Origin of the sequence: Escherichia sp. E10V5, assembly GCF_004212315.1 — a bacterium.
GTDB lineage: Bacteria > Pseudomonadota > Gammaproteobacteria > Enterobacterales > Enterobacteriaceae > Escherichia.
Window position 1 is genome coordinate 1 of the sequence record NZ_RHJM01000047.1, and the last position, 91298, is coordinate 91298.

The following is a 91298-nucleotide window of genomic DNA, read 5'->3' on the forward strand; positions in this document are numbered from 1 at the left end:
TTTACTATGCCACTACACTCCGGTAAAGATAGTACGTTCAAGAAATGTATATTACCATGTCCTAATTACATCTCGATGCAGTGATAACAGCACTCAAACAATATCTACCTATACAATATAAATACTCCATGACCAAGAAACGTATGAAGATATGGAACTTCACAAGTTTGCTCTTCATGGAGTATGGCTATCAGAGGGGCCAGTAACCGCAACCTTTAAGTATATCAATCTATATTCAGGAGCAATGCATTATCTATGATGATCTGCTCCCATTCTTCGAATGCCCGGTCGCGGACGCCCTGGGGAACGCTGTTAGTTTTGAAATCGACGACCGTCCGCCATTTTCCGTCCGGACGGTACATGCGCAGAGCTTTACTTCCCCCTTCCCTGCGCACCTCAACGTTATGCTTGTCAGCAAACTCTTGTAATGCTCGTAGCGTCCCATGCTTTACTGTGTAGTATCGCTTTTTCAAGTTTTCTCTCCAGCCTGTGCTAAGGCTTCAACTTCCAAATCGTAAGACTCAAACTCATAGTCCTGGTCATCAACCTCTTCAGACACTGGCAGTAAATGCCAGGCTGAGTATATCTGGCCATTATCGAAACGCTCCTGGCTGTAGAGCGTCGCGGCTATGAGTGTCAGCGCCGGGCGGTCATAACGGTAAATTTTGCGAACGTCACGGTCAACGAGACGACCGAAATTACCATAACCGCGCTCCAGTAATAATTTTTTAATTTCCGGCCAGTATGGGCCATAGCTGCGGTACAGGCGGGGATTTTTCAGTAATCGCCCGCGTAGCCCAGACAGGAAAAAATCAACGTATTCGTCTTCTGTCTTTCCTAACAACGCCGTACGCAGTACCGCCTCAAGATATGTTTTATTCGGTTTTATTGTATCAGATAGTGTGGCCATATTATGCGACGCCCGGCGAACCGGGCGCTCCTGTTATGCGTATTGTTGGATGACGGCCATAACGTCCGCCACGTTGTGTTTTGTCTCAATAATCCACCAGTTGCCCGGGAAATCGCTGTTCTTCGCCTTCGCTGGCAGCCAGCGAGCGCCGAATTTCGCCTTGATTGCGTCTTTAGCGCGGAAAAGAACGCCTTTCATGCCGGAGGCTTCCTGAAGCCCAAATACCTCGCCAGCGGCGAATTTTGGTGCGTACATCATCTTCAGGTCGGCGGTGGATACGCGATAATTCAGACCAAGAGACTGAGCTATGCTGGTGGCATCACCTTGTATTGATGATAACTCTTCTTGTTTCTCGTTTCTGGCGGCAATTTCTTCCTCCGTGATGTTGCCAAGGGCCAGGTTTATCCGATCAGCGTCTGCCTGTTTCTCTTCATCGGTGCGACCGGCAAGTGCCGTGTTAATTCTCTGCAATATCTCCGCATGATTCTTGCGCATGCTGAGCAATTCCGGCGTAACCTCGTTAAGGTCCACCAGCCCAAGGATGGCAAGGTCAGAAAACATTGATACCAGGTTGTAGGTCATGCGATAGCTGAGTTGGCCATAGGCTGATGGCAACTGCACCGAATCCATTTTATAGGCATCCATAAATTTAGAGCCTTCGTTTACGACATCCGCAATTGCAGGTGTGATTTTCCCTGTGGTGATGGCCTCCCTGATTGCTGTTACCCACGATTGAGTCAGCGCGGCGACTGCATGATTCAGATTGGTTTTCCGTTCTGCTGCAATGCGCGCGCTTGCTGCGTCCATTGCCTGCTTGATCTCGTCTTTATTGCTGTAAATGCCAATGGTGCCAAACTGTGCTGTGGTGATCTCAAAATCTGACGCCCGGAACTCATTGGTACCGAAAATGGCATTGGTGACCTCAAGTTCAGAATCCCCGTTACGGGTAGCCCCCTGGCTTGTTTTCTCCGGCATTCTGGCGATCGCATCCGCTATTTTCTCCTGAATTGCTTCAGGGGATAGCGTATCTCCGTATGACGCGATTACATCGCCATAATTGGAGCCAAACAGTTCAGTCAGGAATACTTCTGCCAAACGGACCTGGCGGTTATTCCCTTCCGACATCATACCAAGCACCCATTTAGCAATTGACGACTTCAGGGCGCCGTCACGGCGATCCGGATAAACCGCATGCTTCAGCGGGTCCGTATAGGTACCAACAAAATCAATGCTGTAGCCTGACTCTGTAGTCTGAACGCCGTATGAGTCAGTGATTTTGATCATGCCGCGCTGCTGGAAACGGTAGAAATCGTCACAGGAAATGATGTCGTTAATCCCGGCGATGGAGACGCCACCACTGATTTTCTGCATAACAGCATCTTCATCGGGAGTTACATCAACCTGTTTATCCAGCGTCTTCACATCCCAGTTACCCGATTTTGTGCCTTTGAAGGTAAAGATGATCTCCACGTCTGCGCGCTGGCTGTCGAAGTCCAGAGACTTAATGCGGACGATATCACCGGCACAATCGTAGTATTGGCCTACACGCCATGAGCGATCGCCGATAACAAGGAACTCACTCGCATGGTTAACCAGGTCAGGATCAACATCCAGAATGCCTTTATTTATTGCATCCTCCACCAGCGGGCGCAGGCGTTTGATATCCGTCGCGGCCTTCTGAGTACGGTTCAATAATTTCTCATAGCGGGAGATGGCTTGAGAGATATTAGCCTTGCGCTGAATGGCGCTTTTCAACGACGCGCGATACTGTGCTAACAACGTACGGTCTGTGTGATGGACGCTCCCCCAGCGGGCCTTCCAGTCTGCGTTATCAGCTGCTTTGGCCATTGCCGCCTGTTTGAATTTAGCTACCTCGGCGGTGGTCTTTTCAAGTTCCGCTTTGTTTCGCTCTAATTCAGCGGTAAGTACCCCCCACATCCTCGCCAGCTGCGTGCTGCGCCTTGATGTAGTTCTGAAGGTCGATAGTAGCCTGTTCTTTCTGGCGAGCGCGTTGCGCTGCTTTCGCCTTATCCATTTGAACCTGCATCATAGCCAAACGTTCGCCGTCATCCTTAGCGGTATACATCTGCATTTCGATCATGTCGTTGGCGTCGGCGTTCTCCATTTCTGACTTATCTGAACGGAGAATATCGGATATCCAACCAGCTTTACGTTTCAGTGTCTTCAGGCGGTATTCATCGAAAGAACCCTTGCCGCAGTAGTAGTGAACGCGAACGCTTGCACGGTTGGAGCCAACACGGGCGCCGCGACCGTTACGCTGTGCAATACTGGCTGGAGTCCACGGCAACGTCAGGTGGTGGATATCCGTCGTTCCTCGATGCAGGTTGATACCCACCTCTGCCTTTTTGTTGCAGATGATGATCGGGGTCCGGCCCTCCTGGAAGTCGGCAGCAATCTTTTCCAGCCCGCCCAGCGACATTTCATTTTGCTGCGCGATATAGGCGTCATACAGAGCCATTTGCTCGTTGTATTTCGCTATCTGTGCATCTGTTGGTTCATCCGGTAGCTCTTTCGGAGGTTTAACCGCTTTCAGTTTCTTACCGGTTTTACCTGCCTCTGCAACCGTCTGAGCATTCAGGATCCCCACCTTTGAAGGTTCAAGGTTAAGAGCATTGCAGATAATGCGCTTGAGCTTCTGGTGCTGCGTTTTTTCATCGGTGAAGATGATTTGCTTACCTTCCGGGAAAAACTCCTTCAGCGTGGCAATCAGCTTCGCGTATTTGGGCGTAACGGGGTGAGTTACGGTCTGTTCGTCAATGCCAAACCTGGCCAGGCGCTTATTCACTTCCTGCTCGAACGCTTCCGGAACCTGCAACTGAATAAACTCGCCCTTATCTATCAGGGAGTATTGCGATTGTTGCGTGATTGAATCATCACTGTCGTCGTCTTCGCTGGTGGCTTGTTTAGGCAAACTGTCCGCCAGCTGCTGCACCGCATCGGCGTACTCCGGCAGGAAACGATAGGTGATCCGGCGATAGTACAGGTCCATGTCAGTACATACGCGGTCCATATCCCTGATTATTGAGAAGATCGGACGGGCTTTCTCGTGCTCAATCACGCCGTCTTCATTGACCGAGGTCGTTACGCCATTGTTGGCTTTGGCCGCCGCTTCCACCTGCTGACGCAATTCTTCATACGCCGCCAGTTGTTCTTCAGTAAGTGGTGCATCCTGCTGGTGCTCGTCCAGCTCCGGGATCTCCACGGTATCCTTAACGTCTTCCGCCGTTTTAAGCGTTGTCCACCGATGGAATATACCGCGCAGCGCATCAAGGTTTTCAAAGCCCACCAGCGCCATTTTTTCTTCAACTTCACCGCTTATTTTCTGTACCGCTTCCAGCCTGGTCTTGCCGAAGAATTTAACGAAGTCATCAGGACCGTAGATCCCCATCTTCTGCCAGTATTCCTTCGGCAGAACATGAAAAAGCATGTTGTATGCATCGATCGGGGTGTTAACGACTGGCGTTGCAGTCAGGAGAACCGGTCCGCGCCCGCCATTCTTTTTCATCAGGTACGCGTTTTTGATTGCCATATCTCTCGCCGATTGCGCTACCGCGCTGGTGGGCAGATAGGCCAACTGTGACGCTTCGCGACCATTTTTATAGCTATTGCGGTAGTTGTGGCCTTCGTCGGCGATCACGCTGTCGAAGCCCATATCCTCAAAGTACGGATACTTCTCTGCTTTTTCGGTGCCGGTATCTGAATACTCCGACAATATCCGGCGGCGCGCCGCCTCTTTGCGATGGGAATCGGAATCCATTGCGCTGGCTACGCGCCCGGCAGCAACGAAGTCATAAAGCATATCCTGTGCATGCTCATCTACGGTGTCATCGCGTAGCGGAATGCGGGCGTATTGTTCTTTGGTAAACACGACTGCACGGTAATTTGAGTGCAGGATCGCGTTCATCCGCGCCGTGATAGTGGCTTCATCTGCCAGCTTAAGGGCATCGCGCATAAGTGGAGTGCCATCAGCATCAAGTACAGGTTTACCGTTCTCATCGAGCACCGGCGCCTGGCGAATCTGATCGCCGTCCATCAGTACATCCAGACCGACGAACAGGTAGTTACTGAAGGCTTCTTCACTCAGGAACTCTTTTGCTTCGTAATACCAGTTTTCCAGCACTGATTTAGGCACTACATAAGCAGTACGGGTGGAGCGACCGTTCTCATAGTTGAACGCCTCAAGCGCCAGCGCGGTCGTGGTTTTACCTATTCCAGTACCGAATCCCATAATGCCGCGCCCATCTTCGGACAGTCGGCGCACCTCGCTATTCTGGTAATCAAATGGCTGTCGCTTACCGCTTAATCCCTTCAACCCAAGCGGATCGCCAGAATGTTCATACGGGATATTGCTATTGAAAACAGTGTTGTATTTGGCAACCAGCTCATCGTAGCGATCATGCGTCTTGAGCCACTTATTGAACTGCTCCTCAAGCAGAGCCATCTGCTCGCGGTACCCGTTCGCCGTCGTGCTATCTTTGCCACCGATACGCGCACCATTGAGATACTTTTCCAGCTGTGCCGGGAACCCGGTCGCGTTTTCTCCTGATTTACGGTCCCACTCGTAGCGGATCTCGCCTGTTTCTTTATCCTTGCGCTGGACGACACCGTATCGGTGCCCGACGAACAGACCATCACCACCGTGATAGGTGTCAGAAACCATTTCGTCGCCTTCCAGCTGCACTGACTGCACATAGCGCAGATCCGGATAGCCGTTTTCCTGCAAAAATTCCAGAATGACGGAACGGTCGAACCAACGGCTATTGAGCTTAAACCGGATATTCTCTGCTGGCGTCTTGATGCGCTTCTCTTCGATCGCTGCCAGCTGATTAAGGACGTTGTTCTTTACTGGACCGTCGGGGAGTGTGGCAAGGAATTCCTGTTTTGGAGCCACTATCTCGTTAATGTCGCCGCTGGTGGCGCGGGCGAACGGAACAATCCCGCCATACGGTGAAACCGCAATACCAGGGGTGCTGGCCAATAAATTAAGCAACTCTTCATCACTGGCTGGCAGTTCGCCGGTAAACGCAAGGCGGAAATCATCGAGCTGGATTGGATCGCGGGTAAGATCGCTATAGAGATAACGCAGGGTGTCCTGATAGCTGGTGGAGTCATAACTGGCGCTGGAATCATGCGTGACCAGCTTTCCTGTCAGCTCGTCAGAAATAGTGCCATCCAGCTTAATTGCACCACGGAAAGCAAACCAGGCGCGCGCACCGCTTCCCGATAATTTAGCTATCGGACCGCGACCGGGGTTACCAAAACGGTCAATCTCTGCCTGCAAACGGGATACCAGAGAAAGGCGCTGCTGTTCGATTTGTTCAGCACTATGCCCGGCGGCCTTCATATCCTGATATTCAATTAACATCCGGCCAATCATCGCCCCGCGATACAAGCGTTCACGGTATTTTTCAGGCTGGCTGTTAATCCAGTCCACCAGCTGTACCATATCGTCGCTGATTGATGTGGTGTACTTATCGCGGACATTTGCCATCTGGGTAAATGTCATGCCGAGACGGCCTTCAGTGGTAGTCAGGTTACGCTGAAGAGCCTCCCAGCTATCCGCGCCATAACTGGCAACATCAATCTTCAGCTCCTTCCCGGCATCAGCTTCAATCCAGCGACCACCAGCATATTTTTGCCATACGCCATTAATCAGGCGCATTTCCCCTTCATCAACAACGTCTGCGGTCGGTGACGGTTCAGCCATATCAAGCAAAGACCAGTCGATACGGCTTTCGAAACGATGAATCAGCTTCGCTTTAAGAGCCTGGTTATCAATCTGCCCGTCGGCACGAACCTCAATACGCCCCTGGAATCCCTTCTCCTGGGTGCCATGAATAAACCGGCGGCCGTCCTTTTCAAACCACTTGCCAGAAATAAACGTTGGCCAAAGCACATTTGCCGATTCAAGAGTACCTTCATCCACCAGGGGGATTTTCTCAGCCATCTCCGCCGGATGTTTGCGCATCAGCACCACGTCAACGACTGTACTGGTCCCGTTTGCGTCAAAAGTACCGGTAGGCAAGCGGTGAGCGCCAAGAAATTCAGCTTTACGGGATAGGCGCAGGCGTAACCGCTTCATGTTTGAACCTGAAACAATGGACGGCGGCACAATCACACACATGAATCCGCCTGGCTTTATCTTGTCCAGCATGCGGAGCATGAAGTAAGAACCCATGTCCGTTTCTTCTGCGTAAGGCTTATCGATGTTGCGTGTGTTATCACGCCCGCCGAACGGAACGTTACCCACAACATGGTCGAATGAATCGTTAGGCGTGCTTACAGCCAGCTGTTCGAACGGGGAAATCTGTACGCTGTCTTCCGGATGCAACAGCTGGTTTATACGACCGGAAACACTGCTGATCTCAGTCGCAGTCATCACTGTACCAACCGGTTTTGTCTCATTAAAAACACCGGTTCCCGCGGAAGGTTCCAGGGTGTTACCTACGTCCGCGCCATAGAGCTTCATGATCTCCCAGACGCCTTCAGCGATAGGTTTTGGTGTGTAATATTCGGAGACGGACCCGCCAATGCCGCCTTCACCGGTGTACCCAGCCAGGATCTGGCGCTGTTCATCTGTCAGTGTCGTGCCGTCCACCAGCGAATTAAGCAAATCTATCGCCTTCTGATTCGCCTCCCGGCGCAGTCGGTCATAGCTTTTGCCTTCCACCTTTTCCACGCCGTATCTAATCGGCGCTCGATGAGATGTTATTGCCCTAATGTATTTCAATATTTCGCTGACACTTGAACAGCGAAAAACCCCCATAGATAGCTTGTTCATTGGTAATCCTTAACAAGTGACTAGTGTTAAATTCCGTTCAAACACGATGCGAATTATTCTAATTAAGGTGCAATCTTGGCAGACAATAAAATCACGCTATCCTCGGTCAGGAAGGCGCTGGCGGGGGTTTTTAAAGACAACGGAGAACGGGACAACATCCTCCTGTCCGCGCTGGCTGTGCACGGCGGAAGTGGGTATTTGTTTTCTCGCGCAGGGGCACCGGTACAACTGTCCGGCTTCTTAGGCGGCAAACCGGGCGATAGTGGCATGGCTGGCGATGGGCTGGTGGACGGTAGTCGCTTTATCTTTGATGAAGTTCAACTGTCGGAAGACCGCTTGCAACGCTATCCGCTACTCGAAGAGATGGCGGTTTACAGCACGATCGCCACCGCGCTGAACATCCATATTACGCACGCGCTCTCTTTCGATAAGAAGACCGGACAAACCTTCACTATCGTGCCGGTACACAACGGAAACGATAGTGACTATGACGCCGCGCAGACGTTGTGTGACGAGCTGATGAACGACATCGGGCGAACCATCAACAAAGAGGTCGCCGGGTGGGCATTTATCATGTCTGTATTTGGGGTGGCTTATGTCAGGCCATACGCCAAAGAAGGCATAGGGATCACGTCTTTTGAGTGCTCCTATTACACCCTTCCGGGCTTCATCAAAGAGTTCGAGGTCAGCGGCAACCTGGCGGGATTTAGCGGCGATTATCTGAAGGATGCGTCAGGAAAAATGGTTTTCGCCGATCCGTGGACCATTATCCCTATGAAAATCCCCTACTGGCGGCCTAAGTCAAACCTTATGCCTGTGCACACTGGCCATAAGGCTTACAGCCTGCTGGATAATCCGGAAGAGCGCACACCGATTGAAACTCAGAATTACGGGACCAGCTTGCTCGAATATGCCTACGAGCCGTACATGAATCTGCGTTCGGCGATCCGCTCGCTGAAGGCAACGCGTTTTAATGCGTCGAAAATTGACCGAATCATCGGTCTGGCGATGAATAGTCTGGATCCGGTAAAAGCAGCCGATTATTCACGCACCATTACTCAGACGCTTAAACGAGCAGCTGACCTGATGGAAAAGCGCGCACGCGGCGCGAATAACATGCCTACGGTGACCAATACCCTGCTTCCCATTATGGGCGACGGCAAGGGGCAAATGACGATTGATACTCAGACCATCCAGGCTGACATCAACGGCATTGAAGACATTCTCACCTATATGCGCCAGCTGGCGGCAGCTCTTGGCCTCGATTACACCCTCCTGGGGTGGGCAGATCAAATGTCCGGCGGGCTTGGTGAAGGTGGCTTCCTGCGCACGGCAATTCAGGCAGCCATGCGCGCCTCATGGATCCAGCAGGGCGTAGAAGAGTTCATTCAGCGGGCTATCGATATTCATCTTGCTTTCAAGTACGGCAAGGTCTACCCGGAAGGTGATCGCCCGTACAAAATCGAATTCCACTCCGTTAATACCGCTCTGCAACAAGAGCACAACGATAACCGCGACTCGCAGGCGAACTACGCCACCATCGTTACGCAAATCCTCGATGCCGTCAGCAATAACAGCGTCCTCGCCAATTCTGATGCTTTCAAACGTTACCTGTTCAGCGATGTGCTGGAGATTGACGAAAAAATCTCTGAAGCACTGGTGAACGAACTGAAAGCTAAAAGTGAGGACGACGATCACCTGATGGATTCCATCATCAAAACACCGCCACAGGAACTGGCGCAAATCCTTGAATCGGTCTTTAAAGAGGGAAACGATAATGACTGATGTTTTGAAAACGGTCACTGACCGCTTTTGTCTCTATAGCAATGCTCGAAAAGGTCGCCAGAACGGGCGACAGTATGTATTAAGCGCGGTTAAGACCATGCTTGAAAGTAAGGAAACTCAGGAAGGTTTACGCCTTGGTGAGCTTTTCGGCTACTACGGCCACGGTCGCCGACAGCTGACAGGCAAACTGGAGGTACCAGAAACCAGCGTGATCATGGTGGAAGGTCGCCCGGTCGTTATCGACAATGTTCCAGCTTGCCGCACAGTGGCTATATCCGTTGACGACAACGGCATCGTTACCCATACACAGGAAATTCTTAACACAGAGCCGGGTAAAATTGTCGCCGCGATGATCGAAAGCCGTGCTGGTGGCTGGAGCTGGGCCACTGGCGGGCGCGAGTCCGGGAAAATCGCTGTAACCACCAGCTTCCATGGTGTGGATTATGTGACAACGCCGAACTATATCAGTCTGGATCATCCGGCCAGCGCCGGAATGTTTGAAAGCGCGGATTCTAAATCTCTACTGGCAGAGTCCCTGGCGGCGCATGGATACTCTGACGAGTCAGTGCAGGCCGTTATATCCCATTACAGTAAAATGGCTGAACTGGAAATGATGGTGGAGGCGACAGAGCGTACGGCAGAGCTGGAAACCGCACTACTAGAAAGCCAAGGTCGCCACCTTGAAGCAATGGCCAAGATCGCAGATGCTGAAGCGCGAATCGCTTTGCTGGAGAAAACAGCGGGTATCCGCGACGATGTGCTGGCAGCGATGCAAGACGAACTGGATAACCTCCCGATCTTCGTCTCCGCCGCCCAAAAAGACGCATTCCGTCTCAAAGAACCTGGTGATGCAAAAATCGTAGCCACACTTTTCGAATCTCTGATCAAAGTTGGCGCTCGCAACTTGCCTGTCACCAAGAAAATTAAGGAAGTTCCGCAAGCGGCTAACGTCCAGGCACCGCGTGAGACAAGCATCATCTCGTTTAATAATTCAATCAATCCGTTTAAATAACCACCAAAAATAACCCCGGCGAGTGCCGGGGTTCTCGTTAACTATTATCGCCTTCGCCTGCGTGCCATATATTTGCGCACCGCGCGGCGTGGGCAATCTGAAGCGGTTTCTTTCTGCTGCATCAATCTCGCGGCCATGCTCAAAAATGTCAGGCACAGCCGAAGCCCCGCATACAATAGCGGTTCCAGTGGCCACGTCTCATTGAGCACATATACCGCCATAAAAATCGAGTCGAAAACTATCGCCGCCAGCGATAACTTCATTGTCGAAAGTCGGCGGAACTGCCGGAGTTTATTCATTGACCAGCCCCGTCAGGCAAAGCTGGCGTTCTTTTTCACGGCGAATCTTTAAACCTCGCAGGGGAACGCCGTTACTGTTCACGAAATCAGGGAGATGGTTACACATATTCACCCATTCCCCTTTCTGCGCCCACTTGTGGATGGACGTTTCGACTCGCATGCCTCGCGCTTTGCTGTAGTAGGTCCGCAAACTGTTACATCCCATATTGAATGCCGCGCTTGTCATTGCGCTGAAGGCATTATCTGGCATGTCTTTGCCCCGGAAGTGCTGGTTAATACAGCGTTCAGCGATCAGGATATTCTTTTCCCAATCAGCGGCGATTTGCTGGTCGGTTTTTCTAACACCCGGCGTTACCCCGTGTGTATTACCGATCCCGTCAGTCCATACCCCCGCCGGGCACATGTATGGATCACGTCGGCAACCTTCAGCGTTACCAATCAGCTCCAGCCCCGCCTGGTTGGTTCGCACATTGCCATTACCCATCACGATGGTAATCATCACCGCGATCGCGCAAATTGCACCGCCTCCTGCGGCTGTTTTCCCCTTCATAAAGACCTCATAAGCGAATTGTTTTACGCCCAAGGACAAACACCCATTCACAGCCAATACCGACTGACTCGATCCCTTTAGAAGGCACAGGATAATGCAAATCACTTGTTAGCTACGTTTCAAAGATATACATTATTGCTCTAATTAATTTGTTTTATTGGGTAAGAAAAGTGGCACAACGCGGTGTAAACAAAGTCATCCTGATTGGTACCCTGGGGCAAGACCCGGAGATCAGGCATATACCAAATGGCGGAGCAGTCGGAAGACTCAGCATCGCAACGAATGAATCATGGCGCGACAAGCAAACGGGCCAACAGAAAGAGCAAACAGAATGGCATAGAGTCGTTTTGTTCGGGAAACTTGCTGAAATTGCGAGTGAGTATTTACGAAAAGGTTCTCAGGTCTACATCGAAGGGAAACTTAAAACCCGTAAGTGGACAGATGACGCCGGTGTAGAACGTTACACGACGGAAATTATCGTCAGCCAGGGCGGAACCATGCAAATGATCGGCGCCCGCCGCGACGATTCACAATCCTCAAATAGCTGGGGGCAATCAAACCAACCTCAAAACCACCAGCAATACAGCGGTGGCGGTAAACCTCCGAGCAACGCCAATAACGAACCTCCAATGGACTTTGAAGACGATATTCCGTTTTAGGAGTTGACTTGTGAGCCATGTGTAAAAAACGACTGAAAGAAAACACCACGGAAGAGGTGGAAAGTGATTAATTTTTACTAGAATAAAAAGGGGCCCCAGAGAGCGCCCTGATAATACGAAATTAAAGGGAAATAAATTACAAGAAGTGTAATTCTTTGCCCTCTGAATATGCAATCATGGTTAGACAAGCAAGATAGGGCGAATTAAAATTAATCAATAGTCACTTTGTTAAGATGCGCAACATCGCTTTAACATTTTATGCTTGTCATGATATTTGCCTGGAAGCCTCATGAATACATATTCTGATAAAATACACAACCTTATAGATATAGCCAAATTAGCTGTGGCCATGAGGGAACATAGCTATTTTTTCGCACTTCGTCGAGGAATAGATGTTAATTTTTGTGCTGATTTAAACGGGAGTGGTACACAAGGGATATTCATAAGAAAAAAAAGTTTTAACGCGTATGAGCCAAGTTTTATTGAAGTAATTTTTGAACCCACTCATAAAAACGATGATTCATTTCTATACGAAGAGGACCTTACTACCGATCAACGAAAAGACTACGAACCTAGTATTAACAGAGGAAAACATCGATTCGTTGCCCAACGTGCTAAACTAAATCTCGACTGGGACAGTAATGAAATCCAACAATGGCGTTTGGATATTGAGCGACTTTCTAAACCACACAACACTCTTAATGACTGGTTAGAAAATGATTCAGAGATAATGATAATACATCTCTGCGGCGGTTATAGGTTCCGTGAACCAGTGATACTTTCTCAAAGAGACATTAAACAATATGTAGCTTCAGGATTGACTCTGGAAGACTTAAAAAATCGGCTAAAGTGCTCAATATGTGGTGAGCGAAACGCCAAAATTAAAGTTTTTTGATCTACTTTAGTTGGAAATGGCTTGCTTCCATAACCTAAAGCAAGCCACTACACATTTACCTTAAGCACACGATAACATGCCAGAACAGGTTATTTTTGCACTATCAGGGAGTTAATATACTATCTGGTCTACATGATCACCAAAATCATCGTCGTCGTCCTCATCGCCACCATCTACAGATGGCCAATCAACAAACCAGCCAGCGTAAAGATGCAGCGTTCGGAGAACATCACTTGCGGGAGAATCAAGGGTGTTAACGAATCCCATATAGCTATTGGGATTTGCCCCAGCTATGGCTTCAGCGATCATGTCCTCGGTAATGTCACCGGAGATAATGCTTAAACGCCCGGAAACTTCTTCATTATCATCAAACTCGACAATGGCATTCCCGCCTAATGGCGCTGCGATTTTAATCTGCATTATTTAGCTCCTTTGCCACACCTAATAACAGTTCCAGCAATCCGTCACCATTCATCAGTGATGCGGCAGCGGCCTCTTTGTCATGATACAACTGAAGAGCCATAGAGAATACTTCCGTTGCTGACGTTTTGGAAATTGTCGGAGATTTTTGTCGAAATTTACCAGAATTACTCACTGAGACAGGCGGGTATACCTTCGCCATATAAATATCACTCAATCGAGATCTGAAGCACCATTCAGGCTTGCCACGCCCACCGATATTAACGAAAGATGGCTTATCCCCTTCAACATTGGCCTTCAGGAATGACCTGGCTTTCTCTAACAAACCCGGGTTACTGTACTCGAGATGATGACCCAGCTCGTGCCACAGTGCACTTGCATTTTCATCGTTCAAATTGACAGCAACAACACCATTTAGATTTGCATATGCCCTTCCCTGGTGGTGAACCACCTTTGATAAGGTCAATATTTTCCCGCCGGTCAGGCGGTAAATATCAGCAAGTTCCTTGCGCAGGTCTATCCCTCCATTCTGTCCAGCGCGGGCTTCTTCCACTTTTTCCGTGATAAAAGAGTCGGCCCACTCAAGAGCTTTTTCTTCAGATACGGATGAGTTGGTGATCGCACTGTTCATGACAGATAACACTTTCTCGTGGATCGAATCCATACTTCGCTGATTCATTTGCCAGCGTGTCTGCGGGTTATATGAGAATCGCTTAAGTAGTTGGTCAAGATGCTCAAGTTCTTCTTCGCTGACATACTTTTTAGCCTCACCAATAATGCCGGGGAGAATATTGCCGTTAGGATTAAACGCTCGCGAAAGGAAGAGTTTCAGCGCCCCCATGCCCTCCGATGCTTCAATATCACCAATAACCCGGTTAACAATGGCCGCACTCTTCGGATTAGCATCCGCCAACGCCCTGGCTACGATTTGCAGGGACGATACGACCTCACGCTGCATATCCGTCCTGATCCCATCAATAAACTCTGGCGTTATGCCGTGCTCTTTAAGAATATCCCGGCCTTCCGCCGTTACCCCATCGATATCCCCGAGATGTTTATTAACCCGACTTTGCAATGCCTTAAATGCCTTCAGAATTCCACGGGCATCATCCGCTTTACTAACGGCCTTCCTGAATGCTGGCAAGAGGTCTGAGTTAACCTCATTTTGTTGATCGGCCCACTGAATGGAGGCTTCTTTCATCTCGTCCAGAGTCAGATCACCCAACGCGGTATGGTCTGTGAATATGAGCGACAACCTCTGAACCATTTCTGACAATGGTGATGCCGAATGCGCCGCGCTAAGGAAGGCTTTCACCCTGGTTGGGCGAATGGAAAACCAGTCAATAGCTGGTGGCATATCTCCGTTTTGTATCGCCTGCGCTATCTCATCAAAGCCGTCGCGCCCAAGGGAGGATGCGTGATTTAACAATCCGCGAAGTAACGAATTACTGATACCGAATAATCGGCACCATTTTTTCACGTCGGCAACAGGCATTCGGACAAAATGCGCAAGCACTTGTACAAGCTGCTCATCCTGGGGATCGGTGCGGGATAGCAGCCTGATCAGATGAATAATGTCTTTGATACCGGATGCCCGATGTAATAGCAAGCTGGTATATGGAGCAACACCGTTGTAACTACCGTCGGAAGCTGACTCGAAAAGACCGCCGGATATCCCTTGCATGCCTTCGTTTTCCAGTTCCTGAGACACCTGGCGAAGGATATCCTGTAACGACACATCACCACCGCCAAACATATCCCCCAGCGCCTGGCCCTGGTGCTGTAACTCATCATTGATACGTTGCGCCATCAACTTAAAGGCGGTGGCCATACGCTTCGCGCTACGGTTATTCGCGACGATGAACAACGCGAGTGCTTTCACTTCCGGGGCCGTTTCGCTGAACATATCCCCCTGAGCAATAACATCGGTAATATGCTGGCCTGACTCCTTCGATTGCCTTACCAGGTCTACCGCATCTTTCAATGCCGCCAGCGCCTTTTTATCGAGGCTATCCGCTGTTTCAATGCCATCAACGATAGTTGTCACAGCCTGCTTGTGCGCTTCTCCTGATAAAGCCTGCATCTGGACAAAATCATTGGCTGCCGCATTAAGCGCCGTCAGAACATTACGCATATCCGGATCAGGTTCTTCTGCAACCATCCTTACCAGGCGCGCATCCTTATATGCCTTGGCAAAGATCGCGTTTTGTATCCGGTCAACAAGTTGCCGTGTTGGTCGCCCATCTTCCGTTACAAGGCCAGCAGCCTGTGTGGCACCAACTTGCGTCATGAATCCGCGAATAAACGCGTCATTACTGCGGCTAAGCAGATCCCCGCTTTCTGACGGGTTAAACAGCGCCATCATCGCCGGAGTTATGCTGTCGGCATCAACAAAAGCCTTTTCACTGGCTGCCATTTCCTGGAGATCAGAAATATTTGAGTCCTTGGCAAACTGAACTCGGTCAACCTTCGTCAACCGGCGGCGCACCAGTACCGGAGCCGTCATTAATTCAACCTTTTCAGGGCGTATGCCGAATTCGGTCGCATGTTCAATCAGGTACTCCCGATACCGATCCGCATTACCGTCCTGATAGGCTTTAATGATCCCCATGGTCCGCCCATTACCTGACTCAACGGCATTGTCCTCACCAATTATCGGTGCGCCATGGCTGGATAAACCGGAATCGGTAAGCTGGGCAGGACGCAAATCCTTGGATATCTGGTTAACCTGAAGAAGGCTGGATGCGCGGGTCCGGTCGCGCGGCTGAAGTTCCTGGGGATAGTCTGGATTAATTTTCCCATCCAGAGTATTGGATACCAAAAGAGCTGAGGCATCGACGATATCAAACGCCGTTTTTACCTCGTCTCCCTTCGCTGTCACCACATACGAAACCCGCCCGTAATCGGGCAGGTTCTTTAGCAGCTCGATCAGCGTTTCTATGCTGGTGGCCATAACCACCTGATCGCTTAAGCTCATCCCTGTTACGCCTTATGCTGCCTCTTTAATGTTGGCGGCTATCCATGCCGCCGTGTGCTGTTTAACCTGGTCCAGGTCGATGTATATGCCAACATATTGACTCAAGTCCTGTAACGTACCGATAAATGCATCAGTGCTCTGATCGACGAATTTATCAGCCAGGAAATCAGCAACCAGTTTTGGCACACCATCATGTTCCGAAGGTTGTTTCTCCTCGCCACTACCGCCGCCAGACGCGCCGTACCCCATCTGTTGCATGATCTGGTCAATTTCATCGCTGATATCCAGCAACTCCATGCCACTCGCGGTAGCCGCTTTGGACATCAGAGCATCCAACTTATCGCTGAGGTCCATTAACTCAATAGCTGATAGTGTCATGCCGCTACCCCCGCTTTCTGGATTGCTACCAGCAGATCAGCCAGGTGGCGAGCTGCACCGTTAACCAGCTCTTCGTTTTCCTCAAAACGCCCGGCAGCCTGAAGGGCTGTAATCGCTTCCCGGACATTACCCCGGGCGTTACGGATCTCCGCCATGTCAGTGCTTTGCATATCCATCACGTTATTGAGATATTCAATGGCTTTATTAGCCTCTGCATCTGCTTCGCTAACCGTTTCATCAGGCTGTGCCGGGGCCGGTTCTGGCTGAGTAATCTCACCGACTTCGGCCTGCAATGCATTGATCATGCTCTGCACCATTTTCTCGGTGCCAGCGCCCCCCGGAAACGCAATATTGGGGAAAGTTTTTTGAAACTGAGTTTTCAGCATGACGCGGAACTCGTCTGGTGAGCTGGTGGCCAGCTCCAGAGCTTTTTGTGCATATTTGCCAAACGGACCATTAGTAAGTGTCTTCGCCAGGAAGTCGAAAGAATCCTCGCGAGGCAATAACTTCAGGTCGTACTCACTCATTTGCTGATCAGAAAGCGGGGTATCGTAAGTAACAATGCCGTAGCGCGCATATTCATAATACGGGTCACCTTCATCAGGGCGCGGCAGAATTGCTTTGTTACCTTCAGGTATCGCGCCAGGGGCCGCCGGACGCATTTGCAGGGCATATCGATATGCACCTACAGAGACTTCTGGTTCAGGCGAAGAGCTGCCGGTATCCTCCACTGGTTCAGGTTCGACGTTTTCCGGTTTAGGTTCTTCTGGTTGGACTAGATATTCCGATACATTACCCGCTTTATAGGCTTTAAACAGCTTGCCGATCGCATCTGCCATGTCCACACCTTGTATGGATTTAGCCTTGATCATGTACACGCTGCCATCCGGATCGGTTAACTGGATATACCCTTCGCCGTCCCCAATGAATTGCTTCATTGATGCACCATTACTGAGCGTCGCTTCCCCGTCCATATGCATACGATTTTTGATACTGGCAAGGCGATCCGTCAGCGCGCGAGAGTGCCCACCAGTCATCCCCACTGGAGCAATGGTATCGCGCCCACCAGTGCGATTGAGCTGATCAATCTCCGCCTGCAAACGCTCATTTTCTTGATAAAGAGAATCCGCTTCCGAAGCAACCGCGTTAATTTTCTGCTCCAGATCTGCCTTCTGGCCTTCTACCGCTGTCACCTGATCCGCGAGGTCGCTCATGGCATCCTCTTTCTGGTCACTGTCAGCCTGTAGTTGGGTTATTTCATCAACCAGGGCTTTTTTCTTCTTCTGCGCACGCTGGAATTTTGCCGAGTTTTTCTCTGCAAGGTTGGCAAGTTTCATGGTGACCTGCGCCAGCGTCATATCACGGCCACTCATCGGAGCAACGGTGTGAGTAACGTCTTTTTTATTCAGTAAGAACTGGAAAGCAACCAGCGTATCGCTATTGGTGATCCGGTTTTCCGCTGTCGGGCTATGAAACAAAATGCTGATAGTCTGACCATCACTGAGCGGAATAATGGCTGGCAGGACCGGCAGACCATTAACGTTACGTGCCCGGCCAATTTCAGCGCCGCCGATCGCGCGCGCGCCGCTCTGGGCCACATCCCCCGTTTTATCACTCCCCGCAGAGATTCCGGTACCATTCAGCTTCTGGTTCAATGCCCGGACAAATGCCTGCATAGTCCGGTGTAACTGCAAACGAGTAGAGCTAATCGCCTCCAGTAAATCCGTAGCACACCAGTGGATCGGCGTGTCATAGAAGAACGTAGCCTCGATTTCCTCCAGGGTGTTGGATTCCGTCATCAGATAGCGGTCCTCACCGGCCATTAATGCGCGATATTCATCATCAGTCACCGGCGGGGGAAGCACGTCAAGCCCAGGCTTAATCGTCACCCCTTTATTGATATTGAACTGTTCCATGTTAATTTCCTGCTTTCAGTTGCTTAAGACGGCGTTTTAGTTCGCCATTTCGGGCCTTTTCGTTATTGAGTCGGCCCGTCTCCTTATCCAGCTTCGCCCGCAAATCGGTGATCTGCTGTTGATTGAAAGACACCGAGTTCTGCGCGGACTTATAAGCGGCAGCCACCTGAGCATTCCTCTGTTTTGCCTCTTGAAGGCGCTGAAAATTGGATTTAACTGCCGGTTTCTTGTTTACCGGATTGGCAACACGTTTCGCTTTGGCGATCAGTGATTTCTGGAATTTTGCGGAGTTTTTGCGGGCCGCTTGCCCCATGACGGTACCAAGCGTCTTGATATCCGGCGACTGAGCGTTAGGAATAGCTTTTCCATTCAGTTTCACAGACGATATATCGCCAGTATCGTTTACCTGTATGGCAAGAATTTGTCCGTCGTTAAGAACCAGCTTTGCGGTTTTAACTTTAACGCCATCTTTCGTTGTTGCGCGGTTGCTGGAGTCAACCTCAATCACCGTCACACCGGTTTTATTGATCGCCGTGATAAGGGATTTCAGCCCCTTTTCATTAACCTGGTCAAAATCGACCGTTGTATACTTATTTTTCGTCATCTGACACATCCTGTGCGAGATTTATTACGTAACTTCTGCGGATTTGCTGAGTAACAGGGAAAATCCGATACAACGGGTTAATGAACGAGTCGCCATGCGTAACCATGACGTTGAAATGCCACAGCCGTTCTCCTTTACCCATATATTCAGTGGGTATGTATAACCATTCGCTGTTTTCGCCCTGTTCAGCCGATGTCAGACAACGTTGCTCGCCTTCAATCACTGTCGTCGGCTTCTGAACATCGCGGATCCAATACCTGACCGTTGCGCCGCGTAAAAAAGGAAATTTGGACCGGTATTTGAACGGCACCCGGATGAAGCCCGGTTTAATTTCCACTTCACCAAGCTCTAAATTCGTGATGTCCTTGCGTTTTAGCAAATAGCGATCGGCTAAGGCTAACGCAAGAGCGCATACACCCCAGCCAATCATTTCCCGCCTCCCTTTTTCACCAAACTTGTAAGAACATTCAGAATGCTATCGATATTCACTCGTTTCATCCCTGAAATCACCTCATGACCGTTATTGCTGGCTATCGTTACCATTAAGTACGTAATTGATAACTCCCAGCCCTCGTGTTGCCCCAATAGGTACGCCACCGCGCCAGCTGTCACTGCAACAAAGATCTCCGTAACCAATCCCAACAAATTGCCAGACTGGCGACCGTCTCGGACATCCATCAGGAACGTGCCTATCCCACCAATTACTGAAAGCAGGAGCGCAATAGCAACTGGAGCTAATTCCTGTGTGTCAAGCACAAGTTCCCTCCTACGTTGTCAGGAGGTAATGGTATGCAAAGTAACTTCTCAACCGGTCATGTTGCATAAGAGGCTTACCTATTCAACTGACTTTTGGAACCTTCAATAATGAGCCTGCTATTGGCGCTGAAAATAAGAACCATGCAGCTCTGAAGGCTTTCATTCATATCCTTATATTCCGCGAGATACATGCCAATAAAGCCAGCAAGTACGGCGGAAATACATTCGGCCAGCAATTTCTTGCATGAAGGCTCGTAACGGTTTTCACATAGCCCAGTCAAATACGAATACACCCCACCAAGAAGGGATAACATCACGATATGTACATAAAATGTCATTTTTTACCTATACAACAGTAAGTTGAACAACATTTGAGAACGGTATGCACTTTGTGATTTCCACACACACTGGTTTTTGTTAATTAAAATCCGCAGCTTGCTATAAATAACGATAGTGAGCAGAAAATATGCTAATAGGCTAAGTACGCGTATCAACAAATGAACAAAACACTGCTTTGCAACGAAATGCCCTTAAAAGCGCAGGATGTGAGCTAATTTTTGAGGATAAGGCGAGCGGCAAAAAGGCTGAACGCCCTGGGTTAAAAAAGGTTCTGCGTATGCTTTCCAGAAGTGACACCCTGGTCGTATGGAAGTTAGAGCGTCTTGGGCGCAGCATACGTCACTTGGTTGTGCTGGTGGAAGATTGAAAAGTTAGCAGTTATCACAGCTACCCGATCACTATCCGGAGCAATGAAGAAGATAGCGAGAATGGAAGAAAACACCTAACAATTTGATACATGATATTTTTACACGAAGAGCGAAACTCCTTTTGCAGGAAATGGTCGCAATTACCTTTATGATGAAGGGTTGTCAACAGTTATTCTATTTTTTATAATCCACAAAAAAACAATTCAGGGTATTTTATATAAAAGTCAAGGCAACATATGGATATTGATTTTCTTAAAGAGTGTCTCCTAGTTGAAGTTATTGGTGGGGGTAATAAACAATTCTCATGGCCTCGCGCCATTCGCCATGCCTGGCGGCAACCTAAACGCAGGTTTCTTTTTTGGTGGCGTATAGCATCTTATCTATATGATATGGACAACAAATATCTAAAAAAACTCGGAAAGAAAATTAACAGAAATTTATCCTTTAAATACAATACTGATATTGAACTTGGAGCATCAATAGCTCCTGGATTATACATTGGACATTATAGTGGCATTGTTATTACAAGATATGCAACGATTGGTAGAAATTTTAATATAAGGCAAAACACAACTATTGGTTTAAAAAATTCTAACACTAACAGAGTTACCATTGGAGATAATGTTAATATTGGAGCAAACTCCTGCATAATCTCAGACCACATCACTATAGGTGATAATGTAAAAATAGGGGCTTTTACCTTTGTAAATAAAGATATACCTTCAAATTCAACTTATTACACCAGGAAAATCAATATATGCAAGGAAAGGGAGGCGTAGCCCCCCCCTTCTTTACTATTTCATAAATTCTGGCCACTCGATATTAGGAGCATCGTCAGGGTTAACTCGGTTAAGTAACACCCGGTATCTTTTCCATTTTATCAAACTTACTTTCTCTTCTTCTGTAGCCATATCCAAATCGACAGCATCTTGCAGAGTGGCAATAATTTCACCTGCATATGCAATCTTCTCCTTCTTCTGAGACTCAGCCGCTCTTACAAATGCATCACGCTCTGCCTTCTCATCATTAACCCACACATTTCCATTCCATTTTTGATAATCCCCATCCGGGAAAATAGCTGTCACGTCTGGAGGTAATGCGCCAAGTTCAGAAATATAAATGGCTGCACCCGTTTTCGTTTCGTAGACGGTCTTTCCGCGATGGTCCTCCACCAGATGCCATTTCATTTCATCAGCATTAAATACAGCAGCAAAACCTGCTGGAATATCTGGAGGCGCAATATCTGTGCTGTTTGCAGGAATACCCGTATGTGGAGGAATATATGCGTCACTTTCACCAATAAATTCATTTGTACCATCGAGATAATTAAATACGCGAATAGTTTGTGCTTCTGCACTCATTTTAAAACTCATTATGCAAGCCTCACTATATAATTAAATGCAATGTTTTTGACGGTGTTTTCGGTATTACCCGTTGGATTTACCGTGATAGTGTGTCCGTGTGTTCCCAATGCCAAAGTGTGTGCATGGGCGCCAATACCAACAGTATGATTGTGAGCACCAATTCCTACTGTATGGGCATGGTTGCCTGCAGAGCTTGTTTGAACTGTATTCCGAAGGCCATCTGCATCCCAATCACCTCTGGTGCCAGATGCTTGAGCTCCTGTTATGTAACCATGTGTATGGGCACCTGTTGTATTGGTTGTTTTTGTTCCGTAATCAAATGTACTGACTGTTTTCGTGCCGTAATCAAATGAGCTGGTCGTTTTAGTACCGAGGTCAGTATTTGATGCACTGGCACTGTGAGTATGCGATTTAATCCCGTCCTGTTCCTGTGACAATACGGCACGCCCACTGGCGGGTTTGCCCTTGATTGTCCAGCCGCGCATATCAGGAATAACACCAGAAGGATAGGCTATAGCCAGTTTCGGATATGCTGCCTTATCAAACGTCTGCCCCTGCATGATTGCATAGCCTGCAGGTGGTGTATCTGATGGCCACGGCAGCGGAACACCTGGCGGAAACGCTTCAATATTTGCCGAGCCGTCAAATTTTACGCCGTTAATTGTCCTTGCCGTTTTCAGCTTTGTTGCTGTAGCAGCATTGCCAGACAGTTCACCAGAAAGGCCAGCACTGAAGGTTTGCTTCGCCGCCCATGTCTGGGCTTCGTCAATTATCGGCACTCGTCTTGCCGTGATCGTGCGGCTTCCCGGATTTCCTGAGATGCGCACCATGAAGAAACGGTAGTTTGCTTTACTTACAGTGCTGCGCCATACATGCATTGAGCGCCCCGTACCGGAGTCATCACTTGGGCCAACCGCGATGTTTATTAGGTTTCCATCAATGACGCCCCAGTCCATGCCGTCGGGAATGTTAGTCATATTATCAAGCCGAACGGTTATCAGACTGCCCGGAACGAAATCGTAGGTCTGCCAGTCCAGGCTGGTGAGTTTTGCCACTGCGCCACCGATACCCAGATTCAGGGGCAACGAAAAGGAGTTATATACTTCTCGCCATTCGGTCCATTTGCTCCCGGCGTAGACGCGCTCAAAAGTGCGCCCCTGTGTGGTTTCTGCTTTCCCTGTGGTTGTGTAACGCTGCCAGACAGACACACCATCAAAACGTCTGATTACTTCCAGTATCCCAAGCAGTGTTGCTCCAGCGGTATCCTGCATTGGACCGTTTGTTGCCTTCCCTGTAACGCTGTAAATGCCAGGTGAAGTCAGATCATTCAAATCACCTTCGTAATAACGACATTCTGACTGGTGGCCTACTCTTGACCACGGTTCCCACTGTGGGTTCTTTGCATCCCATGCAGCAGAAAGACAGCGAACATACACATTTCCGCGGCGGGTCGTGTAACGTTGTGTTCGTGAGTAACCACCACCTTCAAGGACTTCAAGAAGTCCCTGCCCATAACTGCCTTCTTCTGGATAGTTGCGTTCAAATGACGCTATAGAGCCACTACTGTTTCGCCATGAGCCAAGATGCTCTGCGCCTCCGAGCGTATTCAGGTCAATGGTTGTACTCAGAGAGCGTGTTGCTGACTGAATCTGTCGCCAGTAGCTCCAAGGGCCGTCAGAGCCATTCCAGGAACCAGAAAGGTTGCGCATATAAACATTGCCAGTTCTGGTGGTATAACGCTGCATTCCGGAAAAATTACCGCCATTGAATACCTCAAGAACACCGACGGCACCGTCTTCCGGGAAATGTTTCTCCAGTGTTGCGTTGGATGATGTGGATTTATACCAGCCCCCCACATAATCCTTAACTGGACCGAAAGTATTCAGGTCTGCATCAACTGGCATTTCGCCGTTGTTTTTCATAAACGTCAGGCTGGTGACGTCAAGGTTTGCAGGCGTCAGAGAAATATCTTTAGAACCGTCAAATGAAACGCCGTTTATCTTTCTGGCTGTTTTTAATTTCGTCGCGGTATCGGCGTTCCCCGTCAACGCACCGCTGATCCCACCGTTGAAAGTCTGGCGTGCGCTCCAGGTGTTAGCCGTACTCAACAGGGGGATCTTTTCGCCGCTTGTGCCGAGTTCTCTTAAACCAAGGTATTGGATAACAGCAAGGACACTTGTTTTAGCCAGAATATCGCGACCGACTGACGTTAAATCAGTCTGGGCAACAGTATCTTTACCGGTAAAGTACGGCAATTTATTTGCGCCGGTCGCAAGGCCAGCGAGCGCGGTTAAAGTTGCATCCAGAGGCTGTTTGCCTGCCAGCGCATTGGTCATTGTTGTCGCAAAGTTCGGGTCATTGCCAAGTGCTGCTGCAAGCTCATTCAGGGTATCAAGAGCTTCTGGTGATGAGCCGACCAATGCAGATATAGCAGCCCGTACGTAAGCAGTCGTAGCGATCTGCGTATTATTTGTTCCCTGTGCAGCGGTAGGCGCAGTAGGGATTCCCGTTAATGCAGGACTTGCCAAAGGCGCTTTAAGAGCCAGTGCGTTATTGATAGTGGCACTGAAATTCGGGTCGTTATTGATAGCTGCCGCAATTTCTTTCAGCGTATCCAATGCTCCAGGAGCACCATTGATAAGTGCAGTTATAGCGGCCTTAACAAAGGCTGTATTTGCGATCTGCGTGCTGTTTGTACCTTGAGCTGCCGTCGGCGCGGTTGGCGTTCCTGTCAGACTCGGGCTTTCTATCGGCGCTTTGGTATCAGCCAGATCTTTTACAGACTTGACGGCTTTAGGGGTAGCCGCCATTGTTTCGCTGTCGCTGTCAGTTGCGCTACTGAGCTGAACTAACCCCTTTTGCGTTGTGCTTGCATCCTGCGCCGTATACTTGCTTTTCGCCAGATCGTAGGCTTTTTTAACTGCCAGAGAACTTGCAGCGACATCGCTTCTGCTGCTGGTTACAGAGTCTGAAATTTCAATGCCAATCGTGCGGTTGATACGCTCTGATGTATCAATCATCTCCTGGGTAATGGCAGATACCCCGGCAGGGATATTCACCGTACAAACAAGCAGCTCACCATCTCCTAACTGATATGAATCGGTATAAGTTCTGGCGACAAATTCAGCCGCATGAATATGTGAGGCGGTATTAACCTGATAGGTGTCTTCTCCAAGAAGGTATCTTCCCTTCAGCACAATTGCATATTTTTTGCCTGCACTAAGTGCAAGGGAGATATCCCTACGGTGTTGAATAGTTACCTGATAGAATTCGCCAATATCCACTGACGCCGCGCCAGCAGTTTTATCACCATCCAGTGAGGTGATTAACAGGTTCATCCCACCGCCAGGCTTCGGCAGGAAACCGGCATAAAATCCTGGGTCAACAATTCCCCTGAATTTTCGGTTTAGCGCGGCTGACAGATATGGTTCGTGGTATTGCACATCAGCCACCAGAGCCAGTGACTCGGGGGATGGGTAAGTAACTGATGTGACAACTGTAACGTCATTCATCAAGCATATCCTTATGCTATAGTCGAGTTGATGGCCATAACTGCGGTATATGTTTTGCCCACATACAGCGAGTCTTCCTGAACACAAATAATTGCGATGGGCTTATTCTCGTTATCCAGAACAACCAGAGTGTTGAATGGGTAGTTTTTCCCTTCCTGCAACTGGCTTTGATCAAGGTCCATTCGGACAGTAATTATCCCGCCAGAGTAGGTAGGGACGAGGTTGATGGTGCAAAATTGACTGGTCAGTTCTGCCAGCTCGAAAGTCTTTGGCAGTTCTCCAATCTCATAAGTGCCATCTTCATTTTTGGTAACCAGTGAGCTGGTACCGAAAACGGCCTTGCTGATTAAAAATCGAGAGCCTTTGTTAATGGACGATTCAGCGCGCCGCTGATAGTAATAGTCCAACAACTGACTCTTATAGAGGTTTGTTGAGACGTCAGACATGATTTTCCCTAATCAATGTTGTGAAGCCTCATTGTAAGAGAAGTCACTTGTCACCCCGCCCGGCGGACGGGGTGATTGTCAGGCATAGCTATCCAGCAACAAATCATCTGCACGAGTGCGATCAAACGTAGGCGTTGCTTTCACAATAGTGCCGCCAGGCGTTGCGGTGATCGGGGCGCTAATCGACGTAACTCCAGTAAGTGAAGTTGTATCCGAAGTTTCAAACCAGCAGTACGCTTTTTCAGTATCAGAAATCTCGTTCAAAGTGATCATGTCGGCCTGTTCATTCACAACAACCGACAAATAGAGCGTAAGCCCATCAAACACTATATGCAGTGGTAGTAGAGGCTTTACGAACTGATTAAACTTTCTGAGAATTTCTTCTGTGATTGCGGACTGATCTATCGTGCCGGTAATTCCCATTGTCCGGGCCAGGTCGTTTATGGGAATGCTGATCATCCCTCTGGAAGTCAGAAACATCTCGCCGAATGTGCCGCCGGTAGTTTCCAGTGTGCTTTCTGGAATCAGGACCGTGCCATAGGGATGACGTTCAAGGTCTACCGGGGCATATATCGGATCCCATAAAACAGAAATACCGTTAAATTCGCGGTAAATTGTCTGGTTTATAGGGCGTTCAGTTCCCTTAAAGTGGATCTCGTCAAGCCGCTGTTGTAACAGCATTGGTACGGAAGACGAATTCGACGTTCTGATAGTAAAGAACTGGCCAAGTTCATTTGTCCTGGTCTCCAGATCTTCCTTGCTCATGGAGAAAATAGACTTCCGGTTGGTAATTCGCTCCAACCATGGGTCAACAAAAGTGTCCATCATTGACTGAACCAAATCAGCCAATGATTTATAGAGCAATGACTTTTGCTTAGCTGATGTAAGCCGGTTATTAAACCAGGAACGTTGCATCACTCCTCCTCATACGAAATATTAAAGGTGGAGTTTTCTGTATCCAGATAAACGAAATCGTAAAAGCCGTTGGACTCATTCCACTCGACAAATTCCAGATAAAAATCGCGGAAATAGCCAAGCGTTTCGATATACGCCCAAACGTCTTTTTTCTTAATCAGGATGTACTTACCAACGCGGTTTGGGTCAAAGAAAGCTGAGTCGCGCCCGAATTTTGTTTCCAGCGCCGACGTCAGTTCATCGGTCACGTTTTCAATGGTCAGGCTTGCCGATATCCGCCCGGTGATTGTTATCTTAAATGGTAGTTTTCTGACCTCTTTATAAGAGAATTTCTTGTTCAGCTCATTCGGTACCTTCTTAAAGGCAGCCAGGATCATTTCTTCAAGCTCTGACTGACTTTTATTTGGATGCCATCCTGAAATAAATATCTTATTGATATTCTGAACATTATAAGCACCATCTAATTTCTCTTGCTGGCCCTCACCCCAAGCTTTTACCCAGGACAGGCCTGGGATGTTACGCACCAGAAAATACGTATAGTCCCCGCCCCATACGACCTGATCATCATAGGCAAGGTAATATTGTGCACGGTTACGTGTGATCTCCGTTGTTTCGGCATCGGTACCGGCGGTTATAGGTGTCGTTGTCTTAACTGAAATCGAGTTAGCTAAATTAGCCGCAGAATCGACAGGCGTCAGATTTTGGCCAGCAACCAGAGTTATATCGCCGTTGGTACACCAGACCTTAAGCGTAATTGTCGAACCTTCCGGCGGTATTTGCCCAATTAGTCCATCGCCGAATCGAACGCCCAACTGTTCGGATGGTTTATAAAACTCAACATAGACCTGGCTTTTACTACCAGCTAACCGGAACATAGTGCTGGAAGACCACTGCGTAGTCTTACCATCGGTCGTCACGAATACTTCCAGCTTATAGCAGACAGCAGTGAGAGCCTTTGATAATACGACTTCCAGAAATTCTTTGGCCGCCGTAACGGTATATGTCACCTCCTGAATTTCCAACTGCGCCACTTCTACCGTACCGGCGCCGTCAACCAATCTGCATACATCCATAGTCATGTAAGGGTACTGGTCGTCAGATATTAAAGGCGTGTTTTTGGGGATTACCGCTGGGGCATCTTCACTTGTGGCTGTGATCTCAACCATCCCCGATGACGGTGTTGGTTTGGTACCAACGTAACTGTTCGTTTCTGCCGCTGCCAGGATAGAGGAACGCCGCGTCGCGGTCGATATAAAGCCTTCAGCCAGCGCCGCATCGGCATACTGAAAGCACCTGTATACAATCTGGGTAATAAACAATGTCAGCATCGAGACAAATTGAGAGCCGACAAACTTCGACCAGAATGAATCTTTCTCGACAAGCTCTTCAAACTCTGCGCGAATACTGTCTTTAGTCGGTGTTGTTTTACTCATAGCACCACGTCCTGTGTGATAGTTATATCCCTGATACGAATGGATATTTTCAACTTATCAAAAGCATCCCCCTCGGCTACTGACAAGCCAGAAATCGGTATGTCGGGTAAATCTACCGTCAGTTTTTGCAATAGCATTGCCTCAACCGCAATTTGAACATGCGACAAGTTGGTCGGTTCGTGTTTAAACTGCGGTAAAACATTGCCCCATGACGGATCGCCGTATACCTCACCCTGATAAGTGTTTAGCCACTCATATAAACGAGCGCCCCAGGCCTCCTCCTGGGACTCATACGTTTTTACGCCGGATAACTCCAGCGTCAGCAAAGGATCAATTTCGTTATTGTTGGCCATCAATCAACTCTCGCGTAGTCATTCATCAACGGATCATCAATTGACAGTGGTACCGTGCGCATAACGCCCGGCTGAGGCGTGCTGACCTTTACGACAGTTCCCTGGCCTTTCGCCGAGTCTTTGGTGTGCTCTTCAATCCTGGCAAGCAATGAGGTCATCTGCGCAAACAGCCGCTTCGTTTCACCATCAAGTGAAACGGTATTATCAGCCAACTGCATTGTCGGCTTGGCACCGGAACCGCCTAGGTCACTAATAACCTGCCCGTCTATCTGCATACGACCAGTTGGTTGCTGCAAATCGTTGGCGACAGTCGTCACTTGCGACGTGGTGGCTGGTTCAGGCGCATTACTTTTCCGCATCCCCGGCGCGTTGCGGACTTTATCGAACAGCCCATCTATCCCCATTTGTGCGCCGAGCTGGTCAAAGTAACTTGAGTTGTTAGCAACCGGACGCGCCTCTTCAACTGGCATAGGTGTATCAACATACACATTGCCAGCTGCCGTTGCGGTTCCCTTTCCTCGTGCACGTTCTTCGAGGGTTCCCTGGACGACTTCTCGACGCATCCCCCGGCCATTCATAAATTTGTTGACCAGATCGTTAACGCCAACAGCATTGCCGATTTTGTCTACCAGACCGTCTTTCTCAAACGGGCTATCACCAGGGGTAAACGCCAGGCCAGTAGACTGATCGATAACGGCGTTATCAGGCAGTGGTCCCATCACTCCAGATTGCGCCCCACCCTGTGCTCCTGCTCCAGGTGTATAGATTTCACCACCTAAATAGCGAGCACGATGAGTATTGACCTTGATCGCATACTCGCGGTTTTCCTTCGATAAGTCACCGGTGCCTTTTTTCCACTTATTAATAGTGCCAAACCCTGCGTTATATGCAGTGATGGCCTCGTTTAAGTCTCCATTGGCTTGCTTCAGATACTTGCTCATGAGAAGAGCCGCAGCTTCTGCCGATTTCACAGGATCAAACGATTCACCTTTAGCTAAGCCAGTCTCTTCACGAGCAATGCCCGTGAACTGAAACATCCCTAGAGCACCAGTTTGGGATTTTGCGTACGGATTACCACCAGATTCAGTTGCAGCAATCGCGTAAAGAGTGCCTTCAGGAAGACCATATTTATTCTCTAGTTCAGCAAAATACGGAGCTAACTTATCGAGATTTGCCTTACCTTCAGCGCCAAGGCTTCCGACTTTTACATCTAAGTTGCCATTATTGTAGGTATCAGCAGCTTTCTGAATGTCATTCCTAGTGCCGGTGGTATTACGCGACGATGATGACGAGCTATTTTGTCCAATAGCTGTATCAATTTTCCGCACCGCGCTATTGCCCGTTTCTACGGCATTTGCATTGATAATCTGATTGGCAGTTTCTTTAACTGTTTTATTGCTATCTTTCGCCGTGTCCAGTGCCGCATTTATCACGCGGGTAGCAATATTAGTCTGTTTGGCATCGGATTCAGTTTTAGAATCAGATGTCTCCTGGTGGCTATTAACCGGAGCTTTTAACTCTGGAGTGATTTCTTTTGCATTAGCCTCGCCGATCGGATTGGGTATTTTTGATACAATCATTGCCGCAGGGGTATTTTTAACGGCATCAACCGCTGCATCTAATGCTTTACCGGGTAAATTTTTAACCCCATCCCAAATATTACCAGCCGCCTCTTTAATGTGTTTCCCTGGGTTCTTAATGAAGTCAATTGCACTATCAATTGCATCACTGAAAACCTGTTTCAGGTTATCGACAGTAAAGAAGTCTTTTATGGCATCCAGCTTTTCAAGCAACTTATTAGATGTATCGCTAAACCATGCTGAAACAGCATCACCAATCTTTGCTGTGTAATCATCGAACTTGGTAGAAATGGTGTCGCCAATGTTAGAAATATATGTTTCTAAGTTGGTAATCCCACTATCAATGGCCTGGGCAATACTTTCCGTCGAAAATGATTGCAACATATTGCCGATATCCTCAAATCCAAGTGATTTGAGAACATCACCAATAGCACTGCTAATACCAGATACCAGTCCCCCCATATCGAGAACATTGGCTAACGTATAAGCGGCTTTTTGCTGGAATGACGGATCTTGTCCTGATTTAAGCCCAAACGCTCGACGTTGCGCTTCTGTATCATTCCAACCGGTTACCGCATCATAAATACCTCCAGCCACTGTGCCGACTAGGGGAATTGCGCGTAACGCCCCTTTACCAACTGCCTTTAACCCCAGTTTACCAGCTGCCCGGGCAGCCAAATCTCCGCCTTCATGGGCGAGAGTCTTCTTGCCCCCACCGCGTAGCATTCCTACGAGTTTCTTTGCCCCCAGAGCGCCAAAAGCGAGTGCTCCCGCTTTTTTCAGCATGCCACGCCCCATTAATAACGACGCGACGCCTCCGGCCCCCTTCCCTAACAGGCTAAATAATTTGGACAGCAAGCCGCCCTTCTTTTTCCCGGTGTTTTTGCCTATCTGTTCAAGGGCGCGGAGAATCTTGTCATTGCCCTCTTTAATTTCGCTGGTCTGATCCTGAAGTTCCTGAACCGTCCGTTTTTGGGTGTTAACCTGAACGACATCGGCACTACTTTGCGATTTACGCCTAAAAAAACCTTTTCTACGGCTGTTATCGTCATTGCCACGAATCACATCAGCAATAGACTTTCTGGCACCATTAAGCGATCCGCCAACTTCTTTTGATATCCCGCCAAGCTCTTTTCCCGCTGCCCACAATGGGTCAGCAACGGCATAACCTAAAGCATCGACGGCACGAGTCTCTGAAGGGTTACCTATACCTTCAGCTACTTTTGACAGTTTTTTTAATAAACCTGATTCAGCATTTAGACGCTCATCATCCTCTTTGCGCCTGGCCTTTTCAGCGCGTTCAGCACGGGCATCTTCCGATGCGGCCTTACTCCCTGACTTTCCAATAAAACGACCACGCGCATCGCGTTGGTTTTGGCTTTTTTGCGTACCGCCTTTTTGACCAAACATTTCGCGGGCGTGTTCGGCTGCTTCGGTCCGTTGCGCCTTTACATCTTCTGTTATAGCCTTCCTGCGTCGTTTTTTATCCTTTCGCGTAGTTGATTTGGCCTGCGGTTCCTGTAGAGCAACATCCTCCTGAACTACACGAGGAACGTCCCCTAAATTAAGCCGTTTCATTGCCTCAACAATAGGGTCCACTGATGGCGCTTTGGCCACAAAGTCTGGCTGGGAATGTTCGATTGTGCGATTTAATGCCGACACACTGCGAGAGACAGGATCAACAGTTGCAACTCGCCCCCCTTTCAAATCTTCAACAGCTTCCCGAATACCTGCAAGCTCTTCCAGCTCTTTTGCGCTGGCGGTTTCAACCGTCCTTATCACATCGTCAATGTTGGCGTTTTTTCTTTCCATGATCTTATCGCCTACCGCTTCGGTTTAAGTTTTTCTTCCAGTTTCTCCAACAGGAAAAACGCATAGGATTCAGTGAGCCTTTCAGCGTCCTGAATCGGTATACCCCCATACAAAACCAGGTTGGACACTAAGGTCTGATAGCTTTTCAATCCCCACCTGTGGAATGAAGTCGGTAGCCCGAAAGGGCACCCACAGACGGGTATACGCACCCTCTGTGGACTCCTTTGTATCCTGGTTTGGGCATTTGTGCGGCGGGAGACGAAGTCGCATTTCGCCTTTATCGATGTAGCACGGTAAACCATGTTCGAGCTTTTCATGAGCCAGCCGGATGTGTGCCGCCAGCTTCATAAATTCAGTATCAATGGCCATCCGTTTGATCGTTTCATAACGACGCTCAGCCTGCTCTTCACGAGTACCGCTAACATCGTTATAAAGTTCACACTGATAAGCGAATTCCCAAAAACGCAAATCAACGATCGCTTCTTTGAATTCCGCGTCGTCTTCAGGTGGCAATGCTGCACGGCGCATCCCCAGCATTTCCATTGCCCAACCATCAAGCGGCACGATACGCCATTGATAAGGCACGCCCTCTACAGACACCTCAATATCGTCAATGAACGGTTCCACTTCCAGGACCTGGATATCTTCAGCCAGAGCATTCATATCGCAATCGTAATAATGCTCTTTACCGCAATGTTTACAGGTGTAGGTAAATGTCTCGATCGGTGTTTCGCGGGAGCCAGTAAATATCCACCATAACGCGGTAATCCGGTCCTGTGCCGTCCATTTCAGTGGATCATGTTTCGCAGGTTCAGCCAGCAAGGCTTTTAAATACGCCGTTGTTTGCTGTTCTTGTTCCTCCGGTGTTATCGAGTTGAAACGCATCGCATCAGCAATATTTGGCTGACGGAACTGGATTAATTCAGTTGGCCGCGATGGTAGAGGGAAAAGGGGTAAAAGCATCCTTGCTCCTTAATTTAAAGCGAAAAACTAAAGCCCAGAAGGGAAGCCAAAGAACTTGAGGATTGGTTAAACGTGCTGTGCAATGCGAAGGTCATTGGGAATGACTTAAATTCCGTAACCTGATCCCGTGCATAGGTGACATCGCCGGTAGTGATCGGGAATACCGTCATCTCATTTTCCAGTTTTGTTAAACCGGAAGACAGCAACCGATAAATACGCACATTGAGCAAATATTTAGACGGTATGTTCCCGGTACCGTCCGGATTGATCACCCGACTTTTTGCCGTTTTAAACCAGTCCAAAACGAGGCCATCAACGGTATCCCTGACCATCATTGTTATCTGCCCAGGCGAACGCTCCGTTGGCTGAAGAATATTCCCTCCGCCGATTTTAATCGTTTCATATTCGATGCTGTAATCGTGGTAGGTAATGTCTTTAGCAAAGAAGTCTGCCCCCTCCAGTCCATCAACTTCGACAGAGAACTGCCATCCTTGCGCGAACAGCATTTTGTTCATGATGATTGACGTCAGCTTACCGACTTCCCGCTCACCAACGCCGGAGCCAAATAATGTCGTCGTAAATGCCGAAGATACATAAGACTTTACTGATGCAACATTAAGTCCCATATCAGCCCCCTCACTTCAACATGGATGAGAAAAGAACAATTCCCGGGATAATTGCCCTTGTTGCGCTCATTTTCTCTTCCAGATCCAGCTTTCGCTGATACAGCGTGTTCTCGTCGGATAAATTGCTGGCATCGAGTTTCCCCGCGATAGATATTCTTCGCAGGCGATCAGTGTTAGGTATAGCGATTAGCACTTCCAGATAGTCAGAAAGTAACCCAATGATTTCAGGTGGCACTTCCCCATTATCCAGATCCATATCACGTAAATTAGCCAGATATGACACATTCAGCGGGTATACCGCTCGATGAGTATCTTCAAGCTCGATATTCCCATCGTAAACATCGGAGTAGACAAGATCGCCGGTGTGATCTGTAACCGATACGAGCGCAAGAAAATCAGCTGGGCAAGCAAGTGATTTAAAGGTCTGATCAGTGAAGCGTATCCGCTTGATGTGCCCAGCCCTATCCTGGTAGGTTCCCAATGCTTTTCTTAGCAGGGATTCCAGTAAGGCAGGTTCATCCGCAATCAAAGGTGTGAAGCGGGATTTGACGTCTTCGAGTAATTGTCGTGGTGTCATTGAAACCTCGTAGAATCTGGTTTGTTAACCGATTCTACGAGTTGTCATTTGTCCATTGAGTGGGAATATTGCCGTCTGGGAGTAATATGGTATCATTAAGTTAGAGTAGGTAGTGTAGATGGAATGAGGAGTATCATATGGTTATCACACAATCAGGTTGCTTTGAGTCAGGTTGTTTTGAGTAAAACAATAAAACGCCCTTTAATGGGCGTATTTTTTAGGATTTAAAATGCATTCTTTACAGAAATACATAAAACATAAATATACTCACTTAACTTTTTTTCTCTCATTACTTTTTTTCATGATATTTGAATCGCGAGAAGATCTTATCAAGAAAATATTATCTTTTTCTCTCAATGAAGTTTTACCATTCTTAATGTTTGCGTTCTTCTCCGTATTTATCAGCATAACGATAAAGGAAAAGATAGCAAAGAAATACCCAGAAACAAACGATGGGATTACCATTATAGCTTTAATCTTTGGTGTAACACTATATAGTGTGTTTATCTTATATTATTTATATGGTGATGTATACCAATCCACAATTGCTTTACTTATAAGTTCTGTGCTACTTGGTTCTGGGTGGTGGGTTCAGGCTACTGTGAGTAAAGTAGCCGCAAGAAAATCACACACCTTAAATACACTAATGAATCAAAGAAACAGTGAATTATTTCACAAGAAAGTTTCATCGGTAGCGAATACGTTCGGGCTTAGAAAAACCATAAATGAAATTATTGCCAAACAAAGACTTGTCCCAAATGATAAAGATTTAAAAAATAAAAAGGTCCATGATGAATACATATCAGCAGGTAATGATATGTTCTTCGTTCTTAATTATTATGAATTTATCTGTTCAGGAATAATAAATGGGGACTTTGATGAAGATTCAATGAGAGAATGTCTTGGACAAATTGTTCCAGGTCTCGAAGTTAGAGCATTTCATTTTATAAGAATTGCAAGAGAAATTTCAGGGAGTAGCTGCTTCTGTAATTTTGTCGCTGTTTCAGACAAATGGTCTACTAATGGAGGCTCTCTTATTCTCAGACACGAGAAAGGAGAACCTGTGATTAATAACCTGACCCATTGCTTTGAAGAAACAGACTGTTTTAACATAACTTCTTAATATTTTGTAACCCATAATCGCTTTATGGGTTACGTTAAATTTGCAATAAAAAAATCAATCGCCGGGCTTTAAGCATCCATCGTTTTTGGCTTGTTGATATAACTTACTTAGCCCAGAAAGAGGGAATGTGGCAATTTTTTCATTATCAACATAAGCATCAATCACATTAGCATTTGAATCTGCTGCATCCTGCCAAAAGGCATACCACCAAGAATCTCCAACCATTGACCCAAGAGGGATTTGACGTCTTCGAGTAATTGTCGTTGTGTCATTGACACCTCGTAGAATCTGGTGTGTTAACCGATTCTACGAGTTATCATTTGTTACCGGTCAGTCTACACATTTCAGATGCTGCGTTAAAAAACTCAAGAGCTTCAAGTAGCATATCGTCATCAACACCCAGCCCGAAGATGCTGAGATAAAATTCAAGCTTTAAGAGGCTTTGTGTATGTTCGTGTAATCCATCCAGTAATAAACTCGTCCCCTGATTTAACCTGCACGAAAAGCCATTGGCGATCTTTTTTATCTAAAATAGCAACAATTGTATTTTTACCAATGCACTCTATCACTTCACTATTTAAAGAAGGACTGACATGTAATCTTACATTATCACCTGTTATAGCTCTAAAATTATTAAGATCCTCCCACTGAATATCTTTATTTTCTTGTGTTAGCTTTTGCTTAGATATTGGCTTATCCTCATTTAGGGATAGAATATATGATTCCATCCCGTAAATTTGCGATAATGTTTTTTCTTTCGCATAATCAGTTATAGCGCCAAGAAATACTTGACACAAAATCCACAGAAGAAAAGTCTGAACAGGAGAAGGAAGCGCCTTAAATGAATCAATAAACGTCGAACTAGATTTATTTAATCCTTTGTCTTGAGCATCACTTTCAGTGTGTGATGTTTCAATGGCACCTTCGATATAAGCCTGTGCAATTGTTGAAAGACCTTGCTCCATTATTTGATGAAATGAAGCCTTTTGTGCTTGAGTATATTGATTTAATAATTCTTTTATTTCATTGTTTAAATCTATCTTGTGAGTTACATTTTTCCGCAATTCATTAAGCATTGCTTGCATGTTATTCAAGCCAGCTTGCTTATTAAGCATCTCGAACTGGTTTCGTAACGGCATAGCTATTTCGGCCTGTTTCCTTAGCATTTGAATGTGTTTATTTGCATCATGAGTGGAAAAAGCCTGAGCCTGTTTCTGTAAAATATCAATATGTTTACGAAACTCGTTGCCTATTCCTGCCAGTTTCGGCATATTCTCAAACTGTTTTCGAATAGAATCACTAACTATGGATTGCAAATTAAATCTTGCTATTTGTTCTTGAGCTAGCTGTCCTATTCTTAACTGTTTTTGCAAGTTTGCCATATGTTCTTTATACGATGGAATGATTGCGTTTTTTTGCAGTTCCGCCAACTGTCTAACCAAATTATTAGAAGCATAATCTGATTTTAATAAATCACTTACCGATTTATATTCGGGCATTTTGATTTTATTTAAATCATCACGCCAAGTAATATTTGAATCTTTATTATAAAGATCGCTTACTGAGCCAAGAGCAAGTTTTTTAATGTCCTTCACTTTATTCACCGTCATCTTGCTTTAAACACCCATCATTTTTAGCTTCCTTGTAAATACTTGAAATGCCATCAAGAGAGAATGATGTAATTCGACGCGATCCGATATATACATCCATGTTTTTTTCTTTTGTGGCTGACGCTGACTTCCAAAAAGAATACCATTCCCTACGATTAGGAGAAGTGTTTTGCGTGCCAATATTAAAACTATCCGAACCAACAATTAAAGTAATTACATCTGCTTTACGAGAAATTGTGTCGCGTGTAGAAAAATCGGCATTCTCTTTTCCTCCGCTTACATACAAATTTCTTCCAGCGATATGGTCTTCAGAACCATCCCTTGCACCAGCATCACAAGAAAAATTAATTGTATAGCCATCCTCATGACATGCTCCGGCAAAGCGCCTCATTTGACGCTCCTGTTGACCATCTTGTCTTAACTGGAATTTAAATGCTTGTAGTCGTTTCATCCCACTATTTTAAACAAAAACAGTTAGGTGGAGAACCGCGCCTTATATCCCCACCCTGAAGGACGGGGTTTTACGGCGCACCGGATAACTCATTTAGGGTACATATTTTCGCCTTTAAAAAAAAGAGGTTATTAGATCCATTTGTGTATTTATTAAACAGATAATGCTCTAATAAATTTGTATTTTTAAGTCGCGAATGCTATCTTTTCGCATCATATTGACCTTTTAATCGTTCAGGCTTATAGTTCCGCCGTCGTAGCAAATTCTGCGACCAGGTTTGACAGCCTGAAAACTTACGCGGACAACCGCACATTTCCGATATTGCGGTATTTTTGTGTCCGTAAAACCACGTTACGCCCGAATTATGGTGGGGCGTGATGGGGAGGCTTCGGCCTGCTGGTTTCGTAAGTGCCAGTCTGTCAACCCTGTCACGTCCTGCCACCTGTTTGACAGCGGGTCGCAGGTTGTTTATCAACTTACGAGGCCGTAACTATGGTTAATGCCAATCCTTGCGCACGCCAAGAATTCATCTGGCGTTTCTATTCCTGTAAAAAACACCACTATCACTTCGTTATCGCAGCAACAGAAGACGAAGCACGCTCTCAATTGCCTGATGGCCCCTGCATTTTTACTGCCCGTTTTTCGACTAACTCGCGCAATTCACTTAGTTACTGGAACCTCCCCTTCTCTGCCGACGTTCAGGGGGTTTTATGAAAAAACCTCTCGTCACCCGGAATGAAATAGCCGAAGCGGTCGCCCTGCATACTGCCTGTATGCCGACACGGGAGATCCCCGGCGCAATTGCCAACTACTTCATGATAACCAGGCGTTTTTATACCCGAACAGATAAGGCTGTGATCAACAGGCTACTGATAGCCGAGATCAGGGATTATTTGATTGAACAAGGACGTCTACGTTACGCAACAGTGGCAGCAGAAATGAGAAAGGAGGCACATAGAATGACCGGTAATAATTTGAATGTTGAAAAACCAGCACCTGTTACGTCAGCTACGCCAGCACCAGCCGTGAATATTATCCCCAACACCGGAGACACAATCGACAGCCTGACACTGTTAAAGATGGTCAATGAAGCGCGTAAGTTATGTGGGGAACCAGAGGTTCGGAACAACAAATTCATCGAAAAAATACTCGATGAGCTTGATGGTGAGCACTACACAAAAAGTGTAGTGGAAAAAATGAACAAAACATCAATGCTTGTCATAACCATGACCTACAAACAAGCCCTGCGAGTCGCCGCGCGCGAATCAAAAGCTGTCCGCCGTTCGCTGATCGACAAACTGGAAGAATTGCAGCAGGCAAACTCCCCTACCCCATCGATCCCCCAAACATTACCAGAAGCCCTACGCCTGGCTGCCGAGTTGGCAGAACAGAAAATGCAGCTGGAACAACAGCTGGTGGCCGCAGCCCCTAAAGTCGATTTTGCCGACCGGGTATCAGTGGCTAATGGAATCCTGATCGGGAACTTTGCAAAGGTCGTTGGACTGAAGCAAAACGCCCTTTTCTCATGGTTGCGCCAGAACGGCATTCTCATGGCTTTTGGTGCGCGCAAAAACGTACCGCGCCAACAGTACATCAACGCCGGGTATTTCACGGTGAAAGAAGTGGTGCTGGATGATGAAAATGGCTACCAGATACGGCTGACGCCCCAATTAACGGGTAAAGGCCAGCAGTGGTTAACTCGTAAGCTACTTGCTACTGGTTTGTTAAAACCAGTAGCAATAGGTTAACAAAAGAAAAAACCTGCCAGCGAACTGGCAGGTTTCTGAGCAGTTCGACCAACCCGATCTGGATCGAGTTAGAAAAATTTGCTCTAATAAATTTCGTTTTCTAAGTGCAAAGAATCACCATTTCGAGCTGGTGATTGAAGGTTGATGCAAATTTGGAGAAAAAATGCAACAAACATTCAATGCGGATATGAATATATCAAACCTTCATCAAAATGTCGATCCTTCAACCACTCTACCTGTTATTTGTGGTGTTGAAATTACGACCGACCGCGCTGGCCGTTACAACCTTAATGCTCTACACAGAGCGAGCGGACTCGGTGCCCATAAAGCGCCAGCTCAATGGCTAAGAACGCTGTCAGCCAAACAGCTCATTGAAGAGCTTGAAAAAGAAACTATGCAGAATTGCATAGTTTCGTTCGAAGGCCGTGGCGGCGGCACTTTTGCCCATGAATTGCTCGCTGTGGAGTACGCAGGCTGGATTTCTCCCGCGTTTCGGCTGAAGGTAAACCAGACATTTATCGACTATCGAGCCGGAAGATTACAACCAGCTATTCCGCAGAGTCTCCCTGAAGCACTCCGTTTGGCAGCCGACCTGGCAGAGCAAAAGCAACGCCTGGAGCAAAAAATGCTTATGGATGCCCCTAAAGTCGAATTCGCCGAACGCGTTGCTACCGCCAGCGGGGTTCTAATAGGCAACTATGCCAAAGTGCTCGGCCTGGGCCAAAACTATCTCTTCACCTGGTTGCGTGATAACGGAATTCTGATCGCAACCGGTGAACGCAGGAACGTCCCCAAACAAGAATACATCTCTCGTGGGTACTTCACCCTCAAAGAAACCGTGATCGATACAAGCAACGGAAGCAGGATTTCTTTCACGACTCGTATAACCGGCAAAGGTCAGCAGTGGCTGATGAAGCGATTGCTTGATGCTGGTGTGCTGGTACCTGTCGCGGCAACGCACTAACAGACGTAGTAAGAACCACCAGCATTGTAATGCTAGCTAAAGTCACTTTCCTGAGCTGTATAACGATGAGCGATTTTACTTTTTCTGGCTATGAATTGGCCTGCTTTGTAACACACTCCGGTCTATCCCGTAGCGCCGGGCATATCCTGTCGCAATGTGCAAATCTCGCGGCAACAACCAGTGAATACTTCATTCATAAGCCTCACCGCCTGATCGCGGCAGAAACAGGTTATAGCCAATCAACCGTCGTTCGTGCATTCCGTGAAGCTGTAAACAAAGGAATCCTGTCTGTAGAGATTGTTATCGGCGATCACCGTGAACGCCGTGCTAACCTGTACCGGTTTACACCATCCTTTTTGGCCTTCGCACAACAAGCTAAAAACGCGCTGACTGAAAGCAAATTAAAGATCTCTTCAGCCGCAACCAAGGTTAAAGCTGTTCTCGCTAAGACATTGGCTTTATTTGATTTTTTATCCACACCCCCATGTCAAAATGATACCCCCTCCCCCTGTCAGGATGACGTGGCAATAAAGAATAAGAAGTCACAAGTTAAAAAAACAAAAAGATCAGTTTCCGGCGGTGCCGGAACGACCAGACTCAAAAAATTGACTTCATGGATCGCTGAGGCAAAAGCAAAGGCTGACAATCTGCGGTTATCCAAAAAACGCGCTCAAAAACATGAGTTCAAGCAGAAAGTAGAGGCGGCTGCGCGGAAATATGCTTACCTGAAGAACAAGCGTTCGCCTGATATTGGCGGGATATCAAACTTCGATAACCTACCGCATTGCATGACGGTAAACGAAGCTCTTAATGCGGTTTTAGCCAAAAATAAAGATAACGAACAATGGGGTATACCGGCGGGATTCAGAGGGTGATAGATTGCTCTAATCTGGAGTCACCTGGCGTTTTCAGTTGAGATCGGAGATGCAATCTGATTTTTTACAGTTAGCGATCGCTTTTACAGGATATGTTTGCATTGGCTTCTGTGTATACATGATCAGCCGAAAAATGCTTGTCGATATCGACCGCAAAGAACGAGCAGAGGAAATCTTAGTATGGATTTTCTTTGGCGCGGTCTGGCCATTAGGGATCATGTTTGCTGCAACGTTTCTTCTGATGTGGATATTCACCATTCCAGGTGATTTATATAGAAAAAAAGCCAGACATTGATACAATCGCTGCGGGTGCTTGAGGCTATCTGCTTCAGGCACTACCCGACAAGCAGATAGAAGAAAGCCCCAGATAACATTACGCGTCCTGCAAGACGCTTAACATTAATCTGAGGCCATATCTATGCTTAGCATACGTAGATTAGCCCTCTCCCCTTTTTAGGAGCAAGGAATTTTTTACTGCTATGCCGCCTTTCCAATTATGGATTCAGCGACCAGAACAACCCCATGCTTACTTCTATCTGGGTGTTCACTCCATATCTCGGATTCAGGAATACTTACCCCGTCATAGCAAACACGTTCGCCGTCAAACGGGTAATACTGAGCGGCATCGGTGTCGAGGATAAACACTTTTAGCTCGGAAGAGCGACGGGCGATGTGTTGCCAAAGAGCTTTTCCACCTTCGTATTGCTCATTATCACTGAGCAAAACAACACCAGCTTTTGAGGCTACGGTTTCGTAAACAAAAGTAGCTAAACCGACATCCCGGACGGTTCCATCAACCACGATACCTTCAATCTGGGCAACATCGCTATCCTCCCAGAACTTCCTTACAAGTACGCCTTCAAGCTGCGGGCGACGTTGAAGTTCAAGAGTAGCGACAACCTTATGGCGCATATCACCATCGATAACAGAAGGCGCAGCCTCTATTACAGCTGCAAATGGGGTTTTGGAATCCCATATAACCTGGTAAAGCACACCCTGGATGGTAACTCCGTCCAGGATCGAAAATCGACGAGCGACAGTACCCGGGGAGTACGACATTGGAATCACAGCCATTTTAGAGTCCCCCTTTAACAGTACAGGCACAAACATCTACCTCAATAATTGTAGTTTATTAGAACATTAATAATCTAACATAAAACTCAAGACAATGTTATCGATGCATTCTTATATAAAATAGTTATAAAAAAAGCTCCCGAAGGAGCTTTAAAATACAAGGGATGACTCTTAATCCCACTCAATCCAGTTGTAGACGATACGAAGTGACGGGCGCACAGCGGCAGTCACATCTTCGGTACTAAAGTCGATTGCATCACAGTAGATCTTGCAGTCCAACATTTCAATTGTTGTAGCAGCTTTTGTCACGGCGTTAACCCCGGAAGATTTGGATTCAGGGGTCGCAGCCATCGTGATATCAACATAGTCCTTCGCCGCAATGCGATCTTTAATGAACTGAAGAATATCGCCTTCGATAGTCTCCACGCACTGGACCTGGATTTCCCCGGAGTTACGGATTGGACCGTGCTGGTTGAACTTCACACCATTCGGACCATAGTCCTCCACATCCTCGCGGGTCATTTCAGGGATCTGCGACGAGCGGACCAGTACGCTGATATCTTCATGGCCTGCAAAAGTGAGCTGGAATTCAGAAGATACGAGTCGTTCGCCTTTGGCCGCGTTGGCAGTATAGCGGCCCTTAATAAATTTACGGTTTCCCTTAGTGTTATTGTGTCCCATATAAAATCCTTTTACTGGAACGCCCGAATAATATCGGAGCTGTTATATATCGAAGAACCGGTCAACTGGAGGTTGACGGTGTTTTTCAGGAAATGCCCATTACTATCCCTGGGGGCATCGAGATCGAAACTAAGGTCCTGGATAGCGACATCAATGATGTTGATCCGGCGACCAATGTTTAGCGTCACACGCTCCGGGATTCGACCACCAATACTGGCGTCTTTAAGTTCCGGGCTAATCATTGCTGACAACGCGGCGATAGCACCTGAAACTTCCGTATATGGGTTAAACAAAGCAATGAAAGTTACTGGCAGCGTGAAAGTCGGCGGTGTCCCCCCTTCCCAAACCATTAAGCTGTTCCAACGGGCAACTGACGTTGTTTCAGTACCAACCTGCGCAAAACCACTGAAGGCACCAGCAACAGAACCCATAGACATACCGGTAAACGGCGCTTCCCAATTCTGGGCCAGATTCATTGCCGCCCCCTGGCTGATATATCCGGTAACCTGGTACTGAGAGTTCGTTAAAGTAACTTTCAGAAATGGCGATACACCGTCAGCCTGGCTGTAAACCCCAAAAGGTATAGGTACCATTCAAGTTAAAGGCCGGAGTTCTCCGGCCTCCTCCTTTAGCCGAGGCGCTTACGGCGCAGTTTCATTGACTTTTTGCGGGCCAGTTTTGCCGCGCCGGTCTGGGCTTTACGACGCGCTTTTTTCAGCGCCGATTTTTGAGCCGCAGTCAGACGTTTTTTACGCAGACGTTTACGGATGAGCTTGATCTCACCGTTACGAACAACCTTCTTAAATGCTTCAGTCAGCATTTCATCAGAAGTGCCAGCAACAACAAACGCCGCTTCCAGTTCGTCGCGGTCGTCGCTATCCAAACCAGCGATAGCGGAACCAACATCAGCAGCTGCGTCGTCGTCTTCATCGTCGGCCAGTGCTTCGATCAGGTCATCATCTACACCGCATGCTGCGAGGAAGTCAGCAACATTTGCCCATGCTTCGTTATAGGCATCGTCCTGTTCTTCTGTAACTTCGGTGTCGTCGTCAGAGATACCAGCAATAGCCTGAACGAAACCATCAAGGGAGTCGAAAGTCAGATCACCGCTATCAGCCCAGGCGAAAACGGCATCGGCCGCATTACTCAACGCATTCTGCATAGCACTTCGATTTGCAGCTTCCAGAATCATCTTGTGCGCCTGTTCGACGGTCCATTCTTTACCATCTTTTCCTTCCAGGATTTGCTCAGGTGCCGGGTCAGATTGAACGTTCTCGTTAATCTGTGCCGCCGGTTCCGGATTATTATTAATCACCGGTTCGGTTGGCGGTTGGGCACTTGCACGGGCAGATTCCATCAACTGAACCGGATCAGCGTTCAAAGCGAAACGGGACAATTCATTCCCCAAAAATGCCCCGGATTGAAAAAAGTTTTTGCTCATTGTATTCCCTTACTTAATAAGCAGCGGTACGCCCTGGATACGACGGGCTACACCTGTCGGGCAGCAGGCCCAGACCACTTCCCATTTATCGAATTCCGCCTGCGTAACTTTCAGCACATACGGTTCTGTACCGTCAGCATCCGGATCACGAGGAGCCACCAGAGCGCCGGAGGCAACAAAGCGATCTAAAAGTTTGGTCATCCCTTTAGTCAGGCCAGCCGCAGTAATGCCGTCCGGGCTATGCTTCATCTGTCTGGCTAACTGGACAAAGAAACGGCTGATTGCGTTCATCAGGGATGGGACGTGCTGGAAGTGCAGATAGTTATCCTGCGTGCAGCAAGTTAGAGCGTCGTCGATGATCATCTGGCCAGAGGTGCCCACAGATACTTTATTCAGACGGCCCTTAACCATTGCTTCTTCGTCCGGGGTATCTTCCGGATACAGCGGTTGAATTGATGCACGAGCAATGACGGCACGTTCTTCACCAGCCGGTGAGTAATGCCAACCGCCGACATCGGAATTTTTCTTAACGCCACGGGCTTTTGCCGCATACGCCGTGCCAGACAAACCGAAGACCACACGGGATTGGGTCCATTTGTCTTTGCAGGAGAACGGGTAGTGATAGAAAGCACAGCTTACATAATCGGTACCAAGTAAACCGGTATCTTCAACAGCAGAGAGCGCTTCCGTATACGTCAATGTCGGTTTGACATCAAAGAAGCCATCAATCAGGCGATCAGAACAGATATTACCTAACGCGGTGATCGCCGCATTGTCATAGCAACCCAGGCCGAGAACAGCGGTGTACATGTACGGCGCATTGTTCAGCACCTTAACCGCACGCAGGTAGGCTTCGGTGGAGATTTTCGACTGATCGCCGTTGGTACCGCCAGTGAACGCCAGTGATTTTTTATTTGTTACTTTCGCGGTCGAAATCAGCTCTTCATTAACAACCGCGCGCAGATATTTAGAACGGGCTTCCAGAGCCGTAGGCAGATAACACAATCGGCCCATATCATCTTTCGCTTCTTCCGCCAAAGATACAATATGTGTCTCCAGGGTCGTAACCACACCGAGCGAAGTCGTCTGGGTCAGTTTCAGGAGGAAGCGTTCATTACCTGCGCTGTCCGCAGCTGCCGTTTCGATGGTTAACTCACGCGTAGGTGAAACGCATGGGTCGCCGTCATCAACGTAGATCGCAAAGGCTTCGCCGCTATCAAGTTCAATTTCAGAACCGTATGGCAACGCGCTGTAAGCCGGTTCGCCTGATTCATCGAACATGATAATCGGGAACTTCGCATCATCCGGAACAGCACGAACAACGTAACCAGACGTTTGCTGAATAGCTTCGTACACATGACGAATTGATTCGAACTGTGAGCCGGAAGACGGTTTCAGCGGTTCGCCGAGAACATCTTCGTAATTGGACTCAGTAACAGCGAGAACAGTAAACGGCTTGCCACGCGCAAATACGCCAATACCAGCCCATAAGCTGCTATTTAATGCCACACCGGTAGATAACGTCGCATCGGCATTGATCGGGCTAACCGCGACGCCGGATGCATTACCTAATGACTGTTGAATTGAATATTGAGACATAACTTTTCCTGTTATGCGCCCCCGCGGGGGCGCTATGTTAAACGGAGAGCTTCCCCTGATTACTCAGAGTCACCAGCATCAATCGTGTTACCGGTCAGGAAGTTAATTCCGCCATTTTTGGCCATAGTCAGAGTTACACGGGTGAAGTAGTCAGCACCGTTGCGTGGATGCATATCGTTGATAGCAGAACCCCACAGAGTGGTTCGGTTGACCAGTGCCGGGGTGGTCGGATGCTGGAATGGGATAGCTGGGACCGCATCACCAGTCACGAAGCCTGCCTTGCCCGGATTTTCATCACGGACGTAGCACAGCACATCCATCGGGCTGAACTGGATACCTTCGGCGGTCAGGTTCGTGCAAATACCCTCAGGTACTTCGTACACCTTCACGTTACCGAACAGGGTGCCGATGAAGTGAACGTACGGAGTCTGGGTATAGTCTTCAGCTGGCTGGAAGAAATCCTTCGGAAGCTGTTTGAAGAAAGATGCTGCATCAGCACCAGCAAACATCCCCATCGCACCAGAAGATTTAACGCGCTCAATAATGTCGCGATATACAGTCTGGAATTTGCCGCGAATGATGGTTGCCCATACATCAAAGGATTGGTTAACCGGCAGAGCGATGTCAAAGGAGTCGGTCGCAAGAGTACGCCAGATCATGATGCGAAGACGCAGCATATCCTGTTCATGAGACAGGTATTCCTTCAGGGTGCGGAACTGTAGGGAACCCAGGTCCAGACCAAACTCACGCTGTGCTTCATACGCCGCCTGTACCGTGTGCTCAGCCGCGATAACGAACTGGCTTGGGAACAAGGTGTATTTCTTCATTTCGTGGTTGATCAGCGGGATAAGCTCAGGAGCGGCTTCAATATTGATTTCCGTCTCAATTGCGATCTCAGTGCCTTTATCCGGCGCTTTGGAGAACGACAGGGCAATCTGACCAATGTTGTAGTTCAGAGAGCAGGTAACAGTGATTTGCTCCCCAGCAGCATTAGTAAACGAGTGAAGTAGGCTGCCGGAGCCGTTATCAACAACAGACTTAATACGGTTAACGTAGATGTTAGTGCGACCTTTGCGAATTGGGACATTCTGGCCTTCGAAGTCTTCCATCTTGAAGGTTGCGGTTTTGCTGGTGCCATCGGAGCTTGCCACCAGCACATAGCGGCGGCGTAACTGGCTGTACACACCAACGGACTGCATGTCCAGAACATCACCAGCAGCATAAGAACCAAAAGAAGAACCCGCCACGTTAAAGACTTCGTAGATGTCGGACTGGTCACGCGTAACCGGAATGAAGGTACACGCATCAGCGGTAGCTGCCCCCAACTGAACAGGCAGGATCATCGCCAGGAATAAAGGCAGACGCATAACACCGTCAGAAACACTCATCATCTCTGCCGCGACTGATTCCAGCATCGCTTTATTGGTGGAGTCCATGCTATTGCGGGTGGACTCAATCAGGCAGTTTTCCAGCGTCTGGTGGCAGGAGGCCAGAATTTCCGGACGCGGCATAGATTTATGTGTTGCGGCATAGTCAGCCAGTGCACTTGCCCATGCGGTAGCAATTTGAGCGGTGGCATTATCAGAAATACCCGCAAAAATCGGGTCTTTGCGTGCAGCTTCAAGGATAGATGCGGCACGCGCGGCATCATCTTTGATGAATTGGTTATCAGTACCGAACTGTGCTGTACTTGCCCAGCCAAGAACGGCTTTAGAGCGTTTTGCGATATCTGCAATACGATTCTGGTATTCGCGTAAGTTACTCAAGTTACTCTTCCTTAAACACAAGGCACTTGTGTGAATCCCTTTTCGGAAGAGATTTTATTGAAAGTCACTTGTTGACTTTCTCGCGAAAAGTAATTTTTTAAATTTTTTATGCGGGGAAGCGGACGGTGAAAGCAGGCGTTAAATCGTGGGAATTTCAGTCTGAAATTTTTCTAAAAAATATATTTAAATCATGATGTTAGAAATGAAATTGGCGCGGGACATTTTAGGAAGGGGAGGGGCTAACACCACCTCCCACCAGCAGGTTTATTTTCCTGCGGACATTTTCTCAATGATTTTTTTTATTGCTTCGTCAATTTCAGTTTGCACTTCAGATGGGAGTCTGGAGAACTCGTAGGCGACTACTCGTTTTTTCGGATCGGTCTTCTTTCGTGCGTACTGGCGTCGGTCAGAGAAATCTCGCAGCTTCTCTACCACTACAGATTTAACCGGCGCAGGTTTCAGGCTTTTGCTTTCCGCTTTGAAGATAGCCAGTATCTTCGCTTTATCCTCTTTCGCGCCCTCAGTCTCTGCAATTCGCTCGCGCACCGTATCAACCAGTTCTCCAATCGGTACGTTTTTAGCGTTAGCATCTTCGGAGATCTGGAGCAGCAACTGGTAATCAGGCAGGGCGAGATCGCTGGCAACAGGGAAGACAGCAATCATCTCATCCGGCACTGCCGCAGCCTGGAAAGCTCGCGTCACTTTAGCCTTTGAGATGTTCTCAGCTCGGGCGATCTCTTCTTTGGTCATATTCTTGCCGTACATAACCTCGAAGCGTTTACCCAGCTCGCGCAGGGTGTGTTCGCGGGCTGTCTGGATATCAATGGCCAGCTGGCGGGCATCCGCCAGGCTGATCTCATCTTTTGTCACCAGAATCTCAAATTTCGTTTCATTGAAGATACACGCAGCGCGGCGGCGTGATCCGTCCAATACCTCAATGCGCTCCCCAACCATACGACCGATAGCCGGGAAGAACTGTTGCAATTTAATGGTGCGGGAAATATCGCTTACCGACTCAGGAGTAAGCAGAGACTGATCGCGGCCGTTAACTGCCGGGTCAACGAACGTGCGCGACTCAATCTCACCACTCAGCACAACGGTAAGCAAAAATTTAGCCTGGCGGCCAGATTTTAGGGTAAAGGTTTTGGTGCCTTCACTGCCTTCAAGCATGCGAGCAAACTCGGAGCTATTCTTGCCCAGCACTCGTCCACGGGAAACTATTTTCTTCATGCCGACTCACCCCTGACAAACTCAATCCGATCAAACACAGCCTTAGTGAAACGCTCGGCCTCGGTTCGTGCCTTCTTCAGTGCCTCAGCACTGCCTGGATATGATTGCGGGTTGGCACTGATTACGGTGTCGAAAGACTCGCCGCATCGCTCGAAGCCATCCAGGCGAGGCAGAGAAGAGTCCAGAATGTTGCTGGCGTAAACCTCGCGCGCAAGGCTGTGTGATGTCTCGTGGTCGCGCTTGCCGGTCATCTTCGACATAAAACCAATGCTGGCGCTTAAACGCGGCTCTACGCCTTCCTCCTCCAGTTGCTCCAGCATTTCTGGCAGACGGGTGAGATATTTCAGAGTTGAGTGGAAGTCAACCTGGGCTGGTGGGGTAGGGGTAAGCAACAGATCGCTTGCCGCCAGACCGTTAAGCAGGAACGGATCCAGGTGCGGACCGGTATCGATAAAGATAAAGTCATAATCGTCAGCAACACGATCAATGATATTGCGTCGAAGGATTTCGTACTGATTTTGTCCAGGAAGATGCTCTTCAACCAGCTCTTTCCATTGGCTGGCAACAAAACCATCGTCGATAGAGGCTGGAATCACGTCTACGCCAGGAACGATGGTCGGACGAATCACCTCTTTGCGTAGCGTCTCCGCGTCCAGGTCGTTCAGCATCGCCTGCGCGGCTGTTTCCAGAATGGAGCCAATACTGTGAGTATGGTCGAGGAACATTGTGCTGGATGCCTGCGGGTCAAGGTCAATAACCAGAATGCGCAGGTCGTGACGCAGTAAATCCTGATGCACACGCAGCGCGTGCGCCAACGTGACTGTGGAAACCGTTTTGGATACGCCACCTTTCAGGTTTACGACAAAAATAACGTAAGGCGATTTGTGAATGTCGCGATATTTGGGAATCTTGCGGTGGGCATAGATATCAATGACGTTCTGGATGGTGAGCGCGTACTGTTCAACGTTACCGACCTGTTTCTTGTTGAACTGGTACCCATCATCTTCCATCTCTTTGATGGCCTGCTCCACAATGCGGCGGCTCAGCTTCGGCAACTTTGCCACAGCGTTACGAGTAAACGTCTGATAATACTCGGTCTGATTGAACTCTTTGCGCTGATCTTCGATATCCTGGCTCATGGCCTTCAGCAATGCGCTTGCACGAAGAGCTATGGTGCCGACACCGCCGTAATCGCGTTTCATCATCATCTCCTTATCGTTTCGTATAAGTGAATTGTACGTGTGATTCTGTTACGTGCAACTTTTTTTGATATGTGCGTTATTTATTGCACGTTATGAAATAGCGAAGGGGCTATTCGATGTGTGCTGGAGGGATGATGAAGGCCCAGAATATGCGATAGAGGGAAGTCGCATTAAATTATGTGTTGTGGAGGGACCGCAGGTATCAAATATGTGCGCTGAAGGGAAAGACAGAAGATTAGATGTGCGCTGGAGGGAAAACCGGATGGTTAGATGTGTGCTGGAGGGAAAGTCTGGGCAAACTGCGGGGCGCAGCCCTCCAGCGCACACCAAAAACAGGAAAATGGACAGGCATTCCCGGCAGCGCACATTTTTCAAATGCAGCTGCCCTCCAGCACACACTTATTCGGGAAGTTTCAGCTTTGGATTGCGAGAATGGACGATTACAAAACTTTCCCGGCCTTTCTTCTCAATTGAACAGTCGAGATAACCGATTGTTTTAAGCTGTTCTATCGCTTTCTTAATGATACGGTTTTGTTCGCCAACAGCTGACTGCAAAGCCAGGCGCTCGCGGATTCGCGCGAACGATAGCGGCAACGGGTTCTGCGGAAGGCTTTCGATGAAAGTGTAAATGGCTTGCGCAGCTTCTTTCTTCGGAAGGGCGCGCAAGGCGTGGTGCTGCAACAGGACACGATAATCAAGCTGGAACAGCTCCCACAGCTTCGAGTCGGCTTCCAGCTCGATCAGATCGAGGTCAGCATCGAAACGTCCGACCTTCAACAGACCAGTCTGGTAGCCACCTTTAGCATCTTTACCGCGCTTAAAAGCGATACCCTTGTTACGCAAGCGGCCAAGTGATTCATGAATGGTTAAACGCAGTTTCGCATCCAGACGTTTTGAGGGGAAACCACAGGCTTTAGCGAACTCCTGAAACGATAACTGGATGGTGTTTGAAGACAAGCCGTATTTGCTGAACGCGTAGATGACACCGATCCACGTTTTGAAATCAGTATCCATATCGAGTCGAGGACCGGTGATTTTAATATCATCGTAACCCTCGGCTTTAGCTATCTCCAGCTGGGAAAATGCTTTGGTGGCATCAATCTCTTTACTTTCTCCTTTGCTCTTTGATGGCTTCGGCACGAATACCCCCAAACGCATCAACGCTACAGGCTGCACAGTGTTGTTTGAATTAACTGTTAGTTCTTTTGCCTTACTTTCAATGTCTGCGTAAAGAATATCGGATATAAAAGATTGATTCATATTGCTTTTTCCGAATTATGTGGATAGTTTTTATCAGTGATGATAACTACCCAGGCTTTCCCGTCAGCACACATCCTATATCCCGCCAGCACACATTAGCAACCCGTCAGCACACATTTTTTTCCCTCCAGCGCACATCATTTTCCCTCCAGCACACATCGCGAAAGGCTTCTAAGCCAGACGGGACGCGGCCTACAACGATCAGGGATCTATATGGATCTAATTGGGATCTGTATGGACCTGATTATTGGATCTATCCAGTGGATAATGTGGATAAGTGAAAAACCGGCCAACGTAGCCGGTTGGAAGGGAGTCGTATTATTCTACGCTTTCGATGAGAAGACCATGTTCATAGCATTTAAGCTCATCGCCCTCGTACAGGAATTGGTATCCAATACCACCATATTCAGGCACGTTAGGGAACAATTCATCACTCGCCGAAGAACAAATCACACCAATGCAGCGATCAACATTTTCTCGTTCTTCAGTGCTGAAGAAATCCTCTTCAGTAAGCACTTGAGTACATTCCTCATCAGCATAAGTCGGGAATACATGCTCAATACAATCTGGGTGCTTTAAGCCCAGCTGATCAGCAAGTTCGAAGGCATGACGGAATTGTTCAGAACCTGGCTTGCCTACAGTGATTTGCTCAATTTTGTAGATTGAAGTCGCTTTGTTGATAGTTTGCTTAACTGTTACTTTATCAGACATAAAAATCCCTTTTAGTTACCGCTGATAGCGCGGTTGTAGTCATTGACGTTGCGATTCTTCCTGTTAATCCCCATCAGCATCGTTTCTGTATCGAGGATATAGGCTGGCAGATCATCAAAATATTCACTGCTAAACTCTGGCATCCTACACATAAACGCACTTTTGGGGGCAGGGTGGTTAACCTTTGTCGGCGTCGGCGTTAAATTCGCTGATCGACTCCCGGAGCAACCGCTGAGTGTCAGCAGGAATGCGCTGGCGAACACTACCTGACGCAACCAGTTGTTTCTGAACTTCAGCTTTTCGTTCCATTTGTCTGTCTGCATACTTCGCTTGTTCTGATTCATTTTTCACTTCCTGGCTGTGAAAATGTTGATCCGCTTTATTCATCGTCTCAATGGTCTGGTTAAGATCAATGATTGACTTATCGCGCTCCTTAACAGCCTGATCAAGGCTGCCAATTTTCTCCAAGGCTTGCTTTAACTGATAACGTTCCCATGCAAACCCAGCACCAACAAGTGCGCAAATCAGGACAAGAACACCAGCAACAGCAAGTTTCTCCTTCAAAGACAAAGCTGTTTTTAACGTTGAAAAAAACGACATTTCTTCCTCCTGAAGAAAAATTATCTGTGAAGTCCTTTGTTAAAGTGTCGCCTTGTTTAATTCATCAAGAACAGAATCAGGAACCAAAGCTGCGACTGCGCTGGCGGTGCTAGCCTTATTTGCTGATGCTTCCGCCAGCGCGGTTCCGATAGCATGGTTATAAGCAGTTATGGCTACGCTGGCGCTTTCCTTCGCTCGTTCATACTGCTGTTGCAATGCTGCTACCGGTACTGTTGTCTGGTCGAAAAAAGCACCAAATTGTTCAGTTGCTTCCTTCAGTGCTTCAACTTGTTGTTCTGTCAGTGCTGGAGGGGGAGTGACTGCGCCGCCACCTGAATCAGAGCCTGACGAGCTTCCTGAGCCTGTGTTAAGGGTCTGGTTAATGTCCCCCATAGCAGCGACTAAACTCGACGTATTAAGCGCATTTACAGCGTCCTCAAGCGATTTCGTTGTAGTCGCGTCGCCAATGGCAATAGAGATCGGCAGTTCTGAAACTTCTCGCTCATTAGCACGACAGTAAACATCCCAACCAATATCGAGTTGAAGGAGCATTGACAGATCAGCATAACCAGCCAACAGGTCAGCGTGCTGAGTTGCCAGCCCTCCAATATTCGTTAAACCGGTTGCGGTTGTTCTGATCGTTGAAACATAGCTGGTAATAGTGTCGGGATAGACAATTGTATCCAGAATTAATCCGGTCAATTCTTCTGCAAGCAGTTTTGCCGTGTTAGCACTGTTTCGTGCCGATGTTATGGCACCAGGTGTTTTCATCCCACCGGCGGCGACCAATTTTTTATATGCGGATAACTGGTAGTCTTTTTCCAGCATGATATCTCCTAACTTACCTGAACCAGGCCGTCTCCGGCTGCAACGGTAGAGCCGCATGAAACAGGATCACCAACGCATACGATCCCTTTCCCGTTGACGGTAAACCATGCCCTGGTTGATATAGCTTGCCCGCCGTGCGTGCTGTTCCCATCGGTATGCTGTGCATATTGCTTACCATCAACTAACACTTCGACTCCGTTGACTTTAAGTAGTGGTTCGCTCTCTACGGGAGGCCTGGATGGGAATCCTCCGTGCCCCGAACAAATGCTGTCTTTTGTTGCAATACTCGCCACATCACCACCAATTGTTTGCTCTAAGTTTTGTTATTTTAACTTAGGTTTATTGTGGCTTGAGTGTCATTGTTTTTGAGATTAATTGCTCTAATAAATATTGTTTTTTATGTCGTGTTTTCGGTACCATTCAGGCATCGCCCTTCAATGGGCATTAGTTAGGAGTCGTCAGATGCAGATGGAGCTAATAAGCCGCAAGGAGTTCGATAGTCGGGTAACTAGCGGTGAACTCGACAACTTGCAGGCTATCAAGGTGAAAGAAGGCTTTTGCCTCATTGGGAATCAGAGCGGAACAAATCGCGTTTTTATGCTTCGCCGTACGGATCTGAAGCCATTTGTCTGGAAGAACGAAATTGGTCCCAGCTCATACGCTCAAACGAGGGGGTGCCATAACCTGACCTTCTTCTACAAAGACGAGCTTTCTGTGGTTGATATTCAAGGGTTACAACATGTTTAAGCACTGGAAAAACATTTCTATTTATAAAGTTTCTCGTGAGGCGGATCTGACCGACTTAGAAGATAAAAATAAAATGATCCTATTCACGCCATGCGGTAGCCAGGATATGGCCAAGTTCGGTTTTGTATCGCCATTTGGTGATAATTCCGAAGTGATCGCTATGCATGGAAATGGCTTTATCCTTGTTGAAGCAAAGCGCGAAACAAAAATTCTTCCCTCGCCGGTTATCCAGCGAGCTATTCAAGAGAAAATTGAAAAACTTGAGCAAGAACAATCGCGTAAACTGAAGAAAACAGAGAAGGACTCCCTGAAAGACGAAGTTCTACATTCTCTTCTGCCACGGGCTTTTTCAAAGTTTTCTGTTATCCAGGCGATCTACGACGGTTCAACTAAACGCATCTATATCAATGCCAGCGCGCGGCAGGCAGAGGATATGCTCGCGCTTATGCGTAAGTCTCTGGGTTCTCTTCCTGTTGTGCCACTAAGTGTTGAAAATCCCATTGAGTTAACGCTGACCGACTGGGTACGTGATGCTAGTGCTCCACAGGGATTTCAAATGGGGGATGCGGCAGAACTTAAGGCAGTGCTTGAGGATGGCGGTATCGCCCGAGTGAAAAAGCAGGATTTGGGAAGCGATGAAATTTCCACACACCTGGAAGCTGGCAAGCTCGTCACAAAGTTGGCACTCGACTGGCAGAACCGCATTAAATTTACACTGGACCATAACTTCAGCCTTACCAGCGTCAAATTTGCGGATGAATTACTTGAGCAGAACTCTGATATTGATAGTGAAGATGTTGCGCAGCGACTGGACGCAGATTTCTTCCTGTTAACCAGTGAAATTTCGTGCCTGGTTGATGCTCTGGTAAATGCCCTGGGCGGAGAGGCTAAGCAGTGAGAGAGCTGTGCTATGGATCTGTTTGCAGTGGAATTGAAGCCGCGAGCATTGCCTGGGAACCGTTGGGTATGCGTCCGGCGTGGTTTGCTGAGATCGAGCCTTTTCCATCTGCCGTTCTTGCGCACCGCTGGCCCCATGTCGCCAACCTTGGCGACATGACAAAACTCGCCCAAAAAGTCCAGGCAGGAGAAATTGAAGCCCCTGATATGCTCGTCGGGGGTACGCCTTGTCAGGCATTCAGTATCGCGGGCTTACGTGGTGGGCTTGATGATGAGCGCGGCGCGCTAACTTTGAAGTATGTGGAGCTTGCAAATGCAATTGACGACAAACGGGCTGAGTCCTTCCTCAAACCAGCAGTTATCGTCTGGGAAAATGTCCCAGGAGTCCTGTCATCAGCAGATAACGCGTTCGGATGTTTCCTTGCCGGATTGGCTGGAGAAGATGCGCCATTCGAACCTGGTGATCGACCTGAATCACGAAAAAGTAACACGTTCTGGCGGTGGGATGTCAAAACCGGTTGCCATGCTCCAAAGTGGCCGCAGTGTGGTTGTATTTATGGACCGCAGCGAAAAGTGGCCTGGAGAATCCTTGATGCCCAATACTTCGGAGTGGCACAACGACGCCGACGCGTGTTTGTTGTCGCAAGTGCTCGAACAGACCTCGATCCCGCAACGGTACTTTTTGAGTTCGAAGGCGTGCGCCGGAATATTGCGCCGAGCCGAAAAAAGAAGGAAATCGCTTCCGCCATTATTGCAAATGGCGCTGCAATCAGTGGCGAAAGCCTAAATCCATGCCTACACGCTGACATGCCCCCCGGCATGAAATCGACGAAAGCCGTAAACGCTTTCAGGATGGCGGCATTTGGGGAATATATTGACGATGAAACCGCATCGACAGTAAAGGCAAGAGACTTTAAAGATGCCACTGACCTTGCCGTTTTTAGCAGCACAGGAGCAGGTTTTTGGTCAGAAGGGCATGGTACATTGCGGGCACGTGAGCAAGAAAGCCATGAGCATCTTGTTACATTGGCTTTTCCTGAGCGTATGAGCGGTACACAACATGCTGCAACTAAGAATACTTCACCATCTCTAATGGCTAAAAATCCAACAGCCCTTTGCTATGAAGTAAGAAACGCAGAAGTAGCTGTCCGCCGTCTTACTCCTGTCGAATGTGAAAGGCTGCAAGGTTTTCCTGATGGGCATACGTTGATCTCGACGGAAAAGCGTAAAAAAGTTAATTCAGATGAACTGGCATATCTTCGCAATCACTATCCAGATTTAAGCGAAGAAGAGGCCGCGATGCTTGCAGCTGACGGACCGCGTTACAAAGCGATCGGAAATAGTATGGCAATACCAGTAATGCGCTGGATTGGCGATCGGATTACTAAGGCTGCATGTCGGCAAAAAGAAGGGAGTGAAACAAAAGAGCGAAAGGTTAAACCAGCGGCAGAATTCGAACGGCCCATATTCAAATGGGCTGGTGGAAAATTTGGTGTTCTGGAACAGATCTTTCGCTATTTGCCAGAAGGGAAGCGCCTGATTGAACCTTTCGTTGGTGGCGGAGCTGTCTTCATGAATGCCGGATACCAGGAAAATCTGCTAAATGATGTGAATGCTGACCTGATTAACTTTTACAAGACTCTGCAACGCGAGGCGCATTCACTTATCACTCTGGCACATCGTTTCTTCCTGGACTACAACACCCAGGAGGGATTCCTGGCAGTACGGAATGCGTTTAACAAACAAGTCTATGATGATTTACATCGCGCAGCGGCGTTTTTGTTCCTGAACCGACATTGTTTTAATGGATTGACGCGCTACAACCAGGCCGGTGAGTTCAATGTCGGGTATGGGAAGTATAAGTCTACGCATTTTCCATTACAGGAGATGGAAGCCTTCCTCGGTGCGGAAGGGCGGTCTGAGTTTGTATGCGGTGATTTTGCAGCGGTGATTGAAGCTGCCGGAGAAGGAGATGTCATCTTTTGCGATCCGCCGTATGAACCGCTCCCCAATACAGAGGGGTTCACGAACTATTCCGGTCATGACTTTAAGTTTGAAGAGCAAAAACGCCTGGTGTCTCTGTTGACGGATGCTCATCGCCGAGGTGCAAAGGTTCTCATTACTAACAGTGGCGCGCCAAACATCAGAGAACTTTATCAGGACAGTGGCTTCAGAGTGGAACCTCTTTTTGCCAGACGTTCTGTGTCTTGTAAGGGAGACACTCGTGGTGTTGCTCATGACGTTATAGCCATATTGCTCTAATAAATTTATTAGTGTAATATCGCCTCAATGAATCGTGATTTATAGAGCGATTTAGCTGTTAGCCGCGACAGGCGCGGCGGTAAGCATGGCTGGGCCTAGTCTTCCCAGACAAACCACCGAGTTGCCAGGTTGACCATGCGCCTAAGTGGCAACACCGAAGTGCGTAACGAGCTTCCATCCAGTTTGCCCATCTTCGGGTGGGCGTTTTTTCAGGGTTTTCGTCATGGTTAGCGACTTTGCGGCGGTTTAGAAACTGACCATTAAAGTAAATGCAAACGATGATCTGATGATGGTAGCGGCCTAAGAAGCCTGACGCCACGGGGTATGAGTCGTCCCCCGTCAAAAAATCGACCGCAGAGTGTCCCCGTCTGTGTATTAGGGAACGGGGAGGCATAACAGGCAAGGGCGCTGGTTCGATTAACCAGATGAGCGAGAAGGGGCCATCTCTTTGGTCAGCGTCCTTACCTGTTACGTCCTTTTTCATTCGGCGTAACAGCAATTGCTTTTAGTAATTTGAGGATAATTTCTTACTACGGGTATATCCCGTCATGCTGAAAGCGCTAATCACGCTGGAAGCCAGGGTTATGCATCCCCTGTTACCGAATTGCAGCTAGGGCGCGGTGCGCCGAAAAGCATACGGAGGTGGAAGCCCTCGCCGGAGACGTACCCGGCAAGTGATGGTGTAGCTCAGCGGTTAGAGCGTCTGCCTTGTAAGCAGTGGGATACTGATGAAAATTTGTAGCAAATGCAAAGCACTAAAACCTGCTTCCGATTTCCATAAAAACAAAGGAAAGAGCGATGGCCTGCAAAATATTTGCAAGGTGTGCGCCAAGGAAAGAGATGCTCTGAGTTATGCAAGCAATGAATCAAGGCGCCGGCTTATAAAGTTAACAAGAACGAGAAAAACAAGCTCAAACCGTCAGTTTTTATCTCGTTATAAACGCTTCATCGGGTGCCAAAATTGTGGAGAAAAAGAACCTATAGTTCTGGACCTCCACCATGATAACCCTGGCGGCAAAGAAGGCGATCCTTCTAACCTATGTAGTCGATCTCGAAAGCGACTTAAGGAAGAAGTAAGGAAGTGCATTGTCCTCTGTGCGAATTGCCACAGAAAAGTCCACGCAGGTTTATTGGATATAAAGAAATAGCTACGGCGGTTCAATTCCATCAACCATCACCATATACCAATGTGATGATTCTGCCGGTACGACTCTGACATCTATTCCTCGAAACGGAGTGCACAACAGATAAGAGCATTTGTAGAGTTCGACTCTCTACCGTGGGCTTTTTCCCGCGATGTGCGCCATAGATGCTCTTTCCGTTGTGGCGAATGCGGCTGAGCGCACGCGGGGAGATGAAAAAGAAACATCTGTTGATTGCTGGTGACGTGCTGTTTGCCCTGGTTGCGCTCAGCTTGTGCGACCGTGACGGCCCGGCACCGGTAATCGTCGCTCAGCCATCCGCGCCGGGAGGGGGCCACTATTACGATAACAGCGGGGTCTTCAGCGACTTGCTGATGGGACACCTGATGAGCGGTGGTGGCTATGGACACAGCAGCAATATCAACATCACGCATCATACGACCGTCATTAAAAACTACCATCCGGCGCCGCGCTACAACGCCACCAGCGACCAAACGCTATTATGGCTCCAGCTCGTTCGCGCGCCGCTCAACCGTTACGTCGCCTCCGATGCGTTATATCCGTCCGAGCTAGAGCCGCCACTGATGGTTATGCCCCTCCATCGTGGGGCTGTTTATTTGCCGTAACACTCTTCTGGTTAGGGCTAATTGAGCCAACATCATTTTGCGTAGTGTTAACCTTTTCCCCTGGCACGGTTATATCTACCATTTTATAAAGTCCTTTTCTCAGACCTGTTACGGCATCACCGTTAAAGAGTCCCCATATTGCAAACAAAAGGCCTATTGAGAAGGCTGTGGCAAAAAGTTTTGGTACACCAGAAAAAAGAAATTTTAATATGGCAATCCCATAGACTTGGGCACATTCCCAAAACCCCACGGGTTTCTTTATTTGCTTGCTGTATTTTTCTGCACCTTTAACCAGCTGCTTTATAGCATTTTTGTTTGCCTCATCTTTCTCTTTCTGGAGGGCTTTGATTTGGTTTTGATAAATATTCTCTTGCTGCTCAAAAATTGTTTCTAACCTTGTCTGCAACTCGTTGTTGACGCCAGAAACGTATCCATCTAAAATTTCCTGTGCGCTTCTTTTAAATACTTGAAGCTGCCTCGGTGACTTGAGGCATTGATCGTGGTAGGCCGCAAGCTCAGCCTCAATCTCGTATTCTTTTTTACCGGCCGCGCGAGCGTTACGAGCTATTTCGTCCTTAAAACCTTTATAAACCGCATACGAAAGAAGCTGCTCAATATTATTTGGATCTTTTACCAGCTCAGTAAAAATCCATTTCTTTGTTTGCTGAGTCATGTTTCACCACAATAAAAAAGCCACTTCAAAGGAGCTTGTAAATATCACGTTGGTTACGCTTTTTTATTTTTACGAACCTGATTAAACGATTCTTGAATATATTCCCGCCCGCTGCTCTGTGATAGGACGGACATTGCTAATTGACGAGACAGGCTGGAAGCCTTTGCATCCCGTGCTGATGCAGCTGCTACTTTACGGACAGTTTGGCTATCGCCTTTACGACTAACTTCATTTTTTTTGCCTGCAATCACGCCTGCAACGGCAGCCTTTACAAAGGCCGTTTTGTTAGTAACAATTTTTTCCGCAGCGACCGTCGCCACGGCATTCTTCGAAATTTTACGAATTTCTTCCGGGCTGAGGGCTGGCATACGACGAACTGTGGTCATTTTTCGCTCCTCTTTACTTCTCCTCAGTCTAACATTTGCGAAAATATTTGTATATTTTTTAGCGCGCTTTATATGGGATTGTGGGAGGCGCTTTCAGGGCCAAAAATCATTATCGAATCAACCTTTATCCACAGTAACCTGTGCCGCCTTAATGGACAGCGTTCCGGCAGCCTCAATCCCCATATCGCCACCAGCCTTAATGTTTATATCATCGGCAGCCGAGATAAACGCGCCGCCCTGCGAGATAGCGAACAGCTCACCAGCCTCATTGAAACCGATCGTCGTGCCGCTGCCCAGGTGTGTGACAGACCAGCCGCCGCCAGCGTTGCGGATCTCCATAAGACCGTTACGCGAGTAAACGTAGTCTTTTTTGGCGCTGGTGGAGGGCATGGGTGGGGCACCGTCAACATCTGGAGGCGTGTAGCCGCTACCCTGCCCGGAGGCCTCCGGAGGGACGTTAGGCGCACCACCGGATGCATCCTGTGCATAGCCGATTATCAATGGCCATCGCGAATCCCCATTGTAGGGGAACTCTACCCATACTTTATCGCCGGGCAGAAATGGTGAAAACGTGTTTGCATTGGACAATATGGCTTCTGCCCACGGCAATGAGGCATCTGGTAGCCCATCCATCATGCCGACAACGCGTATTTGCGTACGCATCAGACCTTTAGGGTCATCGACGCTTACCACTACAGCCCGATACTTTCCTGTCAAACTACCCATTAACCACTCCTAACTGCGCACGGCTGACAAAACGGAAGCGGTCTTCGAAATGAGTCACGGACATCACTATCATTTTGTCGGGGATAGATTCATCGAGTTCTCCGTCACCTGCCGTGTTATGCACGACAATTTTCAGCGTGGTACCCGGAGTGAGCGCGGCATTTCCTTCCACCAGCATATCGAGGCGGGGGAGAATGAATTTGTTGTAGTTCGCCAGCGCGGTAGGATCGGGATTGCTCGTAAATTTAATGGGGTCTTCCTGGTTACCTGAGTAAACCACACCTTTGGTCATGTCATAACTGGCCATTCTGTAATTGTGGCGGCGCTGGTATTCATAATCGGCATTCAGGATGTTGAACTGACTAATTGTAAATCCGGATGTATTGGGATTGGCGGACTCATAAGTAAGCGATGGAGCGGCGTTTGCCATTTTTTCCATACTTTTAAAATTAATCGTCCCCCTGGATGCCCAGCACATAGAACCGGTATCCTGGGCTATCTCCTGCAATACCTTGGTCGGTTTTTCTCCAACATTTAGGTGGTATGTGGATGTCTTTCTGAATGAATCAGCATTTACCTTCAGACCAGGGGCAAGAGTGGAAACTACGGCTGATGGGGGCTTATCAACAAAATACTGTGCGCTGGTGGACGGAACTTTCAATAATCGCACCGGGTTACTAAACGCGTAAATCAGTACGGTATCGTCCTTGCGCGGCGCTTTAAGAACGAAGAACTCTTCCGAGAACAGGATGCCGCCATGACCTTCCGGATCACCAAGTGAAACTGTCAGTATTGTTCCAAATTTCACCCCCAGCTTATTGACCACGTAAGCCGTTGAATCCCTGACCATGAGCATAAGCTGGGGACCAGATAGCTCCCCAGGTTCGACATAGGTACATCCTACAATCATTTCGCGAGGAATTTCGTTCTGCCCAATTGAAACAGATTGCAGGAATAGCTGAGTGCGCTTTGAATCAGTTTCCGGGGCTGTGGTGGTCTTTGTGGCCATCTCATTCCTCCAGAATTTTCGCTTTTACCGTTATGGTGCCGGTGGTTTGCTGCATATAAGCCAGGATAGGAAGCTCCGCCACAACGGTGAGGTTCAATCCAACCGCGAACAGCCTGTTATCGGCGGTGCCGGTGGTCAGATCCTGAAATGCGATTGATTTTTGCCCTTCGATGTAACAGGTAACCGGTATCTCATAACCGCCGATATTGGCAATGTGAGTGAAAGATGCCTGCCCGAGGCTGGCATACATTCGTAGCCAGAATGCTAATGCAGTTGTAACCATCCCAAGAGATTCCTTCTCGACACTGGCGATCCATAGCGAATATTCCAGTGAGAAAGGGATAGTCGATACCAGGGCTTCAATCTCATCATTTTCATTGGTGACGTGTCCTTCATCGTAATTATCCCGACACAGTTCACCTTCATAAATTGAAAACGCGGGAGAACGAGACAGATTCACAAGCGGCATTGCCAGCTTATTTACCGGGCCAGAAGAGACTGTATCTTTACGCCCGGCGCGATCGGCTTCAAATGACGACAACCACTCCTTCACATCACTAAAAGTGCCGAGCGTTATGCGATCTCTTGGGGTGCGTTTCAGGAACTCCCTGAATGACTGGTTAGTGCGATCATTAAAGCTGACAACTTGTGAGTCGAACGCTTCGTTTAAAGCCTGTGCGAGCGCCGAATCAATGCCATCAATAGTGGCAAATTCCAGCTTGCCAGTTGGGGTTAGACCTTTTTTCTTAAAGATGGCCAGTAGCCATTCCTGATTATTCAGAATCACCGATGAAATTCCCTTCAAAGGCGCGTGAAGGCACGCAATAAAACAAACTGCCTACCCTGGCAGTGCCGTAATTGAATATTTTATGGATGTACCAGAAGCGGCGAATGGTTGTGCCGTCTGACAGCTGTTCCAGCCATTCGAGCATAGAACCCACTGGCACATTAACGGCGGCTAACCGAAGGATTAAAGCACTGTCGCTAATCCCTGTATTATCACTGCCGTCGTATAGCGCGTAGAAGGCGTCCATCTCATCCGGGCAGTCGAGGGCCGTTATCAGTTCTGGATCCTGATAGTCATATATGCGTTGGTTAGGTTCTATTATTTCCGATGCTGTTTCAGGTGCATTTTTGTCTCTGTAAGGTATTGCGCGATACAGAACCGCATCGAATGAGTCAGGGTCTAGCTTGATTGCTTTGAGCCAGTCCATCCGCACAAGATTATTAAATATTGCATGGCCTTCATAACGGTGGCGCACACCAGAGTCACTAAGCAGGCCGTGATCCAGATTGGGACGGTGATTGTCCTCCACATGATCAACAATATTACCAACGTTAACACCATCGGTTTCGATTTCAGCATCAATATCTTCCTCTTCAATCAGTTCAGAACCTTCGCCTGGAATATCCGGATCCGATTCGGTGTCCGGGAGGTTATCACCAGTCACTTGTTGTGATGGTTCTGTGTCCTCAAACATGTCATCAAAGAAACCAGCCATCGATTATCCTTTCCGTTTACGGGCTTCGTTAATTTGCGTCTCAAGAATGCTTCGCGCCTGCGCGGTGGCGGCGGCCTTGTCCATTCCCTGACTCATGAAAAACTTTATGAGGTTGTTCGCCTGCGTTTGCAGGGCTTTTTTGAGAGCGTCGGCTTCAGCGCGAGCCAGGGCCTCCCTCACCCGCGATGCTTTTAGTTCTGCATTCTTTCTGTTTGCCGTGGTGCGAGCTTTTTTTAACAACCTGCGAACGTTGTCGGTGGCGCTATCTTTGGCGCGTAGTTTTTTGCCTAATGCGTCCTGAGATTTCAGATACAGCTCATACTCACGCGCAGCTTTAGCCTGATCCGTCGTTGTTGTCCGGTTGCGCGCGAGCGATTTAGCCAGTTCGCCTTTGAAATAGGTTGTTGTCTTCCGCTTGTCATCGCCGAAGGCCACCTGTTCAGCTGCTTTTTCCAGGGCAATAATGATGGCCTTGTGCCATGTGGGAGACTGAAAACGCGTCATAGCGTGCAAAACATGTTTGCAGGCCACTCCAGTCAGATCAGGGTTGCGGATTTTGGGGAATGCATACTCTTTTGGCGGCGCGACAGCATAGTTACCAGCCGTGGACATATAGCGGAACCAGTATTGATGGCGTCCACAATCACAGTCGAAAGATACCCGGCCCTTGCAGAGTTCGGCAGCTATTCGGGCTTTTTTCGCTCCGTCTTCAGCAATATCCTCAACGGCTTTATCCCATTCCTCAAATCGAATTCTGACGCGGTGATGCTGGTGGACCGACTCATCCGAGGCATTAACAGATATCAATGCAAGGTTGTGTTTTAGCCCGAGAAATGTCGCGGCTTTTATCCCTGTGCCATCAGAAACTTTGTTGTTAGCGCGTTTTATATCAATGCTGGTGGACTGCGCCACCAGCTGAGCATAGGTAATGCCGGGTACCGTGCTCTTGAATTTGGTTTTATGAGCCTGCCTTGAGGTGTTGAAACTGCGTATATCTTCGGGCGTAAAGTAGGTGCCATCTTTCTTTTTTCCAAGATTGAGGAATGCGTCAAGTTCGCGGTTACGCATCCCCATAATCCTTGGGGTGAGTGTACGCCGCGCGTTTCGCCGATTCTGACGCTGCTGTTTACGGATAAGATCGAAGACCTTGTTAAAGTCTTTTGCACTTAATCCATCAGTCTGATAGCGACCAAGGTTGTCGCGAGCATATTCAGTTGGCATTCAATTCCCTTACGCAATGGATAATGTCCCTATTACCTGGCCGTCATATTGGAAATGGCGAATCATTTCGCGGACCCAGGTGGCAGGTGGGAGTTTTAATTTTTTGCCAACAGTCATGCCCTGAGATTCATCCTCAAGCCCGGCGGCGAGCGTCACTACCCAGCGTAGCTCTGCTATGCCCCACATACGGTAAGCCAGCAAATCCGGGCGGTATTGCTCATCGGGAAGAACGTAATAAATCGTCAGATTCTTGTCGTTCGATTCACACATAAGCATCACCTCTTTGCGCAGCTCTGCCCTGAGTATTGGATCGGCTATGTTGCGGTCGTCATACCGTGACAGAGGATATTGCTGGGTGCTTTGGGTTGTTGTGATTGATGTAGCCATAGTCAGCCTGCCAGAAATAGATGATGGTGATTCTACTGCTAGTCATTTGTTGAATGTTTAACTCAATAAAAGAAAATTATTAGTGCAATTTTGATTGTGAAATGTATCATTCTGCCCTTAAGTAGGTTCTTCACGAGGAAACAAAATTGGCAGAACGTGTTGATGATGCAGAGCGGAGCATGAATCAGTTAGAAGCTCTCAAAGACATGGCCATCGATAACATCAGAAAGCAGGCACAGGTCGTGAGCCAGGTATTTACAGGGAAGTGTCGGTACTGCAATGAACCGATTGAATCCGGCATCTATTGTGACGCTGATTGTGCGCAATGGCACAGGGAAGAGCAGGCAGCAAAACAGCGTAAATATGGCATGCGACCGGCAGAGTTTGACTGATTATGTTGCGCTTTACTGAGGAAGAGTTTCAGGCTTTTAGTGAACGTAGAAATAAGGGGTGGTCCAGGCCAAAAACCAAAAAGGATCCATTCTTATCGCTTGCACCGGCAAAAGAAGTTTCGCCACATGCGAAGGCGCTTGCAGCACTGGCAAAGAACCCAGACCTGCGCGACGGAAATTGCGAGCACTTCGAACAGGTTTTCATTTTTGATTACTTCGAACGCAAGCACCCTGAAATCTATGAGTTGTTGCATGCAACGCCTAACGGAGGGAAACGTTCAAAAGCAACCGCCGGGAAAATGAAGGCTGAAGGGCAGAAAAAAGGTTATCCGGACATGAGTCTCGATAAAGCATGCGGTATTTATCACGGTATGCGAATTGAGCTTAAAGAACCAAATGGTAAAGCCCCGACGAAAGAGCAGATCGCCTGGATGTGCAGGCTTAGAGAGGAAGATTACTACGTCGTTCTTGCGTATGGTGCAGAACAAGCGATTACCGCCATCCTGGAATACATAAGCCTTAAAAAGGGTGAGGCTATTGAGCATGTATTGAACGGCGATAAGTGGTTGTACGATGCGTAAAATAATAAATTAATTAGTGCATTTATGCTCTTTGAGATAGCGAACATTAACATCGGGAGAATAATCGTGTCATCCAAGGTTAATTATGAATCGCTGGCATCGGTCATGCCGCGTAATGAACAGGAAGCAGATGCTGTAGTGGACCCGGTAATCGCTGAAATGAATGCTCGCCTGGAGGCTGAATTTGCAGCTGAGAATGAACATACCACCCAGGGCGACTAGGACTGTTTTTTGTATCGGCAGCGGCCCATCACTCACTCGCGAGGACTGTGCTGCTATAGAAAAAACTGGCTGTTCAATCATCGCTGTTAACAATTCCTGGCAGATGTTCGATGACATTTATGCCTTATACGCAGGTGATTTGTCATGGTGGAAGCAATACGGATCCACCATACCGGGAGGGAGATTCCGCAAAGTGACAGCCAACCTGGCGGCGGCGAAATCATTTTCGTTGGAGTACAGGCGATATTGTGGACCGGCGGAAGGGGTAAATAGCGGCGCGCAGGCTATCAGTCTGGCGGCTGAATCGGGGGCTGAAGTAGTTGTATTAGTCGGCTATGACTGTTCCCTGCAAAACGGCCTTCATTGGCATGGCGCGCACCCTCAAGCACTACGGAATCCAACGCAGGTGTCAATTTCAAAATGGCAACAGCAGTTCCTGGACACCCGCAAAAAACACGCAGATTTACATATTTTGAATGCAAGTAGGAGCAGTGCAATTCAATGTTTCCCAAGAATAAATTTAGAGGCAGTGATCGCGTTATTATCGTCGGCAGTGGCCCAAGCGCCGCAAACTTTGTTGCGCCGCGCGGAGTGCCGATTATAGCGGTCAATGGGGCCATCGACTGGCTTAACCGCGCTTCTTATTTTTTCACCCTTGATCCATCACCAGACAATATGCGGCGTGTTGGTCGTGGGCGCCGTCGCCGTGGTGTTTGTTATTGCATGGCGCTTCCTGATGTTAAAGAACGTGAAGTCAGAGACGGCGTTCTGTGCTTCCGTCGTGTGGCTGAGCGCGGCACGGAGCCAAAAAATACGAATTCTCCCGAGTGGTGGGCGTGGCGCTGGTCCGCACATTTCGGTCTTTGCGAAGATGTGAATGAAATTGCCAGCGGCAATAGTGCATATGGTGCTCTAAACCTGGCTTTCCATATCGGATTCAAACATGTCGCCCTGGTGGGCGTGGACGCTACACAAGAACCACGCGTTCATTCCGGCGGCACGCCAAAAAATCTAAGTCACCTGCCTTTGTTATTCCAGTCAGCGCGTGAGCAGATTGACGTTGTTTCATGCGGGAAAATGGGAGGTATTCCGCAGATGACTCTTAAAGAATGGCTGAAGAATACATGATGGCACCCACAATTTATCACCGTATCGACGGTACCAAATACAGGAATGTCTGGGTTGTTGGTGATCTGCATGGTTGCTACACCAGACTGATGTCCGAACTCCATCGTGTGGATTTTGACCCTGCGCAGGATTTACTGATATCGGTCGGCGACCTTATCGATCGCGGCACCGAAAATGTGAAATGCCTGGAGCTATTGCAGATGCCATGGTTCAGAGCGGTCATGGGCAACCATGAGCGGCTGATGATTGATGCGTTAAGCCCTGATGGCAATGTGAATAATTGGCTAATGAATGGCGGACAATGGTTCTTCATGCAGGACACCGATCAGGAAATATTAGCCAGGGCGCTGGTGGAGCTGGTAAGACGACTGCCCTATATCATTGAGTTGAACACCGGGCAAGAAACTATCGTTATAGCCCATGCCGACTATCCGGATAATGAATATCAATTCGGTAAGGAGGTGCCGCTTTTCAACGTTGTCTGGGCGCGCGAGCGTATCAGTGATTCGATGGATGATATTGGTGGCGAAATTTCGGGCGCAGATCGTTTTATCTTTGGTCACACTCCGGTGAAAAGCCCGAAGACATTCTGGAATCAGCATTATATCGACACTGGTGCCGTATTTTGCGGAAACCTTACATTGATGAAAGTGAAAGGTTATGGTGCAGCATGAAGATTGCTTTAGTTCTTCGCTCTGGAGGCGACTATAACGCTTCCGATGTGCAGTGGCTGGTTAATCAACTGCCAAAAGGCTATGAAATTATTTGCCTGACAGACCTGAAGCGTTTACATGTACCTGGCGTCAAAGTTGTCCCATTGATCAACCAGTGGCAAAAGTGCCGTGGCTGGTGGGCGAAAATCGAGTTGTTCCGACCTGATATAACCGATGATCTGTTCTATCTGGATTTGGACACGGTTATTGCCGGTGATATACGCCCAATCCTTGAGAATCCACCAACCAGCTTCACCATGCTTAGGGATTTTTACCATCCACAATATCGTGGCAGCGGTGCCATGTGGATACCAAATAGTGTAAAAGCGCATATCTGGAGTGCATTCTGGCAAGATCCGGAAGGTTGGATTGCTCGTTGTGTTACAACTGAGTGCTGGGGGGATCAGGGGTTCTTGCGAAAGGTTATGGGCGATGACACACCAGCATTTCAGGATCTGTATCCGGGATGGTTTGTAAGTTACAAGGCCGATGTTGTGGAACCTGGTTCGAAATATGCAAGCGCGCGTTACTCCAGGGGGAATGGGGCATTACCAAAGGACTGCCGAATAATCTTTTTCCACGGCAAACCGCGACCTCGCGAAGTGTCAGAGGATTGGCTTCCACTCATTAGCGCGTTTTTTGAGCAAGAATCAGAATAATATTGCTCTAATAATTCCATATTTTTAAAACGTGATGTACACTCATCACGTTTTTTATTAGAGCAATCTACAAGGTGCACTATGTGGCCATTCCGACGGAAATATCACTACTGGCTGATCGCCTTTGTTACGCCGACCGGCGGTATCAGGCATGTCATCACCAGGTATCGCAACAAGAGACTCACCTTAGCCAGAATTTTACAGGCTGCCATAGGTGAGGGACTGGATACAAATTGCGTAGTCCTTCCACCTTCATATTTAGGAAAAATGACCGAAGCACAAGCTAATACGGAACTTTGAAATGAGCACTTCAGCACAAAACCAATCAATCGAAAATGTATCTATCCCTGACGTCCTGAATGCCGGTATCCCGGCCATTATCCAGAACATCCGGGCCGCGCAACGCCGCGTTAGTTGTGATGACCTCACAGCGCGTTTTTTTGATAATGCGGTTCAGTCAGCGGAGATGCTTCACGCACAGCTTATTGATGTTTATAACGCAGAAGCTGATAGCCATAACTCCCTGGTAGATGCAGCTGAAAATATGCAGTTGGATCTCGGTCTGAAGGGTAAAGAAATTGAAGAGCTTCAGCTGGAAATTGAACATTTGAAACGCCAGCAACAGGACGCGATCGAAGATGCGACGCATGACGCCAACCAGCGTGCTGATAATGCCGAACGTATAAGCATTGAGCTGGAAACAAAACTCAATGAAATGACCGCGATGGTTGTGCTGCGGAACTCACAGATTTCAACTCTAAAATCTCAATATAAAGAGATCATGAAACTTGATCCTTTTAACCTTGAGAAACGCTATAACAAAGCCAAAAGCGAGCGACAGGAACTGCGTAAGCAGATTGTCGACCTTAACCAACAGCTCAAAAAGGCTATTAAAGATGCAAGCGAGGCGCGCGTGGCATTTGCTAATAAAAAAGCAGAGGTTACCGAGCTGGTTAATGAAAATGCTAAATTTGCGACGCTCAAGAAGGAAATGTATGGCATTACTGAGCGCCGTTTCCCTGCAAGCAAACTCCATCCGACGTTAGGGCAAATATCCTTCTTCCCGCGCCTCCTGGCTTATGGGATCTCATCGCCTAAAGAGTTCAATAACGAGCGCCCTTATATCGTTTCTAAGCTGGACTTTGCTTATCAGTTCTGCTGTGACATGGGCTATGCCATTGATATCCGAATCAACGAATGGTTGATGCCAAACTTCCAGCCGCTGGCCATTTTCCGCGAGTTCCAGCCGGAAGGTTGGGTAGAGTTCTTCCATGAATTGATCTGTAAAGAGATGGAAAGCCGCCGCCCGGAACTGGTCCGCCGTGTCGAGTGGGCGCAAGAGGTTATGTTGGCAGATGCAGAGCTACCGTTCGAACCGGAATTCATTGATGAACTGGCAACTAAAGGGCTGCATACGTTGTTTGATGTGGTTACCCGCCGTCATGAACAGTTGGTTGTCGAATTGGGTTTAGAGGAAACAGCGGCAAGAAGACTTCTCGATGTTTGCTATGCACGTAGCGATGCATGGGAAAAAGAGAACGGCGGTACTATTTACGTTCGCTGATAGTTACAGTGTCACTTTTAATGCTGGTGGAGTGCGCCCACCAGCATTTTTTTCGTCCAATGGGGAGGGCATTTGAGTATTTTCAACAAACACGCACACCAGGAACGTCCGTACATCGTCATAGTCGATATTGATGGAACAATATCAGAAGCAACTGAAGACAGGCTGCATTTGCTTCCGCTGCTGGGGAAAGGAGCATTAATATTGATATGGGGCACGTTTACACAGTCTGGTTTGTAACCGGGTGCTGTGAGAACGCCAGGGATAAAACACGAGCCTGGTTGCGGAAAAAATAACAAACGTAGCCGAACTGTGCGACGGAGATGACAAAAGGAGGGTTACAAAATAAATCGGCTCAATAGACATTATCTGCAGTGGCGAAAGCTGTTTTGATACGGATATTGATGACGCTGATATTTCTGAATGGGGATCTCGGTGTCAGGTGCGAATCTATTATCTCCATTAAATGCCTGCTAGTCAGCAGGCATTTAATCTTCCTATTAGCTTTCCGTTCATGCCTGGCATTTGCCAGTATGCCGGACATCATTTTTCGTATTCAGTTTGCGGACTGAGTTCAGCATCTACCCACAGTGTCTTCGCTCCCCGTTGTGGCGGGCTTCTTCTAATTTTTCCGCTGTTTACCAGTTGTAAAAGATAATGCCTAGCCTGATAGCTGCTTATATTAAATTCTTTAGATATAGTAGGTGTGTTTGTAAAGTTTTTTAATTTAATGTACAGATATATTGAATCCATCATGAATTCATTACCTTTCATATAGCTTTTATCGATAAGTATTATTAGTTATTCTTTTTATGGCCTTTAGTATATTTAGTCTTTTTTGTTTGCTTTTGATCTGGGTTAATAAAAGGTGCATTTTATAAACTTTTTGTTTTTTTGATTTTTAATTTATTTTATATTGCCCACAAAGTGTGCTACCAGCATAAAATTCTGAATTTTATTTTCAATGTAGCATAATATTCATGATATTTGATTTTTTTAGAGTTAAAGAACGTGTAATTATTTGTTTTCAGATTAAAAAACCTCTATTACTATCACGCACCGTAAAGGCTATGTTTTCGGCGAATGCTTATTACTTAAGATATTTATTTAAATGCAACAGCGACGGGAGTAATCTGATGCAGCAAAGAGATACTTACCTTCATGGGGAACAAAGGCAGTTATTTCTTAGCAAGAAAAATCAGTGTCTAGCGATAGGAAAGGTTCCTGAAGATATATTCTGGTTGCTAGTGGAGATGTCAGCCATACGCAGTCAAGGCATCATAAAGGCATTGTATGACTATCTTGTTCTTGGTGATTCGAGAAAAGTTATCTGCGAGCGATACAATGTAAATAATGGATATATAAGTACCAGTTTATCTCGTCTGGAACGTATGAATGAAATGATAAAAGAAATTATACCGCACCATGTAAAATGGTATGTGGGCACCAATAATTACTGTGAATGCTGCGCGCGTGCTATATGAATCAGAGAAGGACTGTCTATTCATAGATAAAATAATATCTATATAGGCATTTCTGCATGTTATAAAAATTGCACCTATAGCAATTGTGTTGCATATGAGGTTTAAACTGAACTTCATATGCAACACGTTTGTTATATGTGTTGGTAAACTATCTTTTTCGTTTATAAGGAGGCGTTAATAAAAAAGTCGCAACTAGGTATTAATTTTTTTTCACTATGTATCGGTTATGTGGCCTTGATGATAGTGAAAAGTCATGGATAAAGCTGCCAGTAAATAATTATACAGATAACAAATTCTCAAAATATTATCTCATTGAGGCTTCAACTGTAGCTGGTGCGGTAATTTACTGAAGGTATTTATGAATAAAATATATAAAGTGATATGGAACCACAGTACTCAGCAGTGGGATGTGGTTTCAGAACTTACAGGTAACAAAAAAAAATGTAAATCTGCTCGCTTAAACCTGGCGTTAGCCGCTGCTCTTTTTACCGGAGCTATGGCGGTTAATTGCAGCAGCGCATTCGCGGATATTTCTCTTGATACGGCATGGCGTCCGGCACAGAACAACAACCTTGTTGGGGCCGAGACTGTTAACGGCACGACGGAAAATATCATAGGGCCGACATCGGTCGTTTCTGGTTCTTCTGGTCTCGTTAGCATGACTGTTGATGAAGCAAAAGCAGAGGGATACATTACGGCTGGGGATGATCTTACCGGATTATTATATATTGACACAGGCGGAAGAACCAAAGCCCTTCAGTACTGGGATGCTGCGACCGGCGCGTACAGAACGGTACAGGTATATGACAATGACGCTTTTTCTCAGCGGGCTGCAGGCTCATCTGCGAATGAACTCATTTCCGGTTTTGCGCCTGATGCTGATTTTTTCTATAAAACCCGTTTTGTTACTGTAACCAATGGTGGTACGGCCAATATTGATGTTGGCGCAGATTTTATTGGTCGCTATTTCAAAGATACTCAGCTCGCTGTTGCTGATGGAGCTGGATCAACTGTTAACTGGAATTCTGAAAATGAGTTCTACTTGCAGGCCGCAGCAACTTCTACAAACGGGCTCACATATACCACTACAATTGACTCAAAAGCATATGCTGGCACATTTACTGACTGGCAGGGACAACAGCATCAGGTTAATTCACAGGCAGACTTACAGCAATATAATGATTATCTGACTCAGGCGATTGTTGACGGTAAGCTGAGTGCCTCTCAGTATGAGACTGAATTTAACAGGGCTATTATAACCACCACGCATACGTATGATGTTGATCGTACTGCAGGGGGTAAAATTGATCCTGCTATATATCAGGCTGGTATCGGAACACTTGCTGTACTTGAAGCTAGAAATGGTGGAACTGCACGACTCAGTTCAACCGGCAAATTAACAGGCATATTGCCGAGTGTTGGTCGTGGAGCTGGTATCATTGCTCGCTCGGGCGGTACAGGTATCAACGAGGGTATTATAGATGCTACAGGTATTGCGATGCGTGCATACGGTAACAGCACCATTGTTAATGATGGCACTATCTATTCAGGGATCAACAATTCTAAACACGGACGACATGGTGAGGGAATGGTGGCAATTGATGCCGATTCCCTCGCAATAAATAATGGTGTTATTAATATCCGGCCATATAAAGTTGCAACAGTTAATCAGGATGGCATCAACACGGCAATGCTCGTGGCTGGTGGCGGTGAAGGAATTAATAATGGCACCATCAATATTACGGCGGATGCTTCAGTTATTGACAGTAAGGGACTAACCCGGGGGATCAGTGTGGGTGACGGAGGTTCCTTTACCAATGCATCCACTGGCAAAATCACCGTCGGTGTGGCTGAAGATGGCAGCGCAGCGCATTCAGCTGTCGGCTCTGTTGCGGTTGAGGTTGCGCAAGGGGCAACCCGTGTTATTAATGAAGGGACAATTCTCCTGGGGGAAGGGGCTCAGGGGAACTACGGTATTTCAGCATCGAACGTCGGAGCAGTAAATACAGTCATCAATAAAGGGACTATCACAGTTGAAGGGCATGACAGCGATACACCTGCACTGAATGTCGGCATGTTTGCAAATAACAGCACCGGGCTGAAAAACACCGGGGTTATTAATGTGAATGGCCTGAACAGTGCCGGATTACAGGTCATAAACGGAGGCCAGATAGCGTCTGACGGTACTGTAAATGTTGGTGGCGTGGATATCAGTAGTGGTTTCCGTAACTATGGTGCATGGGTGGAAGGCACCGGAAGCCGTGTTGATATATCCGGCGAAATTAGCCTTACTGGTGACGGTGCAGTGGGGGTTTTTGCCAAAGATGGCGGAGACCTGACCCTGTCAGGGAATGGTGCGGTGGTATTCGGTGGCAGTAACCAGGTGGGGTTTTATGTCTACGGTGATGGTTCCACCATTCATAATACCGGGAACAGTGTTATGGATGTTTCCACCGAAAATTCAACGTTATTCCGTATTGCCAGCGGGGCGGTATACCGGGGGGGCACAGGGGCATCCTCTGATCTGACGGCATCCGGTAAGAACTCGTATGCGCTTGTTGCCACTGGCAGGTCTGACACAGGCACTGCCTCAACCGTAACATCCGGAGGGATGACCATCAACCTGACGGGAGAGGGGGCAACTGCTGTCCTGGTAGAGGGCGGGGCACAGGGCTCAATTGACAGTAATGCCACTATTAATATGGATAATGCCAGCTCGATTGCCGGTATTGCGGATGGCAACGGATATGATATTTCCGGCAATCTTATTAATCCAAAAGACAACACCACATTATTAACAGCAGGTGCTCAGCTAAGCTCTTCTCAGGATAAAGTAACCGGGTATATCGCCCGCAATGGGGCAACCCTGAATAATACAGGTAATATCACCTTTACCGGAAAGAACACGACCGGTATTCGGGTTGAGGAAGGCGCTGTTGGCACCAACAGTGGAAATATCATCGTTCAGGATGGCGGTGTGGGATTACTTGCCCGTGGCTCACAGGAAGCCACGACCATTAATAACACCGGCAATCTGGTCCTCAGCGGGGGGGATAATGCCAACCGTACTACCGGGATTAAAGCTTCCGGTGCAGCAACAACGGTTAATATGACCGCCGGCGAACTCGTTCTGGAGGGACAGGGGGCGATTGGCGTTGAGGTCAGTGAACAGGGAACGGTGAATCTTGAGGGGACAGCCATTCCGAAGTTTGCTGCTAACAATTCCGGCATTACCGATCAGATTGCTTTCCGTATTATCGGAGATGGTGCAGTCATCAATACGAAGGTTGCACAGGGAACGCTGCTGGAAGCCAGTGGGCAGCGGTCAGTGCTCTTCCGCATTGAAGACGGGGCAAAACAGACTGGCTCTCTGCTGATGCAAACCTCCGGGACAGGCAGCCGGGGGATCTGGGCCACCGGTAAAGGCAGTGATGTACAGGCGGAGGCCGGCAGTGATTTCCGGATCCTGGGGGACCTGGCTCAGGGATTGTATGTCACTGGCGGTGCAACAGCGACCCTGAAACAGGGGATATCCGTTGATCTTGTGGGTGACGGGGCCGTTGTCGCGGAAGTGGACGGTAATGAGTACGCTCTGGATGGCAGTATCACACAAACGAATACTGGCTCGGTTATTACCAATGAGGCAGATATCTCTTCGCCGCTGAATAATGCCAAGGGCTTTATTACGCGTAATCAGGGACTGTTGATTAACAGCGGCAACATTGATTTCACTGCCGGTACCGATAATATCGGCGTCTGGGTTGATAACGGTCGCTTTGAAAATACGGGAAACCGTATTGCGGTCAATGGTGTTGCTTTATTTGTTGAAGGGGCACAGTCTCAGATTACCAGCACGGGAGGGGATATCGTCGCTGTGGACGGTGAGGCTGCCATTAAGCTGGGGGCGGGCGCGTCACTGAACCTGGCAGGGAGTGGGCTGGGAACGATTGAGGGCCAGAAAAATGCACATGGCATCCTGCTGGATACAGGGACTGTGGGGCTGGTTATTGATGGTGCGAAAATTAATGTGAATGCTGCAGGTGCGGTTGGTCACGGGATTGAGAACCGTGCAGAAATCGAAGGCATTCAGCTAACCAGTACGACTGAAATTAATGTGGCTGATGGCATTGGTGTGCGTACTTCAGCTTCGCTGGCTAAGGCCAACAGCGGCACTATTAATGTAGACGGCAGTGGAATTGCACTGGCGTTCCAGAAAGCTGACGGAAGTGAAACCGATAATAACCTGGATATGTCTGACTCCGGCGGATTAGTCATTAATCTGAAAGGAACAGGGGGGACAGGCATTCTCGCCAACACCGGAGACGGTGTCAGCGTGAAAAGTGGTGCCAGCGTTAATGTCATGCAGGCTGATGGCGGCTCCGCTCTGGTGGTCAACAATGCGGCTCGTGAAGTGATCCAGAGCGGTAATCTCATTTCCGCTTCGCTGAGTCATGCTGTAGTGGATGCATCAAAAGCACTGTCCTTTACCAATAAAGGACAGATTAAAGCCGCGTCCGCCGCCGGGAATGCAATGTCGTTTGATGAGGCCGTGAATACCACCGTACTGAATGATAGTGGTGCTGAAATTCAGGGGATTGTGGCCCTGAATGGGGGAGATAATTCATTTACCAATAAAGGCAGTATTACCGGAACCGTCAGTGCAAAAGATGGCAACAACACATTGTTATTTGATGACGGCAGCACACTGACAGGCGAGGTGACCGCCGGGAACGGCAATAACAATGTAACGCTTAACGGCAGGACGCATGTTGACCTGGTGATTGCAGGTACAGGACAGAATACCTTCACCATTAAAGGTGAAGGGGCAACCTGGAATCTGCTGGATGGCGGACTGGGGAATTCTGATGCCCTGATATTTGACAGCGCCATTCATACGCTGGACTCTGCTGCAAAGCTACAAAACTTTGAACATGTCGGGCTGAAAAATGGTTCCGTTGTCACCCTGAAGGAGGCACTGGTGCTAACTGACGGCGGTGCCGGCGCGGGCTCTGTCGATATTGAATCGGGCAGTGAACTGAGTATTACCCCTGCCGTTGCAGGCGACTTTACCTTTGATCCACTGTTAACGGGCAAAGGCACGCTGTCCGCTCAGCTTGATGCCGACACCTCTGCTTTTGAATTCAGCCATAACGTCGGGGATCAGTTTGCCGGCACCCTGAAGCTGGGCACCAGCAGTTTTGCGCTGGAAGGGCTGAATACGAAGGGGTTGACCCATGCCATGTTGATGTCTGAAACCGGGAATATCACAACGGTTGGCTCCGGTGTTCAGCGGATTGGCGGCCTTGGGTTCAGTGGCGGAACACTGAATTTTGGTTCTGTCAGCCCGGGAGATATTGTTGCCGGCAACCGTATTGAAACCTCTGCCTCAGGTACGCTGGATCTCCGCGGTCAGGGCACTATTCAGGTCACCATGCCGGTGGTGGTTAATGATATTCCGGTGGTTGATACCCGTAAGAATCTGCTTGAGCAGGACGATGCGCAGACCCTGGTCAAACTGGTGGATGCTAAGGGAACCGTTACCGGCACCGGCGGACAGTTGCAACTGGTGGATGAAAATGGCCAGGTCATTTCTCACAGTCAGACGTTCGATGTGACTCAGGGCGGTGAAGTGGTGGCCCAGGGGAACTATGACTACAAGCTGCTGGGAAGTTCCGACGGTATTAACGGTGATGGGCTGTATATCGGCTATGGCCTGAAATCGCTGAATTTGCAAGGGACAGGTGATAAAGCGCTGGTGCTGACCCCGAGAGCGAACGCACAGGGGCTGCAGTCAGATCTCGGTGCTCAGTTAACGGGAACAGGGGATCTGGCGATAGACGCTGTGGGGCAGGTTGTCACACTGTCCAACGGTGGTAATAACTACACCGGTGATACGCTGGTGCGCAGCGGCACACTGCAGATGGCAAATGATAATGTGCTTGGCGCTACAGGTAGCCTGAACGTTGCCAGCAATGCCGTCTTCAGAACAGACGGATACAGCCAGACGGTTGGTGCACTGCAGACAGAAACGGGGGCGCACATTCAGCTTGATAGCGGTAGTGTACTCACGGTCAGCGGCACGCAGCGTCAGCCGGGCGATGATAATGGTGGCATCATTGAAAACAATGTGCTGACCGGAGACGGTACGCTGGCTGTTACAGGCAGCAATCTGACGGTACATGGCACCAATATCGGGTTCACCGGTAATGTCAGCCTTACCCGGGGTTCGCTGGTTGAAATGAACGGCGCACAGGGGCTGGGAAGTCTGGGGACCGTCAGCTTTGAAAGCCTGAATGACCGTCTGGCGATTGATATCGCCGACGGTAGCGGAGTCAGCAGTAACCTGAGTAAATCGCTTTCCGGAGAAGGTTCAGTGGACATACTGAACACGACTGATCTGACGCTTTCCGGGGATAACAGTAATTTCAGCGGTAAATTCCGTGTGCAGAAAGATGCTGCTCTGCGGGCTTCAGATGAAAAACACCTGGGCACCGGGCTGATTGACAGCGAGGGTGTCACCTGGCTTACTGCCAGCGACAGCTGGTTGCTGAAAAATGACATTACGGGTTCCGGTGCGCTGGTGAAACAGGGGGCGGGTAATCTGATCATTAATCATGAGCTGGCTTATACCGGTGATACCACTGTTGAGAACGGCGTCCTGATTGTTGGTGATGATTCTGTCACCCGCGCCGCTGATGCGACGCTGTCAGGCTCCGGAAATATTCATGTTCTCAATGGCGGCACACTCAGTGGGCAGGGTACCGTTGCAGGTCATGTTAATAACCAGGGAACGCTGGCATCACTGAATGCACTTTCAGGCTATGAGAACGCAGAAGTAAGCAATTTTACGGTTGGCTCACTGACCAATACCGGCGTCATTCGTCTGGCCGGTGGTAAGACAGGAAATACCCTGACCGTAAATGGCGATTACACCGGTGGCGGTACGTTAATTATCAATACCGTGCTGGGGGATGATACCTCTGCCACTGACAAACTGATTGTCACGGGTAACACTTCCGGCGATACCGGCGTGGTGGTGAATAACGTCCAGGGCCAGGGTGCTCAGACCGCTGACGGCATTGAGATTGTGCATGTCGGTGGTCAGTCTGACGGTAACTTCAGACTGGAGAATCGTGCTGTGGCCGGGGCATGGGAATATTTCCTGCATAAAGGTAATGCGGGTGGTACCGACGGTAACTGGTATCTGCGCTCTGAATTGCCGCCGGAGCCGGGGACAAAACCGGAGACAAAACCGGAGACAAAACCGGAGACAAAACCAACACCGGATAAACCTGTGCAGAAGGTCTATCGCCCGGAGGCTGGCTCATATATTTCGAACATTGCGGCGGCTAACACGCTGTTCAACACCAGAATGCACGATCGTGAGGGGGAAACTTACTATACCGACGTGTTTACTGGTGAGAAAAAAGCAACCAGTATGTGGATGCGTCATGTTGGCGGTCATAATCGCTGGAAGGACAGTAGTTCACAACTGAATACGCAAAGCAACCGCTATGTTGTGCAACTGGGTGGCAGCATTGCACAGTGGACTGACGGTCAGGAGCGTCTGCAGCTGGGTATTATGGCCGGTTACGGGAATGAGAAGAGCTCCACGACATCCTCGGTTTCGGGATATAAATCTAAAGGCTCGATCAGTGGTTACAGTACCGGTTTATACGGAACGTGGCAGCAGAATGACGGCAATGACACCGGGGCTTATGTTGACACCTGGGTCCAGTACGGCTGGTTTAATAATACCGTTAATGGTGAAAAACTGGCGGCGGAGTCCTGGAAATCCCGTGGATTTACCGGTTCAGTGGAAGCAGGTTATACCTTCAAAGCCGGCGAATTTACCGGCAGCCAGGGAAGCCACTATGACTGGTATATTCAGCCACAGTCCCAGCTTACGTGGATGAATGTAAGAGCCGGCGAACATAAGGAGAAAAACGGCACGAAAGTTCAGCTTAACGGAGACGGCAATATCCAGAGTCGTCTGGGCGTCAGAACTTACCTGAAAGGTAAGAGTGCGTCTGATGACAATAAGGCGCATCAGTTCGAGCCTTTTGTGGAGGTTAACTGGATCCATAATACACAGGACTGGAGTGTCAAAATGGATAATACGGTACTCAGTCAGGACGGAGCCACAAATATTGCTGAAGTCAAAACGGGTGTTCAGGGTAAATTGTCAGACAACCTGAATATCTGGGGCAATGTTGGCGTTCAGGTCGGCGATAAAGGGTACAGTGATGCCCAGGCAATGCTGGGTATTAAATATACATTTTAATCACACAGTGGCAGGAGGATCCCTCCTGCCACATCCGGGTAGTCATAATGAGTTCTGTAATGAAATTTTCTGTTGCTAATGCAGTATTGTTGCTGTTGCTGATTGGATTTACTGGTGTTATTTATATGAATAAATCAAAAGAAATTGCAGTTGTTAATATTGATGCTGTTTATAATCAGTCTTCTGCCGGAGAACTGGCCAGAACGCATCTGAGTGAAGTTAAGATTATTCTTGAAAAGGGATACAAGGATGCGCTAAAAGCATTCGCAGATAACGAAAATAAAGATGCACTGCTTCTTGATGCCAGACAAAAACTGGAGAGGCAATATGTTATCGAGGAGCACAATGCAAAAATGGTGTTATCCCGTGTAATAGATAATGCCATAAATAACTGGAGAAAAGATAACACAGGAAATATTGCTGTGTTGTCTTCAGGTGTTGTGCTTGCACATAACGATTCAGCTGATATCACAAAAGAAATTATGGCTCTGGTTGAAAAAGAACATCTGGTTTTTAATCGGTTGCCTAAAGTGGAAGTGAAAGCTCAGGAGGAGGTAACAAGTAAAGAGGGAACAGAAGAAGATAAATAACCATTAGTTCCCGATAACGTTTGTTGAGGCGATTCACAAGCCGGTATCTGTTATCACTCAGATACCGGTTTATTGTTGGGGCCGGGTATAATCCGGCAACAGCGTCAAATATCAGGAGGAGGAATGCTGGTTAGGTAACTTTATCATCTTCAGTCTCAAATTCTGATAAATGACAGGAATATGCGGCATGCATTACTTAACGTATACCATCTATAGCTAGATGAAAATTTATCTTTGATGTGGGGATTGACATATGGAAATGAAAAAAAACATTTGCTATATAAAGAGTGAAATAAAAGAACATGATATTACTGTTCACTTATGGGCATTTGCATCGCTGACAAAAACTGAGTGTGATGTTCTTGAGTTAATAATGAAAGGGTATAGTTCTACAAAAATATCACACCTCCGGTCTCGTAGTAATAAAACTGTATCGTCACAAAAGAGGCATATATACAAAAAACTTGGTGTCCGAAATGATGTTACATTCTGGATTGATATTTTTTTGTCACCAGCGATAAGAACAGTTTTTTACCGAAAAGGGGAGGTTATTAACATAGAAAATGAAATTTTCGGAATGTCCGGTGATTCATTTAAGCTTTTGAATAAGTCACTGAACACATCACTGGACAAAAAGTGAGTATTAATAATTACTGCGGTATCAGTTTAAAGACGGGGTAATTAATCTACTGGTTATTATATACACGCCGGGTCAGGCCGGCGCGTTCCTTTTTTGTATATGGATTTTCTATTTGTGTATAAGACCCATACTTATCACGTGTTTGTGGATTAAACCTCTAAAGAGGTTAAGCACTAGCAAGAAGGACGATGGTGGGCAGCAATGCTGTGTTTGGCGTGATTACTTACATCATCAATGATGCCCGGAGTGGGGAATTTGACGATTGTCCGGTGATATAATTTGATTGTATTGACAAACAAGCCATCCCCTTTTATATTTCCTCATGGCAGCAAAGGCTGCGTAACCGCCCCGGCGGCTCCGGGCAATAAAGGAACCCCTTATAAAACCGATGATTAGAAAAGATTTCTTCTGCGCTGTTAAAGCCCCCTTATCCGGTATAACTCATAATCTATATTTGCCCTACATATGGGGATTTTTGAGGTGAGATATATGGAAAATAAACCACGCGATCCGCGAAGCCTAAACGCCCTTAAAGACAAAACGCCAGCAACAGCACAAATACAAATGAGGGTAACGCCAGAACGCAAAAATCGCTATGTGCGTCAGGCGCAGACAGAAGGAATGAAGTTAACAGACTGGATCCAAAAGCACATGGACGAGGTGTGCGACAGTGCTGGTGCTGCGGAGTAAATTAATGGCACGCAAATACAACAAATTGTCCCGTGAAGCGTTAAAGATGCTTCTTGATGGCGTGAGTCGCCGCAAGGTAAAGCAATACCTGGTTGGTAAGCAAATTGGTGCCAGGACCGCTATTGCTGTGTTATGCCGTCAGGAAATGGTTGTGCTTAAACAGAGAATGCCGGGCAGCAGATAAAGCCCAATCAGTGATTAAAGGTGTGATGTGAAAGCCGTAATTACTCCCTTTGTACAGAAAGAGCTTGGCCTCGCCACGTTCAAAGTGGATCAGGAGGTCAGAAAGCTGGTGGAGGCTGGCCGTAAATTTATTATGGAGCCGGTGCCGCGTGAGTTAATCGAGCACATGGAAGACGGCCTCGTTGTTACCGAGCAAACCATGGCAACAAATGAGGCGTTGCAGCCGTTTTTTAACAGCGATGAACTGTTTCGCCGTATTGGTGGAATTGACGCGCTGGTGGCGTGGTTGCGTAGGAAAGAGGGTCAATGCCAGGCCGCAGATCGTAGTTGGTGTGACAACCATATTGTCCACGCTGAACGAGACAATAGCGCGGTGTTGTTGTGCTGGCATCACGATAACCATTACCGGATGCGTGGTTTTAATGAGCTGAAAGAAACGCTGCATAATAATCGCGTTAACTGGATACTGGATGTCGCCCGTCAGGAAATGGGGCTTTCAGATGGGCATGATTTAAGTATTCAGGAGCTGTGCTGGTGGGCTTTCATGCGCAACATGATCCACCTGATGCCGGAAGAAGTCTGCCGTATATCAATAAATAAGATGAAGGCTGCAACGCAGGATAGCGGACCTCTGAAAGAGGCGGATATTCGCCCGTATGACGATCGCGCTACAGCATATATTCAGATGATGGAAGAACGTGCCGTGCCGATGCGTGCAAAAGTATGCCCTGTGGAAGTTGACTCCGACCCTGGTATGGCGCATTTCAAAATACCAAAACTGCAATCGCTAAAATTGCCCGAATACCTGGACTTTGTTGCTTCTCGCCCATGCTGTGCGTGTGGAGCTGGCGCTCACATTACGCCTTATATCGTTCGTCATAGTCGATTATGCGCGCATGACATTTACGCAATTCCGCTATGTCAGTCATGCCAGCGTGATATTGAGCGTGACCGCGATGATTGGGAGAGTAAGCATGGTAGGCTGGCGATGCATCAACGATTGTTCTTTGATTACGCGCTCGGAGTAGGCGCTATCACAAGTCACTCGTCGAACGTTAGATAAAATTGCTCTAATGTATTGCTATTTATTCAATCGAGGGTATTATATTCCACGTTGATTAGTTGACATGGGCTAATCAGTAGGTGACAGGATGTTACTTAACTGGCAGGGACGCCAATTCATGGAAATAAATCACTCACGAATAACATCGTACGAGATTGCGGATTACATGATCCGCACTAAATCTTTTCTATCAGCGAAAGAACTCGCAGCAATCCTTGAAAAGGAATACCCGCACCTGGATGTCGATAAGCGCGATGTTTATCTGCGCTTAAAGGCTATTGCGGTGTCTAAATATTCGTCTGTTTTGATTGATGACAGTACACGCCCACGTAGATTTCAGATCCACTCTCTGAACCCTGAATTTTTTCGCCGCAGCCGCGCGCCGCGCCGGTTTGATGAAAAACTCCAAAACGAACTCTATATGACGCAGGACGAAAAGGAACGTCGTGAACACCAGCCTTGGGTAATGGCGCGTCAACTTTTCAATAAGGTGGCCCGTCAGCACCGCCATTACGGCAATGCCACTTCAGCACGTATCTGATTGATTGTTTGCCCGTTCCGGGCCTTTTGACATGTGACTTTCGTTACCCTCGCGTCAAAAAGAGTTTTATACGAAAGGAAGCATAAGTGACCTGGGACGATCACAAGAAGAATTTTGCTCGCCTGGCGCGAGATGGTGGTTACACCATCGCACAGTATGCCGCCGAGTTTAATCTCAACCCAAACACAGCACGACGTTATCTCCGTGCATTCAAAGAAGACACCGGAACAGCGGACAGCCGTAAGCCAAATAAGCCCGTCAGGAAGCCACTGAAAAGCATGATCATTGATCACGCTAATGATCAACGTGTAGGTGATCACATTGAGGATGAAAGAGCGGAAAAACAAAGAGTTAATGCTGTTGTCAGTGCCGCAGTAGAGAACGCGAAGCGCCAGAATAAGCGCATAAATGATCGTTCTGATGATCATGACGTGATCACCCGCGCCCACCGGACCTTACGCGATCGCCTGGAACGCGACACCCTGGATGATGATGGTGAACGCTTTGAATTCGAAGCTGGCGATTACCTGATAGATAACGTTGAAGCGCGGAAGGCCGCGCGCGCTATGTTGCGTCGGTCCGGGGCTGATGTTCTGGAAACCACTCTTCTGGAAAAGTCTCTCTCTCATCTCCTTATGCTGGAGAACGCCAGGGATACGTGTATTCGCCTGGTGCAGGAAATGCGCGATCAGCAAAAAGACGATGATGAAGGGACTCCGCCGGAATACCGTATCGCGAGCATGCTAAACAGCTGTTCCGCGCAGATAAGCAGTCTGATCAACACCATTTACAGCATCCGGAATAACTATCGAAAAGAAAGCCGGGAGGCGGAAAAGCACGCTTTGTCTATGGGGCAAGCTGGCATTGTTAAGCTGGCATACGAACGAAAGCGTGAAAATAACTGGTCAGTTCTGGAAGCAGCTGAATTCATCGAGGCGCATGGCGGGAAAGTGCCGCCCCTGATGCTGGAGCAAATCAAAGCCGATCTGCGTGCTCCTAAGACCAATACCGATGATGAGGAAAGGCAAACAGCCGTCGGTGGCCCTTCTCTTGAAGATCTGGACAAAGTTGCGCGAGAACGGGCCGCCAACCGCCGCGCCGATGCCGCATTGTGGATTGAGCAGCGTAGGGAAGAAATCGCCGATATCGTTGATACAGGCGGTTATGGAGATGTTGATACTGAAGGTGTATCAAACGACCCATGGCTGGAACAAGACCTGGACGAAGACGAGGAGGAAGACGAAGAAGTTATCCGCAAGCTATACGGGGACGATGATTAATGGCCAGAAGTTGCGTAACGGACCCACGTTGGCGCGAGCTGGTGGCGCTATATCGTTATGACTGGATTGCGGCCGCTGATGTTTTGTTCGGCAAAACACCTACCTGGCAGCAGGATCTGATTATTGAGTCTGTGCAAGAACAGGGTAGCAAGACATCTGTTTCGTCTGGTCACGGTACCGGGAAATCAGACATGACTTCTATCATGATCATGTTGTTCATTATCATGTATCCCGGTGCCCGCGCCATTATCGTTGCGAACAAAATTCAGCAGGTAATGACCGGTATATTCAAGTACATCAAGATAAACTGGGCTACGGCCACCAGCCGTTTTCCATGGCTTGCTGATTATTTTGTGCTGACAGAAACCGCTTTCTATGAGGTTACTGGTAAAGGTGTATGGACTGTAGTACCGAAGGGCTTTCGTCTGGGAAGTGAAGAAGCTCTCGCCGGTGAACACGCAGATCATCTTCTGTATATTATCGATGAAGCCTCCGGTGTCAGTGATAGAGCTTTCGGTATCATCACCGGTGCTCTTACCGGGCAGGATAACCGCATCTTATTGCTGTCACAGCCTACACGCCCAAGCGGCTATTTCTACGATACTCACCATAAACTGGCCAAGCGTCCTGGTAACCCAGATGGCGTTTATACGGCGATCACGCTTAACAGTGAGGAATCACCGCTGGTAACGCCAGCATTTATCAAAATGAAGCTGGCGGAGTACGGCGGGCGTGATAACCCTATGTACATGATTAAGGTACGCGGCCTATTCCCTAAATCACAGGATGGCTTCCTTCTTGGACGTGATGAGGTTGAACGTGCGACGCGGCGGAAAGTCAAGATTGCCAAAGGATGGGGCTGGCTTGCATGTGTGGACGTTGCTGGTGGTACGGGACGGGATAAGTCCGTTATCAATATCATGATGGTGTCCGGCCAGCGAAATAAACGCCGTGTAATCAACTATCGAATGCTGGAATACACAGACGTTACAGAAACGCAGCTTGCCGCCAAAATTTTCGCAGAATGTAATCCTGAGCGATTCCCCAATATCACCATAGCGATAGACGGCGATGGCCTGGGTAAAGCAACGGCGGATCTGATGTACGAGTATTATGGTATTACCGTACAGCGCATACGCTGGGGTAAAAAGATGCATAGCCGTGAAGATAAGAGCCTGTACTTTGATAAGCGTGCTTATGCCAACGTTCAAGCCGCAGAGGCCGTAAAATCAGGTCGTATGAGACTGGATAAGGGTAATGCAACCATTGAGGAAGCGTCGAAAATACCTGTAGGTATTAACTCCGCAGGTCAATGGCGGGTGATGACTAAGGAAGACATGAAGAAAAAGCTCAACCTGCACTCACCAGACCATTGGGATACATATTGTTTCGCTATGCTGGCGGATTATGTTCCCCAGGATGAGGTGCTAAGCGTCGAAGACGAAGCGCAGGTTGATGAAGCTCTGGCATGGCTTAATGAATAACTCTTTAACCATGCCAGATGGAAACTATTGCGCGCTTTCGGGGTTGTCGTTAACTGACTGCCCCTTCTTTGTTTTACGGCTGCGCGTAACTGATGCGGCTGACTTAACCTTTTTCTCTTCGCGAGTGATGGCAATTTGTTTTTTTACATTTTCAATATCTGCCAGGCGATATATTTTTGCCTGCGGCCAGCGATCGCAGATGATTGGTTCTATGGAGTCATAAAGGCTAAATTTTGCTTTCTCGAATTCACCGTTGATGATAATTCCATCACGGAGAGTTTCATCGCAGATAAACACGCCACACAGCGGTACATGGTAACTAACTGATTTACCATCATTGTAGTTAGGGCTACTGGAAATGTAGTGGACGCGCAGCATTGTTTCGCTAAAGCCGTGTACGCGCATACGGAATTTTTCATCCTCCGGGTACTGCTTCATTAGCTCTTTTGTTGCTTCCAGGTTCTCTATGTATTTCGCACTGTGCTCATTGAACCCCGCGCTTTTTTGGATGCGAATGTCCTTATCAATCAGATGAATAATGCGGCCAGCGGTCATATTGACGCTGTTCACGGCTTCTGTCTGATAAGTCGTAACCTTGCGCACACCGCGAAGGATGTTAGGCACTGGATATAAAATGGTCTTTGGGATATTGAGGTCTGGGTACTGTTCCAGTTCCCGCGCCATTAAAGTCCATTTATCAATTTCAGCCTGAATGCTGTCCGTTTCTTTGAACGGCAGAACGACAACCGGGCGTACAGGACGACCGTCGCTGGCGGCATCAACGTGTTGGGCGCGTGCAACAGCTTTTTTTAGAAAGAGATCCCTGAAGCTGACGAACTCCTGGTACAGTTGTTCGCCGTAGACATAATTTATCATTGATCCTCCTCCAGAATTGACATGGTCAATAACGCCCGGCTGAGAAAACCGGTCATTACTGACCTATATTATAGAGGGAACAGACAAAAATAATAGATTTATTAGTGCATTTATTGTGAGTCTAACTGGTTAGTTGCCATGAGATATTCGATTGTGTCAGTGAGATCATCCAGGTCGTCTAGGGTGATGCGGTACTCCTGATTGGATATCTTTGAGTAGTGTTCAGCAATGGCGCGAGCAGCGTCGGTTTCGGCGGGGTCTACAGATAAAGCGTTAGAGCAATGTCTAACATCGTCGATGGTTGGTGGAATGAAAGCCATAATTATGCCTCACTGTATTGACAACACAGAGCCTGAAGCTCTGACCTACTGTTTCACCCATGTTCCATGCTGGGGTTATCTATCAACATTGCGCTGTGTGTAAGATGAGCAATGCATAGCGGTAATGCCGTTGTATAAGGTTTCCCTGTTTGCTCATTTCCTTCTGAGCCGCTCTACAACGCTGAAGACACATTAAGTCGTGAGTCCAAAGTCGTATTACGAAACGGCGGCAAAGCTATAATTTATTAGAGCAATTGTCAAACGACTATGAAAAACAATCCAGCTTTTGGCTGGTGGAGTGGGATTTTCATCTCAAAATTTATTGCTCTAATAATTCTTGATTTTTGTGCGCGGCTGGACGTAAACTCCTCATCGAACCTAATAACTTCGTATAGCATACATTATACGAAGTTATTATAAGGGTTATTGAACATGATCAATTTACCTGTAAATCCATACAGCTCAATACCTTATAAGGTTAAATAGTGATCACTTGATCATTTGATCAAGGTTGCGCTACGTAAAATCTGTGAAAAGTTGGCGGTGTTAGTCCTCCAGATTTCGCGTAGCGCACTTAGCACCACCAATCAATCAGAGGTGAAAAATGGGATATTCAGCTGCTAAAGTGTCCACTCATCTTGAACTTGAGAAAAACCGTGGTTACTGGCGGGCCAAAGGGTTTGAGCGTGATAGTTACCAATTGTCATTATCTCGCGGTGAAGAGAAAATAGAACGTACTCGCGGCCGCTGGCGTTTCTATGACGAGAACCATAAACAGGTAAAGGCAGAGCCGATCCTGTACACTTTACTTAAAACCATTATCTGAGTGTTAAATGTCCAATTTACTGACCGTACACCAAAATTTACCAGCATTACCGGTCGATGCAACGAGTGATGAGGTTCGCAAGAACCTGATGGACATGTTCAGGGATCGCCAGGCGTTTTCAGAGCATACCTGGAAAATGCTTCTGTCCGTTTGCCGGTCGTGGGCGGCATGGTGCAAGTTGAATAACCGGAAATGGTATCCCGCAGAACCTGAAGATGTTCGCGATTACCTTCTATATCTTCAGGCGCGTGGTCTGGCAGTGAAAACTATTCAGCAACATTTGGGCCAGCTAAACATGCTTCATCGTCGGTCCGGGCTGCCACGACCAAGTGACAGCAATGCTGTTTCACTGGTCATGCGGCGGATCCGAAAAGAAAACGTTGATGCCGGTGAACGTGCAAAACAGGCGCTGGCGTTCGAACGCACTGATTTCGACCAGGTTCGTTCACTCATGGAAAATAGCGATCGCTGCCAGGATATACGTAATCTGGCATTTCTGGGGATTGCTTATAACACCCTGTTACGTATAGCCGAAATTGCCAGGATCAGGGTTAAAGATATCTCGCGTACTGACGGTGGGAGAATGTTAATCCATATTGGCAGAACGAAAACGCTGGTTAGCACCGCAGGTGTAGAGAAGGCACTTAGCCTGGGGGTAACTAAACTGGTCGAGCGATGGATTTCTGTCTCTGGTGTCGCTGATGATCCGAATAACTACCTGTTTTGCCGGGTCAGAAAAAATGGTGTTGCCGCGCCATCATCCACCAGCCAGCTATCAACTCGCGCCCTGGAAGGGATTTTTGAAGCAACTCACCGATTGATTTACGGGGCAAAAGATGACTCTGGTCAGAGATACCTGGCCTGGTCTGGACACAGTGCCCGTGTTGGAGCCGCACGAGATATGGCCCGCGCCGGAGTTTCAATACCTGAGATCATGCAGGCTGGTGGCTGGACAAACGTAAATATTGTCATGAACTATATCCGTAACCTGGATAGTGAAACGGGGGCAATGGTGCGCCTGCTGGAAGATGGCGATTAGCCGTCAATTTTCTCTAGATTGCTCTAATCATTCGGTATTTATGGTGACACATACGGAAGGATTTCAAAATAGACGGGAAATATGTGGTGCTGTCTGTAAGCTCTCAAATTCAGTCACCCTCTGTCATTGTCACCGTAAAGTTGAGCGATAGGATGCCTGATATCGACTCGATATCTGTTGCGTTCCCGGTTAAAAGCATGCGGAGTGCTGAACATTTTGTGATGAATGCAACGGAGGAGGAAGCGCGGCGCGGGCTTACTAGAGTGATGGCGGAATTTGGCGAACTCCTGGGTAAGGTAAACAATGCCCTTTCAATAAGTTCAGCAAGATCCAAAGCGTTAACAGCTTCCATGATGAAATAAAAAAGCCTGGCAAGATGCCAGGCTGCACAAAAGAGCGGGATTGTATTCCGCATCCAATCAATCAAAAAGGAGTATAGCACATAGGTATTGAAGTAAAAACGTTACAAGCATGAAGGAAAATATCTTTTATTGCTCTAATTTGTTGATATAATTTAGCCGCAGTTTTGGTCAACTACTAATAAATTGCCATTACTTCACTCCTTGACATCATTGGCGGCCATTAGGCCGCCTTTTTTTTGCCATATGAAAACAATCGAACAAAAACTTGAACAGCGCCGCGAGTGGCAGAAGGCAGCCAGAGAACGAGCGATCGCTCGGCAACGGGAAAAGTTGGCTGACCCCGCCTGGCGCGAATCGCAATATCAGAAAATGCGGGATGCCATCGACCGCCGTATCGCTAAACAGAAAGAACGCCCACCAGCCAGCAAAACGCGGAAAATCGCGGTAAAAATAAAATCTCGTGGCTTGAAGGGACGAACACCGACGGCGGAGGAACGGCGCATAGCCAATGCTCTTGGCGCTCTCCCCTGCATTGCCTGCTATATGCATGGAGTAATATCTGAAGAGGTGTCTCTGCACCACATCTCCGGTCGTACCGCGCCGGGTTGTCACAAAAAGCAATTGCCACTTTGTAGATGGCACCACCAGCATGCAGCACCGGCTGAAGTAAGAGAAAAATACCCCTGGCTGGTCCCTGTTCATGCCGATGGCGTGATTGGCGGCAAGAAAGAATTCACCTTGCAGAACAAGTCAGAGATGGAGTTGCTGGCTGACGCCTATGAGATGGCAAATTTATTATTCTAATATATTTATTATTTCTGTTTTTATTAAAACTGAGTTTCTCTGTTATTATCGAGAGTAGTTCTTCGTATATGGAGCATAAGCCAAATATGACAACGCACAAAATCCCAAAAAAATTTTGGGACAAAAAGATGGTTGAATGGCCATGTCCTAATTGCGGGCAAAAAACCCTGAGAATATTAGACGAATCTTTCATCTGTAAGGACACTGCTGAAACTATCAAAATGCAGGCTGAGGAATGGTTTGACTTAGAGTATACAAGCTCGGTATTCAGTTGCATGTCACAGTGCGTAAGACCTCAATGTAAGGAGGTAGTGGCATGCACAGGCAGAAGTGGTCTAGAAGAAGATTGGGCCGAGCATACAGGACTTTATTACCATCGCTGGTATGAACCATTAAGTTTTACTCCTGGGTTAAAGCTCTTTCTTATCCCGAACATGTGCCCTGAAGACATAGCCTTGCCTATAAACACCTCGTTTGCACTAAGCACAATCCATCCAGGTGCCGCTGCAAATCTAATAAGAACATCTGTAGAACGATTACTTACAGCTATCGGGGTAACGGTGTAGTGGTCAACAAAAACT

General features: G+C 47.8%; 87 protein-coding genes and 6 pseudogenes. 41 read left to right on the top strand and 52 right to left on the bottom strand.

The window, feature by feature from the left end; all coding sequences use genetic code 11:
• Positions 1 to 224: 224 nt before the first annotated feature.
• From D9738_RS23515 to D9738_RS23525, 3 genes and pseudogenes are all read right to left on the bottom strand, one after another.
• Positions 225 to 473, bottom strand: coding sequence for a modulator protein (locus D9738_RS23515; RefSeq protein WP_065226850.1), 249 nt, complete (start codon positions 471 to 473; stop codon positions 225 to 227).
• On the bottom strand, positions 470 to 910 hold the full coding sequence (locus tag D9738_RS23520) for a hypothetical protein (protein ID WP_000224045.1): 441 nt from the start codon (positions 908 to 910) through the stop codon (positions 470 to 472). The genes D9738_RS23515 and D9738_RS23520 overlap by 4 nt, the downstream gene beginning before the upstream one ends.
• 33 nt (positions 911 to 943) lie before the next feature.
• Positions 944 to 7712, bottom strand: a pseudogene (locus D9738_RS23525) (N-6 DNA methylase).
• 75 nt (positions 7713 to 7787) lie between these two features.
• Here D9738_RS23525 and D9738_RS23530 point away from each other — a divergent pair.
• Together D9738_RS23530 and D9738_RS23535 are read left to right on the top strand one after the other, a co-directional pair.
• Positions 7788 to 9497 carry a phage portal protein gene (locus D9738_RS23530; protein WP_130261301.1) on the top strand — a complete coding sequence of 570 codons (1710 nt, stop codon included), beginning with the start codon at positions 7788 to 7790 and terminating at the stop codon, positions 9495 to 9497.
• Positions 9490 to 10509, top strand: coding sequence for a head processing protein (locus D9738_RS23535; RefSeq protein ID WP_130261302.1), 1020 nt, complete (start codon positions 9490 to 9492; stop codon positions 10507 to 10509). The genes D9738_RS23530 and D9738_RS23535 overlap by 8 nt, the downstream gene beginning before the upstream one ends.
• Before the next feature lie 44 nt (positions 10510 to 10553).
• On the opposite strand, the gene D9738_RS24860 is transcribed toward D9738_RS23535, so the two are convergent.
• The gene (locus tag D9738_RS24860) at positions 10554 to 10808 is read right to left on the bottom strand and encodes a holin (protein ID WP_165383360.1); all 255 of its coding nucleotides are present in this window, start codon (positions 10806 to 10808) and stop codon (positions 10554 to 10556) included.
• A complete protein-coding gene (locus tag D9738_RS23545) occupies positions 10801 to 11358 on the bottom strand; it encodes a lysozyme (RefSeq protein WP_001345478.1) in 558 nt (185 codons plus the stop codon). The genes D9738_RS24860 and D9738_RS23545 overlap by 8 nt, the downstream gene beginning before the upstream one ends.
• Before the next feature lie 170 nt (positions 11359 to 11528).
• On the opposite strand from D9738_RS23545, the gene D9738_RS23550 reads away from it, so the two are divergent.
• Both D9738_RS23550 and D9738_RS23555 read left to right on the top strand, forming a co-directional pair.
• On the top strand, positions 11529 to 12017 hold the full coding sequence (locus D9738_RS23550; protein WP_130261304.1) for a single-stranded DNA-binding protein: 489 nt from the start codon (positions 11529 to 11531) through the stop codon (positions 12015 to 12017).
• Between the two features lie 289 nt (positions 12018 to 12306).
• Positions 12307 to 12912, top strand: coding sequence for a hypothetical protein (locus D9738_RS23555; protein WP_001615655.1), 606 nt, complete (start codon positions 12307 to 12309; stop codon positions 12910 to 12912).
• 111 nt (positions 12913 to 13023) lie between these two features.
• Here D9738_RS23555 and D9738_RS23560 read toward each other — a convergent pair whose 3' ends face one another.
• From D9738_RS23560 to D9738_RS23595, 8 genes are all read right to left on the bottom strand, one after another.
• Positions 13024 to 13332, bottom strand: a complete 309-nt coding sequence (locus D9738_RS23560; protein WP_130261305.1) for a hypothetical protein — start codon at positions 13330 to 13332, stop codon at positions 13024 to 13026.
• The gene (locus D9738_RS23565) at positions 13322 to 16309 is read right to left on the bottom strand and encodes a hypothetical protein (RefSeq protein ID WP_130261306.1); all 2988 of its coding nucleotides are present in this window, start codon (positions 16307 to 16309) and stop codon (positions 13322 to 13324) included. Before D9738_RS23565 ends, D9738_RS23560 begins: the two co-directional genes overlap by 11 nt.
• A 12-nt stretch (positions 16310 to 16321) precedes the next feature.
• A complete protein-coding gene (locus D9738_RS23570) occupies positions 16322 to 16687 on the bottom strand; it encodes a ddrA (protein ID WP_130261307.1) in 366 nt (121 codons plus the stop codon).
• On the bottom strand, positions 16684 to 18603 hold the full coding sequence (locus D9738_RS23575) for a hypothetical protein (protein ID WP_130261308.1): 1920 nt from the start codon (positions 18601 to 18603) through the stop codon (positions 16684 to 16686). The genes D9738_RS23570 and D9738_RS23575 overlap by 4 nt, the downstream gene beginning before the upstream one ends.
• 1 nt (position 18604) lies before the next feature.
• Positions 18605 to 19207 (bottom strand): odaE, encoded by a 603-nt coding sequence (locus tag D9738_RS23580; RefSeq protein ID WP_130261309.1) that lies wholly within the window; start codon positions 19205 to 19207, stop codon positions 18605 to 18607.
• On the bottom strand, positions 19194 to 19637 hold the full coding sequence (locus D9738_RS23585) for a hypothetical protein (RefSeq protein WP_000580772.1): 444 nt from the start codon (positions 19635 to 19637) through the stop codon (positions 19194 to 19196). The genes D9738_RS23580 and D9738_RS23585 overlap by 14 nt, the downstream gene beginning before the upstream one ends.
• A complete protein-coding gene (locus tag D9738_RS23590) occupies positions 19634 to 19963 on the bottom strand; it encodes a phage holin family protein (RefSeq protein WP_000887652.1) in 330 nt (109 codons plus the stop codon). Before D9738_RS23590 ends, D9738_RS23585 begins: the two co-directional genes overlap by 4 nt.
• A 74-nt stretch (positions 19964 to 20037) precedes the next feature.
• The gene (locus D9738_RS23595) at positions 20038 to 20301 is read right to left on the bottom strand and encodes a phage holin family protein (RefSeq protein ID WP_130261310.1); all 264 of its coding nucleotides are present in this window, start codon (positions 20299 to 20301) and stop codon (positions 20038 to 20040) included.
• 128 nt (positions 20302 to 20429) lie between these two features.
• Here D9738_RS23595 and D9738_RS23600 point away from each other — a divergent pair.
• Positions 20430 to 20666, top strand: a pseudogene (locus tag D9738_RS23600) (recombinase family protein); the annotation flags it as partial.
• 240 nt (positions 20667 to 20906) lie between these two features.
• Positions 20907 to 21449: a DapH/DapD/GlmU-related protein gene (locus tag D9738_RS23605; protein ID WP_130261311.1), complete on the top strand. Its 543-nt coding sequence runs from the start codon at positions 20907 to 20909 to the stop codon at positions 21447 to 21449.
• 15 nt (positions 21450 to 21464) lie between these two features.
• On the opposite strand, the gene D9738_RS23610 is transcribed toward D9738_RS23605, so the two are convergent.
• From D9738_RS23610 to D9738_RS23655, 10 genes are all read right to left on the bottom strand, one after another.
• Complete coding sequence (locus tag D9738_RS23610) at positions 21465 to 22043, bottom strand: tail fiber assembly protein (RefSeq protein ID WP_130261312.1); 579 nt, start codon at positions 22041 to 22043, stop codon at positions 21465 to 21467.
• Complete coding sequence (locus D9738_RS23615; protein WP_130261313.1) at positions 22043 to 25546, bottom strand: tail fiber protein; 3504 nt, start codon at positions 25544 to 25546, stop codon at positions 22043 to 22045. The genes D9738_RS23610 and D9738_RS23615 overlap by 1 nt, the downstream gene beginning before the upstream one ends.
• An 11-nt stretch (positions 25547 to 25557) precedes the next feature.
• On the bottom strand, positions 25558 to 25992 hold the full coding sequence (locus D9738_RS23620; protein ID WP_130261314.1) for a phage tail protein: 435 nt from the start codon (positions 25990 to 25992) through the stop codon (positions 25558 to 25560).
• A 78-nt stretch (positions 25993 to 26070) separates the two neighbouring features.
• Complete coding sequence (locus tag D9738_RS23625) at positions 26071 to 26907, bottom strand: phage tail protein (RefSeq protein WP_130261315.1); 837 nt, start codon at positions 26905 to 26907, stop codon at positions 26071 to 26073.
• Positions 26907 to 28340, bottom strand: coding sequence for a bleomycin hydrolase (locus tag D9738_RS23630; protein WP_130261316.1), 1434 nt, complete (start codon positions 28338 to 28340; stop codon positions 26907 to 26909). The genes D9738_RS23625 and D9738_RS23630 overlap by 1 nt, the downstream gene beginning before the upstream one ends.
• Positions 28337 to 28693 (bottom strand): hypothetical protein, encoded by a 357-nt coding sequence (locus D9738_RS23635; protein WP_000002800.1) that lies wholly within the window; start codon positions 28691 to 28693, stop codon positions 28337 to 28339. The genes D9738_RS23630 and D9738_RS23635 overlap by 4 nt, the downstream gene beginning before the upstream one ends.
• Positions 28693 to 32085, bottom strand: a complete 3393-nt coding sequence (locus tag D9738_RS23640) for a lytic transglycosylase domain-containing protein (protein WP_130261317.1) — start codon at positions 32083 to 32085, stop codon at positions 28693 to 28695. The genes D9738_RS23635 and D9738_RS23640 overlap by 1 nt, the downstream gene beginning before the upstream one ends.
• Positions 32086 to 32166: 81 nt before the next feature.
• Entirely contained in the window at positions 32167 to 33048 is an 882-nt protein-coding gene (locus D9738_RS23645; protein WP_130261318.1) for a morphogenetic protein, read from the bottom strand.
• 14 nt (positions 33049 to 33062) lie between these two features.
• Positions 33063 to 33674: a phage tail protein gene (locus D9738_RS23650; RefSeq protein ID WP_130261319.1), complete on the bottom strand. Its 612-nt coding sequence runs from the start codon at positions 33672 to 33674 to the stop codon at positions 33063 to 33065.
• 10 nt (positions 33675 to 33684) lie between these two features.
• A complete protein-coding gene (locus tag D9738_RS23655; protein ID WP_130261320.1) occupies positions 33685 to 34251 on the bottom strand; it encodes a hypothetical protein in 567 nt (188 codons plus the stop codon).
• Positions 34252 to 34480: 229 nt separating this feature from the next.
• On the opposite strand from D9738_RS23655, the gene D9738_RS23660 reads away from it, so the two are divergent.
• A complete protein-coding gene (locus tag D9738_RS23660; protein WP_130261321.1) occupies positions 34481 to 35374 on the top strand; it encodes a DUF4760 domain-containing protein in 894 nt (297 codons plus the stop codon).
• Between the two features lie 54 nt (positions 35375 to 35428).
• Here D9738_RS23660 and D9738_RS23665 read toward each other — a convergent pair whose 3' ends face one another.
• The 3 genes and pseudogenes from D9738_RS23665 to D9738_RS25325 all read right to left on the bottom strand — a co-directional run.
• Positions 35429 to 35599, bottom strand: a complete 171-nt coding sequence (locus D9738_RS23665) for a hypothetical protein (RefSeq protein WP_240780613.1) — start codon at positions 35597 to 35599, stop codon at positions 35429 to 35431.
• 200 nt (positions 35600 to 35799) lie between these two features.
• Positions 35800 to 36969 carry an SH3 domain-containing protein gene (locus D9738_RS23670; RefSeq protein WP_240780614.1) on the bottom strand — a complete coding sequence of 390 codons (1170 nt, stop codon included), beginning with the start codon at positions 36967 to 36969 and terminating at the stop codon, positions 35800 to 35802.
• 280 nt (positions 36970 to 37249) lie between these two features.
• Positions 37250 to 37435: pseudogene (locus tag D9738_RS25325) on the bottom strand (hypothetical protein); the annotation flags it as partial.
• A gap of 5 nt (positions 37436 to 37440) precedes the next feature.
• Here D9738_RS25325 and D9738_RS25330 point away from each other — a divergent pair.
• The 6 genes and pseudogenes from D9738_RS25330 to D9738_RS23705 form a co-directional block, all read left to right on the top strand.
• Positions 37441 to 37570, top strand: a pseudogene (locus D9738_RS25330) (hypothetical protein); the annotation flags it as partial.
• Between the two features lie 357 nt (positions 37571 to 37927).
• On the top strand, positions 37928 to 38149 hold the full coding sequence (locus tag D9738_RS23685) for a host cell division inhibitor Icd-like protein (RefSeq protein ID WP_000245711.1): 222 nt from the start codon (positions 37928 to 37930) through the stop codon (positions 38147 to 38149).
• On the top strand, positions 38146 to 39183 hold the full coding sequence (locus D9738_RS23690) for a phage antirepressor KilAC domain-containing protein (RefSeq protein ID WP_130261324.1): 1038 nt from the start codon (positions 38146 to 38148) through the stop codon (positions 39181 to 39183). The genes D9738_RS23685 and D9738_RS23690 overlap by 4 nt, the downstream gene beginning before the upstream one ends.
• Before the next feature lie 163 nt (positions 39184 to 39346).
• Positions 39347 to 40147 carry a phage antirepressor KilAC domain-containing protein gene (locus D9738_RS23695; RefSeq protein ID WP_061359695.1) on the top strand — a complete coding sequence of 267 codons (801 nt, stop codon included), beginning with the start codon at positions 39347 to 39349 and terminating at the stop codon, positions 40145 to 40147.
• Positions 40148 to 40176: 29 nt separating this feature from the next.
• Positions 40177 to 41022 carry a helix-turn-helix domain-containing protein gene (locus D9738_RS23700; RefSeq protein ID WP_130261325.1) on the top strand — a complete coding sequence of 282 codons (846 nt, stop codon included), beginning with the start codon at positions 40177 to 40179 and terminating at the stop codon, positions 41020 to 41022.
• Between the two features lie 49 nt (positions 41023 to 41071).
• The gene (locus D9738_RS23705; RefSeq protein WP_048266599.1) at positions 41072 to 41317 is read left to right on the top strand and encodes a hypothetical protein; all 246 of its coding nucleotides are present in this window, start codon (positions 41072 to 41074) and stop codon (positions 41315 to 41317) included.
• Positions 41318 to 41499: 182 nt separating this feature from the next.
• On the opposite strand, the gene D9738_RS23710 is transcribed toward D9738_RS23705, so the two are convergent.
• From D9738_RS23710 to D9738_RS25535, 3 genes are all read right to left on the bottom strand, one after another.
• Complete coding sequence (locus D9738_RS23710) at positions 41500 to 42096, bottom strand: hypothetical protein (protein WP_000268409.1); 597 nt, start codon at positions 42094 to 42096, stop codon at positions 41500 to 41502.
• Between the two features lie 171 nt (positions 42097 to 42267).
• The gene (locus tag D9738_RS23715) at positions 42268 to 42777 is read right to left on the bottom strand and encodes a baseplate protein (RefSeq protein WP_130261326.1); all 510 of its coding nucleotides are present in this window, start codon (positions 42775 to 42777) and stop codon (positions 42268 to 42270) included.
• 11 nt (positions 42778 to 42788) lie between these two features.
• On the bottom strand, positions 42789 to 43028 hold the full coding sequence (locus D9738_RS25535; protein WP_308665351.1) for a hypothetical protein: 240 nt from the start codon (positions 43026 to 43028) through the stop codon (positions 42789 to 42791).
• A 46-nt stretch (positions 43029 to 43074) separates the two neighbouring features.
• On the opposite strand from D9738_RS25535, the gene D9738_RS25540 reads away from it, so the two are divergent.
• Complete coding sequence (locus tag D9738_RS25540; protein WP_106494519.1) at positions 43075 to 43293, top strand: hypothetical protein; 219 nt, start codon at positions 43075 to 43077, stop codon at positions 43291 to 43293.
• Between the two features lie 112 nt (positions 43294 to 43405).
• Here the strand turns inward: D9738_RS25540 and D9738_RS23725 are convergent, their stop codons facing one another.
• From D9738_RS23725 to D9738_RS23775, 11 genes are all read right to left on the bottom strand, one after another.
• Positions 43406 to 44218 (bottom strand): hypothetical protein, encoded by an 813-nt coding sequence (locus D9738_RS23725; protein ID WP_130261328.1) that lies wholly within the window; start codon positions 44216 to 44218, stop codon positions 43406 to 43408.
• Positions 44219 to 44227: 9 nt separating this feature from the next.
• Complete coding sequence (locus D9738_RS23730; protein WP_077150740.1) at positions 44228 to 45817, bottom strand: hypothetical protein; 1590 nt, start codon at positions 45815 to 45817, stop codon at positions 44228 to 44230.
• Positions 45818 to 45876: 59 nt separating this feature from the next.
• Complete coding sequence (locus D9738_RS23735; RefSeq protein ID WP_089619448.1) at positions 45877 to 47583, bottom strand: hypothetical protein; 1707 nt, start codon at positions 47581 to 47583, stop codon at positions 45877 to 45879.
• Between the two features lie 264 nt (positions 47584 to 47847).
• The gene (locus tag D9738_RS23740; protein WP_042016981.1) at positions 47848 to 48813 is read right to left on the bottom strand and encodes a ParB family protein; all 966 of its coding nucleotides are present in this window, start codon (positions 48811 to 48813) and stop codon (positions 47848 to 47850) included.
• Positions 48810 to 50015 carry an AAA family ATPase gene (locus D9738_RS23745; RefSeq protein WP_048266580.1) on the bottom strand — a complete coding sequence of 402 codons (1206 nt, stop codon included), beginning with the start codon at positions 50013 to 50015 and terminating at the stop codon, positions 48810 to 48812. Before D9738_RS23745 ends, D9738_RS23740 begins: the two co-directional genes overlap by 4 nt.
• A 399-nt stretch (positions 50016 to 50414) precedes the next feature.
• Positions 50415 to 51275 (bottom strand): replication protein RepA, encoded by an 861-nt coding sequence (gene repA, locus D9738_RS23755; RefSeq protein ID WP_001076427.1) that lies wholly within the window; start codon positions 51273 to 51275, stop codon positions 50415 to 50417.
• A 318-nt stretch (positions 51276 to 51593) separates the two neighbouring features.
• The gene (locus tag D9738_RS23760) at positions 51594 to 51986 is read right to left on the bottom strand and encodes a hypothetical protein (protein WP_130261329.1); all 393 of its coding nucleotides are present in this window, start codon (positions 51984 to 51986) and stop codon (positions 51594 to 51596) included.
• An 11-nt stretch (positions 51987 to 51997) separates the two neighbouring features.
• Positions 51998 to 52129 carry a hypothetical protein gene (locus tag D9738_RS25490; protein WP_001113883.1) on the bottom strand — a complete coding sequence of 44 codons (132 nt, stop codon included), beginning with the start codon at positions 52127 to 52129 and terminating at the stop codon, positions 51998 to 52000.
• Positions 52130 to 52163: 34 nt separating this feature from the next.
• Positions 52164 to 52586 carry a ppfA gene (locus tag D9738_RS23765; RefSeq protein WP_130261330.1) on the bottom strand — a complete coding sequence of 141 codons (423 nt, stop codon included), beginning with the start codon at positions 52584 to 52586 and terminating at the stop codon, positions 52164 to 52166.
• Between the two features lie 39 nt (positions 52587 to 52625).
• Positions 52626 to 53414 (bottom strand): hypothetical protein, encoded by a 789-nt coding sequence (locus D9738_RS23770; RefSeq protein WP_130261331.1) that lies wholly within the window; start codon positions 53412 to 53414, stop codon positions 52626 to 52628.
• A gap of 13 nt (positions 53415 to 53427) precedes the next feature.
• The gene (locus D9738_RS23775) at positions 53428 to 53580 is read right to left on the bottom strand and encodes a hypothetical protein (protein ID WP_161403143.1); all 153 of its coding nucleotides are present in this window, start codon (positions 53578 to 53580) and stop codon (positions 53428 to 53430) included.
• 296 nt (positions 53581 to 53876) lie between these two features.
• On the opposite strand from D9738_RS23775, the gene D9738_RS23780 reads away from it, so the two are divergent.
• From D9738_RS23780 to D9738_RS23805, 4 genes are all read left to right on the top strand, one after another.
• The gene (locus tag D9738_RS23780) at positions 53877 to 54161 is read left to right on the top strand and encodes a hypothetical protein (protein WP_001177861.1); all 285 of its coding nucleotides are present in this window, start codon (positions 53877 to 53879) and stop codon (positions 54159 to 54161) included.
• Entirely contained in the window at positions 54154 to 55059 is a 906-nt protein-coding gene (gene rdgC / locus D9738_RS23785; RefSeq protein ID WP_130261332.1) for a recombination-associated protein RdgC, read from the top strand. The genes D9738_RS23780 and rdgC overlap by 8 nt, the downstream gene beginning before the upstream one ends.
• Entirely contained in the window at positions 55056 to 57320 is a 2265-nt protein-coding gene (locus D9738_RS23790; protein WP_130261333.1) for a Dam family site-specific DNA-(adenine-N6)-methyltransferase, read from the top strand. The genes rdgC and D9738_RS23790 overlap by 4 nt, the downstream gene beginning before the upstream one ends.
• A gap of 1354 nt (positions 57321 to 58674) precedes the next feature.
• Positions 58675 to 59088 (top strand): hypothetical protein, encoded by a 414-nt coding sequence (locus D9738_RS23805; protein WP_240780615.1) that lies wholly within the window; start codon positions 58675 to 58677, stop codon positions 59086 to 59088.
• Here the strand turns inward: D9738_RS23805 and D9738_RS23810 are convergent.
• The 8 genes from D9738_RS23810 to D9738_RS23845 form a co-directional block, all read right to left on the bottom strand.
• Positions 59051 to 59761, bottom strand: coding sequence for a hypothetical protein (locus D9738_RS23810; protein ID WP_000194035.1), 711 nt, complete (start codon positions 59759 to 59761; stop codon positions 59051 to 59053). The two genes, D9738_RS23805 and D9738_RS23810, sit on opposite strands and share 38 nt — an antisense overlap.
• A gap of 53 nt (positions 59762 to 59814) precedes the next feature.
• Positions 59815 to 60147 carry a hypothetical protein gene (locus D9738_RS23815; protein ID WP_000214385.1) on the bottom strand — a complete coding sequence of 111 codons (333 nt, stop codon included), beginning with the start codon at positions 60145 to 60147 and terminating at the stop codon, positions 59815 to 59817.
• Positions 60148 to 60264: 117 nt separating this feature from the next.
• Positions 60265 to 60873: a hypothetical protein gene (locus tag D9738_RS23820; protein WP_000535211.1), complete on the bottom strand. Its 609-nt coding sequence runs from the start codon at positions 60871 to 60873 to the stop codon at positions 60265 to 60267.
• A complete protein-coding gene (locus D9738_RS23825) occupies positions 60866 to 61882 on the bottom strand; it encodes a phage tail tape measure protein (protein ID WP_130261334.1) in 1017 nt (338 codons plus the stop codon). Before D9738_RS23825 ends, D9738_RS23820 begins: the two co-directional genes overlap by 8 nt.
• 1 nt (position 61883) lies before the next feature.
• Positions 61884 to 62669 (bottom strand): baseplate, encoded by a 786-nt coding sequence (locus D9738_RS23830; RefSeq protein WP_130261335.1) that lies wholly within the window; start codon positions 62667 to 62669, stop codon positions 61884 to 61886.
• Entirely contained in the window at positions 62656 to 63384 is a 729-nt protein-coding gene (locus tag D9738_RS23835; protein ID WP_000896797.1) for a hypothetical protein, read from the bottom strand. Before D9738_RS23835 ends, D9738_RS23830 begins: the two co-directional genes overlap by 14 nt.
• Before the next feature lie 3 nt (positions 63385 to 63387).
• Positions 63388 to 64605, bottom strand: a complete 1218-nt coding sequence (locus D9738_RS23840; protein WP_130261336.1) for a phage tail protein — start codon at positions 64603 to 64605, stop codon at positions 63388 to 63390.
• Between the two features lie 9 nt (positions 64606 to 64614).
• Positions 64615 to 64992, bottom strand: a complete 378-nt coding sequence (locus D9738_RS23845) for a hypothetical protein (protein WP_130261337.1) — start codon at positions 64990 to 64992, stop codon at positions 64615 to 64617.
• 146 nt (positions 64993 to 65138) lie between these two features.
• Between D9738_RS23845 and D9738_RS23850 the strand changes: the two genes are divergently transcribed.
• The 8 genes and pseudogenes from D9738_RS23850 to D9738_RS25335 all read left to right on the top strand — a co-directional run.
• The gene (locus D9738_RS23850; protein WP_130261338.1) at positions 65139 to 65384 is read left to right on the top strand and encodes a hypothetical protein; all 246 of its coding nucleotides are present in this window, start codon (positions 65139 to 65141) and stop codon (positions 65382 to 65384) included.
• A gap of 2 nt (positions 65385 to 65386) precedes the next feature.
• Entirely contained in the window at positions 65387 to 65965 is a 579-nt protein-coding gene (locus D9738_RS23855) for a VRR-NUC domain-containing protein (RefSeq protein WP_130261339.1), read from the top strand.
• 66 nt (positions 65966 to 66031) lie between these two features.
• On the top strand, positions 66032 to 66187 hold the full coding sequence (locus tag D9738_RS23860) for a hypothetical protein (RefSeq protein WP_042017011.1): 156 nt from the start codon (positions 66032 to 66034) through the stop codon (positions 66185 to 66187).
• Positions 66188 to 66688: 501 nt separating this feature from the next.
• Entirely contained in the window at positions 66689 to 67315 is a 627-nt protein-coding gene (locus D9738_RS23870; RefSeq protein WP_130261341.1) for a hypothetical protein, read from the top strand.
• Positions 67312 to 67989 (top strand): metallophosphoesterase, encoded by a 678-nt coding sequence (locus D9738_RS23875; RefSeq protein WP_130261342.1) that lies wholly within the window; start codon positions 67312 to 67314, stop codon positions 67987 to 67989. Before D9738_RS23870 ends, D9738_RS23875 begins: the two co-directional genes overlap by 4 nt.
• The gene (locus D9738_RS23880) at positions 67986 to 68687 is read left to right on the top strand and encodes a hypothetical protein (protein WP_130261343.1); all 702 of its coding nucleotides are present in this window, start codon (positions 67986 to 67988) and stop codon (positions 68685 to 68687) included. Before D9738_RS23875 ends, D9738_RS23880 begins: the two co-directional genes overlap by 4 nt.
• A 301-nt stretch (positions 68688 to 68988) precedes the next feature.
• Positions 68989 to 70251: a hypothetical protein gene (locus D9738_RS23890; protein ID WP_130261344.1), complete on the top strand. Its 1263-nt coding sequence runs from the start codon at positions 68989 to 68991 to the stop codon at positions 70249 to 70251.
• Positions 70252 to 70323: 72 nt separating this feature from the next.
• Positions 70324 to 70561 (top strand): annotated as a pseudogene (locus D9738_RS25335) (hypothetical protein); the annotation flags it as partial.
• Positions 70562 to 70794: 233 nt separating this feature from the next.
• Here the strand turns inward: D9738_RS25335 and D9738_RS23900 are convergent.
• A complete protein-coding gene (locus D9738_RS23900; protein WP_252665624.1) occupies positions 70795 to 71025 on the bottom strand; it encodes a FaeA/PapI family transcriptional regulator in 231 nt (76 codons plus the stop codon).
• Positions 71026 to 71387: 362 nt separating this feature from the next.
• On the opposite strand from D9738_RS23900, the gene D9738_RS23905 reads away from it, so the two are divergent.
• The 11 genes and pseudogenes from D9738_RS23905 to D9738_RS23955 all read left to right on the top strand — a co-directional run bounded on the left by D9738_RS23905 (position 71388) and on the right by D9738_RS23955 (position 86490).
• The gene (locus D9738_RS23905) at positions 71388 to 71735 is read left to right on the top strand and encodes a PapB/FocB family fimbrial expression transcriptional regulator (protein ID WP_130261345.1); all 348 of its coding nucleotides are present in this window, start codon (positions 71388 to 71390) and stop codon (positions 71733 to 71735) included.
• 358 nt (positions 71736 to 72093) lie between these two features.
• Entirely contained in the window at positions 72094 to 80019 is a 7926-nt protein-coding gene (locus D9738_RS23910; RefSeq protein WP_130261346.1) for an autotransporter outer membrane beta-barrel domain-containing protein, read from the top strand.
• Between the two features lie 47 nt (positions 80020 to 80066).
• Positions 80067 to 80609, top strand: coding sequence for an OmpH family outer membrane protein (locus D9738_RS23915; protein ID WP_130261347.1), 543 nt, complete (start codon positions 80067 to 80069; stop codon positions 80607 to 80609).
• 253 nt (positions 80610 to 80862) lie between these two features.
• On the top strand, positions 80863 to 81249 hold the full coding sequence (locus tag D9738_RS23920; protein WP_240780616.1) for a helix-turn-helix transcriptional regulator: 387 nt from the start codon (positions 80863 to 80865) through the stop codon (positions 81247 to 81249).
• A gap of 184 nt (positions 81250 to 81433) precedes the next feature.
• Positions 81434 to 81527, top strand: a pseudogene (locus tag D9738_RS25340) (DNA repair protein); the annotation flags it as partial.
• Positions 81528 to 81738: 211 nt separating this feature from the next.
• Positions 81739 to 81939 (top strand): hypothetical protein, encoded by a 201-nt coding sequence (locus D9738_RS23930; protein WP_130261348.1) that lies wholly within the window; start codon positions 81739 to 81741, stop codon positions 81937 to 81939.
• A 4-nt stretch (positions 81940 to 81943) separates the two neighbouring features.
• Positions 81944 to 82123, top strand: coding sequence for a hypothetical protein (locus D9738_RS23935; RefSeq protein WP_001339207.1), 180 nt, complete (start codon positions 81944 to 81946; stop codon positions 82121 to 82123).
• Positions 82124 to 82150: 27 nt separating this feature from the next.
• Entirely contained in the window at positions 82151 to 83185 is a 1035-nt protein-coding gene (locus D9738_RS23940; RefSeq protein WP_130261349.1) for a DUF968 domain-containing protein, read from the top strand.
• 88 nt (positions 83186 to 83273) lie between these two features.
• A complete protein-coding gene (locus tag D9738_RS23945; protein ID WP_104920458.1) occupies positions 83274 to 83726 on the top strand; it encodes a Late promoter-activating protein in 453 nt (150 codons plus the stop codon).
• A gap of 86 nt (positions 83727 to 83812) precedes the next feature.
• A complete protein-coding gene (locus D9738_RS23950; RefSeq protein ID WP_130261350.1) occupies positions 83813 to 85006 on the top strand; it encodes a terminase in 1194 nt (397 codons plus the stop codon).
• The gene (locus D9738_RS23955; RefSeq protein WP_113456455.1) at positions 85006 to 86490 is read left to right on the top strand and encodes a terminase; all 1485 of its coding nucleotides are present in this window, start codon (positions 85006 to 85008) and stop codon (positions 86488 to 86490) included. Before D9738_RS23950 ends, D9738_RS23955 begins: the two co-directional genes overlap by 1 nt.
• Before the next feature lie 24 nt (positions 86491 to 86514).
• On the opposite strand, the gene D9738_RS23960 is transcribed toward D9738_RS23955, so the two are convergent.
• Positions 86515 to 87366: a phage repressor protein C1 gene (locus tag D9738_RS23960; protein ID WP_130261351.1), complete on the bottom strand. Its 852-nt coding sequence runs from the start codon at positions 87364 to 87366 to the stop codon at positions 86515 to 86517.
• A 110-nt stretch (positions 87367 to 87476) separates the two neighbouring features.
• Complete coding sequence (locus D9738_RS23965; protein WP_130261352.1) at positions 87477 to 87686, bottom strand: c1 repressor inactivator; 210 nt, start codon at positions 87684 to 87686, stop codon at positions 87477 to 87479.
• 604 nt (positions 87687 to 88290) lie between these two features.
• Between D9738_RS23965 and D9738_RS23980 the strand changes: the two genes are divergently transcribed.
• From D9738_RS23980 to D9738_RS23995, 4 genes are all read left to right on the top strand, one after another.
• The gene (locus D9738_RS23980; RefSeq protein ID WP_000542338.1) at positions 88291 to 88512 is read left to right on the top strand and encodes a hypothetical protein; all 222 of its coding nucleotides are present in this window, start codon (positions 88291 to 88293) and stop codon (positions 88510 to 88512) included.
• Between the two features lie 7 nt (positions 88513 to 88519).
• The gene (locus D9738_RS23985; protein WP_130261353.1) at positions 88520 to 89551 is read left to right on the top strand and encodes a site-specific integrase; all 1032 of its coding nucleotides are present in this window, start codon (positions 88520 to 88522) and stop codon (positions 89549 to 89551) included.
• Positions 89552 to 89601: 50 nt separating this feature from the next.
• Positions 89602 to 89913, top strand: coding sequence for a hypothetical protein (locus tag D9738_RS23990; protein ID WP_001224234.1), 312 nt, complete (start codon positions 89602 to 89604; stop codon positions 89911 to 89913).
• A gap of 243 nt (positions 89914 to 90156) precedes the next feature.
• Complete coding sequence (locus tag D9738_RS23995; RefSeq protein ID WP_130261354.1) at positions 90157 to 90717, top strand: Ref family protein; 561 nt, start codon at positions 90157 to 90159, stop codon at positions 90715 to 90717.
• Positions 90718 to 91087: 370 nt separating this feature from the next.
• Here the strand turns inward: D9738_RS23995 and D9738_RS24960 are convergent.
• Positions 91088 to 91298 (bottom strand): hypothetical protein (locus D9738_RS24960; protein WP_205712963.1); only part of this gene is annotated, 211 nt, incomplete at its 5' end.

Coding starts and splice junctions, on each gene's coding strand:
- D9738_RS23760 (WP_130261329.1), bottom strand. CDS start 51,986: ATGTCTGATAAAGTAACAGTTAAGCAAACTATCAACAAAGCGACTTCA.
- D9738_RS23700 (WP_130261325.1), top strand. CDS start 40,177: ATGCTAGCTAAAGTCACTTTCCTGAGCTGTATAACGATGAGCGATTTT.
- D9738_RS23535 (WP_130261302.1), top strand. CDS start 9,490: ATGACTGATGTTTTGAAAACGGTCACTGACCGCTTTTGTCTCTATAGC.
- D9738_RS23630 (WP_130261316.1), bottom strand. CDS start 28,340: ATGAGTAAAACAACACCGACTAAAGACAGTATTCGCGCAGAGTTTGAA.
- D9738_RS23965 (WP_130261352.1), bottom strand. CDS start 87,686: ATGGCTTTCATTCCACCAACCATCGACGATGTTAGACATTGCTCTAAC.
- D9738_RS23825 (WP_130261334.1), bottom strand. CDS start 61,882: ATGGCCACAAAGACCACCACAGCCCCGGAAACTGATTCAAAGCGCACT.
- D9738_RS24860 (WP_165383360.1), bottom strand. CDS start 10,808: ATGAATAAACTCCGGCAGTTCCGCCGACTTTCGACAATGAAGTTATCG.
- D9738_RS23560 (WP_130261305.1), bottom strand. CDS start 13,332: ATGCAGATTAAAATCGCAGCGCCATTAGGCGGGAATGCCATTGTCGAG.
- D9738_RS25540 (WP_106494519.1), top strand. CDS start 43,075: ATGAAAGTTACTGGCAGCGTGAAAGTCGGCGGTGTCCCCCCTTCCCAA.
- D9738_RS23995 (WP_130261354.1), top strand. CDS start 90,157: ATGAAAACAATCGAACAAAAACTTGAACAGCGCCGCGAGTGGCAGAAG.
- D9738_RS23580 (WP_130261309.1), bottom strand. CDS start 19,207: ATGACGAAAAATAAGTATACAACGGTCGATTTTGACCAGGTTAATGAA.
- D9738_RS23875 (WP_130261342.1), top strand. CDS start 67,312: ATGATGGCACCCACAATTTATCACCGTATCGACGGTACCAAATACAGG.
- D9738_RS23660 (WP_130261321.1), top strand. CDS start 34,481: ATGCATTCTTTACAGAAATACATAAAACATAAATATACTCACTTAACT.
- D9738_RS23645 (WP_130261318.1), bottom strand. CDS start 33,048: ATGCTTTTACCCCTTTTCCCTCTACCATCGCGGCCAACTGAATTAATC.
- D9738_RS23595 (WP_130261310.1), bottom strand. CDS start 20,301: ATGACATTTTATGTACATATCGTGATGTTATCCCTTCTTGGTGGGGTG.
- D9738_RS23985 (WP_130261353.1), top strand. CDS start 88,520: ATGTCCAATTTACTGACCGTACACCAAAATTTACCAGCATTACCGGTC.
- D9738_RS23810 (WP_000194035.1), bottom strand. CDS start 59,761: ATGACTCAGCAAACAAAGAAATGGATTTTTACTGAGCTGGTAAAAGAT.
- D9738_RS23650 (WP_130261319.1), bottom strand. CDS start 33,674: ATGGGACTTAATGTTGCATCAGTAAAGTCTTATGTATCTTCGGCATTT.
- D9738_RS23575 (WP_130261308.1), bottom strand. CDS start 18,603: ATGGAACAGTTCAATATCAATAAAGGGGTGACGATTAAGCCTGGGCTT.
- D9738_RS23690 (WP_130261324.1), top strand. CDS start 38,146: ATGAAAAAACCTCTCGTCACCCGGAATGAAATAGCCGAAGCGGTCGCC.
- D9738_RS23980 (WP_000542338.1), top strand. CDS start 88,291: ATGGGATATTCAGCTGCTAAAGTGTCCACTCATCTTGAACTTGAGAAA.
- D9738_RS23610 (WP_130261312.1), bottom strand. CDS start 22,043: ATGAGTTTTAAAATGAGTGCAGAAGCACAAACTATTCGCGTATTTAAT.
- D9738_RS23775 (WP_161403143.1), bottom strand. CDS start 53,580: ATGCACAGCATACCGATGGGAACAGCACGCACGGCGGGCAAGCTATAT.
- D9738_RS23615 (WP_130261313.1), bottom strand. CDS start 25,546: ATGAATGACGTTACAGTTGTCACATCAGTTACTTACCCATCCCCCGAG.
- D9738_RS25490 (WP_001113883.1), bottom strand. CDS start 52,129: ATGCCAGAGTTTAGCAGTGAATATTTTGATGATCTGCCAGCCTATATC.
- repA (WP_001076427.1), bottom strand. CDS start 51,275: ATGAATCAATCTTTTATATCCGATATTCTTTACGCAGACATTGAAAGT.
- D9738_RS23715 (WP_130261326.1), bottom strand. CDS start 42,777: ATGGGACACAATAACACTAAGGGAAACCGTAAATTTATTAAGGGCCGC.
- D9738_RS23585 (WP_000580772.1), bottom strand. CDS start 19,637: ATGATTGGCTGGGGTGTATGCGCTCTTGCGTTAGCCTTAGCCGATCGC.
- D9738_RS23880 (WP_130261343.1), top strand. CDS start 67,986: ATGAAGATTGCTTTAGTTCTTCGCTCTGGAGGCGACTATAACGCTTCC.
- D9738_RS23900 (WP_252665624.1), bottom strand. CDS start 71,025: ATGAAAGGTAATGAATTCATGATGGATTCAATATATCTGTACATTAAA.
- D9738_RS23655 (WP_130261320.1), bottom strand. CDS start 34,251: ATGACACCACGACAATTACTCGAAGACGTCAAATCCCGCTTCACACCT.
- D9738_RS23835 (WP_000896797.1), bottom strand. CDS start 63,384: ATGGCTGGTTTCTTTGATGACATGTTTGAGGACACAGAACCATCACAA.
- D9738_RS23905 (WP_130261345.1), top strand. CDS start 71,388: ATGCAGCAAAGAGATACTTACCTTCATGGGGAACAAAGGCAGTTATTT.
- D9738_RS23545 (WP_001345478.1), bottom strand. CDS start 11,358: ATGAAGGGGAAAACAGCCGCAGGAGGCGGTGCAATTTGCGCGATCGCG.
- D9738_RS23780 (WP_001177861.1), top strand. CDS start 53,877: ATGCAGATGGAGCTAATAAGCCGCAAGGAGTTCGATAGTCGGGTAACT.
- D9738_RS23730 (WP_077150740.1), bottom strand. CDS start 45,817: ATGTCTCAATATTCAATTCAACAGTCATTAGGTAATGCATCCGGCGTC.
- D9738_RS23710 (WP_000268409.1), bottom strand. CDS start 42,096: ATGGCTGTGATTCCAATGTCGTACTCCCCGGGTACTGTCGCTCGTCGA.
- D9738_RS23605 (WP_130261311.1), top strand. CDS start 20,907: ATGGATATTGATTTTCTTAAAGAGTGTCTCCTAGTTGAAGTTATTGGT.
- D9738_RS23935 (WP_001339207.1), top strand. CDS start 81,944: ATGGCACGCAAATACAACAAATTGTCCCGTGAAGCGTTAAAGATGCTT.
- D9738_RS23745 (WP_048266580.1), bottom strand. CDS start 50,015: ATGAAACGCGATTACGGCGGTGTCGGCACCATAGCTCTTCGTGCAAGC.
- D9738_RS23955 (WP_113456455.1), top strand. CDS start 85,006: ATGGCCAGAAGTTGCGTAACGGACCCACGTTGGCGCGAGCTGGTGGCG.
- rdgC (WP_130261332.1), top strand. CDS start 54,154: ATGTTTAAGCACTGGAAAAACATTTCTATTTATAAAGTTTCTCGTGAG.
- D9738_RS23855 (WP_130261339.1), top strand. CDS start 65,387: ATGTTGCGCTTTACTGAGGAAGAGTTTCAGGCTTTTAGTGAACGTAGA.
- D9738_RS23520 (WP_000224045.1), bottom strand. CDS start 910: ATGGCCACACTATCTGATACAATAAAACCGAATAAAACATATCTTGAG.
- D9738_RS23870 (WP_130261341.1), top strand. CDS start 66,689: ATGTTTCCCAAGAATAAATTTAGAGGCAGTGATCGCGTTATTATCGTC.
- D9738_RS23695 (WP_061359695.1), top strand. CDS start 39,347: ATGCAACAAACATTCAATGCGGATATGAATATATCAAACCTTCATCAA.
- D9738_RS23770 (WP_130261331.1), bottom strand. CDS start 53,414: ATGCTGGAAAAAGACTACCAGTTATCCGCATATAAAAAATTGGTCGCC.
- D9738_RS23705 (WP_048266599.1), top strand. CDS start 41,072: ATGCAATCTGATTTTTTACAGTTAGCGATCGCTTTTACAGGATATGTT.
- D9738_RS23890 (WP_130261344.1), top strand. CDS start 68,989: ATGAGCACTTCAGCACAAAACCAATCAATCGAAAATGTATCTATCCCT.
- D9738_RS23725 (WP_130261328.1), bottom strand. CDS start 44,218: ATGAGCAAAAACTTTTTTCAATCCGGGGCATTTTTGGGGAATGAATTG.
- D9738_RS23635 (WP_000002800.1), bottom strand. CDS start 28,693: ATGGCCAACAATAACGAAATTGATCCTTTGCTGACGCTGGAGTTATCC.
- D9738_RS23665 (WP_240780613.1), bottom strand. CDS start 35,599: ATGGTTGGAGATTCTTGGTGGTATGCCTTTTGGCAGGATGCAGCAGAT.
- D9738_RS23840 (WP_130261336.1), bottom strand. CDS start 64,605: ATGCCAACTGAATATGCTCGCGACAACCTTGGTCGCTATCAGACTGAT.
- D9738_RS23815 (WP_000214385.1), bottom strand. CDS start 60,147: ATGACCACAGTTCGTCGTATGCCAGCCCTCAGCCCGGAAGAAATTCGT.
- D9738_RS23945 (WP_104920458.1), top strand. CDS start 83,274: ATGTTACTTAACTGGCAGGGACGCCAATTCATGGAAATAAATCACTCA.
- D9738_RS23920 (WP_240780616.1), top strand. CDS start 80,863: ATGGAAATGAAAAAAAACATTTGCTATATAAAGAGTGAAATAAAAGAA.
- D9738_RS23820 (WP_000535211.1), bottom strand. CDS start 60,873: ATGGGTAGTTTGACAGGAAAGTATCGGGCTGTAGTGGTAAGCGTCGAT.
- D9738_RS23640 (WP_130261317.1), bottom strand. CDS start 32,085: ATGGAAAGAAAAAACGCCAACATTGACGATGTGATAAGGACGGTTGAA.
- D9738_RS23625 (WP_130261315.1), bottom strand. CDS start 26,907: ATGCAACGTTCCTGGTTTAATAACCGGCTTACATCAGCTAAGCAAAAG.
- D9738_RS23555 (WP_001615655.1), top strand. CDS start 12,307: ATGAATACATATTCTGATAAAATACACAACCTTATAGATATAGCCAAA.
- D9738_RS23910 (WP_130261346.1), top strand. CDS start 72,094: ATGAATAAAATATATAAAGTGATATGGAACCACAGTACTCAGCAGTGG.
- D9738_RS23620 (WP_130261314.1), bottom strand. CDS start 25,992: ATGTCTGACGTCTCAACAAACCTCTATAAGAGTCAGTTGTTGGACTAT.
- D9738_RS23845 (WP_130261337.1), bottom strand. CDS start 64,992: ATGGCTACATCAATCACAACAACCCAAAGCACCCAGCAATATCCTCTG.
- D9738_RS23805 (WP_240780615.1), top strand. CDS start 58,675: ATGAAAAAGAAACATCTGTTGATTGCTGGTGACGTGCTGTTTGCCCTG.
- D9738_RS23765 (WP_130261330.1), bottom strand. CDS start 52,586: ATGTCGTTTTTTTCAACGTTAAAAACAGCTTTGTCTTTGAAGGAGAAA.
- D9738_RS23685 (WP_000245711.1), top strand. CDS start 37,928: ATGGTTAATGCCAATCCTTGCGCACGCCAAGAATTCATCTGGCGTTTC.
- D9738_RS23960 (WP_130261351.1), bottom strand. CDS start 87,366: ATGATAAATTATGTCTACGGCGAACAACTGTACCAGGAGTTCGTCAGC.
- D9738_RS23915 (WP_130261347.1), top strand. CDS start 80,067: ATGAGTTCTGTAATGAAATTTTCTGTTGCTAATGCAGTATTGTTGCTG.
- D9738_RS23570 (WP_130261307.1), bottom strand. CDS start 16,687: ATGACACTATCAGCTATTGAGTTAATGGACCTCAGCGATAAGTTGGAT.
- D9738_RS23740 (WP_042016981.1), bottom strand. CDS start 48,813: ATGAAGAAAATAGTTTCCCGTGGACGAGTGCTGGGCAAGAATAGCTCC.
- D9738_RS23930 (WP_130261348.1), top strand. CDS start 81,739: ATGGAAAATAAACCACGCGATCCGCGAAGCCTAAACGCCCTTAAAGAC.
- D9738_RS23565 (WP_130261306.1), bottom strand. CDS start 16,309: ATGAGCTTAAGCGATCAGGTGGTTATGGCCACCAGCATAGAAACGCTG.